107 protein-coding genes and 3 tRNA genes (2 of these 110 cut by a window edge) are annotated in these 112,638 nt (G+C 70.3%); 57 read left to right on the top strand and 53 right to left on the bottom strand.

The annotated features are described in order from the left end of the window. Positions 1 to 90 carry the beginning of an orotate phosphoribosyltransferase gene (gene pyrE / locus ACQPZQ_RS01385; protein WP_433291178.1) on the bottom strand. Its footprint begins 441 nt before the window's first position, so only the first 90 of its 531 coding nucleotides appear in the window; its start codon is at positions 88 to 90; the stop codon falls past the left edge of the window. 107 nt (positions 91 to 197) lie between these two features. Between pyrE and ACQPZQ_RS01380 the strand changes: the two genes are divergently transcribed. Then, on the top strand, positions 198 to 1,046 hold the full coding sequence (locus tag ACQPZQ_RS01380; RefSeq protein WP_433291176.1) for an aminoglycoside phosphotransferase family protein: 849 nt from the start codon (positions 198 to 200) through the stop codon (positions 1,044 to 1,046). Positions 1,047 to 1,363: 317 nt separating this feature from the next. Then, a complete protein-coding gene (locus ACQPZQ_RS01375) occupies positions 1,364 to 2,533 on the top strand; it encodes a Cmx/CmrA family chloramphenicol efflux MFS transporter (RefSeq protein ID WP_433291173.1) in 1,170 nt (389 codons plus the stop codon). A gap of 20 nt (positions 2,534 to 2,553) precedes the next feature. Here ACQPZQ_RS01375 and ACQPZQ_RS01370 read toward each other — a convergent pair whose 3' ends face one another. Both ACQPZQ_RS01370 and ACQPZQ_RS01365 read right to left on the bottom strand, forming a co-directional pair. Beyond that, positions 2,554 to 3,312 carry an SDR family oxidoreductase gene (locus ACQPZQ_RS01370; protein WP_433291170.1) on the bottom strand — a complete coding sequence of 253 codons (759 nt, stop codon included), beginning with the start codon at positions 3,310 to 3,312 and terminating at the stop codon, positions 2,554 to 2,556. Between the two features lie 50 nt (positions 3,313 to 3,362). Further along, positions 3,363 to 4,028: a VOC family protein gene (locus ACQPZQ_RS01365; protein WP_433291168.1), complete on the bottom strand. Its 666-nt coding sequence runs from the start codon at positions 4,026 to 4,028 to the stop codon at positions 3,363 to 3,365. Between the two features lie 428 nt (positions 4,029 to 4,456). Here ACQPZQ_RS01365 and ACQPZQ_RS01360 point away from each other — a divergent pair, with 428 nt between their 5' ends. From ACQPZQ_RS01360 to ACQPZQ_RS01330, 7 genes are all read left to right on the top strand, one after another. Continuing rightward, positions 4,457 to 5,287: a transglutaminase-like domain-containing protein gene (locus tag ACQPZQ_RS01360; RefSeq protein WP_433291165.1), complete on the top strand. Its 831-nt coding sequence runs from the start codon at positions 4,457 to 4,459 to the stop codon at positions 5,285 to 5,287. Positions 5,288 to 5,374: 87 nt separating this feature from the next. Further along, positions 5,375 to 5,782 (top strand): RidA family protein, encoded by a 408-nt coding sequence (locus tag ACQPZQ_RS01355; protein ID WP_433291163.1) that lies wholly within the window; start codon positions 5,375 to 5,377, stop codon positions 5,780 to 5,782. Between the two features lie 162 nt (positions 5,783 to 5,944). Then, positions 5,945 to 6,298 (top strand): VOC family protein, encoded by a 354-nt coding sequence (locus ACQPZQ_RS01350; protein WP_241040413.1) that lies wholly within the window; start codon positions 5,945 to 5,947, stop codon positions 6,296 to 6,298. Between the two features lie 147 nt (positions 6,299 to 6,445). Then, positions 6,446 to 7,060, top strand: a complete 615-nt coding sequence (locus ACQPZQ_RS01345; protein ID WP_433291160.1) for an RBBP9/YdeN family alpha/beta hydrolase — start codon at positions 6,446 to 6,448, stop codon at positions 7,058 to 7,060. Positions 7,061 to 7,164: 104 nt separating this feature from the next. Beyond that, positions 7,165 to 7,887: a dihydrofolate reductase family protein gene (locus tag ACQPZQ_RS01340; protein ID WP_433291158.1), complete on the top strand. Its 723-nt coding sequence runs from the start codon at positions 7,165 to 7,167 to the stop codon at positions 7,885 to 7,887. Between the two features lie 14 nt (positions 7,888 to 7,901). Beyond that, positions 7,902 to 8,264, top strand: a complete 363-nt coding sequence (locus ACQPZQ_RS01335) for a YciI family protein (protein WP_433291156.1) — start codon at positions 7,902 to 7,904, stop codon at positions 8,262 to 8,264. Then, positions 8,261 to 9,481 (top strand): RNA polymerase sigma factor, encoded by a 1,221-nt coding sequence (locus ACQPZQ_RS01330; protein ID WP_433291154.1) that lies wholly within the window; start codon positions 8,261 to 8,263, stop codon positions 9,479 to 9,481. The genes ACQPZQ_RS01335 and ACQPZQ_RS01330 overlap by 4 nt, the downstream gene beginning before the upstream one ends. A gap of 134 nt (positions 9,482 to 9,615) precedes the next feature. On the opposite strand, the gene kdpA is transcribed toward ACQPZQ_RS01330, so the two are convergent. The 4 genes from kdpA to ACQPZQ_RS01310 all read right to left on the bottom strand — a co-directional run bounded on the left by kdpA (position 9,616) and on the right by ACQPZQ_RS01310 (position 13,859). After that, complete coding sequence (gene kdpA, locus ACQPZQ_RS01325; protein ID WP_433291152.1) at positions 9,616 to 11,277, bottom strand: potassium-transporting ATPase subunit KdpA; 1,662 nt, start codon at positions 11,275 to 11,277, stop codon at positions 9,616 to 9,618. Positions 11,278 to 11,828: 551 nt separating this feature from the next. After that, positions 11,829 to 13,064, bottom strand: a complete 1,236-nt coding sequence (gene nhaA, locus ACQPZQ_RS01320; RefSeq protein WP_433291150.1) for a Na+/H+ antiporter NhaA — start codon at positions 13,062 to 13,064, stop codon at positions 11,829 to 11,831. Positions 13,065 to 13,146: 82 nt separating this feature from the next. Further along, positions 13,147 to 13,296, bottom strand: a complete 150-nt coding sequence (locus ACQPZQ_RS01315; RefSeq protein WP_433291148.1) for a hypothetical protein — start codon at positions 13,294 to 13,296, stop codon at positions 13,147 to 13,149. A 475-nt stretch (positions 13,297 to 13,771) separates the two neighbouring features. Beyond that, positions 13,772 to 13,859 (bottom strand) — tRNA-Ser (locus ACQPZQ_RS01310). Between the two features lie 165 nt (positions 13,860 to 14,024). Here ACQPZQ_RS01310 and ACQPZQ_RS01305 point away from each other — a divergent pair. The 7 genes from ACQPZQ_RS01305 to ACQPZQ_RS01275 all read left to right on the top strand — a co-directional run bounded on the left by ACQPZQ_RS01305 (position 14,025) and on the right by ACQPZQ_RS01275 (position 19,104). Next, the gene (locus tag ACQPZQ_RS01305) at positions 14,025 to 14,774 is read left to right on the top strand and encodes an IclR family transcriptional regulator (RefSeq protein ID WP_433291146.1); all 750 of its coding nucleotides are present in this window, start codon (positions 14,025 to 14,027) and stop codon (positions 14,772 to 14,774) included. Between the two features lie 77 nt (positions 14,775 to 14,851). Then, on the top strand, positions 14,852 to 15,253 hold the full coding sequence (locus ACQPZQ_RS01300) for a metal-sulfur cluster assembly factor (RefSeq protein WP_433291144.1): 402 nt from the start codon (positions 14,852 to 14,854) through the stop codon (positions 15,251 to 15,253). Then, a complete protein-coding gene (locus ACQPZQ_RS01295) occupies positions 15,253 to 16,263 on the top strand; it encodes an amidohydrolase family protein (RefSeq protein WP_433291142.1) in 1,011 nt (336 codons plus the stop codon). Before ACQPZQ_RS01300 ends, ACQPZQ_RS01295 begins: the two co-directional genes overlap by 1 nt. A 112-nt stretch (positions 16,264 to 16,375) precedes the next feature. After that, on the top strand, positions 16,376 to 17,236 hold the full coding sequence (locus ACQPZQ_RS01290) for an ABC transporter substrate-binding protein (protein WP_433291140.1): 861 nt from the start codon (positions 16,376 to 16,378) through the stop codon (positions 17,234 to 17,236). After that, on the top strand, positions 17,233 to 18,087 hold the full coding sequence (locus ACQPZQ_RS01285) for an amino acid ABC transporter permease (RefSeq protein ID WP_433291138.1): 855 nt from the start codon (positions 17,233 to 17,235) through the stop codon (positions 18,085 to 18,087). The genes ACQPZQ_RS01290 and ACQPZQ_RS01285 overlap by 4 nt, the downstream gene beginning before the upstream one ends. After that, positions 18,084 to 18,833: an amino acid ABC transporter ATP-binding protein gene (locus ACQPZQ_RS01280; RefSeq protein ID WP_433291136.1), complete on the top strand. Its 750-nt coding sequence runs from the start codon at positions 18,084 to 18,086 to the stop codon at positions 18,831 to 18,833. Before ACQPZQ_RS01285 ends, ACQPZQ_RS01280 begins: the two co-directional genes overlap by 4 nt. Before the next feature lie 16 nt (positions 18,834 to 18,849). After that, positions 18,850 to 19,104, top strand: coding sequence for a type II toxin-antitoxin system Phd/YefM family antitoxin (locus tag ACQPZQ_RS01275; RefSeq protein WP_433291134.1), 255 nt, complete (start codon positions 18,850 to 18,852; stop codon positions 19,102 to 19,104). A gap of 175 nt (positions 19,105 to 19,279) precedes the next feature. Here ACQPZQ_RS01275 and ACQPZQ_RS01270 read toward each other — a convergent pair whose 3' ends face one another. Genes ACQPZQ_RS01270 through ACQPZQ_RS01260 form a run of 3 tightly spaced genes read right to left on the bottom strand, consistent with a single transcriptional unit; the run spans position 19,280 to position 20,744 of the window. Then, positions 19,280 to 19,705 carry an NUDIX hydrolase gene (locus tag ACQPZQ_RS01270; RefSeq protein ID WP_433291132.1) on the bottom strand — a complete coding sequence of 142 codons (426 nt, stop codon included), beginning with the start codon at positions 19,703 to 19,705 and terminating at the stop codon, positions 19,280 to 19,282. A 20-nt stretch (positions 19,706 to 19,725) separates the two neighbouring features. Continuing rightward, a complete protein-coding gene (locus tag ACQPZQ_RS01265) occupies positions 19,726 to 20,226 on the bottom strand; it encodes a nucleoside deaminase (protein ID WP_433291130.1) in 501 nt (166 codons plus the stop codon). Continuing rightward, positions 20,223 to 20,744: a tRNA adenosine deaminase-associated protein gene (locus tag ACQPZQ_RS01260; protein ID WP_241040391.1), complete on the bottom strand. Its 522-nt coding sequence runs from the start codon at positions 20,742 to 20,744 to the stop codon at positions 20,223 to 20,225. The genes ACQPZQ_RS01265 and ACQPZQ_RS01260 overlap by 4 nt, the downstream gene beginning before the upstream one ends. Before the next feature lie 92 nt (positions 20,745 to 20,836). Between ACQPZQ_RS01260 and ACQPZQ_RS01255 the strand changes: the two genes are divergently transcribed. Genes ACQPZQ_RS01255 through ACQPZQ_RS01245 form a run of 3 tightly spaced genes read left to right on the top strand, consistent with a single transcriptional unit; the run spans position 20,837 to position 24,405 of the window. After that, positions 20,837 to 22,054, top strand: coding sequence for a M20 metallopeptidase family protein (locus tag ACQPZQ_RS01255; RefSeq protein WP_433291128.1), 1,218 nt, complete (start codon positions 20,837 to 20,839; stop codon positions 22,052 to 22,054). 53 nt (positions 22,055 to 22,107) lie between these two features. Further along, positions 22,108 to 23,436, top strand: a complete 1,329-nt coding sequence (locus ACQPZQ_RS01250; protein ID WP_433291126.1) for an amidase — start codon at positions 22,108 to 22,110, stop codon at positions 23,434 to 23,436. Between the two features lie 30 nt (positions 23,437 to 23,466). Further along, the gene (locus tag ACQPZQ_RS01245; protein WP_433291124.1) at positions 23,467 to 24,405 is read left to right on the top strand and encodes a prephenate dehydrogenase; all 939 of its coding nucleotides are present in this window, start codon (positions 23,467 to 23,469) and stop codon (positions 24,403 to 24,405) included. A 20-nt stretch (positions 24,406 to 24,425) separates the two neighbouring features. On the opposite strand, the gene ACQPZQ_RS01240 is transcribed toward ACQPZQ_RS01245, so the two are convergent. Together ACQPZQ_RS01240 and ligD are read right to left on the bottom strand one after the other, a co-directional pair. Beyond that, positions 24,426 to 25,034: a putative glycolipid-binding domain-containing protein gene (locus tag ACQPZQ_RS01240; protein WP_433291122.1), complete on the bottom strand. Its 609-nt coding sequence runs from the start codon at positions 25,032 to 25,034 to the stop codon at positions 24,426 to 24,428. Positions 25,035 to 25,208: 174 nt separating this feature from the next. Continuing rightward, the gene (gene ligD, locus ACQPZQ_RS01235) at positions 25,209 to 26,120 is read right to left on the bottom strand and encodes a non-homologous end-joining DNA ligase (RefSeq protein ID WP_433299712.1); all 912 of its coding nucleotides are present in this window, start codon (positions 26,118 to 26,120) and stop codon (positions 25,209 to 25,211) included. A gap of 82 nt (positions 26,121 to 26,202) precedes the next feature. Here ligD and ACQPZQ_RS01230 point away from each other — a divergent pair, with 82 nt between their 5' ends. Further along, the gene (locus ACQPZQ_RS01230; RefSeq protein WP_433291120.1) at positions 26,203 to 27,129 is read left to right on the top strand and encodes a Ku protein; all 927 of its coding nucleotides are present in this window, start codon (positions 26,203 to 26,205) and stop codon (positions 27,127 to 27,129) included. 21 nt (positions 27,130 to 27,150) lie between these two features. Here the strand turns inward: ACQPZQ_RS01230 and ACQPZQ_RS01225 are convergent, their stop codons facing one another. From ACQPZQ_RS01225 to ACQPZQ_RS01215, 3 genes are all read right to left on the bottom strand, one after another. Then, positions 27,151 to 28,314, bottom strand: coding sequence for a serine hydrolase domain-containing protein (locus ACQPZQ_RS01225; RefSeq protein WP_433291118.1), 1,164 nt, complete (start codon positions 28,312 to 28,314; stop codon positions 27,151 to 27,153). A 64-nt stretch (positions 28,315 to 28,378) separates the two neighbouring features. Then, positions 28,379 to 29,449, bottom strand: coding sequence for an LCP family protein (locus ACQPZQ_RS01220; RefSeq protein ID WP_433291116.1), 1,071 nt, complete (start codon positions 29,447 to 29,449; stop codon positions 28,379 to 28,381). Between the two features lie 282 nt (positions 29,450 to 29,731). Continuing rightward, positions 29,732 to 30,253: a VOC family protein gene (locus tag ACQPZQ_RS01215; RefSeq protein ID WP_433291114.1), complete on the bottom strand. Its 522-nt coding sequence runs from the start codon at positions 30,251 to 30,253 to the stop codon at positions 29,732 to 29,734. Positions 30,254 to 30,422: 169 nt separating this feature from the next. Between ACQPZQ_RS01215 and ACQPZQ_RS01210 the strand changes: the two genes are divergently transcribed. Beyond that, complete coding sequence (locus ACQPZQ_RS01210) at positions 30,423 to 31,022, top strand: hypothetical protein (protein ID WP_433291112.1); 600 nt, start codon at positions 30,423 to 30,425, stop codon at positions 31,020 to 31,022. Positions 31,023 to 31,032: 10 nt separating this feature from the next. Then, positions 31,033 to 31,482 carry an MSMEG_6728 family protein gene (locus ACQPZQ_RS01205; protein ID WP_433291110.1) on the top strand — a complete coding sequence of 150 codons (450 nt, stop codon included), beginning with the start codon at positions 31,033 to 31,035 and terminating at the stop codon, positions 31,480 to 31,482. A 29-nt stretch (positions 31,483 to 31,511) separates the two neighbouring features. Here ACQPZQ_RS01205 and ACQPZQ_RS01200 read toward each other — a convergent pair whose 3' ends face one another. From ACQPZQ_RS01200 to ACQPZQ_RS01170, 7 genes are all read right to left on the bottom strand, one after another. Beyond that, positions 31,512 to 32,246: a maleylpyruvate isomerase family mycothiol-dependent enzyme gene (locus ACQPZQ_RS01200; protein WP_433291108.1), complete on the bottom strand. Its 735-nt coding sequence runs from the start codon at positions 32,244 to 32,246 to the stop codon at positions 31,512 to 31,514. A 126-nt stretch (positions 32,247 to 32,372) separates the two neighbouring features. Next, a complete protein-coding gene (locus ACQPZQ_RS01195; RefSeq protein ID WP_433291106.1) occupies positions 32,373 to 33,518 on the bottom strand; it encodes an alpha/beta hydrolase in 1,146 nt (381 codons plus the stop codon). Positions 33,519 to 33,582: 64 nt separating this feature from the next. Beyond that, the gene (locus tag ACQPZQ_RS01190) at positions 33,583 to 34,503 is read right to left on the bottom strand and encodes a carbohydrate ABC transporter permease (RefSeq protein ID WP_433291104.1); all 921 of its coding nucleotides are present in this window, start codon (positions 34,501 to 34,503) and stop codon (positions 33,583 to 33,585) included. Positions 34,504 to 34,514: 11 nt separating this feature from the next. Next, entirely contained in the window at positions 34,515 to 35,426 is a 912-nt protein-coding gene (locus ACQPZQ_RS01185) for a carbohydrate ABC transporter permease (RefSeq protein ID WP_433291102.1), read from the bottom strand. 6 nt (positions 35,427 to 35,432) lie between these two features. Beyond that, positions 35,433 to 36,860, bottom strand: coding sequence for an N-acetylglucosamine/diacetylchitobiose ABC transporter substrate-binding protein (gene ngcE / locus ACQPZQ_RS01180; protein WP_433291100.1), 1,428 nt, complete (start codon positions 36,858 to 36,860; stop codon positions 35,433 to 35,435). A 104-nt stretch (positions 36,861 to 36,964) separates the two neighbouring features. Then, a complete protein-coding gene (locus ACQPZQ_RS01175; protein WP_433291098.1) occupies positions 36,965 to 37,741 on the bottom strand; it encodes a sugar isomerase domain-containing protein in 777 nt (258 codons plus the stop codon). Then, positions 37,741 to 38,697, bottom strand: coding sequence for a MurR/RpiR family transcriptional regulator (locus tag ACQPZQ_RS01170; RefSeq protein WP_433291096.1), 957 nt, complete (start codon positions 38,695 to 38,697; stop codon positions 37,741 to 37,743). The genes ACQPZQ_RS01175 and ACQPZQ_RS01170 overlap by 1 nt, the downstream gene beginning before the upstream one ends. Before the next feature lie 109 nt (positions 38,698 to 38,806). On the opposite strand from ACQPZQ_RS01170, the gene ACQPZQ_RS01165 reads away from it, so the two are divergent. Further along, positions 38,807 to 39,805: an N-acetylglucosamine kinase gene (locus ACQPZQ_RS01165; protein WP_433291094.1), complete on the top strand. Its 999-nt coding sequence runs from the start codon at positions 38,807 to 38,809 to the stop codon at positions 39,803 to 39,805. 30 nt (positions 39,806 to 39,835) lie between these two features. Here ACQPZQ_RS01165 and ACQPZQ_RS01160 read toward each other — a convergent pair whose 3' ends face one another. Further along, a complete protein-coding gene (locus ACQPZQ_RS01160; RefSeq protein ID WP_433291092.1) occupies positions 39,836 to 41,335 on the bottom strand; it encodes a fibronectin type III domain-containing protein in 1,500 nt (499 codons plus the stop codon). Between the two features lie 316 nt (positions 41,336 to 41,651). Here ACQPZQ_RS01160 and ACQPZQ_RS01155 point away from each other — a divergent pair, with 316 nt between their 5' ends. Both ACQPZQ_RS01155 and ACQPZQ_RS01150 read left to right on the top strand, forming a co-directional pair. Next, positions 41,652 to 42,422: an SDR family NAD(P)-dependent oxidoreductase gene (locus ACQPZQ_RS01155; RefSeq protein ID WP_433291090.1), complete on the top strand. Its 771-nt coding sequence runs from the start codon at positions 41,652 to 41,654 to the stop codon at positions 42,420 to 42,422. A 99-nt stretch (positions 42,423 to 42,521) separates the two neighbouring features. Then, on the top strand, positions 42,522 to 43,505 hold the full coding sequence (locus ACQPZQ_RS01150) for an aldo/keto reductase (protein WP_433291088.1): 984 nt from the start codon (positions 42,522 to 42,524) through the stop codon (positions 43,503 to 43,505). A gap of 102 nt (positions 43,506 to 43,607) precedes the next feature. On the opposite strand, the gene ACQPZQ_RS01145 is transcribed toward ACQPZQ_RS01150, so the two are convergent. The 3 genes from ACQPZQ_RS01145 to ACQPZQ_RS01135 are packed head-to-tail and all read right to left on the bottom strand — an operon-like array spanning position 43,608 to position 45,773. Beyond that, the gene (locus tag ACQPZQ_RS01145; protein ID WP_433291086.1) at positions 43,608 to 44,294 is read right to left on the bottom strand and encodes a FadR/GntR family transcriptional regulator; all 687 of its coding nucleotides are present in this window, start codon (positions 44,292 to 44,294) and stop codon (positions 43,608 to 43,610) included. Between the two features lie 8 nt (positions 44,295 to 44,302). Next, positions 44,303 to 44,860, bottom strand: a complete 558-nt coding sequence (locus ACQPZQ_RS01140) for a DinB family protein (protein ID WP_433291084.1) — start codon at positions 44,858 to 44,860, stop codon at positions 44,303 to 44,305. Then, positions 44,853 to 45,773: a LysR substrate-binding domain-containing protein gene (locus ACQPZQ_RS01135; RefSeq protein ID WP_433291082.1), complete on the bottom strand. Its 921-nt coding sequence runs from the start codon at positions 45,771 to 45,773 to the stop codon at positions 44,853 to 44,855. The genes ACQPZQ_RS01140 and ACQPZQ_RS01135 overlap by 8 nt, the downstream gene beginning before the upstream one ends. 139 nt (positions 45,774 to 45,912) lie before the next feature. Here ACQPZQ_RS01135 and ACQPZQ_RS01130 point away from each other — a divergent pair, with 139 nt between their 5' ends. From ACQPZQ_RS01130 to ACQPZQ_RS01090, 9 genes are read left to right on the top strand one after another with little or no spacing between them, the layout of a single operon-like run. After that, positions 45,913 to 46,413, top strand: coding sequence for a tripartite tricarboxylate transporter TctB family protein (locus tag ACQPZQ_RS01130; RefSeq protein ID WP_433291080.1), 501 nt, complete (start codon positions 45,913 to 45,915; stop codon positions 46,411 to 46,413). 1 nt (position 46,414) lies between these two features. Beyond that, positions 46,415 to 47,968: a tripartite tricarboxylate transporter permease gene (locus ACQPZQ_RS01125; RefSeq protein WP_433291078.1), complete on the top strand. Its 1,554-nt coding sequence runs from the start codon at positions 46,415 to 46,417 to the stop codon at positions 47,966 to 47,968. Next, a complete protein-coding gene (locus ACQPZQ_RS01120) occupies positions 47,968 to 48,936 on the top strand; it encodes a Bug family tripartite tricarboxylate transporter substrate binding protein (protein ID WP_433291076.1) in 969 nt (322 codons plus the stop codon). Before ACQPZQ_RS01125 ends, ACQPZQ_RS01120 begins: the two co-directional genes overlap by 1 nt. After that, positions 48,929 to 50,584, top strand: a complete 1,656-nt coding sequence (locus ACQPZQ_RS01115; protein ID WP_433291074.1) for a thiamine pyrophosphate-binding protein — start codon at positions 48,929 to 48,931, stop codon at positions 50,582 to 50,584. The genes ACQPZQ_RS01120 and ACQPZQ_RS01115 overlap by 8 nt, the downstream gene beginning before the upstream one ends. Then, on the top strand, positions 50,581 to 51,246 hold the full coding sequence (locus ACQPZQ_RS01110) for a 3-oxoacid CoA-transferase subunit A (protein ID WP_433291072.1): 666 nt from the start codon (positions 50,581 to 50,583) through the stop codon (positions 51,244 to 51,246). The genes ACQPZQ_RS01115 and ACQPZQ_RS01110 overlap by 4 nt, the downstream gene beginning before the upstream one ends. Then, positions 51,243 to 51,914, top strand: coding sequence for a 3-oxoacid CoA-transferase subunit B (locus ACQPZQ_RS01105; RefSeq protein WP_433291070.1), 672 nt, complete (start codon positions 51,243 to 51,245; stop codon positions 51,912 to 51,914). Before ACQPZQ_RS01110 ends, ACQPZQ_RS01105 begins: the two co-directional genes overlap by 4 nt. 36 nt (positions 51,915 to 51,950) lie before the next feature. Then, entirely contained in the window at positions 51,951 to 52,922 is a 972-nt protein-coding gene (locus ACQPZQ_RS01100; RefSeq protein WP_433291068.1) for a tripartite tricarboxylate transporter substrate binding protein, read from the top strand. A 14-nt stretch (positions 52,923 to 52,936) separates the two neighbouring features. Continuing rightward, positions 52,937 to 53,926: a Bug family tripartite tricarboxylate transporter substrate binding protein gene (locus tag ACQPZQ_RS01095; RefSeq protein ID WP_433291066.1), complete on the top strand. Its 990-nt coding sequence runs from the start codon at positions 52,937 to 52,939 to the stop codon at positions 53,924 to 53,926. Positions 53,927 to 53,986: 60 nt separating this feature from the next. Beyond that, positions 53,987 to 54,760, top strand: a complete 774-nt coding sequence (locus ACQPZQ_RS01090; protein ID WP_433291064.1) for an SDR family oxidoreductase — start codon at positions 53,987 to 53,989, stop codon at positions 54,758 to 54,760. Between the two features lie 10 nt (positions 54,761 to 54,770). Here ACQPZQ_RS01090 and ACQPZQ_RS01085 read toward each other — a convergent pair whose 3' ends face one another. Continuing rightward, positions 54,771 to 55,514: an SDR family oxidoreductase gene (locus ACQPZQ_RS01085; RefSeq protein WP_433291062.1), complete on the bottom strand. Its 744-nt coding sequence runs from the start codon at positions 55,512 to 55,514 to the stop codon at positions 54,771 to 54,773. Positions 55,515 to 55,901: 387 nt separating this feature from the next. On the opposite strand from ACQPZQ_RS01085, the gene ectB reads away from it, so the two are divergent. Then, positions 55,902 to 57,188 (top strand): diaminobutyrate--2-oxoglutarate transaminase, encoded by a 1,287-nt coding sequence (gene ectB, locus ACQPZQ_RS01080; RefSeq protein WP_433291060.1) that lies wholly within the window; start codon positions 55,902 to 55,904, stop codon positions 57,186 to 57,188. After that, entirely contained in the window at positions 57,185 to 61,555 is a 4,371-nt protein-coding gene (locus tag ACQPZQ_RS01075) for a Pls/PosA family non-ribosomal peptide synthetase (protein ID WP_433291058.1), read from the top strand. Before ectB ends, ACQPZQ_RS01075 begins: the two co-directional genes overlap by 4 nt. A 161-nt stretch (positions 61,556 to 61,716) precedes the next feature. Here ACQPZQ_RS01075 and ACQPZQ_RS01070 read toward each other — a convergent pair whose 3' ends face one another. Continuing rightward, a complete protein-coding gene (locus ACQPZQ_RS01070; RefSeq protein WP_241040357.1) occupies positions 61,717 to 61,917 on the bottom strand; it encodes a hypothetical protein in 201 nt (66 codons plus the stop codon). Positions 61,918 to 62,089: 172 nt separating this feature from the next. On the opposite strand from ACQPZQ_RS01070, the gene ACQPZQ_RS01065 reads away from it, so the two are divergent. The 3 genes from ACQPZQ_RS01065 (at position 62,090) to ACQPZQ_RS01055 (ending at position 66,109) form a co-directional block, all read left to right on the top strand. Further along, positions 62,090 to 64,144, top strand: a complete 2,055-nt coding sequence (locus ACQPZQ_RS01065) for an NAD(+) synthase (protein ID WP_433291056.1) — start codon at positions 62,090 to 62,092, stop codon at positions 64,142 to 64,144. Positions 64,145 to 64,197: 53 nt separating this feature from the next. After that, complete coding sequence (locus tag ACQPZQ_RS01060) at positions 64,198 to 64,746, top strand: hypothetical protein (protein WP_433291054.1); 549 nt, start codon at positions 64,198 to 64,200, stop codon at positions 64,744 to 64,746. Between the two features lie 220 nt (positions 64,747 to 64,966). Then, on the top strand, positions 64,967 to 66,109 hold the full coding sequence (locus ACQPZQ_RS01055) for a Vms1/Ankzf1 family peptidyl-tRNA hydrolase (RefSeq protein ID WP_433291052.1): 1,143 nt from the start codon (positions 64,967 to 64,969) through the stop codon (positions 66,107 to 66,109). 8 nt (positions 66,110 to 66,117) lie between these two features. On the opposite strand, the gene ACQPZQ_RS01050 is transcribed toward ACQPZQ_RS01055, so the two are convergent. From ACQPZQ_RS01050 to ACQPZQ_RS01030, 5 genes are all read right to left on the bottom strand, one after another. Beyond that, positions 66,118 to 66,381, bottom strand: a complete 264-nt coding sequence (locus ACQPZQ_RS01050) for a hypothetical protein (RefSeq protein ID WP_433291050.1) — start codon at positions 66,379 to 66,381, stop codon at positions 66,118 to 66,120. 180 nt (positions 66,382 to 66,561) lie between these two features. Next, complete coding sequence (locus ACQPZQ_RS01045) at positions 66,562 to 67,548, bottom strand: polysaccharide lyase (protein WP_433291048.1); 987 nt, start codon at positions 67,546 to 67,548, stop codon at positions 66,562 to 66,564. Beyond that, positions 67,545 to 69,434 carry a right-handed parallel beta-helix repeat-containing protein gene (locus ACQPZQ_RS01040; RefSeq protein ID WP_433291046.1) on the bottom strand — a complete coding sequence of 630 codons (1,890 nt, stop codon included), beginning with the start codon at positions 69,432 to 69,434 and terminating at the stop codon, positions 67,545 to 67,547. Before ACQPZQ_RS01040 ends, ACQPZQ_RS01045 begins: the two co-directional genes overlap by 4 nt. Next, positions 69,431 to 70,636: a glycosyltransferase gene (locus ACQPZQ_RS01035; protein WP_433291044.1), complete on the bottom strand. Its 1,206-nt coding sequence runs from the start codon at positions 70,634 to 70,636 to the stop codon at positions 69,431 to 69,433. Before ACQPZQ_RS01035 ends, ACQPZQ_RS01040 begins: the two co-directional genes overlap by 4 nt. Beyond that, positions 70,633 to 71,442, bottom strand: a complete 810-nt coding sequence (locus tag ACQPZQ_RS01030; protein ID WP_433299710.1) for a hypothetical protein — start codon at positions 71,440 to 71,442, stop codon at positions 70,633 to 70,635. Before ACQPZQ_RS01030 ends, ACQPZQ_RS01035 begins: the two co-directional genes overlap by 4 nt. A 1,232-nt stretch (positions 71,443 to 72,674) precedes the next feature. Here ACQPZQ_RS01030 and ACQPZQ_RS01025 point away from each other — a divergent pair. From ACQPZQ_RS01025 to ACQPZQ_RS01015, 3 genes are all read left to right on the top strand, one after another. Continuing rightward, positions 72,675 to 73,643 (top strand): alpha/beta hydrolase, encoded by a 969-nt coding sequence (locus tag ACQPZQ_RS01025; protein ID WP_433291042.1) that lies wholly within the window; start codon positions 72,675 to 72,677, stop codon positions 73,641 to 73,643. A 229-nt stretch (positions 73,644 to 73,872) separates the two neighbouring features. Further along, positions 73,873 to 76,074, top strand: a complete 2,202-nt coding sequence (locus tag ACQPZQ_RS01020) for an FUSC family protein (protein WP_433291040.1) — start codon at positions 73,873 to 73,875, stop codon at positions 76,072 to 76,074. Positions 76,075 to 76,154: 80 nt separating this feature from the next. Then, positions 76,155 to 77,198, top strand: a complete 1,044-nt coding sequence (locus ACQPZQ_RS01015) for a MerR family transcriptional regulator (protein WP_433291038.1) — start codon at positions 76,155 to 76,157, stop codon at positions 77,196 to 77,198. Positions 77,199 to 77,217: 19 nt separating this feature from the next. Here ACQPZQ_RS01015 and ACQPZQ_RS01010 read toward each other — a convergent pair whose 3' ends face one another. Continuing rightward, complete coding sequence (locus tag ACQPZQ_RS01010) at positions 77,218 to 77,955, bottom strand: TetR/AcrR family transcriptional regulator (RefSeq protein ID WP_433291036.1); 738 nt, start codon at positions 77,953 to 77,955, stop codon at positions 77,218 to 77,220. Positions 77,956 to 78,040: 85 nt separating this feature from the next. On the opposite strand from ACQPZQ_RS01010, the gene ACQPZQ_RS01005 reads away from it, so the two are divergent. Continuing rightward, positions 78,041 to 79,237, top strand: coding sequence for an FAD-dependent monooxygenase (locus tag ACQPZQ_RS01005; protein ID WP_433291034.1), 1,197 nt, complete (start codon positions 78,041 to 78,043; stop codon positions 79,235 to 79,237). 9 nt (positions 79,238 to 79,246) lie between these two features. On the opposite strand, the gene nuoH is transcribed toward ACQPZQ_RS01005, so the two are convergent. Genes nuoH through ACQPZQ_RS00990 form a run of 3 tightly spaced genes read right to left on the bottom strand, consistent with a single transcriptional unit; the run spans position 79,247 to position 84,027 of the window. Further along, positions 79,247 to 80,515, bottom strand: coding sequence for an NADH-quinone oxidoreductase subunit NuoH (nuoH, locus tag ACQPZQ_RS01000; protein WP_433299708.1), 1,269 nt, complete (start codon positions 80,513 to 80,515; stop codon positions 79,247 to 79,249). Positions 80,516 to 80,571: 56 nt separating this feature from the next. Next, the gene (locus tag ACQPZQ_RS00995) at positions 80,572 to 81,201 is read right to left on the bottom strand and encodes a TetR/AcrR family transcriptional regulator (RefSeq protein ID WP_433291032.1); all 630 of its coding nucleotides are present in this window, start codon (positions 81,199 to 81,201) and stop codon (positions 80,572 to 80,574) included. Between the two features lie 45 nt (positions 81,202 to 81,246). Further along, positions 81,247 to 84,027 carry an ATP-binding protein gene (locus tag ACQPZQ_RS00990; protein WP_433291030.1) on the bottom strand — a complete coding sequence of 927 codons (2,781 nt, stop codon included), beginning with the start codon at positions 84,025 to 84,027 and terminating at the stop codon, positions 81,247 to 81,249. A gap of 326 nt (positions 84,028 to 84,353) precedes the next feature. Here ACQPZQ_RS00990 and ACQPZQ_RS00985 point away from each other — a divergent pair, with 326 nt between their 5' ends. Continuing rightward, complete coding sequence (locus tag ACQPZQ_RS00985; protein WP_433291028.1) at positions 84,354 to 84,608, top strand: S1 RNA-binding domain-containing protein; 255 nt, start codon at positions 84,354 to 84,356, stop codon at positions 84,606 to 84,608. Positions 84,609 to 84,861: 253 nt separating this feature from the next. Next, entirely contained in the window at positions 84,862 to 86,256 is a 1,395-nt protein-coding gene (locus ACQPZQ_RS00980) for a selenium-binding protein SBP56-related protein (RefSeq protein WP_433291026.1), read from the top strand. A gap of 63 nt (positions 86,257 to 86,319) precedes the next feature. Here the strand turns inward: ACQPZQ_RS00980 and ACQPZQ_RS00975 are convergent, their stop codons facing one another. Then, positions 86,320 to 86,628 (bottom strand): antibiotic biosynthesis monooxygenase family protein, encoded by a 309-nt coding sequence (locus tag ACQPZQ_RS00975; protein ID WP_433291024.1) that lies wholly within the window; start codon positions 86,626 to 86,628, stop codon positions 86,320 to 86,322. Positions 86,629 to 86,753: 125 nt separating this feature from the next. On the opposite strand from ACQPZQ_RS00975, the gene ACQPZQ_RS00970 reads away from it, so the two are divergent. Together ACQPZQ_RS00970 and ACQPZQ_RS00965 are read left to right on the top strand one after the other, a co-directional pair. Continuing rightward, entirely contained in the window at positions 86,754 to 87,641 is an 888-nt protein-coding gene (locus ACQPZQ_RS00970) for an aminoglycoside phosphotransferase family protein (protein WP_433291022.1), read from the top strand. Positions 87,642 to 87,789: 148 nt separating this feature from the next. Beyond that, positions 87,790 to 88,515, top strand: coding sequence for a response regulator transcription factor (locus ACQPZQ_RS00965; RefSeq protein ID WP_433291020.1), 726 nt, complete (start codon positions 87,790 to 87,792; stop codon positions 88,513 to 88,515). On the opposite strand, the gene ACQPZQ_RS00960 is transcribed toward ACQPZQ_RS00965, so the two are convergent. Further along, the gene (locus ACQPZQ_RS00960; RefSeq protein WP_433291018.1) at positions 88,448 to 89,848 is read right to left on the bottom strand and encodes a sensor histidine kinase; all 1,401 of its coding nucleotides are present in this window, start codon (positions 89,846 to 89,848) and stop codon (positions 88,448 to 88,450) included. The genes ACQPZQ_RS00965 and ACQPZQ_RS00960 overlap by 68 nt on opposite strands. A 153-nt stretch (positions 89,849 to 90,001) precedes the next feature. Then, positions 90,002 to 90,676: a hypothetical protein gene (locus ACQPZQ_RS00955; RefSeq protein WP_433291016.1), complete on the bottom strand. Its 675-nt coding sequence runs from the start codon at positions 90,674 to 90,676 to the stop codon at positions 90,002 to 90,004. A gap of 936 nt (positions 90,677 to 91,612) precedes the next feature. Between ACQPZQ_RS00955 and ACQPZQ_RS00950 the strand changes: the two genes are divergently transcribed. Together ACQPZQ_RS00950 and ACQPZQ_RS00945 are read left to right on the top strand one after the other, a co-directional pair. Beyond that, entirely contained in the window at positions 91,613 to 92,320 is a 708-nt protein-coding gene (locus tag ACQPZQ_RS00950) for an acetate uptake transporter family protein (protein WP_433291014.1), read from the top strand. A 92-nt stretch (positions 92,321 to 92,412) separates the two neighbouring features. Further along, positions 92,413 to 93,138, top strand: a complete 726-nt coding sequence (locus tag ACQPZQ_RS00945) for an SDR family NAD(P)-dependent oxidoreductase (RefSeq protein ID WP_433291012.1) — start codon at positions 92,413 to 92,415, stop codon at positions 93,136 to 93,138. A gap of 23 nt (positions 93,139 to 93,161) precedes the next feature. On the opposite strand, the gene ACQPZQ_RS00940 is transcribed toward ACQPZQ_RS00945, so the two are convergent. From ACQPZQ_RS00940 to ACQPZQ_RS00915, 6 genes are all read right to left on the bottom strand, one after another. Beyond that, entirely contained in the window at positions 93,162 to 94,211 is a 1,050-nt protein-coding gene (locus ACQPZQ_RS00940) for a MauE/DoxX family redox-associated membrane protein (protein WP_433291010.1), read from the bottom strand. Positions 94,212 to 94,247: 36 nt separating this feature from the next. Beyond that, a complete protein-coding gene (locus ACQPZQ_RS00935; RefSeq protein WP_433291008.1) occupies positions 94,248 to 94,973 on the bottom strand; it encodes a DsbA family protein in 726 nt (241 codons plus the stop codon). 696 nt (positions 94,974 to 95,669) lie between these two features. Next, positions 95,670 to 95,745: transfer RNA gene (locus ACQPZQ_RS00930), tRNA-Arg, on the bottom strand. 56 nt (positions 95,746 to 95,801) lie between these two features. Further along, positions 95,802 to 95,891 (bottom strand) — tRNA-Ser (locus ACQPZQ_RS00925). 57 nt (positions 95,892 to 95,948) lie between these two features. After that, a complete protein-coding gene (locus ACQPZQ_RS00920; protein ID WP_433291006.1) occupies positions 95,949 to 97,916 on the bottom strand; it encodes an acetoacetate--CoA ligase in 1,968 nt (655 codons plus the stop codon). A 168-nt stretch (positions 97,917 to 98,084) separates the two neighbouring features. Then, positions 98,085 to 98,786: a dienelactone hydrolase family protein gene (locus ACQPZQ_RS00915; RefSeq protein WP_433291004.1), complete on the bottom strand. Its 702-nt coding sequence runs from the start codon at positions 98,784 to 98,786 to the stop codon at positions 98,085 to 98,087. A gap of 79 nt (positions 98,787 to 98,865) precedes the next feature. On the opposite strand from ACQPZQ_RS00915, the gene ACQPZQ_RS00910 reads away from it, so the two are divergent. Continuing rightward, positions 98,866 to 99,918, top strand: a complete 1,053-nt coding sequence (locus ACQPZQ_RS00910) for a histidinol-phosphate transaminase (protein ID WP_433291002.1) — start codon at positions 98,866 to 98,868, stop codon at positions 99,916 to 99,918. Positions 99,919 to 100,005: 87 nt separating this feature from the next. Here the strand turns inward: ACQPZQ_RS00910 and ACQPZQ_RS00905 are convergent, their stop codons facing one another. Together ACQPZQ_RS00905 and ACQPZQ_RS00900 are read right to left on the bottom strand one after the other, a co-directional pair. Next, the gene (locus ACQPZQ_RS00905) at positions 100,006 to 100,281 is read right to left on the bottom strand and encodes a GlsB/YeaQ/YmgE family stress response membrane protein (RefSeq protein WP_241042384.1); all 276 of its coding nucleotides are present in this window, start codon (positions 100,279 to 100,281) and stop codon (positions 100,006 to 100,008) included. A gap of 143 nt (positions 100,282 to 100,424) precedes the next feature. Beyond that, a complete protein-coding gene (locus ACQPZQ_RS00900; protein WP_433290999.1) occupies positions 100,425 to 101,063 on the bottom strand; it encodes a response regulator transcription factor in 639 nt (212 codons plus the stop codon). A gap of 336 nt (positions 101,064 to 101,399) precedes the next feature. Here ACQPZQ_RS00900 and ACQPZQ_RS00895 point away from each other — a divergent pair, with 336 nt between their 5' ends. Further along, positions 101,400 to 102,515, top strand: a complete 1,116-nt coding sequence (locus tag ACQPZQ_RS00895; protein ID WP_433290997.1) for a family 16 glycosylhydrolase — start codon at positions 101,400 to 101,402, stop codon at positions 102,513 to 102,515. Positions 102,516 to 102,585: 70 nt separating this feature from the next. Here ACQPZQ_RS00895 and ACQPZQ_RS00890 read toward each other — a convergent pair whose 3' ends face one another. The 3 genes from ACQPZQ_RS00890 to ACQPZQ_RS00880 all read right to left on the bottom strand — a co-directional run bounded on the left by ACQPZQ_RS00890 (position 102,586) and on the right by ACQPZQ_RS00880 (position 106,056). Beyond that, entirely contained in the window at positions 102,586 to 103,602 is a 1,017-nt protein-coding gene (locus tag ACQPZQ_RS00890) for an MsnO8 family LLM class oxidoreductase (protein ID WP_433290995.1), read from the bottom strand. Between the two features lie 37 nt (positions 103,603 to 103,639). After that, positions 103,640 to 103,870 carry a hypothetical protein gene (locus tag ACQPZQ_RS00885; protein ID WP_433290993.1) on the bottom strand — a complete coding sequence of 77 codons (231 nt, stop codon included), beginning with the start codon at positions 103,868 to 103,870 and terminating at the stop codon, positions 103,640 to 103,642. 152 nt (positions 103,871 to 104,022) lie between these two features. Continuing rightward, positions 104,023 to 106,056 (bottom strand): M3 family metallopeptidase, encoded by a 2,034-nt coding sequence (locus tag ACQPZQ_RS00880; RefSeq protein WP_433290991.1) that lies wholly within the window; start codon positions 106,054 to 106,056, stop codon positions 104,023 to 104,025. A 6-nt stretch (positions 106,057 to 106,062) separates the two neighbouring features. Here ACQPZQ_RS00880 and ACQPZQ_RS00875 point away from each other — a divergent pair, with 6 nt between their 5' ends. Both ACQPZQ_RS00875 and ACQPZQ_RS00870 read left to right on the top strand, forming a co-directional pair. Continuing rightward, on the top strand, positions 106,063 to 106,482 hold the full coding sequence (locus tag ACQPZQ_RS00875; RefSeq protein WP_433290989.1) for a nucleotide triphosphate diphosphatase NUDT15: 420 nt from the start codon (positions 106,063 to 106,065) through the stop codon (positions 106,480 to 106,482). Positions 106,483 to 106,500: 18 nt separating this feature from the next. Further along, a complete protein-coding gene (locus ACQPZQ_RS00870) occupies positions 106,501 to 107,283 on the top strand; it encodes an arylamine N-acetyltransferase family protein (RefSeq protein ID WP_433290987.1) in 783 nt (260 codons plus the stop codon). 10 nt (positions 107,284 to 107,293) lie between these two features. On the opposite strand, the gene mftG is transcribed toward ACQPZQ_RS00870, so the two are convergent. Further along, positions 107,294 to 108,742: a mycofactocin dehydrogenase MftG gene (mftG, locus tag ACQPZQ_RS00865; RefSeq protein WP_433290985.1), complete on the bottom strand. Its 1,449-nt coding sequence runs from the start codon at positions 108,740 to 108,742 to the stop codon at positions 107,294 to 107,296. Between the two features lie 19 nt (positions 108,743 to 108,761). Between mftG and ACQPZQ_RS00860 the strand changes: the two genes are divergently transcribed. Then, positions 108,762 to 110,036, top strand: coding sequence for a M18 family aminopeptidase (locus ACQPZQ_RS00860; RefSeq protein ID WP_433290983.1), 1,275 nt, complete (start codon positions 108,762 to 108,764; stop codon positions 110,034 to 110,036). Here the strand turns inward: ACQPZQ_RS00860 and ACQPZQ_RS00855 are convergent. Beyond that, positions 110,020 to 110,874 carry an alpha/beta fold hydrolase gene (locus tag ACQPZQ_RS00855; protein ID WP_433290981.1) on the bottom strand — a complete coding sequence of 285 codons (855 nt, stop codon included), beginning with the start codon at positions 110,872 to 110,874 and terminating at the stop codon, positions 110,020 to 110,022. The genes ACQPZQ_RS00860 and ACQPZQ_RS00855 overlap by 17 nt on opposite strands. A gap of 86 nt (positions 110,875 to 110,960) precedes the next feature. Between ACQPZQ_RS00855 and ACQPZQ_RS00850 the strand changes: the two genes are divergently transcribed. The 3 genes from ACQPZQ_RS00850 to ACQPZQ_RS00840 form a co-directional block, all read left to right on the top strand. Further along, on the top strand, positions 110,961 to 111,383 hold the full coding sequence (locus ACQPZQ_RS00850) for an ankyrin repeat domain-containing protein (RefSeq protein WP_433290979.1): 423 nt from the start codon (positions 110,961 to 110,963) through the stop codon (positions 111,381 to 111,383). After that, positions 111,380 to 111,691, top strand: a complete 312-nt coding sequence (locus ACQPZQ_RS00845; protein ID WP_433290977.1) for a hypothetical protein — start codon at positions 111,380 to 111,382, stop codon at positions 111,689 to 111,691. The genes ACQPZQ_RS00850 and ACQPZQ_RS00845 overlap by 4 nt, the downstream gene beginning before the upstream one ends. 101 nt (positions 111,692 to 111,792) lie before the next feature. Next, positions 111,793 to 112,638 carry the 5' portion of an oxygenase MpaB family protein gene (locus tag ACQPZQ_RS00840; protein WP_241042395.1) on the top strand. The gene runs 15 nt beyond the window's last position, so only the first 846 of its 861 coding nucleotides appear in the window; its start codon is at positions 111,793 to 111,795; its stop codon lies off the right edge, out of view.

Genomic DNA, 112,638 nt, shown 5'->3' with positions numbered 1-112,638 from the left:
CTCCGATGTCGTCCTGCCGGAGCGCAGCACGAATCTTCCTGTGAGATGCGAGACGTCATACAGCGCGGCCGCCAATTCGTACTTCTCCACCCGGCCATCGTCCCTTTGCATACTTCGGGGCCGGGCACGGACCCAGGAGTGCTTCCGCGTGCGCCGGCAACCACTGCGTGGGCAGATCACTGATCTACTCTCGGCTGGTGATCCCGCGTCCGCCGACAGATCGCGAGGTCGGCATAGTCGGGACGCTGTTGCCGAGCACCAGCCTCGCCCACGCCACCGTCATTCCCAGCGGCTCGCACGACGTCGTTCTCATCCCGGACGTCGCAGCCGTGCGGATCGCCCGCTCGGCACCTGCTGTCGAGTCACTCCCGCGCCGAACGGCCCTGCTCGATGCACTGGCCAAGGCCGAGCTCCCGTTCGCCACGCCGATCCCGCTGAGCCCGGTCGTGTCCACGTCCGAGTGGACCGCCGTCGCCGTGTCGTGGATCCCCGGCCGCTACGCACCACGCGGAAACGGTGAACCGACGACCCTCCGCAACGTTCTCGACGCGCTCGCCGCGGTCGACCTGGTACCGCTGATCGATCTCCTCGACGTCCCCCATGCCTACGCCGGCAGGGAACGATGGGAGGAGCTGATCCTCGCCGAGGCCGTTCCACGCCTTCCACCCCGCCTACAAGACTCCGCCGCCCGGCGCACGGCTGCGGTGCTGGCACTCGACCCCGTCCCGCCCCGGCTCGTCCACGGCGACCTCACCGGCGAGAACATGCACTGGTCCCCCGAGGGCCACGTCATCGGTGTACTCGACTGGGACCTCGCCCACCCCTTCGATCCCGCCATCGACGTCGCTTGCCTGGCCCATTGGCACGGCTGGCCGACGATCGCGAAGACGGTCGACGCAGCGACCTACGCCCGAGCCCGGACGTGGTACGGCACGTTCGCCCTGGAGCAGATCGTCAAGTACCTACTCGACGACGCCGACGCCGCAGCAATCGACGACTGCGTCGGACGCGTCGTCCGTTGGATGGACTCCGACGGACTCGGCTGACGATTCCTGTTCGCGGCGGGACCGAGACGCAGCCGTGGACATGCGCTGGTACCACGGTGATAGCGTCGAGATCGTGAACAGCCCCGAGGCGAACAGACCGTAGCCACCGGCCTTCCGGTGGCTACGCCGCAAACCTGCGCTCGCAGTCCGGATCCCAGGGCCGCGAGTTCCAGCCCTCGATGAGCGTGTTCGGCACAGGTGGCGTCTCTCCGGAGGCCGTGTTCTCGCACGGTTCCTGACCGCCTGCGTGGCGCCGCGTCGTGATGACTCCGGCGCGCCCCAGCGACGGTCTCCCCTCGTGGTTGCGGAGTTCTGTCATGCCTGTTGCGTTGTACATGCTCGCTGTAGCGGTGTTCGCGCAAGCGACATCGGAGTTCATGCTCGCCGGCCTGGTTCCCGAGATCGCCGCTGAACTGGCGATCTCTACGGCGGCTGCCGGATCCCTGACATCGGCTTTCGCCGTCGGAATGATCGTCGGAGCCCCTGGGATGGCGGTGCTGTGCCGCCGGTTCCCGCCTCGCGCCGCGCTCCTGGCCTTTCTCACCGTGTTCGTCGCGGTGCATGTCGTGGGAGCACTGACACCCTCGTTCACCGTGCTGTTCGCGACCCGGGTGATCTCAGCACTCGCCAACGCCGGCTTCCTGGCCGTGGCGCTCGCCGTGGCTGTTCGCATGGTGCCTGGCGAGCGGACCGGACGTGCGACAGCGCTCCTGTTGGCCGGCACCACGCTGGCATGCGTGGTCGGCGTGCCCGCTGGGGCATTGCTGGGCCAGGCATGGGGCTGGCGTTCGGCGTTCTGGGCCGTGGCAGTGATCTCGCTGCCCGCGATCATCGGGGTCGTGCTCGGCGTTCCCGCGACCGCAGGTCGACACCGGGTCGGCGGAGTGGCCGGCGAACTCGGCGCCCTGCGGCGGCCGAGTCTGGCGCTCACCCTGCTGGTCGGATCGCTGGTCAACGGAGCCACGTTCTGCACGTTCACGTATCTGGCTCCGGTGTTGACCGACCGGTCCGGTCTCGACCCGAGTTGGGTGCCGATCGGGCTGGCGCTCTTCGGAATCGGGTCGTTCGTCGGCGTGACGGCAGCCGGTCGCCTCGCCGATCAACACGCAGGAATCGTCATCCTGCTCGGCGGAATCATGCTGGTTCTCGGCTGGACCGCCTTCGCTCTCACCGCCGGCCACCCCACCGCCGCATTGATCGCAATCGGGGTGCAGGGCGCGCTGTCCTTCGCCGTCGGTTCCACCGTGATCGCCCGAGCGCTCGTGTTGGCCACCGATGCTCCGACGCTCGGCGGGAGCTACGCGACGGCGTCGTTCAACGTGGGGGCTGCATTCGGCCCGGCGCTCGGCGGACTTGCATTGGACGCCACGCAGTCGGCGCATGCGCCGATCTGGATCAGCGCAGCCCTCGGCGCGGCCGGGCTCCTGACCGCTGCCTGCACCGCCTCGTCGAACAGACGCAGCGCAGTCGCTACACGCTCATTGTGATCGCGGGCCAGGCCTGCGTGTCATGAGACGAACTGCTGGCCACCGTCGATGTCGTACGTCGCGCCGGTGAGCGCCGTGTTGCTCATGATGTGGACAGCGAGCGCTGCGACGTCGGCGGGGCCGACGACGCGGCCGATCGGGAGCTTCTCCCGGAGCTCATTGCGGCGCTCCTCGAGTCGGTCTGCGAGCAGCGATGCCGACAACGGGGTGTCGACGAAGCCTGCGGCGATGAGGTTGACGCGAACCGGCGCGAGCTCCAGCGCGAGGGCTGCCGTGAACGGAGGTAGCGCGGCGGTGGCGGCGGAGACGATCCCGAGGCCATGCCCGATGCGCCGGCCGCCGGTGCCGCCCATGAGTAGCAGCGTGCCCCCGGGCCTCATCTTCCCGGCGGCGCTGCGCGCGACCGCGAGCGCCAGCACCGCGTGGTCACTGATCGCGTCACGCACCTGGGCCGAGTCCATCTCGAGCATGGGTCCGTATCGAGGGCCGCCTGCCGTGACCATCACGTGATCGATCGGCGCCAGCAGGTCCTGGAAGAACCTCTCCAGCGAAGCGTCGTCGTTGGCGTCGAAGGCTGCGGTGCTCTGCGCGCCGACTTCCAGCGCCGCTTGTTCGAGCCGGTCGGGATTGCGGCCCGTGATGATGACTTCGGCACCCTCGGCTCGGGCGCGTCGTGCCGTTTCCAGCCCGATTCCTGCGCTGCCGCCGATCACGATGACGGTCTGTCCGAGTAGTTCCGGTGCGCGCTGAGCGGAGAAAGGATTGGTTGTGCTCGTCATGATTCCTCCTCACTCCGACAGACCGCCGAGCACGATGACGGGGTAGCCGCTCACGTCGGCAGTTCCGTCCCGGCTCGCTCCGCCACCATGTACTCGGCGTACCAGTCGGGCCAGTTCTCATCGGCCTGACCTGTCCGCTTCTCGTGCTCGCCGTGGGCGGCCTCAGCACGCCGAAGCGCGCTCGCGAGATCCGCTGCCGATGCGAATGCCGTGTCGGCGGCGTCGACCCGGCCGGGCAGCCGCGTCGTGATCTCCTGGACCAGCCAGCCGTTGCCGTCCGGGTCGCTGAAGGTGGCGAACGAACCGTAGCTGGCACGATCGGGCGCAGGCTTGCTGACGCGACCGCTGCCGTCGGACTGGAACTGAGCGCCCGGCGTCCCGGCATGGAACACCTCGCTGACGTCGACACCGCGAGCCGCGAGCCCGTCACGCGCAGCCTCGATGTCGGAGACGACCAGGTAGAGGCCATTGGCCGAGCCGGGCGCGGACGGGGTGATGTCCGTCCCGAACTGAATCGAGCAGCCCGAGCCGGGTGGCGTGAACTGGACGACCCGGAAGCCGTTGTCGAAGGCGAAGTCGGCGTCGAGGCGCCACCCGAGGCCCCCGTAGAAATCCTTCGCGCGGTCGACATCCGAGACCGAGATGACCACCACCTCGAGCTTCAGGTCGACGTCCTTGCCGCTCGGGCCGTTGCTCCGGACATCCGTTGTGCTCATCGCGGTCTCCTTGGGTCGTGTGCACGGGATGACCGCCGCGCTTTACCGTTCGGGCGCACCATGAAGGCACCCTGGCGGCCCCCTGGTCTGCGCTTCAGCAGGTCCGATCGCAGATGTGCGTTTTCTGCCGGTACCGGCCGTCAAGGGTCGTTGGCGACGTCACCGGTGTAATCGTTCTTGATCGTCCCGGATTGTGTGCGAATCGGTGCTGGATCGACTCGCCCTTGCCGTCTTCGTTCTCAGCCTGGACCGGCCAGGTGGCCGTGGCAAGCATCCACGTCTGCCCTGCACCCATACGCACGCAACTTTGCGAGCCGCACCCCCTGGTGGAGTGACACCTCTGTGCGCGGCACCGGGACCTGCCCGGCCGAGCCCAGATTTGCTGATCCATAGGCACTACAGACGCGCATGTCGTTAGCATCCGGATCGTGGCTGTCGACCTGCGGAGCTACAGCGAGCCCGGTCCGCTTACCAGCTTCGAGCCGGAGCAGTTGCGGCTCGCCGACGATCTCCCCGGCGACGCGGTACGGATCTGCACAATGGCACAGGGCCTGGTCATCCAACCTGACGAGGCAGCCGCTCAGGGCCTGCCGGAACGACGACGAACCGAGCGAGCCATCCGACCGGTTCACCACTTGATCACGGCCCTCTCAGCTCTCGATCCCGCTCCCCTTCATCACCCGCGGGCGCCCGAGCACCGAGTGGTCGGCACCTGTCGCCACTTCGCCACCCTGAGTACCGCGCTCCTACGGCTGCGCGGCATACCGGCCAGAGCGCGGTGCGGTTTCGCGACCTACTTCATCTCCGCACGGAGCGTCGACCACTGGATCACGGAGTACTGGCTCCCGCAGGATCGGCGGTGGGTCCGCATCGACTCCGAGATGCTCGGTCAGGACATCGTGGATCAGCCGGAGGACCTCGCGCCCGGGCAGTTTCTCACCGGAGGAGAGGCGTGGGCTCTGCATCGCAGCGGTTCGATCGATCCGGACACCTTCGGCGTCGCCGACGTCGACCATGCGTGGGGCGTGGGCGAAATCCGCGGGAACGCGATCCGTGACCTTGCGTCGCTCTCCAAGCTGGAGATGTTGCCGTGGGACGAATGGGGCCGCATGGAGGCCTCGTACAAGGGGCTGACCGGCCCGGAGTACGACACACTCCTGGACCGCGTGGCCGAGGCCTGCGCGAGTGATGATCCGGCGACGATCAGCCGCGTTTACCGGTCAGAAGATCTCGCCGTGCCTCACGAGATGATCGCCTGATCGAGAGTGTCGATCTACTCACCGTTCAGCTCGGCGCCGCAGGGCACCGTTAGTCCACGTCGAGAAGATCGGTTAGCTTGAGGACCGATGACCAAGGCAGTGACCCTGATCCGCTCGAAATCCCTCTCCGATGTCGCCGAGTATGCCTACGCCGCGACTGCTCCGGCCGACGCTCGGCTGATCTTCCTCGCTGGAGCCTGCCCGCTGAACGCCGACGGCACTACCGCGGCCGTCGGTGACTATGCCGGGCAAGCCGCCAAAGCCGTCGAGAACATGCGCACAGCACTCGCCGAGGCCGGAGCCACGATCGAGGATGTGATCAGCACCCGCGTTCTCGTCGCCTCCTCCCGCCGAGCAGACCTCGTCGCCACGTGGGAGGTCGTACGGGACGCCTTCGGCGACCACGATGTCCCGAGCACGCTCATGGGCGTCACGGTCCTCGGCTACGACGACCAGTTGGTCGAGGTGGAGGCGATCGCAGCTGTCCGCGACTAGCGGACGCCGCGAACAGCTCCCGCATTCGGGCCTCATCGGGTGTATCGGGCAAGGCTGGTTGAAAGCCATTTGCGTAACGACGCCGGAAGCGCCCTTGCGGGCGGCGGCGCGGGGTGGATCGTTAGCGACCGAGAGCGATGGACAGCGAACAGCGAGGATCCCATGCGCGTTAACCGCATCGTGGCCAACCTCCGGGTGGCCGACGTCGACGCAGCGAAGAGCTTCTACACCGACTACCTCGGGCTGAGCACCGAGGGATTCAACATGGGGTGGGTAGCTCGCTACATCTCCCCCGAAACCGGCGCGTACATCCAGCTCGTCACCCGCGACGCCACGTCCCCCGAGGACTCGGTCGTCTCCGTACTCACAGACGATGTCGACTCCGCCTACGCGGAAGCGCAGGAATTGGGCTTCGAGATCGTGCGGCCGTTGACGAAGGAGGACTGGGGAGTACGGCGATTCCTCGTCCGGGCCCCCGACGGCAACGTTGTCAATATCGTCGACCATCGGGACTGACCCGAGGGATCGATGGCCTCCTGGCCTCAGTGACCATGCCGCGATGACCGATGACCAGCATCGCGGAGCGACGGCGCGGCCGCCCGTGAGGCGGCCGGCAGGGCGTGGAGAACGATGGAGGACCGAGGGAACGGAATTAGGAGACAGATGACCGAGATGCCCAGCTCGCCTCCGCCGGCGCGGCGCTTTCTCATGGTGCACGGCGTGCAGCACCGCCGCCCGCGGCAGCACTGGCTGTGGTGGTTGACCGAGGCCCTGCGCCAGCGGGGCGAGCAGGTGCTCTATCCGCAGTTTCCCGCGCCCGAGAAGCCGTCGATGAGCGAATGGATCGATCTCCTGCACGCCGAGCTGGCCCAGCTCGGCGACCACGAACGTGTCGTGGTGTGTCACTCCCTCGGCTGTGCCCTGTGGCTGCAGGCCGCTCAGACCCTGCCTGCCGACCTGCGCGTCACTCGGGTGCTGCTGGTGTCCCCGCTCGGTGAGCAAGCGTTCACCGCGGCCAACGGCAACGAAGAGTTCAAGCTCGAGCGCGTCGACCGTGAGCTCCTCGCCGCCGCGTCGGCCAAGCCGCCGCATGTGGTCGTCTCGGAGACCGATCCATACGCGCCGGCCGACCCGCGTGCGTGGAGCGCCGCGCTCGACCTGGACTGTGACGTCCTCCCCGCCGCCGGCCACATCACCCCCGCCGACGGATACGGCCCATGGCCGGCCGCACTCGACTGGTGCCTGCACGAGAAGACCCCCGTGTCAGGCACCACCTGACCGTCTCGGATTTTCTTGCCGACGTGTGTCGAGAACGGTGGGTCGGCTCCGACCTCTCGGTGCCGGCGGCCAACGGGGCCGCCACCATGCGAGGAGCACGAACGATGACCAAGGTCACCGCCCAGATGTCGGTGTCCCTCGACGGCTTCTACACCGGACCGCGGGACACTCGGGCCCAGGACATGAGCGGCTGGATGCGGGGCCCCGAAGCGCCCGGTTTCTTCCGGGTCACCCGCTGGGCCGTCGACGCCGTGGCCTGGCGCGAGCGGCAGGGCTTCGCCGGCGGCGAGCAGTCGATCAGCTCGGAGATCATCGAGGAGACGTTCGCGGCCGCCGGTGCCTACGTCATGGGCCGGCGCATGTTCGACGGCGGCGAGGTCCCCTGGGGCGAGGAGCCGCCGTTCCACGCCCCCGTGTTCGTCGTCACCCACCGGCCACGGGAAGTGCTCGAACGCCAGGGTGGCACCTCCTTCACCTTTGTCACCGAAGGACTCGCGCGAGCCATCGAGCTGGCCCGGGACGCCGCCGGTGGCAAGGACGTGGCGGTGGCCGGCGGCGGGGAGCTCCTGCGCCAGGTGCTGACCGCCGGGCTGCTCGACCAGCTCGAGCTGCACATCGCCCCGGTGCTGCTGGGCGACGGCCAGCGCCTGTTCGACCCCAGCCTCGGCCTCGGCGCTGACGACGGCATCGAGCTGGTCCCGACCCGGGTCGTCGAGGCGCCCGAGGTCACCCACATTCGCTACACCGTCACCGGGCGGTCGAAGCTGGTGCTGGACGATCGCGGCGCCAGTGGCGACCTGGTCGGACCGGCCCAGCCGGAGCAGTGAGAGAGGAGCGAGCTGTGAAGTACATGCTGCTGATCTACGGCAACGAGGAAGCCTTCAGCTCGGTGGGTGCGGAGACCCTCGCCGAGATCATCCGCGAGACCGACGCCCTCAACCAGGAGCTGTTCGAGTCGGGCGAACTGGTCGGCGCCTACGGCGTGGCCGACCAGGTGAACGCCAAGATGGTCCGGGCCACGGCCGGGACGCCGGTTGTGACCGACGGCCCTTACGCCGAGGCCAAGGAGCACCTGGGCAGCTTCACGATCGTCGACTGCGACAGCCTGGAACGAGCCCTGGAGATCGCCGCCCGCAACCCGGCGGCCCGCTACTGGGGCGTCGAGGTCCGGCCGCTCATGCACGAGGCCAACGTGGAGCCGTGACCGACTGGCGGCCCGTCCGGCGGCTGGTCCCCGAGGTGCTCGGTGCGCTGGTGCGCCGCTACGGTCACTTCGACGCCTGCGAGGACGCCGTGCAGGAGGCGCTGGTGGCGGCCGCGGCCCAGTGGCCGGTGCAGGGGTGGCCGGAGAATCCGCGAGGGTGGCTGGTGGCGGTGGCGTCGCGTCGCCTCGCCGACCAGCTGCGCAGCGACACCGCCCGCCGCAGGCGGGAGGAGGCCGATGCCCTCCGCACTCCGCCCCTGGCCGGCGGCGACCTCGATGCCCGCGGCCCCACCGGCGACGACACCCTCACGCTGCTGTTCCTGTGCTGCCACCCGGCCCTGACGCCCCCGTCGCAGGTCGCATTGACCCTGCGGGCCGTCGGTGGCCTGTCGACCGCCGAGATCGCCCGGGCCTTCATCGTGCCCGAGGCGACCATGGCGCAGCGCATCAGCCGGGCCAAGCAGCGCATCAAGGCAGCCGGGGCCCGCTTCGAGCTACCGCCGCCGGCTGAGCAGGCGCAGCGGCTCGGCGTCGTGCTCCATGTGGTCTACCTCGTCTTCAACGAGGGCTACACGGCCACGTCGGGGACCCGGCTGGTGCGGGCCGAGCTGACGGATGAGGCGATCCGGCTGGCCCGCGAGCTCCACCGGCTGGTCCCCGGCGCCGGCGAGGTGGCCGGGCTCCTGGCTCTCATGCTGCTGACCGACGCCCGTCGCCCGGCCCGCACGGCCCCGGACGGGTCGTTGGTGCCGCTGAGCGACCAGGACCGGACGCTGTGGGACACCGACGCCATCGCCGAAGGTGTGGCCCTCGTGACCGATACCTTGTCGACGGGCCCGCTCGGCTCGTACCAGCTCCAGGCCGCCATCGCCGCCGTCCACGACGAGGCACCCACCGCCGAGGCGACCGACTGGCCGCAGATCCTGGCCCTCTACACCCTGCTGCAGCGGGTGGCGCCCAACCCGACGGTGACGCTCAACCGGGCGGTGGCGGTGGCGATGGTGCAAGGGCCAGCGGCCGGGCTGGCCGTGCTCGACGCCTTGTCGAGCGACGAGCGCATCTCCGCGTCCCACCACCTCGTGTCCGTGCGGGCCCACCTGCTGGAGATGGCCGGCGACCACGACGCGGCGCGCGCCGACTACCAGGAGGCGGCCCGCCGGACCACCAGCGAACCCGAGAGGCGCCACCTCCTGACCCGCGCCGCACGGCTGGGGTGACCGACCATCGCGACCCGGGCCGGTCAGAGGAGACCGTAGGCGACGTCGAGGCAGTCGCCCGTGGCGAACAGGATGGCCTTGATCGGTCTGGGGCGGAAATAGAGACCAATGGCTCCCATGCCAGGGTGCGGGTCTCATCTGAGTGTCTCCGCGAGCGGGCCCAGCGCGAGCGCCGGGAAGAAGGTGAGAGCGGAGACCAGGACGACTGTGCCGCCAACAAGCACACCGAACAGCGGCTTGTCCGTCGAGAGCGTTCCGGCTCCTGCATCGACCCGACGCTGCTTGGCGAGCGAGCCCGCCAGGGCCAGCACCGCCAGAATTGGCACGTAACGACCGAACAAGATCGCAACCGCGAGTGTCGATTGGAAAAAGTTGCTGGTAACGGTGATCCCGGCGAACGCAGACCCGTTGTTGTTCGCCGCGCTGGCATACGCATACAGCACTTCTGAGAAGCCGTGGGCTCCGTCGTTGTTCAGCGCGTCAAGCGTTCCTGGCAGCGCGATCGCCAGACCAGCTCCGATTAGCACCAGAGTCGGCATGGTCAGGAGCGACACTGCGGTTGCGGTGACCTCCCGCCGGCCGATCTTCTTGCCGAGGTACTCCGGGGTGCGCCCGACCATCAGACCGGCCAAGAACACCGCGATAACTGCGATCACCAATATCCCGTAGAGGCCGGAGCCGACCCCGCCGGGCGCCACCTCACCCAGCAGCATGGTCAGCAGTGTCACCCCACCGGCGCCACCGGTGTAGCTGTCGTGCAGCGAGTTGACTGCTCCGGTCGAGGTCCCGGTCGTCGAGACACCGAACAACACGGAGGCAGGAACGCCAAATCGGACCTCCTTCCCTTCCATCGCGCTACCGGCGGCAATGGTGGCAGACCCGTTCGGATGGGTCTCGGCGAACCACGCCAGGGCTAACATTGCACCCCAGAGGACGCCCATCACCGACAGCAGTACTGTTCCCTGCCGACGGTTGCCCACCATCGCGCCGAAGGTCCTGGTCAAACAAACCGGTATCACTAACAGCAGGAAGATCTCGAACAAGTTGCTCAGCGGGTTCGGGCTCTCGAACGGGTGCGCCGAGTTGGCGTTGAAGATCCCGCCGCCATTCGTGCCGAGCTCCTTGATCGCCTCCTGTGACCCCGTCGGCGCCATCGGCAACATATACGACGATCCGTCGACTCCGGTAATGACCGTCCCGGACCGGAGAGACATCGTGACACCCATAGCCATCAGCAGGATCGCCGCGACGAGTGAGAAGGGCAGCAGGATCCGCACGGACCCGCGAGTCAGGTCAACCCAGAAGTTGCCGATCCGGTCCGTTCTGGAGCGCACAAAGCCGCGAATCAATGCCACCGCAACAGCCATTCCGACTGCGCTAGACACTACGTTCTGAACGGTTAGGCCAGCCATTTGGACCGTGTTTCCAAGGACCTGTTCAGGTATATAGGATTGCCAGTTGGTATTCGCCACGAATGAGATCGACGTGTTGAACGCCATCGACGGAACCACCGCACCACGCCCGAAAGACATGGGCAGCAGCGGCTGAAGTCGCTGCAGTAGATAAAGCAGCACGATCGAGACGAACGAGAAGCCCAGCAGCCCGGCCGCATACGTCGGCCAACGCTGGTCGGCCGCGGCGTCCACCCGGATCAGCCGGTACAGCGCGGTTTCGATGCGCCAATCCCTATCTGAGCTGTAGACCTTCGCCATGTAGTCGCCGAACGGGACGTAGCACACTCCGATCAGCACCAGCAGCAGAGCGACCTGAAGCAGGCCCGCAACGGTGTCACTCATCAGAACCACTCCGATCACAGAAGATCCAACACCACGTACTGAGCGCTACGACCTCACCACTCATATTGCTCATGACATTATTAGCCACACTCCCAGGCGCCCTAGATCGCGCAGGCCGCCGACGGACCCGGCGACACCACCCCAATTGTCGGAGTCGCTCGCAATTCTCGCGAAGACTTAGGCGGGATAGTGATGAGGCTCTCGCGAAACTCGACTAGCTTTTGATCTCTAAAGGCTGACATCACCGAAGCGACTCCGAAATCTGCGCCCTTAAGGACGCGGACGAGGACGAGGACATGCCAAACCGGTTCAGACCGCCACCAGCACCGCCTAACCGCGAAAGTCAAACGCCCGAGGCCTACAGCGGGACACCTGAACGAGCCACTGGTCGCGAACGAATGCGGCGCTGGAAGCTAGCTTTCTGAAATCCCGAGGGCCGCGCTCCATTGCCTAGGGAAAGGGCATGGATGAATGCCGCTAAAGTGCAGACAGGTCGACGTTGAGCCAGCACTTGCCGCCCGAGAACGCAGTGACGATGACCACAAGAGCTGTCACTCCAGCGTCCGCACCGCCTCCTTCCCGCAGTACTGACCGAGGCGGTGATAATGGCGACTGCGGAATCCCAGGATTAGGGCAGCCAGCAGCGAGGCGACAACGGAGGCCAGCAGGATGGCGCCCTTCGCGTCAGTCAGATGAGCGTCATTGGTGTAGGAGAGCTCGGAGATCAGCAGGGAGACCGTGAAGCCGATCGCACCCAGGGCTCCAATCCCGGCGACGTCCGCCCAGGCGAGCTGGGGGTTGAGGCGGGCGTTGGTGAAGCAGTTGGTCAGCCAAGAGACGCCAAAGATGCCCAGAAACTTGCCCGCCAGGAGTCCGGTGAGCACGCCCCAGGTGACAGCGCTGGTCCAGAAGCCTCCTGCACCCGACAACGAGATCCCGGCCGACATCAGGGCGAACAACGGAAGCACGATCCCGGCGGAGAACGACCGCAGCACCGCTTCCATACGGTGCGATGGCGAGACCATCTCGCCGTCGCGGGGGCGAGTGCGCATTAGCAGACCCATCGCGACGCCGGCGATCGTGGCGTGCACCCCGGAGGCATATATCAGCGCCCAGATCACCGACGCGAGCGGCCCGAACAACAGCCATCCCGGCACCACCGCCCGGACGCGGACCACAGCCCGAGCCCGGGTGTTCTGCAGGTAGCCGAACAGGCAGAGGGCGGTCGCGGCGCCAGAGAGGGCGGCCAGGTTCAGGTCGGTGGTGTACGCGGCGGCGATGACCAGAACCGCGCACATGTCGTCGACGATGGCCACGGTGAGCAGGAAAGTGCGCAGCGAGGGGGGCAGGTGCCGGCCGATCACCGCGAGAACGGCGAGCGCGAAGGCGATGTCGGTAGCCATCGGAATGCCCCACCCACCGATCGCCTGCCCGGACGTGGTGGCGTTGACGGCGAGGAACACCAGCGCGGGCACCGCGACGCCACCGAGCGCGGCGGCGATGGGCAACACCGCACGGCCCGGGTCGCGCAGCTCACCGTGGACGAGCTCCTGCTTCAGCTCGTTGCCGACGATGAAGAAGAACACCGCCAGCAGCCCGTCGGCCGCCCACGCCTGAACCGACAGGTCCAGGTGGAGGGCGGCGGGCCCGAAGGTGAACGAGCGCATGGATTCGTAAGAGTCGGACAGCGGCGAGTTCGCCCATACGAGCGCCACGACGGCCGCGCCGATCAGAAGTGATCCACTGACCAGGTCCGAACGCAGGGCATCGAAGATTCGTGAAGCCATGAAGAGACATCTCCGGGCAGTACGAAGGAACGTGCTAGCACACCGGCCATTGCCAGTGGTGCGCCTCCGCGCAGCGGCAGGCTCAGCAGTTCTTCGGGGGGCAGACGCTCGCGATCGCGCCCCACGTGCTGACGTAGCCGTTCGTACCGATCGGACGGTGCTCCAGCGAGAACATCACGCATACCTGGACACCCGACCCCAGCAGAGCCGACGAGGCGAGACAGCCCAGCACCGGATGTCTCCTCTCGTTCGCAGCCTGCGGACCCGACGCCACTCTAACAATCGCTCGCTCCGGCTTCCCAGTACCGCGGTACCTGCCGGTTGGGACGCCGGCCGATGAGCTCGGCGGCGACACGACCCTGCCCGGTCGAGTGATGGGGTAGACCTCCCCGAGGACCCCGCCCCCTGACCGGGCCAGCGTCCCAGAACGCCGGCTCCACGCTGCCCAGCACACCGCGGCAACGGTGCTGCTCCTGCCCGGAGTCACGCAGCGGACGGTCATATCGGTCATGGGCTGGTCGAGCACCGCGATGGCGGCCCGGTACCAACACGTCGTGGCCGCCGTGCGGCGCGATGTGGCCACGCAGGTCGGCGGACTCCTGTGGACGCCCCCGGGCGTAGCGTGGCGAATGCAACCAGAAGTGCACCGAAACGACGATCGCCGGGCGCTCCCTCAAGGGGAGGCCCGGCGTTTCGCCTGGTGAGGCTGGCGGTAGCGGTGGGATTTGAACCCACGGAGGCTTGCACCTCACACGCTTTCGAGGCGTGCTCCTTCGGCCGCTCGGACACGCTACCGCCGATGAGCTTACAAGGTGCCGTCCGCGCGCTTCGCACGGTCCTCGCAGAGCCCGGACAGCCTGCGACGATCAGGTCCGGCGGGCAAAGCGCGGGCCGGCCGTTCCCATCACGGCGACGTTCTGCCAGGCTCCGGAGCGGGACACCCCGCGAAGGAGCGGTGACGTGGGCGAGCAGAGCGGTCCGACCCTCATCCAGTCGGTGCAGCGTGCCCTGCGGTTGCTGGAGGTCGTCGCCGAGCGGGACGGTCGCGCGCCCGCCAAGGAGCTCGCACGGGCCACCGGGCTGCCGCTCCCTACCACCTACCACCTGCTGCGCACCCTGACCCACGAGGGCTACCTGCAGCGTCTCGACGACGGGTCGTACGTGCTGGGGCACCGGATCGACGTCGTACGCAGCCACGGGACGGCCGCCCGTGGGGTCGCGCGAGCCCGTCCGGCTCTGGAGTGGTTGCGCGACGAACTGTGCAGCGCCGTCTACCTCGCCCGCCACGTCGACGGCGAGATCGTCGTCGTCGAGATCATCGACAGCCCGCGGGCGCCGCGCATCGACCTCTGGGTCGGGATCCACCATGCCGCACACGCCACGGCGCTGGGCAAGTCGATCCTCGGCCAGCTCAACGCTGCGGACCGGGAGGACTACCTGGCCCGGCACCCGTTGCACGATCTCACCCCGCGCACCGTCGTCGACCGCCGACGGCTCCGCGACCGGCTTCCGGCTCCGGACGCCCTCGCCGTCGACGACGAGGAGTATGCCGTGGGTGTCTGCTGCCTCGCCGCGCCGGTGACCACAGTGGACGGTGTCGGCGCGCTCGGCGTGGTCACGTCGCCCGGAGCGCTTCGGCGCCCGGACGTGCCCCGCCAGACCCTCCGCGCGTGCGCCGCGCGGGTCTCGCGGGCGCTCACCGTCGAGTGAGGCTGCCCTGACCGGTCGGCGCACCATCTGAAATCACCGCTCTTCCGGTCATGAGATCGGCGTCACACGATCACTGCATGGATCCGCACGCCGCACATCCGGCCGTTCCCGACTGGGCCACCGCCGCTCTGTCGGACGTCTACGACCCGTGCTGCCGGGAGAAGGGCATATCGGTCGTCGACATGGGCCTGCTCCGGTCGGTGGCCGTGCGCGACGGCCACGCCAGGGTCGAACTGCTGCTGACATCGGGGTGGTGCCCGTTCGCGTCTCGCGTGCTCACCGAGGTGGAGGAGGCGATCACGGCGCAGCCCGGCGTGGAGAGCGCCGAGGTCGAGATCGTCTGGGACGAGGCCTGGACCAGTGACCGGCTGTCCGAGTCGGCCGTGCGCAAGCTCCGCTTCCTGCCCACCCCCACCGCCGTGCCCGACCGTGACGCCTACGTCGCGGCGCACCGTCCCCAGGTCGAGGAGGCCATCTGATGATCGGCGACGCATTCGTGTTCGACGGGGTCGCACACCCGTTCAACTTCTCGCCCAAGAACGCCTTCGGCAAACCGGGCGAGATGTTCTCCAACCACCTCTACGCCTTCCACGCAACGCTCACCCCTGATACGGAACCGAAGCTCTCGGCGGACGAGTTCCTGAAGGACTGGACGCCGTCGGACATCCGGCAGATGATCTACGACCAGTCCGACACGGACATGCTCGTGGCCATGCCGTTGCCCCTTACCGACCTCTACCGCGACGGTCTCTCGCCGTGGGAGGAATGCGCCGAGCTGGCCGCCCGTGACCCCGACCGCACGATCTTGTGGGGCTCGGTGAATCCGCTCGAGGGCCGTAAGGCGCTCGACCTCATGGAACGCCAGGTCAAGGAGTTCGGTGCCAAGGCGTTCAAGTTCTACAACGTCCGCTACGACTACGGCTCGCCGTTCCCCTGGCGGATGGACGACCCGAAGGTCGCATTCCCGATCTTCGAGAAGGCGCAGGAGCTCGGCGTCAACCTGATCGGTGTGCACAAGGGTGTGCCGCTGGGCCCACAGCCGATCGAACACACCCAGACCTGGGACATGGACGGCGCCGCCGCAAACTTCCCGGACATCAACTTCGTGATCTACCACGTCGGGCTGCCGTTCATCGACGAGACGTGCTGGCAGCTGATCCGATACCCGAACCTGCACGCCTCGCTCGCGGCGACCATCAACTTCCTCGTCCGCGCGCCGCGAATGTTCGCCGAGATCCTCGGAAAGCTGCTGTTCTGGTGCGGCGAGGACAAGATCGTCTACGGGTCGGAGGCGCCGATCTTCCACCCGCAGTGGGCGATCAAGGCGTTCATGGACTTCCAGATCCCACAGGATCTCTGCGACGGCTACGGCTACCCACAGCTCACCGACCAGGCCAAACGCAAGATCCTCGGGGAGAACCTGCTGCGGCTGCACGGTCTCGATGTCGAGGCGACGAAGCAGCGGCTGGGGCGGCCTCAGACTCACTGACCGCCCCCGGCGGTCCCGGGCCGGGGTGCGCGGCACGTGCGCGCCCTGTCCCGGTACCGCCGCGTGGCGGCGATCATCGACGCCGCTTGCTCTCACGGGCGAGAATCGCCCCGTGCCCTCTCCACTCCCCGCCCGGCGTCTGCTCGTGGCGGTCGCGCTCGTCCTCGCCGCGGGCTGCGCCCCGGCAGACACCAACGACAACGCACCGGCCGCGGGCGCCTCGTGCGCACCGGGGGCGCTACCGACCCGCACCGCCGGCACCCTGACCGTGGGAACGGACGAGCCCGTCTACCCGCCGTGGTACATCGACGACGACCCGACGTCGGGCCGTGGTTTCGAGAGCGCCGTCGCCTACGCGATCGCCGACCAGCTCGGGTATCCCCACGACAAGGTGACCTGGACCCGCGTGCCGTTCAACGCCGCCATCCAGCCCGGGCCCAAGACCTTCGACCTCAACCTCACCGAGTTCTCGATCACCGACGAGCGGCGGCAGGCCGTCGACTTCTCGGCCCCCTACTACGACGTCAAACAGGCCGTGGTCACCGTGGCGTCCAGCCGGTTCGCCGGCGCGACCTCGATCGACGGGCTGAAGACCGCCCGGCTGGGTGCTCAGGTGGGCAGCACCAGCTACGAGGCGATCGTCTCCCAGATCGCACCCGCAACCCAGCCTGCGGTGTTCAACACCAACGACGACGCCAAGCTCGCGCTCACGAACGGCCAGGTCGACGCGATCGTCGTGGACCTGCCCACAGCGTTCTACATGACCTCGGCCGAGCTGACCGACGGCAAGATCATCGGGCAGCTCCCGCCTGCCCCGGGCACACCCGAGCAGTTCGGCGCCATCCTGGACAAGGGCAGCCCGCTCACCAAGTGCGTCTCCGACGCCGTCGACCGGCTACGGGCAGCCGGCACCCTCGACCAGCTCGAGCAGCAGTGGCTCGCCTCGGCGGGGTCGGCGCCGGAACTGCGGTGAGTGCGGCGCCGGGCGCGACGGAGCTGAGCCCCCTCGCGCGGGAGCGGCTCGCCTACCGGCGCTCGCGCGCCCGGCGCTCCACCCTGGTCGCGTTCACGTCCACGCTCGTGTTCGCCGTGGTGGTCGGCGTCGGGATAACGAGCTCGCCGGGCTGGCCGCGGGTGCGCGAGACGTTCTTCGACGCGCACGCGGCCTGGGCGTCACTGCCCGCAGTGCTCGACGGCCTCTGGCTCAACATCCGTGTGCTCGTGGTGGCCGAGATCGGGATCCTGGTGCTCGGGCTGGTGATCGCGGTGCTGCGCACGCTGCGCGGACCGGTGTTCCTCCCGGTGCGGGCGCTGGCCACCGGCTATGTCGACCTGTTCCGTGGGCTGCCGCTGCTCATCGCGCTGTACCTGATCGGGTTCGGGCTGCCGGCGCTGCGGCTGACCGGCGTGCCGACCGATACCGCGGTGCTCGGGACGATCACGCTGATCCTTGTGTACTCCGCGTACGTGGCCGAGGTGTTCCGCGCCGGCATCGAGTCGATCCATCCTTCGCAACGGGCGGCCGCGCGCTCGCTGGGGCTCACCCACCGCCAGTCGATGCGGCTGGTGGTGCTGCCGCAAGCGGTGCGCCGCGTGCTGCCACCGCTGCTCAACGACTTCGTGGCGCTGCAGAAGGACGTCGGACTGATCTCCGTGCTCGGTGCCGTGGACGCGATCCGCGCCGCCCAGATCGAGTCGGCCCGCACGTTCAACTTCACGCCGTACGTGGTGGCGGCGTTGCTGTTCGTGCTGCTCGCGATCCCGACCGGCCGGGTCGCCGACGCCGTGGCCGCGCGGGCCGCCCGCAGGCAGGGATGGTCATGACCCCCGTGCTCGAGGTACGCGGAATGGTCAAACGCTACGGCGCGGCCACCGTGCTCGACGGCGTCGACCTCGGCGTCGACGAGCATCAGGTGGTCACGCTGATCGGTACGTCGGGCTCGGGAAAGTCCACCCTGCTGCGCTGCGTGGACCTGCTGGAGGAGATCGACGACGGGCTGATCCTCCTCGACGGCGTGGACGTCTCCGACCCGCGCGCCGACGTCGCCGCCGCCCAGCGGCGCATGGCGATCGTGTTCCAGGCGTTCAACCTGTTCCCGCACATGACCGCCGTCCAGAACGTGGCGCTGGCGCCGCGGGTGGTGCACCGCGTGCCGGGAGCCGAGGCGGACGAGCGGGCCCACGAGCTGCTCCACCGGGTCGGGCTCGGCGCGTTCGCCGACGCCTATCCGGACCGGCTCTCGGGTGGTCAGCAGCAACGGGTGGCGATCGCCCGCGCGCTCGCGGTGCGGCCGCGGCTGCTGCTCCTCGACGAGATCACCTCGGCCCTGGACCCCGAGCTGGTCGGCGAGGTGCTCACGATCGTCCGGGAGCTGGCCGAGACGGGCATCACGATCCTCATGGCCACGCACGAGATGGGGTTCGCCCGGCAGGTGTCCGACCGGGTGTGCTTCCTCGACGGCGGCCGCGTGCTCGAGTCGGGCCCTCCGGGTCAGGTGCTGGGCGATCCGGTCCACGAACGCACCCGGCAGTTCCTCTCCCGGGTGATCGCAGCGGGCCGGCTGGTGTGATTACCAGGGTGGGCACATGGCCAGGACGATCTCGCACCACGAACTGCGCGACAACAGCAGCGCGGTGCTGCGCGACGTGCAGGCAGGCGAGACGATCGAGGTGACGAACAACGGCGAGGTCGTCGCCGTGCTGGTCCCGCCGCCGCGCCGGCCCGGAGCCGTGCTGCCGATCCGGCGAGCAGCCGTCAAGGGTGGTTTCGCCGACCTCCCGCGTGTACGGCTGGACCATCCGCTGCAGGATGACCTCGACGACCTCCGCGGCGACCGTTGATCGTCTACGTGGAGACGTCCGCAGCCGCGAAGCTGCTCGTGGAGGAGGCCATAGCCTCCACGCCCTGCACGACGCCGCAGCCCTGCGGCTCGACGCCGGGGTCATGCTGTCCCACGACCGTCGGCAGATCGCGGCAGCGGAGGCCGTAGGCCTGCGGACGGTGGCGGTGTAGCGGTCAGGCGTGGCCTGCGGCGGCGAGCCCGATGTCGACCAACCCGATGTGAGGCCGGTCGGCCAGTTCGGCGAGCGGCACCCACTCTGCGCGGTCCGTGCTGCCGCCGATCTCGTCGCGCAGCGAGCCGCCGATCACCTCGGCGGTGTAGAGGATCCGCAGGGCGTGCATGTCGATCGGGTTGCCGTCGTGCGACCGGTCCCAGCGCGTCGAGTCGACCCCGATCACCGGGCCGAGCACGATCTGCAGGCCGGTCTCCTCCTCGACCTCACGCACGGCGCCGTCCTCAGGCCGCTCACCGTGGTCCAGCCCGCCACCGGGCAACGTCCAGCGATTGCTGCGGCTGAACCGGACGAGCAGCAGCGAACCATCACGCACACAGACGACGTACGCCCCGACGCGGGTCTGTTGCACCACCACCTGCTCCACTGGCGCAGGCTAGCGCGTGCTCAGCGGAAGCCCGCGAAGAATGACTCCAGCAGGGCAGCGCAATCCCGCTCCAGTACCCCGCCGACCACCTCGGGACGGTGGTTTTGTCTGCGATCGCGCAGTACGTCCCACAGCGAGCCCGCCGCACCGGTCTTCGGTTCCCACGCCCCGAACACCACGCGCGCCACCCTGGCGAGCCCGATCGCTCCCGCACACATCGTGCAGGGCTCGACCGTGACAGCGAGGGTGCAGCCCTCGAGGCGCCACTCCCCTCGCGCAGCGGCAGCCGCCCGCAACGCAAGCATCTCGGCGTGTGCCGTGGGGTCGCCCAGGGCCTCCCGGGCGTTGCACGCCACGGCAAGCTCGCGCCCTTCGGCGTCGACGACCACGGCCCCGATCGGCACGTCACCGGTGCGGGGCGCGGCCCCTGCCACCTCGATGGCGCGCCGTACCAGCGCCTCGTCCGCTGCGGCGGAGAGCGGACCGGTGGACGCCGAGCCGGCGCCCCACGCTGGGGTCACCGCGCGTCGACGACCTCGGCGAGCGCATCGGCGAACCCGCAACGGCGCCCGATCGCGGCCAGCTGCTCGTCGGGGTAGAGCTCGACCTCGCCCGCGAGCACCTCCAGCTCGTCGGCGGGAAGCCCGAGATCGGCGAGGATCGCGAGGTCGCCCTCCGGCCACGGAGGGGCGTCGAGGGCTTCGTCCTCCGGCGGCAGCTCCAGCCGCAGGAGGTCGAGGACATCTGCCGCCACGTCGTAGTCCAGCGCCGCGACGGCGTCGGACACCATCAGCGAGATGCCGCCCGGGGTGGGCCGCAACAGCACGAAGAACTCGTCGTCGACATCGAGCAGACCCAGCACCGCTCCGGTGGAGCGAAGCTCCCTCAGCTCGGTGATCGCCGTGTCCAGGTCGACGAGCGCCTCGGCCGACATCCGCGAGCAACGCCACTGCCCGTCCTCCCGGATAGCCGCTACGGCATATCCGGGCAGGGCCTGTTCACGCACCTCTGCGCGCGACTCGATGCTCTGCACCGCCATGCCACTACGGTAAGCCTCCGACCGACTGTGGTCCAAACCACAACTAGAAGTGAACCTGCTCGTCACCTGCCAGAGCTGCCAAGATCGCCCTCATGCCACCGGATGTCGCATTGCTCACCACCCTCCGTTCCCAGGCTCGCGGCGTCCAGCCACGGACGGTGGCGCTGCGCCGCGCCCTCCATCGCCGTCCCGAGCTCGGACTCGACCTTCCCCACACCCGAGATGCGGTCGTCGCCGCCCTCGCGGACCTTCCGCTACAGGTCCATCTGGGTCGTTCCGTCAGCTCGGTGGTGGCCGTGCTGGAGGGTGCCCGCCCCGGGCCGACGGTGCTCCTGCGCGGCGACATGGACGCGCTCCCGCTGGCCGAGGACACGGGGCTCGCGTTCGCCTCCGAGACCGACGGCGCCATGCACGCCTGCGGTCACGACACGCACGTGGCGATGCTCGCCTCGGCGGCCCGGGTGCTGGCCGCGCGGCGGAACGACTTCGCCGGACGGGTGCTCTTCATGTTCCAGCCCGGCGAGGAGGGCTTCCACGGCGCCCGGTACATGATCGACGAGGGCCTGCTCGACCGCACCGGGCCTGCCGGGCGCCCCGACGCCGCCTACGCGCTGCACATCAGCGCCACACTCCCGTCGGGCGAGGTGCACGTCCGTCCGGGGCCGTTGATGGCGGCCGCCGACGCGGTCACGGTGACGGTCCGTGGCCGGGGCGGCCATGCCTCCGCCCCGCACGACGCACTCGACCCGCTGCCCGCTGCCGCGGCGATGGTGGGGGCACTCCAGACGGCGGTGACGCGGCGGGTCAGCGCGCACCACCCCGTTGTGCTGACGATCGCGCGGATCGTCGCGGGAACGACGAACAACATCATCCCGGAGACGGCCTTCATGGAAGGCACGGTGCGCACCCTCTCGGAGACCTCCCGCGCCACCGTGCACGACGAGATCGAACGCGTCTGCCGATACATCGCGATGGCTCACGGCTGCACCGCGGAGGTGCACATCGAGCCGGGCTACCCGGTCACCGTGAACGACGCCGACGCCGCCGACCGGGTCGGCAAGCTCGCTCACACGGTGCTCGGGCGCGATCGTGTCGTCACGATGGACACCCCGATCATGGGCGCCGAGGACTTCTCCTACGTGCTCGCCGAGGTGCCCGGTGCTCTGGCGTTCCTCGGGGGCTGCCCGCCGAACGTCCATCCGGGAACCGCTCCGCCCAACCACTCGAATCGCGTGGTGTTCGACGAGGACGCGATGGCGTCCGGAGTGGCCGTCTACGCCGGACTGGCCTTGGACGCCCTCGCGAAGTAGGTCGCAAGCGTGCTCGACGTACGGTTGCTGAGGTCTTGGGTGAGGATGAACCCGTGATCGCCTCACTTCGCGAGCTCGGGATGGCCCTCCGTTCGGGCGCACTCTCTCCCGTCGAGCACGTCACCGAGACTCTCGACCGCCTCGCCGCCGACCAGCACAACGCCGTGATCACGCTCGACGCCGAGCGAGCCGTCACGCAGGCCAAAGAGCTCGCCGAGGAGTTGGCCCGCGGCGAGTGGCGCGGGCCGCTGCACGGCGTGGCCGTGGGGGTCAAGGACCTGTTCGACGTGGCCGGGCTGCCGACAAGAGCGGGCTCGAACGTGCTGGCCGACGCACCACCGGCCACCGCCGACGCCCCGGTCGTCGCGCGGCTGCGCGCCGCGGGTGCGGTGGTGGTGGCGAAGCTGCACACCCACGAGTTCGCCTACGGCCCCACGGGGGACGCCGCGGCCACCGGCCCGGCACTCAACCCCCATGACCGCACCCGGATCACCGGCGGGTCGTCCTCGGGTTCTGCGGCCGCGATCGCCGCCGGGCATCTGCCCCTCGCCCTCGGCACCGACACCGGTGCGAGCGTCCGAACGCCGGCAGCGCTGTGTGGCGTCGTCGGGTTGAAGCCGGCCTTCGGCACGCTCTCCACCGACGGCGTGTTCCCGCTCTCCGAGACCTGCGACCACGTCGGCGTGCTCGCCGCGGACGTGCACGCCGCCGGAGTGGCCTGGGACGTGCTGAGCAGGCCGGACGGCACCGGCGGGGGGATCCAGGCCCCCGGCGTCAGCGGTGTCCGCGTCGGCGTGCTCGTCGACGACTACTGGCGGGCCTTCGACCCGGCGCTCACGTCAGCTGTGGACGCCGCGGTCGAGACGCTGCGGGCCCGCGGCGCGTCCGTGGTCGAGGTGAGCACACCCATGATCGACGAGCTCGCCGCCACCTACCCGGTGATCGTCGGCGCCGAGGCCTACGCCACCCACGCGACGTGGCTCGCCGAGCGCCCGGAGGGCTACCAGGACGTCACCAGGGAACGGCTCCTGCACTATGCCGAGCAGCCGGCCCGCGAGTACGTCGACGCGCTGCGGACCAGGCGCAGGCTCGCGGCCGCGATGCGGGAGGCCGTCGGGGACGTCGACGTCCTCGTCCTGCCCACCACACGGCTGCGCGCCACCCCGCTGGGAGTGGCCGACGTCGACGTCGACGGCCGCAACGTGCTCGTTCGGGCGCAGTTGCTCGCTCTCACGCTGCCGTTCAACCTCACGAGGTGGCCCGCCGTGTCGGTGCCCGGTGACGTTCCCGATGGCGGCCTGCCGGCCGGGGTGCAGATCGTCGGCGTCAAGCTGGAGGAGCGTGGGGTGCTGCGCGTCGCGGCGGCCCTGGCCCGGGACTGACCGGGGTTGCGCAGCGAATACTCTCGTGGGGTGACGCAACGTGCGGTGTGCGTGATCGGCGCCGGGCTGATCGGGGGCTCGCTCCTGCGGGCCGCGGAGCAGGCCGGTCGGACGGTGTGGGGCGCGAGCACCGCGGCGGATGCGGCGGACGCGCATGCAGACAAGTTCGACGTCACCACCGACACCGACGCGGCTCTGCGCCGGGCAGCCGAGACCGACGCACTCGTCGTGCTGGCCGTGCCGCTCCCGGCGCTGCCCGACGTGCTGCGCCGGGTCGACGCGGTGGCGCCGGCCTGCCGCCTCACCGACACGGTGAGCGTCAAGGTCGCCGTGGCCGATGCCGTCGAGCGGTACGCCCCGCGGGCCCGTTTCGTGGGCGGCCACCCGATGGCCGGCACGGCGGAGTCCGGCTGGGCAGCGGGCAAGGCGGACCTCTTCGCAGGCGCGGCGTGGGTGGTGGCCGCCGACGACGGTCTCGACCTGGACGTATGGGCCGACGTCGCCGAACTGGCATGGGCGTGCGGGGCGCGCGTGGTGCCCGCGGCCACCGACGAGCACGACATCGCCGTGGCCCGGGTGTCGCACCTACCGCACCTGCTCGCGGCTGTGCTCGCCGCTGTGGGCGCGGCGGGCGACGACGAGCTGCCGCTGGCGCTCGCCGCGTCCTCGTTCGCCGACGGCACCCGTGTGGCCGGCACCCGTCCGGAACTGGTGCTCGCGATGTGCGAGGGCAACCGCGACGCCCTGCTCGGGGCGGTGGACGACGCACTGGGCCGGCTCGGCGCGATGCGCGGGGCGCTGGCCTCGACGGGAGGTCTGGCAGCCACGGTGCGCGCCGGGCACGCCGGACGGCAACGGTGGGCGGCCGCCCGCGACCCGCAGGGTGTGCAGGTGAAGCGTCGTTCGTCGCTGTCGGCGCTGCGGGACATCGGCCGCCGCGGTGACGCCGTGGTCGGCTGGAAGGACTGAGGCCCTGCCCGGACGCCGGGTCAGCCGGCCGCGGGCGTGGACCCTTGCAGGAGCCTCGTGGCGATACCCGGGTAGCTGAGAACCACGCCGTCGGCGTCGACCACCAGCTCCGCCACGAAATCGCCGGTGCGGAACTCCACCACCGCCTCGCCCGTGTGCTCGTCCAGCACGGACACGGTGCGGTAGATCTGCTCGACCACCTCGACGTCGAGGGCGGGCAACGAGACGAACACCATCCGGATCAGGTGCTCACCGGGCTGCCGGTGCAGGCTGAGACGGCGGATCGGCAAGGTGTTGAACATCGCGCTGTACTCGAGATCGACGTCCACGATGCCGGCGAAGTCGGCGCGGGTGGTGCCGCCGCCCGTGCCGGTGTCGAGAAGCCAGATGCCGTCGTCGGTGCGGTTGATCGTCAGGTGACGTTCGCGCTCCGCGGTGGCCGCGGTGACCGAGAGCCGCACCAGCTCGCCGCCCTCACCGACGATCAGCCGGTAGGAGGCGGTGAAGTCGCCTTCGGGCTCTGCCTTGACCATCCGGCCAAGGGCGCGATAGCCGTGGGGTTGGAGCAGCAGGCGCGCACCTTCGAGCCCATGGCCTCCATCGGCCTGCCAGGTGAGCATCGTCGTCATCGCCACCACCGTAGACGAGGGCGGAGTCGGATCACCGAGGGTGACACTCAGCACCTCACCGGAGTGGTGGGTGACATATGCGCATGCGCATGCACCAGTTGGCCGCCCCCTTCTCGAGCGTGTGACGGGCCACATCCTGCCCGCCACGGGACGGATCGGCCAGTCGGGTGAGGATCACTTTTCGGCACGCACCTGTTCGGGGTCAAGGTCGTCGCGCACTCCCCGGAAAACCGGTTGTCGCAGGCGGCCGGCCTCGGTCCAGCCGGTGTGGGCGACCTCGACCACGATCTCCGGCTCGCACCAGTGCGCGTCCGCGGAATCCGGTCGGGGCAGGCGCTCGACGAACGGCGACGCCGGAGCCTCGACGAGCCGGTCCCGCAACACGCGTTGGGCGGTGTCCCCGGCGAGGCCGGAGCCGACCCGGCCCGCGAAGCGCAGCCCGGATCCGTCGGGGACCCCGAGCAGGAGCGCGCCGATCCGGCTCGCGCTGCCGCGTTCCGGCCGCCATCCCCCGACGACGCACGCCTGCGTCTGCCGATGGGTGACCTTCGTCCATCCCGGACCCCGGCGCCCCGGCCGGTAGAGGCCGTCGCGCCGCTTCGCCACCACCCCCTCCATGCCCCGCTGCCGCGTGGCCTCCAGCAGCGCGAGGCCGTCGGTGTAGGCGGGTGAGAGCGACAGCACCGGTATCGCGGCGAGATCGAGGCGCTCGAGGGTGGCTCGGCGTTCCTCGAAGGGGCGCTCCAGCAGCGAGACGCCGTAGAGGCGCAGCACGTCGAACACCATGTACGTCACCGGCCGCTCCTGCACCGTGCGCGGCAGGACGGGGGCGTGGATCCGTTCGAGCAGCGCGGTGAAGCTCGGTACTCCGCCCTCGAGGAGCACGACCTCGCCGTCGAGCAGGACGTCAGGCGCAAGCCGGGTGAGTTCGGCGAGCTCGGGGAAGTTCGGCGTGACGTCACGCTCGCTGCGGCTGGTGAGCCGCACCCGCCCGTCGGCAACGTCGGCGAGCAGCCGCATGCCGTCCCACTTGACCTCGAACACCCATTCCGGACCATTCGGAAGGGCTCCAGGGGTGGCGAGCATGGGCTGCACGCCGTCATGCTGGCATCAGAGAGAGATTCACACATGTTGCTGGCGGGATAGCCGCGAGGGAACAGGGGCCTGCATGCGCGCGATGTGGAGCGGCGCCGTGTCGTTCGGTCTGGTCAGTGTGCCGGTCAAGGCGTACTCGGCCACGACCAACCACGACATCCGGTTCCACCAGGTGCATGGCGCCGACGGTGGGCGGATCAAGTACAAGCGCACCTGTTCGGTCGACGGCGAGGAGGTCGAGTACGCCGACATCGTGAAGGGCTACGAGACCGACGACGGCGAGCTGATCACCCTGACCGAGGAGGACCTCGACTCGCTGCCCACCGCCACCGGGCACGAGATCGACGTCATCGAGTTCGTCCCGGCCGACCAGATCGACCCGCTGCTCTTCGAGAAGAGCTACTACCTCGAGCCCGACGCCAAGGCGGCCAAGCCCTATGCGCTGCTGCGCGAGGCGCTGGTGCAGACCGATCGGATGGCGGTCGTCAAGGTCGCTCTGCGGCAGCGGGAGAGCATGGCGCTGCTGCGCGTGCGGGACAAGGCGATCGTCCTGCAGACGATGCTGTGGCCCGACGAGGTGCGCGAACCCGAGTTCGACATCCTGGATGCCGACGTCGAGCTGCGGCCCCAGGAGCTGACGATGGCGGCGTCGCTGGTGGAGAGCCTCGGCTCCGACTTCGACCCCGAGCAGTTCCACGACGAGTACCGCGATGCCGTGGTGGAGCTCATCGAGCGCAAGCGCACCACCGGCGACACCCGCCCGGCGCCCGTGGCCGCGAAGCGCGACGAGGGCCCGGACAGCATGACCGACCTGCTGAGCGCCCTGCAGGCCAGCGTGGAGGCCGCTCGAGCCGGATCCGGGGCGGCGGCATCGTCGAGCACCACGTCCGACGGCGCCGGCACCAAGAAGAAGGCGCCGGCCCGCAAGCCCCCCGCCAAGAAGAAGACCGAGGAGGACGAGGCCGCGGCGCCCCGCAAGCGCACTCGCAAGCCGGCCTGACGCGCGGCGCGAACCGCCGGATCAGACGGCGGCCACCGCCGCCCAGAAGTCGTCGAAGCCGTCCAGCGGTCCGGTCATCAACCGCTGGGTCAGGAGAACCCCGACCGTGTCGCGGCTCGGGTCGACATGTGCGGTGGTGCCCGTGCCGCCGTCCCAGCCCCAACGGCCCGGCGCCATCCACGGCTCCAGCGCCTCGATGTCCACACTCGTGGCCAGGCCCCAGGACACGCCGGGACCGAGCACGGGGAGAGCCTCGCTGCGCTGCGCCGCGGTGAGCGCGTCGGACGTCATGAGGGCGACCGAGGCAGGCGACAGCACCGGTGCGCCGCCGTCGGCCATCGCGCAGTAGAAGCGCAGGACGTCGGACGCCGTGGACAGCAGGCCTCCGCTCAGCTTCTCGAACCCGGGCGGCGAGGCGAAGGCGCCGCTCGGTGGGTCGAACACCTCCAGTCCGTCGCCCTCCGGCCGATAGGCCGTGGCGAGCCGATGGACCTCCGGCGTCCAGAAGCTCGTGGACGTCATGCCCAGCGGTCCGGTGATGCGCTCGGCGAGCAGGTCGGAGAGCGGCTTGCCGGCGGCCCGGGCCAGCAGGACGCCGAGGAGATCGGTGCCGGTGTCGTAGCGCCAGCCCTCCCCCGGCTGGAACGCGAGCGGCAGGTCGGCGACTCGCGCCACGAACTCGTCGCCGGTCATGGGAGGCGGCAGCGGGCCGGGGTAGACGCCCCGTTCCATCATGGCCTCCTGGAAGGGGGTCTCCTCGAAGACCGCGCCCCAGCCGGACGTCATCGTCAACAGGTGCCGCACGGTGATCGGCCGCCGCGCCTCTGTGGTGTGGTGAAGCGGCGCGTCGGGGGCGACGAGTACGCGCGGGTTCGCCGCCTCCGGCAGCCAGCGCGCGATCGGGTCGTCGAGGGCGAGTACGCCCTCCTGCACCAGGCCGAGCGCGAGGGCACCGCCCATCGGCTTGGTGACCGACGCGATGCGGAACAGGGTGTGCTCATCCATCGGCGCGCTCTGCGGGCCGATGGCCATGGTGCCGCCTGCCCGGACCTCCACCCGGCCACGGACGCGGACCGCGCCCACGTAACCGGGGATCCGGCCGGACGCCACCTGCGCGTCCGGCACCCGCCAGATCCCGTCGTAGCTCGTGCCGGCTGCTGGTCCGCTGTCCGCGTGCTGAGTCATGCGCTCTCCTCGAGGTCGTCGAGAGACATGACCGACATCCTGGCCGGAACTCATCGTGCGACGGTCAGGGGCCGAGGGCGCTCTCCGGCGGCCGCTCGTCGTCGGCGATCGCCTGGAACAGCGCGCTCGCACGCTGGCGATCCCAGTTCACCACCCCGTCGCGCACCGGCACGGTGGTGGAGACGCCGTCGGACAGCCCGCGCATCGCGAGCCCCAGGCTCGCGAGGTTCCACACGTGGGTGCTGTCGTCGACCGTGATGGCGCCGGACAGGCCGGTGGCCAGCGGCACGATCCGGAACGGGTTGAGCAGCGTGGCCGGGCTGGTGACCTTGTCCAGCAGCGCGGAGATGAACGCCCGCTGACGCTCCACGCGCCCGAAGTCGGAGCTGGCCGTGGCACGCGTGCGGACGTAGCCCAGCGCCGTGGCCTGGTCGAGGGTCTGGCAGCCGGCCTTGATGTCCAGCGCGGCCTTGGGGTCCTTGATCGACTCCGGCACGCACATGTCGACGCCACCCACGGCGTCCACCATCGAGACGAGGCCGAGGAACCCGATCTCCGCGTAGTGGTCGATGCGCAGGCCGGTGGCCTGCTCGACGGTCTGCAGCAGCAGCTCGGGGCCGCCGCCGTCAGCGCCACCACCACGCCCGTAGGCAGAGTTGATCTTGTGCCGCCCGTGACCGGGGATGTCCACCATCGAGTCGCGCGGGAGGCTGACCAGGGTGGTGGGGCCGCTACCGGTGTGCAGCAGCATGATCGTGTCGGTGAGCTCGGACTCCGGGTCGCCGGTGGCGAACTCCTTGCGCTGCTCGGGAGTGAGGTTGGCCCGGCTGTCCGAGCCGACGATCAGCCAGTTGGTGCCCTTGGATGCCGCAGTGCTGTCGGCCGGGAGAGCGGCCACGCGGTTCAGCGTGGTGTCGATGTAGACCCCGAACCCGACCACGAGCAGCAACAGGACGAGCAGGGTGACACCGATCCGCCGCCCCCACCGCGGACGGCGGACGGGGCGAACGCCCACGGGCCTGCGCGGCGGCGGCACAGGCGGACCGGGCGGCGGTGCGTACCCGGGCCCGGGAGGGCCGGACGGGAGCAGCGCGGTGTCGCGCATGGGCCGTCGGGCACCGGCGGGCTCACCCATCGGCGGACCGGGCGGCGGCGCCATCGGCCGGCCGGGCGGTTGGGGGCGGGGCCGCTGCGGCTGCCCCCAGCCCGGTCCACCACCACGTCGCGGCTGTCGTGCCGTCGGTGGCGGGCCGCCTGGCCCTCGGTACTCACCGTTCATGCTGCTCACCATCCCGGCCTACGGCGCGTCACCGACGAAACGGGTTCGACGGTCACACGACGCAGTTGTCCTACAGGAGAGGACGCCCCGGGTGCCTGAACGGTTGCGTGATCGTCACCACTTCGCGCCGGACGGGCGTTACGAGGAGAGCAGCGGCTCCCCTTCGAACAGTCCGAGTTCCTCGCAGTAGAACTCGATGCCCACTCCGTTGGGATCACGGATGTAGAGGCTGTTGTCGACGCCCCGATCCGGGCCGAGATAGGTGATGCCGGCCTCGTCGAGGCGCTTGCGGGTGGCGACGAACTCCTCCGCGGACGTGGACAGCGCGAGGTGCTGGACCGCTCCGATCGTCTCCGAGTAGTCGGGATGGTCGTGCCCGGGGAAGTCGAAGAATCCGAGCAGGTTGCGGTTGCCGATGTCGAAGAAGAAGTGGCTCGACCCCTGGTAGTCCCGGTTCTCCACGAGCTCTACCAGCGGGAACCCCAGGAGATCCTGGTAGAACTTGATCGTCTCCTCGACGTCGCGTGCGACCAGCGCGAGGTGGTGCACACCGCGCACGGTGGTGGCCGGGCGGTCTCCCACCGGCCGCAGGTACTTCTCCTTGAGTGCAGCGCGGCGGGCGCGCACGGCTTCCAGTTCGGCACCCTCTGGCTGTGGCATCGGATCCTCCGTCTCCCTGGCGTTGCTTTGTCTCCGACAACGTTAGTTGCTACGTCAACATTCCGCTCGGGCTCGAGTACAAGCCTGTCAGCCGGGAGGCCCTGCGTCTGCACGCCGAATGTCGGCCGCGTCGTTCCGGGTAGTCCCCGAGAGACCGGAAAGGAGCACGATGACCGACCACTTCGACGGCTGGATCGCAGGCCTGGGCACGTCCGCGGGCCTGCGCGTCGTTGTGGGGCACTGGCCGCGGTCGCCGTTCGGCACGTTCACCGACGTCATGGTGGAACAGGCGGACGGGCATCGGGTGCTGCTCGCCCCGTCGTCGGAGGTGGCCGGATTCGTGGCCGCCACCTACCTGTTCGACGACGTGCGGGTGACGCCGGTGCGCGCCCAGGTCGACGGGACACGGTGGCAGGTGGACGCCGCGCCCCTGGTGCTCGGCTTCACCGTCGGGGCACGGCCCGCGCTCGGGCTCCTGCTCCGCGCGGTGCCGCGGCCCCTGGCCACGAGCCCGCTCTGGATCAGCGCGGTCGACCTCGTTGCGCGGCGCGTGCTTCCCGGCGTGCGCACGAGGGGAAGCGCCGGCAGCGGCCGCCGGGAGTACTACGCAGCCCTCGACCTGCACGGCCTGACGGCCGCGAGCACGTCCTGGGACGGCATCGACCAGGGCGACCTCGCCCCGGTGACACCGCCCGTCCGGTTCGGTTTCGGGTCGACGCCGAGCACGCCGTCACTCACCCGCGTCGTGACCCTCGTCGAGCGGGAGTAGGGGGACGAGGATGCAGACCTTCCTGCCCCATCCCGACTTCGCGGCGAGCGCCGCGGTGCTCGACGACCGCCGGTTGGGCAAGCAACGCGTGGAGGCGCTACAGGTACTGCGCGCGGTGACCCGCACGACCTACGGATGGAAACGCCACCCCGCCGTACGCATGTGGGCCGGGTTCCCGGAGGCCGTCGCGGCCTACGGGCTGGCGGTGTGCGCCGAGTGGGTAGGGCGGGGCCGGGCCGACACGTGCGCAGTGACCATCGGCACCGACCTCGCCGAACACGGGCTCCCGTCGCCGCGCACGCAGGCCGAGCTCGCCGCCCGGGCGCTGCTGCCGGAGTGGATCGGGGACGAGCGTGTGCACCGCAGCCACCGCTCCGCGCTGGTGCGCAAGGACCCGGAGTTCTACGGCCCGCTGTTTCCGGACGCGGACCCGGAGTCGGGCTACTTCTGGCCGGTCTGACGAACCGGCCCGTGCTCAGCCTTGACCCGCTACAACCAGCGGGGCGCCTCCGGCACCGCGACCGGCGAGCCGCCCGCGTCGATCGCCACGACCTCGGCCCCTGCGCGCCTGCCGACCAACCAGCCCAGCACGAAGGCGGCGTCACCACGCAGCTCGACGGGGTCCGGGCCCGCCCCGAGGGCCCACCTCCGGTCCCGGTCCGACGGCGCGAGCCGAGCACACGGGCAGCCATCGCGCTCGGACAGGGTGACCGTGACCTCGTCCAGCAGAGCGTCGACCACTGCCGGCGGCAGGTCGGCGACCGTGATCCCGGCGTCGAGGTCGACCGCGTGGAGCCACACCTCCCGTACCCGCATCCAAGGCACCTCGGCGCCGGGGATGGCGCGGCCGAGAGCGCTGCGCACCTGGGCCTGCCACGTGTCGGCGTCGAGCGCGGCGAGGGCGGCGTCGAGCTCGTCAGCCGTGGTCACCAACTCGCTGCGCAGCTTGTCGGCAGGCGCTTGCGCCGACGACTCGATCTCTGCGGCGCGCTGGTCGCTGCTCGCGTACATCGGCGTCTCGACGCCGGTGCGCGCCCAGGTCGCGAGCCTGGTCAGGGCTTCGGCGTTGCGTGCGAGGTGGGCGATGACGTGGGCCCTGCTCCACCCGGGAAGTGCACTCGGCGCCCGGAGCGCGTCGTCGGGCAGCGCGTCGACCGCGCGAACGAGAAGCTCGGTGCCGGCGCCCATCCAGGGCAGAGTCACACTGACGTCCTGGCGATCCATGCGCCCTCCAGCCTTACCCGACCGCCCCGTTGCGGCGGTTCGTCCCACTCGTCGATCGAGTCGCCTCGACCGTAGCCCCGGCAGGGCAGCGCCGGATGTCCAGGTCGGGCAACGGTCGCCGGGATCTCAGGGACTGCCCGTGGCGGTGCGAGTGCGCTCCAACGAGCCGAGGACGGCCCGGCCGTTGAGCGCGGCCGACTGCCTGCTCTCCACCAGCGCGAGCGCCGCACGCAGCGCGCTCGCCGCGTCGAGGGTGGCGTCGCGGGCGGCGGCGCAGACGGCGGTGAAGCTGGCGTAGCCGTGCACGAGCCCCGGAAAGCGCCGGGCCACCACGGGCACCCCGGCCTCGTTCAGCCGCTCGGCCAGCTCCTCGCCCTCGTCACGCAGGGGGTCGAACCCTGCGGTGGACAGGTACACGGGCGGCATGCCGGACAGGTCGTCGGCACGCAGGATGGCGCCCCGGGTGTCGTCGGACGGCACGCCGTCGGGCAGGTAGAGCCGCTCCAGTTCGCGGATGTACTCCGCGGTCAGGCCGAAGCCGTTGCCGAACAGCTCGCGCGAGCCGCCGCTGCGGTCGATATCGGTGACCGGGTAGAGCGCGAGGACGAACGCAGGCAGCGGGCCCCCGGTCGTGGCCTGCTGCTGGGCGACGACGAGGGCGAGGTTGGCGCCGGCACTGTCGCCGCCCACGGCGATCAGCTCGGGGTCGGCACCGAGGACGGCCGCCTCGGCCCTCGCTCCGTGGTACGCGGCGATGGCGTCCTCGAGAGCTGCGGGGTAGGGGTACTCCGGGGCCAGCCGGTAGTCCACGGAGAGCACCCGCACGCCGGACTGGGCCGCCAGGAGGCGGCACAGCGGATCCGTGGACGCGAGGCTGCCGAGCGCGAACCCGCCGCCGTGGAAGTAGACGATCAGCCCCGCGGTCTCGGGTACCGCCGGCGGGATGTAGAGCCGGGCGGCGAGCGGCCCGGCTCCCCCGGGCACCTGCAGGTCCTCGGTGACGATGTCGTCGAGACGGGCGTCGGCCACGATCTCGGCCGCGACGTCGGCCTGGCGCCGCTGCTCGGCCAGCGCGGCCTGGTCGACGGTGCCACCGGCCGGGCTCGCCAGCAGCCGGTCGATCCGGCCCAGAAGCTGAAGGTCCAGGTCCAGCACCTGGCCGTCGAACTCCACCCGTCGACCGGCCAGCGCCCTCTTCACAGGCTGCGGCAAGCCGAACACCGCGCGTAGGCCCCATCGCAGTGCCCGGAGCCGTGCTCTCGACCCGATCACCCTCACACGGTACGTCGCGTAAATCCGCCGTTCACCGTGTCGACGGCCACGACCCTGATGGTCACTATTTGATGGCCCCCACGCTCAGTCCGTCCTGGATCCGGCGCTGGAAGACGACGTACACGGCGAGCACCGGCAACAGCGCGATCACCAGTCCGGCGAACAGGGCACTCCAGTCGCTGCGGTAGCCCTGGTTCGCCGCCAGCACGGCGAGCCCCTGCGACAGCACGTAGTGATCGCTGTCGGGCATCAGCACCAGCGGCAGCATGTACTGGTTCCACAGCCCGAGGAAGTTGAAGATCCCCACGCTGATCAGCCCCGGCCGGGCGAGCGGCAGCATGATCCGGAAGAACACCCCCGCGTGCGAGCAGCCGTCCAGCATCGCGGCCTCGGCGAGTGCACTCGGCAGCGTCCGGAAGAACCCGGTCATGAAGAAGACGGTGAACGGCAGCGCGTACGCCGTGTAGACGAGGATCAGGCCCTGGTAGGTGCCGAGCATCCCGAGGTTCTGCACCACGAAGAACAGCGGCACCAGCGCCAGGAAGATCGGGAACGTCATTCCCGCGATGAACGCGTAGTAGATGACGCCCCGACCGGGGAACTCGTAGCGGGCCAGTACGTAGGCCACCATCGACCCCAGCAACATCACCAGCACCACCGACGCGCAGACGACGATGAGGCTGTTGACGAAGTAGATGCCGATGTTGGCCGTGGTCCAGGCCCGCGCGAAGTTCCCGAACTGCCACTGCGCAGGGAGGCTCCACGGGCTGGTGAAGATCTCGCTGTCGGTCTTGAACGATGTGAGCACGGCCCAGAGCAGCGGGGCCGCCACCAGGATCGCCCACACCGCGAGGAAGCCGTGGGTGAACACGTTGAGCGTCCGCTCACCCGTCGAGGCTCCGGGTGCCCCGGCATCGCTGCGTCGCCGCTGCGGCCGGTCGGGAGGCGCCGTGGCCGGTGCCGAGGCCGACGTGCCGAGTGTCATCGCCGTACTCCTCAGTACTCGGTCTGCTGACGGCGGGTGAGCCGCAGGACGGCGACCGCCAGCAGCAGCGTGACCAGGCACAGCGCCACCCCGATGGCCGACGCGTAGCCGAACCGGCCTTCGGTGAAGGCGCTGCGGTACAGGTACTGCGACACCACCTGGGTGGACCCGTCCGGGCCGCCGTCGGGCAGCATCACCTGGAGCAGCGTGAACCCGTCCAGCACCATGATCCCCAGGTAGATGTAGGAGACCTGGACGCTGTCCCAGATCATCGGCAGCGTGATGCTCCAGAAGGTGCGAATGCGGCCGGCACCGTCGAGCACCGCCGCCTCGAACACGTCAGGTGGCACCGACTTCATCGCCGAGCTGAACAGCACGTAGTAGAAGCCGACCGCGCCCCAGATGAGCACGGCCATCACCGACGGCAGCGCGAACGTCGTGTCGCCGAGCCACGAGCGGGTGAGCCCGTCGAGGCCCACCACCCGCAGCGCCCCGTTGAGCAGGCCTGCGTCGGGGTTGAAGAAGAACCCGAAGAGCACCCCGGCGATCACCACCGGCACGACCTGGGGAAAGAAGAACACAACCTGGTAGAGGCGTGATCCCCGCACCCCGCCACGACCCACCGCACCCTGCCGTCCCGCCACGGTCGTCACGGCCGCCAGGAACAGGGCGAACGCGATCGTCACCAGCGGCACCACAACGAGCAGCAGCCCGTTGTGGCTCATCGCCCGCCAGAACCTGCCGTCCGTGGCCAGCTCGACGTAGTTGTCGAAGCCGATGAAGTTCTGCTGGCCGGAGAAGCCCCGCCAGTCGGTCATCGATATGTAGAACGCCTGGGCATAGGGCGACACGACGAACACGACGTACAGCACGATCGGGACCACCAGGAAGCTGGCGATGAACCGGTATTTTCCGTGGCGCATGACTGGTCAGCGGCTGTACTTGGTGATGCTCTGGTCGGCGGCGACGCGGTCGGTCTCCGCCTGCATCTTCGCGAGGTAGCCCGCCGCGTCGGTCCGGCCGGCGAGCAGGTTGGACGTCTCCGTCTTGAGCAGCTCTGAATAGGTCGAGTACCAGGTGCGGAAGTTCCAGCTGAAGACATTGTCACCGGCCGCCGCGAGACCGGCCGAGAGCGACTCCAGCGCGGGGGTCTTCTTCGCATCGGCGGTGGCGCCCTCCACCGCAGGCACCGACGCGGTGAGCTCGGCGAACTTCGAGCCACCCTGCTTCGAGAGCATCAGCCGCAGATACTCCATGCCGCCGTTAACGTTCTTCGCCTTCGCCGGAACGACGAATGCCTCGGCGGGCTGCGTGCGCAGGGCCGTGACGGGCATTGCCGAACTGCTGTCGAGCACGGGAACGGGCAGCATGGCCATTGCGAAGTCCGGCGGAGCGATGCCCTTCATCTCGTTCTCGAGCCACGACCCGGAGACGTAGAACGCGGCCTTGCCCTGCACCCAGGCCGTCTGCGCCTCGGTGTGCTTGAGACCCTCCGAGCCCGGCATGAAGTAGCCCTTGCGGACCATCTCCTCGAGCCGCTGCGTCGCCGCCACCACCGTGTCCTGCGTCCAGGCGCCCGGCTGCAGGTTGTCGATGTTCTTGACGACGTCGAGGCCGCCCTGCTTGATGGCCGCGCCCAGGTTGAGGTCGATGACGTAGTCACCCGCGTTGACGCCGCCGTAGGTGAACGGGGCGATCCCGGCGGCCTTGATCGTCTCGGACAGCGCCATCATCTCGTCCCACGTGGTGGGCACCTGCCAGCCGTTCTTCTCGAACAGCGGCTTCGAGTACCAGATCGCGTAGGTCTCGTAGACGTAGTTGAGGATGACGAACTTGTCGCCGAAGGTGCCCTGCTCGATCACGCCGGGCAGCAGCGTGTCGCGCACCTTGACGTTCGGGTCGTCCACCGAGGGAGCGTCGAGCAGGGGGCCGAGGTCGGTCAGCTGGTTGTCGTTCACGAGCACCGCGTACTCGATCTTCTGAGCGCCCGAGTCGTCCAGGACGTCCGGGGGGTTGCCCGCGACGAACCGTGGCTGCATCTCCTGCGCGATCTGTGTGCTCGCCGAGTGCTTGACCTCCGACTGCGGGTATTGCTCCTTGTACATCGCCTGGTGGGCGAGGGCGTAGTCGTCGCCGTAGCCACCCTTGAAGATCACGACGTCCAGCGGGGCGTCGGTGGCCACGCCGAGCGGGTTGGTGGCGCTGACCTGGCCCTGCGCTGCGCTGGTGGTCCCTCCGCCGCCGGTGGCGCAGGCGGAGAGCAGCCCCGCCCCGGGCACGGCGAGCAGGCCCGCGGCCGCCAGTCGGCGCAGGAACTGCCGGCGGTCGAGTCCGGGCATGGGGCGAGACGGGTTCATAGGTGTCTCCTTGAGCTGGTGGTGCGGTTGATCGATGGCGACGGAGGGAGGGAGTGCGGGGTGTCGGCGGGGAGCGGACGAGTAGGTGGGGCCGGGAGCGGTGCTCAGGCGGATCGGCGGATGCGACCCGCGTAGCGGGCTTCCAGCGCCGAGTTGTGGGCGTCGCCCTCGGGGATGTTGGCGGAGAGATAGACGGGCGGGGTCTCGCCTGCGGCGAGCATCGTGCGCACGACCTCGGCAACGACCATCTGGGCGAGCAGGGCCGCGGTGATCGACGAGATGCCGCCCACGGCGATCTCGCCGGTGGTCAGCACCGCGTCGCCGTAGGGGGCCCCGTTGTCGAGGACCACGTCGGCGATCTCGAACAGCCGCAGCCCGGACGGATGCCGCGAGGTGACCTGCGAGCTGTGGGCCATCGAGGTGATCGCGACCAGGCCGTGCCCGCGCTCCTTGACCAGCCGGGCGAGCTCCACGACCGAACCGTTGCCGCCCGAGTTCGACGCCATCACGAACACGTCGGCCGGATGCACCCCGGCCAGCTCGTAGATCCGGTGGGCCACTGCCGGGTCGCGCTCGAGGTGCTCGGTGAACAGCACGTCCGGGGCGTCGCCGCCCAGGATGACCAGGTCGCGCAGGGCGATCATGTTGGTGGGCACGAGCCCTCCGGCCCGGCCGGCGATCTCCATGGCCAGCGCCTGCGAGTGGCCGGTGCCGAAGGCCTGCACCACCCCGCCCGCGCGCAGCGCGTCCACCAGCAGGGCGGCCGCCTTCGCGACGCCGTCCGCCTGCTCGGTGGACACCCGATGTACGGCGGCTGCCGCGGCCTCGGCGTAGGCCGCCGCCGACACGGGCGCGGAGTTCGTGTTCGTCCCGGGTGTCATCAGGCTCCTCGCTGTGGGTCGGCGGAGCGCGCGGATCCACCCCTCGCGCGCGGCTCGTACGGAGTGCGGTGGGCGGCCACGGCATCGGCGGTGCGGGCGAACGCCTCCGTCGATCGTTCGTGGGTGCGCTGCGCGACCGCGAGGTACAGCAGGTCCAGCACCAGGAACTGGGAGTGGCGGGCCGACATCGCGCCCGCGCGGAACGCCGTCTCCCGCACGGACGTACCGAGCAGATGGTCGGCGACGTCCGCGATCGGGGACGTCGAGAAGTTGGTGATCGCCACGGTGGTGGCGCCGTGGCGGCGCGCCTCGGCGAGCATCTCGACGGTCTCGGTGGTGCGGCCGCTGTGCGAGAGCGCGATCGCCACGTCGCCCGGTCCGAGCAGCGCGGCGCTCGTGAGTCCGTTGTGGACGTCGGCCCACGTCCAGGTGGCGATGCCGATCCGGTACATCCGCAGCTGCTGATCCTCGAGCACGGCCGCGCTGCCACCCGCCGCGTAGAAGTCCACCCGCCGGGCGGCCACCACTGCGTCGGCCACGGAGTCGACGGCGGAGAGGTCGAGGGCCGCGGCGGTCTCGTGCATCGCCTGCACGTCGACCGCCAGCAGGGTGCGCAGAACGCGGTCGATCGGGTCGGTGGGCAGCACGTCCGCGCCGATGCCGACCTCCCAGCCGGCCTGGTCGGCCCGGCCGATCTCGGTGGCGATGCCGACGCGCAGCTCCGTGTAGCCGGCCACGCCCAGGGTGCGGCAGAAGCGGGTGACGGTGGCGGGCGAGGTGCCGCTGCGTTCCGCCAACTCCACGATCGTCGCCCGCGACGCCCAGGCGGGATCCTCCAGGATCACGTTCCCGACCTGCCGCAATGCGCCGGCGAGCCCCGGAAGCAGGCTGCGGAGATGCACGAGCAGCTGACCCGTGCCCGCTTCGGCGGAGGACGCGGATCCGGCGACGAGCATCTTCAGTACAACCTTTCGGGGCCGAGCAGGGTGGTGAAAATTTCCACCGAGTCGGGTGAACTGTCAAGGCTTCGGTAAGACGTTTACATTTCTGTTAGAGGGGGCGCCGGTGGAGCTGTTCCTCGGGATGGACGTGGGCGGCACCCGCTCGCGCGCCGCGGTCGTCGACGGCTCGGGACGGTTGCGCTCCGCGGCGGAGGGGCCCGGCGGCAACCCGGTCTCGCACCCGCCCGACCAGGCCTTCAGTGCCCTCGCCGGAGCGCTACGCGCCGTGCTGCACGGCCTCCCTGCGGCCGACGTGCGATCGGCCGTGCTCGGGATGGCGGGCGTCGGCCCGATGCAGATGCCCGCCATGTCGGCGGAGCTCGCCGACCTGGCGCACGCCGTCGGACTGTCCTGCCGTCCTGCCGTCGTCGGCGACGTGATCGTCGCCTTCGCGGCCGGCACAGCCGAACCGGACGGCACCGTGCTCATCGCGGGCACCGGGGCGACGGCGGCGCGGATCACCGGCCGGGAGCGCGCCGCCGGGACGGACGGTCACGGCTGGCTCGTGGGCGACACGGGATCGGCGTTCTGGCTGGGTCAGCGTGCGGTTCGGGCCGCGCTCGCCGCGCTCGACGGCCGGGGCGCCGCGACATCGCTGGTGGGCGGCGTCTCCGAGGCTCTCCTCGGCACCGGAGCGGGCGACCCGGTGCCGGAGGCGGTGCTGGACGCCGATGCCCGGGCCGACACCGCCGAGAGGATCGTGCACGCGGTGCATGCCGGCCCACCCATCGCGCTCGCGCAGCTGGCACCGCTGGTGAGCATCGCCGCCCGGGCCGGGGACGCCGTCGCGGGCGGGATCGTCGCGGAGGCCGCATCGGCGCTCGTCGCCGACGTCGAGCCGATCCGTGACCCCGGCGAGCGCACCCCGATCGTCCTGGCCGGCGGCGTCGTCGCCGGTGACACGCCGGTCGCCGAGCTCACGCGCGCCCGGCTTGCGGCCCGCTGGCCAGGATGCGCGGTCACCGCAGGAGACGCCGCCCGCGCAGCCGCGTGGCTCGCAGCCGCGCGCTCGGTGCCTCCCGGGCGGGCAGCGGAACTGCACGCGGCGATTCTCGGGAGCTGACGCCGGGGACGGCGATCACGAGCAGCGTGATCAGGTGCTGCCGTGGCGCGTCGGCCGGTGGAGCCCGGACAGATCCGCCTTCGCGACGGTATTGCGATCGGTGACGTTGTTGCCGAATGCGAACTGCGGCCAGGTGCCCATCATCTCCTGGCGGCTGCGCTCACTCCATTCCCGCGCGTGGTCGCTGCGCGACTTGTGGAAGTTCAGGGCGAAACCCTCCGTGTGCAGCCGCAGGATCGAGAATCCGCCCGGGTATTCCTTGGCCGCCGCGACCTCCTGCAACGTCACGCGCGGCGCGGTGGGACTGATCGTGTGGTGGTTGCGATGGGTGTGGCCGGCGTGGTGCAGGAAAACACCCGGTGTCCGGGCGTACGCCTCCAGAACGGAGGCTGCCTGGGCGGCGTCGAGGGAGTTGCTGGGCTTCACGGGGAACGCCGACTTCTGCACGACCAACGGGTGATGCCCGAACACGATCGTCGGCTGGTCCTCGTGGTCGGCGAGATCCGACATGAACCAGGCGAGCTGCTCCGTCGACATGCCGCCGGCGTCGCCACCACCGCCCGGCTTGTCGTAGGTGTCGAGGCCGATCACGTGCAGCCCGGAGAGGTCGGTCGAGAAATACGTGAGCTCGTCGTCCGGGAAATAGCGGTCGTGGAAACAGTCGTTTCCCTGCCACCGCCCCACGCGGCAGGAGGCGTAGGGGTCACCGGCATGCGCCCGGTCGTGGTTGCCGCGGGTGAGGAAGTAGTCCTCCCGGTACGTCCCGAACCCGTCGAGCAGTTGGCCGGCGCGGCTCAGATCCGCGGGCACGGCTTCGGCAGAGATGTCGCCGGCGGCCAGCAGGTAGCTCGGGTCGAAGCGTTTCACGTCGTGCACCAGCGATTCGAGCATGACCTCGGGATACGGCGGCAGGCCCGGTGTCTGGGTGATCCCGATGTACTGCGGCTGCCCTCCGACGAGCCCTGCTTGTGTCTCACCCATGTGCAGGTCGTTGCAGAGCACCACGGAGAAGAGGTAGCGACCCGGCGGCGGCTGCGGTGTGGTGAAGGAGAACGGCCCGCCCGGTGCGCCGAAACCGTGTCGCGACGTGCCGACGGCATTGCCGGAGATCAGGGTGAACTGCATCGGCACTGCGCTCTTGCCCGCGGAACGCGCCTGATAGTAGTAGGTCCGACCAGGCTCCAGATCCGTCAGTTCGACATGGTGGTAAGGCGTTTTTCCGGAGATGTCGCCTGCCACGTTCTTCAGGCGCGCAGGATCGGTGCCGTACCAGACCTCTCCGTCGGCAGGCGCCGGAACCATCCGGCCCAGGCCGTCGTTGGTCCCGGCCTCGCCGGTGTACCAGGTGACCACGGCCCGGTCCTCGGTCAGCGTCACCAGCTCCAGGTTGACCGGCTCGATCTCCCCCGTGCCGCTCGCACCGGTCGCCGCCTGAGCACGAGCAGGATCAGCGAGGCCGAAGGCCGGTGCGGCGGCGGCGAACGCCGTCCAGCGCAGCACGTCCCGACGGGTGAAATCACAACCAGGCATCCCGCGACGCTAGGGAGATCGCGTGAACGAGTCCGCGCGCCCGGAACAGCGCGGAGATGTCGGGCGGGGAAAGAGTCACGGGCCGATTCCGGCAATGCCGTCGAATCCGGAAGAAAATGAAGACGTCGGATGTCCGATCCGCCGGTTCACGCGATGGTCTTGCGGTCCCTCCGCCGATGGCCGTATAAAGACGCGCGATACATCGGATGTCTGGCTGCACCCCGCACCGGCAGCCTAGATCAAGACAACGGACCCTGGACGAGCACCGCGTCCCCCGCGGGGCGGTCCGGGCCGACGAGACGAAGCGGAGCACGGCATGAGCGCAGCGGGTAGTGGCGAGTTCGCCGGACTGGCCGCGGTGGTCACCGGCGGGGGCTCCGGGATCGGGCTGGCCACAGCGCTGCTTCTGGCCGAGCGCGGCGCACGGGTCGCCTGCCTGGACCTGGACCCGTCGGGCGCCCCGGCGCCGCTCCTCGGGCTGACCGCCGACGTCACCGACCAGGACTCGGTGGACGCCGCCGTCGCCACCGCCGTCGAGCGCTTCGGTGGCCTCGACGTGCTGGTCAACAACGCGGGCATCGGCGCCCAGGGCACGGTGGAGACCAACCCGTTGCCGGAGTGGCAGCGCGTGCTCGACGTCAACGTGCTCGGCATCGTGCGCCTGAGCCGGGCCGCGCTCCCCCACCTACGCCGCTCGCGCGCCGCGGCGATCGTCAACACCTGCTCGATCGCGGCCACCGCGGGGCTGCCGCAACGGGCGCTCTACAGCGCGAGCAAGGGCGCGGTGCAGTCGCTCACGCTCGCGATGGCGGCCGACCACATCGCCGACGGCATCCGCGTCAACTGCGTGAACCCTGGCACCGCCGACACCCCGTGGGTCGGCAGGCTCCTCGACGCGGCCGACGACCCTGCTGCGGAACGGGCTGCGCTGGAGGCCCGCCAGCCCATGGGGCGTCTCGTGTCGGCGCAGGAGGTGGCCGCGGCAATCGCCTACCTGGCCAGCCCGGTCGCCGCCGCCACCACCGGCACGGCGCTCGCCGTGGATGGTGGCATGCAGGGCCTGCGGCTTAGGCCCCGCCAGGACTGAGTCCGGACCGACTCGAAGGATGCGGAGGAGACCAATGATGACTTCGATCCCCGCGCGACGTGCCGTGGGCGCGTCGGCTACACCGACCCTCTTGCTGCCATGAGCACGTTGCTGGGTCGTTCGGCCGTGCCGGTGAGCCGGATCGGGCTCGGCACGGCGCCGCTGGGCAACCTCTACCGGGAGGTGCCCGACGCCGACGCGCTCGCCACGATCGACCAGGCCTGGGCCCGCGGCATCCGGTTCTTCGACACGGCGCCGCACTACGGTCTGGGCCTGTCCGAGCGGCGGCTCGGGGTGGCGCTGTCCGGGCGGCCGCGGGCGCAGTACACCATCTCGACCAAGATCGGACGGCTGCTGGTGCCCGACCCGGCCGGAGCCCACCGGCGCGACGACGAGGCCGGCTTCGACGTGCCCGCCGACCACCGCCGTGTGTGGGACTTCAGCGCCGACGGCGTCCGGCGCAGCCTGGAGGACAGCCTGGAGCGCCTCGGGCTCGACCGCATCGACCTCGTCCTGATCCACGACCCCGACGACCACTGGGCCGAGGCCGCAGGGCAGGCCTACCCGGCGCTGCACGACCTGCGCGCCCAGGGCGTGATCGGGGCGATCGGGGCGGGGATGAACCAGGCGGCGATGCTCGCCCGGTTCGTCACCGAGACCGATGTGGACGCCGTGCTCGTCGCGGGGCGGTGGACGTTGCTCGACCAGTCCGCGGCCGACGAACTGCTCCCGGCCTGCGCGCGCCGTGGTGTATCCGTCCTGGCGGCGGGTGTGTTCAACAGCGGCCTGCTCGCCACCGACGACCCGCCCGCCGACGCCACCTACGACTACCAGCCGGCTCGCGCGGAGGTGCGCGAACGCGCCGTCGCCATCGGTGCCGTCTGCCGCCGCCACGGTGTCGCGCTGCCCGCCGCCGCCATCGCGTTCGCCGGTGCGCGCCCCGAGGTCGCCTCGGTGGTGCTGGGGGCCCGCACCGCGGCCGAGGTGGCGACGAACACCGCCGCCGCGGCCGTCCCGGTGCCGGGGGACCTGTGGACCGAACTGGCAGAAGAGGGCCTGATCCGCCCCGACGTCCTTCCCTGACCACGACCGCACCCCGCGGGTCGGCGTGATTCGAACGGACGGGACACTGAGACCCTGCGTCTCTCCACCCGCCCGTGCTCGGATGTTTCGGACCGGATCGGGTCAGGGGGTGGGTTCGCCCAGGGCGCTGCGTAGCCACTGCTCCACGCCGGCCACATGGATCGTGGCCCACGCGCGGGCCAGCTCGGGCTGACGTGCGGCGATCGCGTCGCAGATCGCGGTGTGCTGCTCGATCGTGCGCGCGACGGCACCTTCCTGCGTCAGCCCGCGCCAGATCCGGGCGCGGGTGGTCGGGCCGGAGAGGCCCTCTATCAGCGAGCACAGCACGGTGTTGCCGCTGCCGACCGCCACCCGGCGGTGGAACTCCAGGTCGTTGGCCACGAGGTCCTCGACGCCGGGGTTCGGGTCGAGTTCGGCGAGCACGGCGCGTAGGCCGTCGATCTGCTCGTCGGTCATCGCGAGGGCAGCCATCGCGGTGGCGGCGGGTTCCAGGATGCGCCGCACCTCGAGGAACTCCAGCACCGTGTCGTCGCGGTGGAAATCGACGACGAACGTCATCGCGTCGAGCAACAGGTTCGGGTCGAGACTGGTGACGTAGGTGCCGTCGCCCTGCCGGACGTCGAGCACCCGGATCAGGGAGAGCGCCTTGACGGCCTCCCGCAGCGAGTTGCGGGACAGCCCCAGCCGCTCGGCGAGGTCCGCCTCGCGCGGCAGGCGCGCACCCGGCCCCAGCTCACCCGAGACGATCATCGCCTTGATCTTCTCGATGGCTTCGTCAGTGACGGGCACTCGGCCTCCTAGACATCGGATGTCTGGGAGCGTACTGCTGCTCGGCCGACGGCGGTGATATCCCGGATGTGGTGGCGCCCCTCGTGCAGTGCCTGGCGCACCAGCCACCGCGCTGAACGCACCTCGTGCGGCAACCGGGTGGCCACCCGGTCCCACTCGGTATCCGCGGTACGTGAGATCTCGTCGCGGAAGCCCTGGACGTTGTCGGCCAGCTCGTCGAGCACGGCGGCCAGGTCCCGCCGGGCGTAACGGAAGCGGCGGGCACGCAGGTCGTTGAGCATCGGCTCGAGCGACGGCCGCAGCTCGGTGCGTGTGCGGTGCAGCCGGATCGTGTACGTGGCGTAGACGTCGCGGACGTGGCACACGTACTCGACCACGCACCAGGTGTGCGGCTCGGGTCGCCTCCGGCGTACGGCCTCCGGCACGGCCGACGCGGCTGCACGGACCTGGCCGGGAATCTGTTCCAGCGCGGCCAGCGCCGCCGGAATGCCGATCGTGGCGTAGGACATGTCGCACCCGGGACAGACATGGTGCTCGCCCGCGAGCGGCGGTAGCGGCTCAGCCATCGTTGCTCCCGGCGGTGTCCGGCGTGGGGAGGGTCGCCGCCGCCACGGCGAGGAAGTTGGCCAGCAGCGGGGACGGATCGCCGTCCCGCCAGGCGAGAGCGATCGGCACCCGCACGTCGGCGCCGGTGACCGGCCGGAAGACGACGCCCTCGAACTGAAGCTCCTCCGCGGACTCCGGCAGCAGCGCGACGCCGACCGCGGCCGCGACGAGCGCCACCACCGTGTAGGTGTCCTTGGCCTCCTGCGCGACCCGAGGCCAGAAGCCCACGGAGCCGCACGCGCGCATCGCGGTGTCGCGCAGGAACGAGCCCTGCTGCGCCGGGTAGCTGACGAAGTTCTCCTCGGCCAGGTCGGTGAGCGCCACCGCGGGCCGCGCCGCGAGCGGGTGTTCCTCGGGCAGCACGGCCATCAGCTCCTCGTCGACGATGGTCCGGCTGGCCAGTGGCGGCGGGACCGGCGCCCGCAGGATGCCGACGTCGATGCCGCCGTCGAGCAGCGAGCTCGTCTGCGGGCCGCTGAAGACGGAGGGGTGCAGTTCGAGGCGGACCAGCGGATAGCGCTCCCGGTACGCCCGGGTCATCCTCGGCAGCAGCCGCCACGTGGTCACGCCGGTGAGCCCGAGCCGGATCTCCCCGCGCTCACCCCGCTCCGCGAGCAGCACGGACTCCCGGGCCCGATCCGCCTCGGCGAGCACGCGGCGGGCATGGTCGAGGAAGACGACGCCTGCGTTGGTGAGGCGGACCTGCCGGGTGGTGCGCTCGAACAGCAGCACACCGAGGTCTCGTTCCAGGTGCTTGATCTGCTGGCTGAGCGGCGGCTGGGCCATGTGCAGCCGGGCGGCGGCCCTGCCGAAGTGCAGCTCCTCGGCGACTGCGGCGAATGCACGGAGGTGCCGCAGCTCCATCGTCGTCATCCCTTCGCTGGTCGCGGCACAGATGCAGCGGATTGATAGGCCCGTGCTCTCAGTGGTGCCGTGATCTTGTATTGGACCGGATCAGTGTGCCTGCCTAATGTCCGTTTCACAGCGTTCGTCCCTCATGGGTGAGGTGCCGATGGATCGTTCGACAGCGCCGTCGACGGGTGGTGCGGCGCACCACGGGCTGCGCGGACAGCTTCATCGGCTCGGCCCACTCGTGGTTCTCGGCATCGGTGTCGCCGCCCTCGTCGGTGCCGCCGGACTGTCCCTCGGTGAGCTGACGGAACCGGGCCCGGGGCTGTGGCCGTTCATCGTCGCGCTGCTGATGACCGGCACCGCGCTGGTGCTGGTGGTGGTCGACGACCCCGCCGACTACGAGCCCTGGACGCGCAGTTCCGCACGGATCGCCGGCGGCGTGGCCGGGCTCGCCGTGTTCATATTGGCGTTCGAGGCGATCGGGTTCCTGCTCCCGGCCTTCCTGATGCTCCTGTTGTGGCTGCGCGTCTTCGGCGGGGAGAGCCGGCGCTGGTCACTCGGCCTCGCCCTCGCGGGGTCCGTCGGGATCTACCTGCTGTTCGACCAGCTGCTCGGGGTGCCGTTCCCCGACGACGTCGTGGCCGGGCTGGTCGGCGCCTGACATGGACCTGCTGCAGGGGATCGCCCAGGGCTTCGCGGTCGCGCTCGACCCCGTCAACATCCTCTACGTCTTCGTCGGCGTGCTCATCGGCACGGTCATCGGTGTGCTCCCGGGTCTCGGCCCGACCGCGACGATCGCCCTGCTCCTGCCACTGACCTACGAGATCGAGCCCAGCACGGCCGTCATCCTCCTGGCCGGCATCTACTACGGGTCGATGTACGGCGGCACGATCACCTCCGTGCTGCTGCGCCTGCCGGGCGAGGCCGCGTCCGTCGTCACCACCTTCGACGGCTACGAGATGGCCAAGCAGGGCCGTGCTGGGCCTGCGCTGGGGATCGCCGCGATCGGCTCGTTCATCGGCGGGATCCTGGCGGTCGTCGGGCTCACGCTGCTCGCCCCGCCGCTGGCATCGCTCGCCGTGTCCTTCGGGCCGCCCGAGTACGTCGCGCTGACAGTGCTCGGCATCCTGCTCGTGACGTACCTGGGCACCGGTTCGGCGCTGAAGAGCCTGAGCATGGCCGCGCTGGGGCTCCTGCTCGCCACGATCGGCCAGGACCCGATCACCGGCACCACCCGCTTCACGTTCGGCGAGGTCTCGCTCTTCGACGGGCTGGACTTCGTCGCCGTGGCGATGGGGCTGTTCGGCGTCGGCGAGATCCTGCACAGCCTGGAGCGCACCGAGAAGGTCCAGGCCGTCACGAAGAAGATCAGGAACATCTGGCCGAGCCGCAGCGACCTGCGCCGGTCCGCGGGCGCGATCGGCCGGGGCAGCGTGCTCGGGTTCGTGATCGGTGTGCTGCCCGGTGGTGGCGGGGTCGTCTCGTCGCTGGCCTCGTACGCGCTGGAGAAGCGGCGCGCGAAGGACCCGAGCCGGTTCGGCAAGGGCGCCATCGAAGGCGTCGCAGGCCCCGAGACGGCCAACAACGCCTCGTCGACGTCGGCGTTCATCCCGCTGCTCACGCTCGGCGTCCCGGCCAACGTCGTGCTCGCACTGATCTTCGGGGCGCTGCTCGTGCAGGGCATCACCCCCGGCCCGCAGCTCATCGACCAGCACCCGGAGATCTTCTGGGGCGTGATCGCGTCGATGTTCGTCGGCAACCTCATGCTGCTCGCGCTGAACATCCCGCTCGTCGGGGTGTTCGTGCAGATCCTGCGGGTTCGGGCCGGGATCCTCGCCGCGTTCGCCCTGCTCGTGACCATGGCGGGCGTCTTCTCGATCAACAACGACGTCACCGACATGTGGGTGGTGCTCGCGTTCGGTGTGCTGGGCTGGCTGATGAAGAAGACCGGGTTCGAGCCCGGTCCGCTCGTGCTGGCCTTCGTGCTCGGCCCGATCCTCGAACGCGCGTTCCGTCAGTCGATGCTGATCTCCGGCGGCAACCTGGGCATCTTCGTCACGCGGCCGATCTCCGGCGGGATCTTCCTGGTGATGGCGCTCGTCGTCGTGGCCGGCATCGTGACCGCCCGTCGACGTCGTCTCGTGCACCTCCCGGCCGAGGACGAGCCCGCCACGTCCACGCCCGAGCCCGACCGCCGCACGACCCCGGGAGAGTGATGAACCGACTGCGCCTGTTCGCCGCCGTGCTCACGGCGGGACTCGTGCTCGCGGCCTGCGGCCAGGGTGTCGGCTCGGATGAGCCTGCCGCCTACCCGTCCGAGCCGATCCGCATGCTCGTCCCCTACACGGCAGGCGGTCCCACCGACATCGCTGCGCGCTCGCTCGCGAAGTACATGGAGAGCACGCTCCGGCAGACCGTCGTGGTGGAGAACGAGCCCGGCGCCTCGGGTTCGACGGCCTACCAACGGCTCCTCTCCTCCGATCCGGACGGGCACACGCTCTCGATGACCGCCCTGCCGACGGCCGTGCTCAACTACCTGGTCAACGACGTCGGCTACAAGCGCGAGGACTTCGCGCCGATCGGCGTGATCACGCAGGTGCCGTCGGCCCTCGTCGTCCCGGCCACCTCGCCCTACGCCGATCTCGGGGCGCTCTTCGCCGACGCGCGAACCGACCCCACCAAGGTCACCGTCGGCACACCGGGGGCGACCAACACCCACGCCGCGGAGACGCGCCGCATCGCCCAGCTCTACGACGTACCGCTGACGGTGCTGCCGTTCAACGGCAATCAGGAGGTACTGACGGCGCTCCTGGGCGGCAACACGACCGCCGGGTTCGTCAACGTCTCGCAGGACATGCTGCCCTCGATCGAGTCGGGCGTCCTGCGGGTGCTCGCCGTGGGCACCGAGGAGCGTCTGCCCTACCTGGACGCGCCGACCTTCGTCGAGCAGGGGTTTCCGGAGATCACCAAGAGCACCACGACGTTCGGCGTGATCGCACCGGGAGGGACACCCCAGCAGGTGATCGCCCGGTTGGAGGAGACGATGCGCGCCGCCTCGGCGGATGCTGGAGTCCGCCAGGGCCTCGACGAGCGCTACGTGCCCGGGCAGTTCATGGGCAGCGCCGAGCTCGCGGCGCTGTTCGCCGAGACCGAGCAGACGTTTCGAGGGGTGGCCGGTGGCTGAGGTAGGAGCGGACAGCGGAGCAACCGCGCTGGTGGAGGCGCTGCGCGAGCTCGACGTCGACATCGCGTTCGGCCTGCCCGGCGTGCACAATCTGCCCGTGTGGGAGGCGTGCGCGGCCGCCGGGATCCGATTGGTGGGCGTGCGGCACGAGCAGGCCGCCGCCTACGCGGCCGACGGGTACGCCCGGGCGACGGGACGGCTGGGGGTCGCGGTGGTGACCACCGGGCCGGGCGCAGCCAACACCCTCGGTGCCACCGGTGAGGCGATGACGTCCGGCGCACCCGTGCTCGTGCTCGCCACGGACATCCCGTCGACGCTGCGCCGTCCCGGTGTGTACCGCGGTGTGCTGCACGAGACCCGCGACCAGGCGGCGATGTTCGCCCCGGTGACCAAGGCGGCCACCACCGCCGGTGCGGCAGCCGAGCTGCACGCCGCCGTCCTGCGGGCCGGCCGCACGGCGCTGGCCGCCCCGACGGGCCCGGTCTACCTGGGCGTCCCCACCGACCTTCTCAGCCAGGCCACCGGCGGCCGGGATGCCGATCCCGGCCTCCCACCGGAACGCCCGTCGTCCGGCGGTGAGCTGCGGGATGCGCTCGCGATGGTCGAGCGCGCGGAGCGGCCCGTGCTGTGGGTCGGGGGCGGGGCGCTGCGGGCGGGCGCGGGCGACGCCGTGGGTCTGCTCGCCGAGCGGCTGGGCGCCCCGGTGATCACCACGTACAACGGCCGCGGGGTCCTCCCGCCCGACCACCCGTGCCTGGTGCCCGGCCCAGCGCACGTCCCGGCCATCGGGGCGCTGTGGGACCAGGCCGACCTCGTGATCGCCATCGGCAGCGACTTCGACGGCATGACCACCCAGAACTGGCGGATGCCCGCGCCGCCCGCGCTGCTCGCGATCAACGTCGACGCCGAGGACGCCGCGAAGAACTACCGGCCCGACCTCGTCCTCGTCGGCGACGCGCTGGCCGTCACCGAGCGGCTGGCGGCCGCCGTTCCGGCCCGTGACGGCCTTGGCGACCTCACCGCGCGGCTCGAGGGGCTGCGCGGTGAGGTCGCGGCGCTGGTGCGGGAGGAGGAGCCGCAGGCCGCTCTGCTGCTGGACGCGCTCGACCGGCTGGTCCCCGCCGACGCGACGGTGCTCGCCGACATGTGCATCGCGGGCTACTGGGTGGCCGGTTTCCACCGCGTGCCCGGTCCGCGACGGCTCGCCTACCCGATGGGCTGGGGCACGCTGGGCTTCGCCTTCCCGGCCGCGCTCGGTGCGGCCGCCGCCGGTGTGGGCCGCGCGATCGCGGTGGTGGGCGACGGTGGCTTCCTCTTCGCCTGCGGTGAGCTGGCCACCGCGGCACAGGAGCAACTGCCGCTCACCGTCGTGCTCGTCGACGACGGCGGCTACGGGATGCTGCGCTTCGACCAGGTGCAGGCGGGGGTGCCCACTCGTGGCGTCGACCTGGCCACCCCCGACTTCGTCGCGCTCGCCGCGGCGTTCGGGGTGCCGGGGGAACAGGTCGACGGGTTCGGCGACGCGTTCGAGGCCGCGCTGGCGAAGAGCCTCGACGCCGACGGCCCGAACCTCATCGCCGTCCGTGCCGCGCTCACTCCGCCACCCTCGACCTCACCGCGGTGGTACCGCGCGAAGGCGCCGCGGTGATCGACAAACGGGTGGCGTCGCTCGCCGACGCCGTGGCGGGGATCGGTGACGGCGCGACGGTGCTGGTGGGCGGGTTCGGCAACTCCGGAGTGCCGGTGGCCCTCGTGCACGCCGTGCTGGAACTGGGAGTCCGCGACCTGACCGTCGTCACCAACAACGCGGGCAGCGGCGAGACCGACATCGCGGCGCTCATCCGCGAACGCCGGGTCCGGAAGATCATCTGCTCGTACCCGCGGTCGGCGGGCTCCGTCTGGTTCGAGAAGTTCTGGCGTGCAGGCGAGATCGAGCTGGAGCTGGTGCCCCAGGGCACGCTCAGCGAGCGGATGCGCGCGGCAGGGGCGGGGCTCGGCGGCTTCTTCACCCCGGCAGGCGCCGACTCCCCACTCGCGCGGGGCAAGGAGGTGCGGGTGATCGACGGGCGCAGGCACGTGTTCGAGAAGCCACTGCCTGCCGACGTCGCCCTCATCAAGGCCGACCGGGCCGACCGCTGGGGCAACCTCGTCTACCACAGCGCCGCCCGCAACTTCGGTCCCGTGATGGCCACCGCCGCCGCGCTGACGGTGGCGCAGGTGCGCACGTTCGTCGAGCTCGGGACGCTCGACCCGGAGGCCGTGGTGACACCCGGGATCTTCGTTCAGCGCGTGGTGGAGGTGCCGGCGTGAGCGATCGCAGGCTGACTGCGCAGGAGATGGCTCGCCGGGTGGCACACGACATCCCGGACGGCTCGTACGTCAACCTCGGGATCGGCATGCCCACGCTGGTGGCCGACGTGGTCCCGCCGGACCGGGAGATCATCTACCACAGCGAGAACGGGATTCTCGGGATGGGACCCGCGCCCGCGCCCGGCACCGGTGACCCCGAGCTGATCAACGCAGGCAAGGAGCAGGTGACTCTGCTCCCCGGCGGCGCCTACGTCCACCACACCGACGCGTTCGTGATGATGAGGGGCGGCCACATCGACATCACGGTGCTCGGCGCGTTCCAGGTCTCCGAGACCGGCGACCTCGCCAACTGGGCCACCGACGATGCGTCGATGCCGCCGGCCGTCGGCGGGGCGATGGACCTCGCCGTCGGTGCCCGCCGGGTGCTCGTCATGACCACCCACACCACCCGTGACGGACGGCCGAAGCTGCTCGCCGAGTGCAGCTACCCGCTCACCGCCGCTGCCGTGGTGGACCGCGTCTACACCGACATGGCCGTCATCGACGTGACGCCCGACGGCTTCGTGGTCCGCGAGCTCGTGGCCGGCACGACCCCGGACGACCTGCGGGCCGTCACCGCCGCTCCGCTGCACTTCCCCGCCGACCTCGCCGTGCTCGTCCCCACCTGACCGCTGCCCTGACCCGACCACCGACCGTGAGGAACCATGCAACGTCGCATCCTCGGCCGGACGGCGATCACCCTCGCCGTGCTCGCGCTGCTGGCCGCCTGCGGGGGCCGGGAGCGCGCTGACGCCGGTTTCCCGAGCGAGTCGATCCGCCTGCTCGTGCCCTACGCCGCGGGCGGACCCACCGACCTCACGGCGCGCGCCTACGGGGAGTTCCTCGAACGGGATCTGGGACAGCCGGTGATCGTCGAGAACAAACCCGGTGGGTCCGGGGCGATCGCCACGCAGGAGCTCGTCTCCGCCGACCCGGACGGGCACACGTTGGCGCTGATCACTGCAGGCACGGTGGTGCTGACACCGCTCGCGAACGACGTCGGCTACGCCGCCTCCGACGTCACCCCCGTCGGCGTGATGTCGGAGGTGCCGTCGCTGCTCGCGGTCGGCTCCGGATCGCCCCACCGTGACATCGCGGAGCTCGTCGCGGCCGCGCGCGCACGACCGGGCGCGGTGTCCGTGGCGGTGCCGGGGGCGTCCACCCCGCAGGGGGTCGAGCTGCAACGCCTGCGTGACGAGCACGGCGTCGAGTTCGCCGTCGTCCCGTTCAACGGCAACGCCGAGATGACAACCGCGCTGCTGGGCGGCAACGTCGACGCCGTCCTGATCAACGCATCGCAGGACGTCGTCGAGAACATCGACGCCGGTCGCTTCCGGCCACTCGCGGTGTCCACCGAGCAGCGCCTGAACTGGCTCGCCGATACCCCCACGCTCGTCGAGTCCGGGTTCGCCGGTCTCACCCTGTCGGGCTCGACCTTCGGGCTGGCCGGGCCGGCGGGGCTGCCCGCCGCCGTGGCCACCCGGCTGGAGGACGCACTGCGCCGCGCACACGCCGATCCGGACGTCGTGGCGAAGGTGGGCGAGCGCTACACCGGCACCAGCTTCGTCGGTGCCTCCGACCTGCGCGCGGTCCTCGACCGCACCCGGGCCGTGTACGAGCCGATCCTGACCGGTTGAGCGGGAGGACCCAGATGATGATGCGGGACGGAAGATGGGCGGCGCTCGCCGCCATGACGGCGCTGACGGTCTCCTGTTCGGAAGGAGGGAGCGCGCCCGAGGCTGCCGGGGAGTACCCGACGAAAGAGATCAGGGTGATCGTCCCGTACACAGCGGGCGGCCCGACCGACCTCGCTGCCCGCACGATGGGCACGCACCTCGAGCGTGCTCTGGGTGAGCCGGTCGTCGTCGAGAACCTGCCCGGCGCCGCCGGGGCACTCGCGATGAACGAACTGGTGGGCAGCGAGCCCGACGGCCACACGCTCACGCTGGTCGCGGCCCCGTCGACGGTGGTCACCCCGCTCATCCAGGACGTGTCCTACGGACCGGACGACTTCGAGACCATCGGCGTGATCACCGAGGTGCCGTCGGTGCTTACCGTGGGCGCGAGCTCGGAGTTCCCCGATGCCGCCGCGTTCTTCGACGCCGCTCGTGCGCGTCCCGGCGAGCTCACGGTCGGCACGCCCGGCGCCACCACGTCACAGGGCATCGAGCTGCGCAGGCTGGCGAGCGAGTACGGCGTCCGGGTCACCGTCGTTCCGTTCAACGGCAACGCCGAGCTCATCCAGGCCCTGCTCGGTGGCACGGTCGACGCGCTGCTGGTCAACGTCTCGCAGGACATCCGGGCGCAGTTCGACGCGGGCGAGTTCCGGCCGCTGGCGATCAGTCCCGCCGAGCGGGTCGACTACCTCCCGGACACCCCCACGCTGGCCGAGCTGGGCTTCCCCGGCCTCACCTACAGCACCTCGCTGTTCGGGCTGGGGGCGCCGGTGGGAACGCCGCCCGAGGTCATCGCAGAGCTGGAGGAGACGATGCGCGCCGGGCTGGCCGACCCGGCCCTGCGCACCCAGCTCGACGAGGCGTACGTGCCGGACGAGTTCATCGGCGCGACCGAGTTCCGGACCATGCTCGACGAGATCGTCCGCGTGTACGGCCCGGTGGCGCAGGAGCTACGAGGTGGTTGACTCCCTACACATGGAACACAGTGATCGAGGTCTGCAGGGCATGACGGCGGTGAGCGCCTGATGGACACGGGACTGCAGGGACGCACCGCGATCGTGCCGGGGTCGAGCTCCGGGCTGGGGCTGGCCGTGGCCCGCTCGCTCGCTGCGGAGGGCGCCAACGTCGTGCTGGTGGGCCGGCGCGGTGAGCTGGTGCAGAAGGAGGCCGCCGCGCTGCCGTCGGCCGTCGGGGTCGAGGCGGATCTCGCCGATCCCGACGTGCCCGCGAGGCTCGTGGCGGAGGCCGAGCAGCGCTTCGGGCCGGTGGACGTGCTGGTGCTGAACGGTGGCGGGCCGCCGCCGGGGTTGGCCACCGACTTCTCCCCCGAGCAGTTCGCGACCGCCGTCGACCTGCTCGTGCAGCCGCACCTGCGGCTCGTGGCCGGGGTGCTGCCGGGCATGCGCGAGCGCGGGTTCGGCCGGATCGTCGCTGTGGGGTCGAGCGGCGTGCAGCAGCCGATCGATGGGCTCGTGGCGTCCAACGCGGCACGCGCCGCACTGGCCGGTTACCTCAAGACCCTCGCCGGTGAGGTCGCCGCCGACGGCGTGACGGTCAACATGGTGCTGCCCGGCCGCATCGACACCGACCGCGTCGCCGTGCTGGACCGCGCCGTCGCCGAGCGCTCGGGCACCACGCCGGACCAGCAGCGGGCCCGCGCCGAGGCGACGATCCCCGCCGGGCGCTACGGCACGCCCGAGGAGTTCGCGGCCGTCGTCACCTTCCTCGCGAGCGCCGCGGCGTCCTACGTGACGGGCGAGCAGGTCCGGTGCGACGGCGGGATGATCCGCGCGCACTGAAGGGCTGTGCTCACCCGCGCCCGATGAACGGCATCGTCGTGGCGGTGATGGTGAGGAACTGCACGTTGGCGTCGAGTGGCAGGCGGGCCATGAACAGCACCGCCTCGGCGACATGGGCGGGGTCGAAGGTCGGCTCCGGCCGGACGCTGCCGTCGGCCTGACGCGCACCGGTGGAGATCCCCGCGGTCATCTCGGTGGCCGCGTTGCCGATGTCGATCTGTCCGCACGCGATGCCGTAGGGGCGGCCGTCCAGCGAGATCGACTTCGTCAGGCCGGTGATCGCGTGCTTCGTCGCGGTGTACGCGGCGCTTCCGGGGCGGGGGACGTGGGCGGAGATCGACCCGTTGTTGATGATCCGCCCGCCCTGCGGCTGCTGGGCGCGCATCGTCGCGAAGGCCTCGCGCGTGCAGAGGAACGTGCCCGTCAGGTTGGTGGCCACGGCAGCCGTCCAGTCCTCGACAGCGATCTCGTCGGGGCTGCCGCTGGGGCCGAAACTGCCTGCATTGTTGATCAGCAGGTCGACCCGGCCCCACGTGTCTCGCACCGTGTCGAACAGCCGGGCGACGGAGCCGGAGTCGGCCACGTCCGTGGGCACCACCAGAGCCGCCGGATCGCCGGAAGCCGTGCCGTCCAGGGCCTCGCGGCGCCTGCCCGCGAGCGCCACGCGAAACCCGTTCTCCAGCAGGGCCCGCGCCATGAGCCGTCCGACCCCGGAACCCGCTCCCGTCACCACCGCGACTGGTTCGTCCGCCACCGCTTCCCCCTTCGATCGTGAGGCCGGGCAGGCCGGCCCCGCGCCGGCCGCACTGTTGCCGGGCAGCACAGACCGTATCCACGCGGACGCACCTCTGCCGCAGGCTCTGCAGCCGGGACGCATGGCGGACGTTGGGCGGAGAGCAACAGTCGGAGAGTTATTCCGGGCTTTGCGGACAATCTGCCATGGCCGGGATCACACTGACCCCGGCGCGTTCCGACGTCTCCCCGACGGTGTCCGGTTAGCACCCGTAACCATAGTTTCATCTCGGTTCGGCTTTTACTGAAACCTTACGGATCATTGAGAGAAGGCATTGCCGTAAACGGGGTGAGTACGGTCACGGCCGACAGTGCGAACAAAATCCCGGCCCGCCGCGTAGCCCCAGACATGGTGACTGAAAACCGGGGCTCAACCGGGAAGGAAGTTTTCGCGCGTCGCGAGTCGCGAGTGCGCAGCTACAGCCGCAAGTACGAGATCGTGTTCGAGGAGGCCCGCGGCACCCTGGTCTGGGACGCCGACGGTCGTGAGTACATGGATTTCCTCGCGGGGGCAGGCTCCCTGAACTACGGCCACAACGACCCCGACATGGCCGAGGCGCTCGTCGCCCACATCCGCCGCGGGGGCATCGCGCAGGGTCTCGACCTCTTCACGCGACCGAAGATGGAGTTCCTCGAGACCTTCGAGGGTCTCGTCCTCGAGCCGCGCTCCATGGACTACCGGATCCACTTCACCGGCCCGACCGGGACCAACGCCGTGGAGGCCGCGCTCAAGCTGGCCAGGAAGGCCACCGGGCGCCGCAACGTCATCGCGTTCACGAACGGGTTCCACGGCGTCAGCCAGGGCGCTCTCGCCGCCACCGGGAACCGGGACCACCGCATGGGCGGCGCCACCGTGTCGCTTCCCGACGTCACCCGTCTTCCCTACGACGGCTACCTCGGCGGTTCCGTCGACACCTCGGAACTGCTGGAGCGCGTGCTGTCCGACCCGTCCAGCGGTGTCGACGCCCCCGCCGCGATCCTGCTCGAGACGGTTCAGGGCGAGGGCGGCCTCAATGTCGCCTCACGGCCGTGGCTGCGCCGCGTCGCCGCCATCACCAAGGCCCACGGCGCACTCCTGATCGTCGACGACATCCAGGCCGGTGTCGGACGCACGGGTTCGTTCTTCAGCTTCGAGGGCATGGGCGTCACCCCGGATCTCGTGACGCTGTCCAAGTCCATTTCCGGTTTCGGTCTGCCGATGTCGCTGCTCCTGATAAAACCGGAGTTCGACGTCTGGAAGCCGGGCGAGCACAACGGCACTTTCCGCGGCAACGCACACGCCTTCGTCACCGCACGAGTGGCGCTGGAGAAGTTCTGGGGCGACCGGAGCTTCCAGCACGAGATCGAGCGCAGCAGCGCCCTCGTCGGCGAGCGGCTGGCCCGCATCGCCCGGCTCGTTCCGGGCGCCACGGTCAAGGGCCGCGGGATGATGCAGGGCATCGACGTCCGCGACGGGGACGTCGCCGCCGAGATCTGCCGCCGCAGCGCGCAGCGGCGCCTGATCATCGAGTCCGCCGGGCCCAAGGACGAGGTCATCAAGATCCTTGCCCCGCTCACCACGTCCGAGCAGATCCTGAACCGCGGCCTCGACATCCTCGAGGAATCAGCCGCGGCCGGCCTGCACGCCGTCGCATGAGCACGGGATTCGACCAGGGAACTCGACCGGTCGGGGCGTTCGGTCGACTAGCCAATCTGGTACTCAGCAGCGACGATGCCGACCAGTCGGTCCGATGGACCCCTGGTGAACGGCTGCACCACCTGTTCGAGGAGCGATGCGACTCGTTCCGAGCCGAGGGGGACCCCGGCCACCTGGCCGTGGCCGGCCGGGATCTCGCAGTGACCTATCCGGAGCTGGACGCCCGCGCGAACCGGATGGCTCGGTTCCTGCGCAGCCAGGGCGTGGGGCCGGGTTCGCGGGTGGGACTCGTGTTCGACGAACCGCTGCAGTCCTACACCGCCATCCTCGCCGTGCTCAAGATCAACGCGGCGTACGTGCCGCTCGACCCGGTGTTCCCTGCCGACCGCATCGCCTACATCGTGGGCGACGCCGGTGTCACCGTCGTGCTCACCCTTTCCCACCTGCGCGAACGTGTGGCAGAACCGGGTGCCGCGGTGGTGTGCGTCGACGAGGTGCAGGAGCAGGTCGACGCCCAGGACCCGTCCCGGCTGAGTGCCGTCGAGCAGGGCACCCCGGTGGAGGACCTCTGCTACATCATCTACACCTCCGGCACGACGGGACGGCCCAAGGGCGTCGCGATCGAGCACGCGAGCATCTGCAACTTCGTGCGCGTCGCGGCCGAGGTCTACGGCGTGGTGCCCGGGGACCGCATGTACCAGGGCATGACGATCGCGTTCGACTTCTCCGTCGAGGAGATCTGGATCTCGCTCGTGGTCGGCGCGACGCTCGTGCCGAAGCGGGGCGGCAGCCTGCTGGGCGAGGATCTCGCCGACTTCCTGCGCGAAGAGCGCGTCACCGCGATGTGCTGCGTTCCCACGCTGCTCGCGACGATGGACGACGACCTTCCCGACCTGCGGTTCCTTCTGGTGTCCGGCGAGGCGTGCCCGCAGGACCTCGTGACCCGCTGGCATCGCCCCGGACGGCGCTTCCTCAACGTCTACGGCCCGACCGAGGCCACCGTCACCGCCACGTGGACCACGCTGGAACCCGACCGGCCCGTGACGATCGGCGTGCCCCTCCCCACGTACTCGGTCGTGATCCTCGACGAGAACGACCAGCGTCCGCTTCCCCCCGGGCAGCTGGGCGAGATCGGCATCGCCGGCATCGGCCTGTCCGCCGGCTACGTCGGCCGCGGCGACCTCACCGCGAAGGCCTTCATCCCCGACGTCATCGGCATCCCCAACAACACCTCCGGGCTGATCTACCGCAGTGGTGACCTCGGCCGGATCACCGAGGACGGTCTCGTCGAATGCCTCGGCCGGATCGACACGCAGGTGAAGGTCCGCGGCTACCGCATCGAGCTGACCGAGATCGAGTCGCTGCTCCTGCAGCTGCCGGAGATCGCGCAGGCCGTGGTGGACACCTACGAGCCCGCCCCGGGCGTGGTGGAGCTGGTGGCCTACTACACACTGCGTCGCCCCGGGCAGCCCGCGGACATCGACCGCGTGCACGACGAGCTGCGCAGGCGGCTGCCGTCGTACATGGTGCCCGCCTACTTCGAGCAGCTCGAGCGCATCCCGATGCTGCCCAGCGACAAGGCCGACCGGAAGAACCTCCCGGCGCCGCAGGGCCCCCGGTACACGGCCGCGCAGGGCGAGATCGTCGAGGCCGAGGGCGAGGTCGAGACGCTGCTGGCCGGCACCGTCGCGGAGATGCTGTCGCTCGACCGCGTGTCCGTCGAGAGCAACCTCTTCGAAGACCTCGGGATGAACTCCCTGCTGATCGCGCAGATGTCGGCCAAGCTGCGGGTGCACGAGCAGCTGCCCCCGATCGCCATGAAGGACGTGTACCTGAACCCGACGGTGCGCGCGCTCTCGGCGACCCTGCAGGACGCCGCACCTCGGCAGGCCTCCGCCGAGCCGCGCACGATCCGCCGGGCAGGCACCGTGCCGTACCTGCTCACCGGCCTGGCGCAGGCAGCGGTGTACTTGGGCTTCGCCTACCTCGTCGCCTTCGCAGGCGTCACCGCGTACGGGTGGCTGTCCGACGCGACCGGCGTCCTCGACATCTACCTGCGTTCGGTCGCACTCGGCGGGGCCGTGTTCCTCGTCCTGACCCTGCTCCCGGTCGTGGCGAAATGGGTGTTGATCGGCCGGTGGAAGGCGGGCGTGATCCCGATCTGGGGCCTGCGCTACCTGCGGTTCTGGATCGTGCGCCAACTGCTGCGCATCAGCCCCGCGCTGGCGTTCGTCGGCTCGCCGCTGTACCTGGTCTACCTCAGGATGCTGGGGACGAAGGTCGGCAAGGGAGCCGTGGTCCTCTCCACGGCGTTGCCGGTCTGCAGCGACCTGATCACCATCGGCGCAGGTGCCGTCGTGCGTAAGGACTCGTACTTCAGCGGCTACCACGCCGAGTCCGGGTGGATCCGGACGGGCCGCGTCGACATCGGGGCGAACGCCCTGATCGGCGAGGCCACGGTGCTCGAGATCGACACCGCAGTCGGGGACGGCGCCCAGCTCGGCCACACGTCGGCACTGCGGATCGGCCAGAAGGTGCCGGCCGGGAAGCGCTACCACGGCTCTCCCGCCCAGGAGACCACCGCCGACTACCGGCGGGTGGAGTCGCAGGGTGGCAACGGCCTGCGCCGCTTCGTCTACGGGGCCTCCCAGCTCCTCGCGATGCTCCTGATCTGGACCCCCGTGGCGACCGGACTGATCTTCGTCCTCCTGCCGAGCATCTTCCCGACCGTGAACACCGCATCAGCGGTGCAGGCCGTGGTGGACGGCACCGACCGCAGCGTGTTCGCCCAGCCCCGGTTCTACGTGGACTACTTCCTCGTCTCCGGCGCGCTGCTGTTCGGCGTGATGCTCCTCGGGCTGCTGGCGGCGGCCATCGTGCCGCGCGTGCTGAAGAGGATCGTCCCGCCGGACACCGCGCACCCGCTCTACGGGTTCCGCTACACGGCCCACCGCGCGCTGCGCCGGCTGACCAACATCCCGTTCTTCACCAACCTGCTGGGCGACAGCTCATTCATCATCCGCTACCTCCAGCTGATCGGTTACGACCTCTCCACCGTGCAGCAGACGGGGTCGAACTTCGGGCTGATGGAGAAGCACGAGTCGCCGTTCCTGTCCCACGTGGGCACCGGCACGCTCGTCTCGGACGGCTTGTCGCTCGCGAACGCCGACTACTCGAACACGTCGTTCATGGTGTCGCGGGTGTCGCTCGGCGCCAACAGCTTCATCGGCAACGCCGTCACCTATCCGGCCGGAGGACGGACCGGGGACAACATCCTCCTCGCGACCAAGGCGATGATCCCGGTCGACGGGCCGGTGCGGGAAGGCGTGGGCCTGCTGGGGTCTCCCCCCTTCGAGATCCCGCGCTCGGTGCAGCGCGACGTGGACCTCGAGTGGTACCGCAGCCCCGAGGAGCTTCCGGCGCGCCTGGCCCGGAAGAACCGCTCCAACGCGATCACGATCGCGATGTTCCTGCTGCAACGGTGGCTGCAATGGTTCGGCGTCGTCCTCATCGGGCTGCTGTCGACCTACTTCTACAGCGACATCGGAGTCAGCTCGTACGCGCTCGGAATCATCGCGGCGCTGGTGTTCACGACGCTGTTCTCGGTGCTGGCCGAGCGCGCGAGCATCGGGTTCCGTCGGCTCACGCCCCAGTTCTGCTCGATCTACCAGCCGTACTTCTGGCGCCACGAACGCCTGTGGAAGCTGAGCGGAACCGGCTACCTGCAGATCTTCAACGGCACGCCGTTCAAGTCGATCGTGTGGCGGATGCTCGGCGTGCGCGTCGGGAAGAAGCTGTTCGACGACGGCGCCGGCATCCCGGAGAAGACGCTTGTGACGATCGGGGACTACTGCACCCTGGGAGCGCAGGCCACGATCCAGTGCCACTCGCTGGAGGACGGCAGCTTCAAGTCCGGCTACACCGTCATCGGGAACGGCAGCACCGTGGGCGCCAACGCCTGGGTGCACTACGGCGTGACAATGGGCGAGCGTGTCGTGGTCGACGCCGACTCCTTCCTGATGAAGGGCGAGGAGCCGGTCGCGGACTCCCGGTGGCGGGGCAACCCGGCCCGTGAGGTTTCGGAAGGCGATGCTCCGGTGGTCCGCCCGACGGCCCGCCGGCTCGCCCGCAAGCTCGACCGCGAGGCCCGGGAGGCCGCTCGGTTGGCCGCCTGGCAGGCCCGGCACGGACGGCACGCCAAGGCCAGGAAAACCGGTCCCGCCCGGTGCACGGTGACCCGTACCCCCTCAGGGTCGGCCGCCGCACACGCCGAGCTGCCCCGCACCCGACGCTCAGAGGCGACAGCGCCCGAGTCGGGCACCCCGGAGACCCGCACCATCACTCACCGGCGCCGGCCGAGGAGCTGAGCGCCGGCCACCTGCAGTGGCGCCGCACCCGGGGATGCGGCGCCACTGCGATCCCGGCTGCAACCGCCTCTACGGCGACGGCAGCGACGGTCTCACGGCGACGGCTCTGACGGTCTCACGGCGACGGCTCTGACGGTCTCACGGCGACGGCTCTGACGGTCTCACGGCGACGGCCGGGGCACCTCACACTCAATCCGTGGGTTCACTCCCAGGTAGTTCAACGGCCCGACGACGATCGTGACCAGCACCGTTCCGAGCTCGGCGCAGTTCACCTCCGACCGTTCGAAGTAGCCGCGCTGGTAGGCCGCGAGCAACCCGATCACCAGCCACAGGACGACGATCACTCCACCCACCCGGCCCATGCGCCCAGCTCCCCCCGAGATCGTGTACTCCCGGTACCCGGCACGCGACCGGCTCCAAACCGGACGAAGACCGCACCCGCAGCGCGGCTGACGTTCCCCCGCCCCGCAGGAAGGGCACACTTGCAAGCAGGATCCCGGTGTTGCCCTCACGAGGAAGGTCGTCTCCGCTCGCATGGACTTCCACTCCGCATACCGCCACGGGTTCGTCCGGGTGGCGGCATGCACGACCGAGACCTCGATCGCCGTTCCGGCCGCCAACGCCGAGGCGGTGCTGCGCGTCGCGCGTGAGTGCCACGACGACGGCGTCGGGGTGGCGGTGTTCCCCGAGCTGACGCTGTCGGGGTACTCGATCGAGGACATCCTGATGCAGGAGACGCTGCTGGACTCCGTCGAGGAGGCGTTGCTCGACGTGGTCACCGGGTCGGCCGACCTGCTCCCGGTGCTGGTGGTGGGTGCGCCGCTGCGGTTCCGCCATCGCGTCTACAACACCGCCGTGGTGATCCACCGCGGGCGGGTGCTGGGCGTGGCGCCGAAGTCGTACCTGCCGACCTACCGGGAGTTCTACGAGCGCCGCCAACTGGCGCCCGGCGATGACATCGTCACGACGATCCGGATCGGTGGCCCGGACGCGGGCGTGGACGTCCCGTTCGGCCCTGACCTGCTGTTCACCGCCACAGACGTGCCCGGGCTCGTGTTGCACGTGGAGATCTGCGAGGACATGTGGATACCGGTGCCGCCGAGCGCGGAGGCAGCGCTCGCCGGTGCCACGGTGCTGGCGAACCTGTCGGGCAGCCCGATCACCATCGGACGCGCGGAGGACCGCAAGCTGCTCTGCCGTTCGGCTTCGTTACGGTGCCTCGCCGCCTACATGTACTCCGCCGCGGGTGAGGGCGAGTCGAGCACCGACCTGGCCTGGGACGGCCAGACCATGATCTACGAGAACGGCGTGCTGCTGGCCGAGACCGAGCGCTTCCCCGAGGGTGAGCGACGCTCGGTCGCCGACGTGGATCTCGACCTCATCCGGGCCGAACGGCTGCGGATGGGCACCTTCGACGACAACCGCCGCCACCACTCCGCGCGCACGGACGAGTTCCGGCGTGTGGAGTTCCGCCTCGACCCGCCCCGCGGGGACATCGGGCTGCGCCGGGAGATCGAGCGGTTCCCGTTCGTGCCTGCGGACGAGTCGCGGCTCGAGCAGGACTGCTACGAGGCCTACAGCATCCAGGTCTCCGGGCTCGAGCAGCGGCTGCGGGCGATCGGGCAACCGAAGGTGGTGATCGGCGTCTCCGGCGGGCTGGACTCCACCCACGCCCTGATCGTCGCCGCGAAGGCGATGGACCGCCTGGGCCGCCCGCGCAGCGACATCCTCGGTTTCACCCTGCCCGGCTTCGCCACCGGCGAGCACACCAAGGGCAACGCGATGCGGCTGGCGCAGGCGCTCGGGATCACCTTCGAAGAGATCGACATCACCGACACCGCCCGGCTGATGCTGACGAACCTCGGCCACCCGTTCTCCCGCGGCGAGCCGCAGTACGACGTCACCTTCGAGAACGTGCAGGCCGGTCTGCGCACCGACTACCTGTTCCGGGCTGCCAACCAGCGCAGCGGGATCGTGCTCGGCACCGGCGACCTCTCCGAGCTGGCGCTCGGGTGGAGCACCTACGGCGTGGGCGACCAGATGTCGCACTACAACGTCAACGGCGGGGTGCCCAAGACCCTGATCCAGCACCTGATCCGCTGGGTCGTGAGCTCCAAGCAGTTCGAGCCGGAGGTCGGCGAGGTCCTGGAGTCCGTGCTCGGCACCGAGATCACCCCCGAGCTCGTCCCTACGGGCGAGGACGAGCAGGTCCAGAGCAGCGAGGCCATGGTCGGCCCGTACTCCCTGCAGGACTTCTCCCTGTTCCACGTGCTGCGCTACGGGTTCCGCCCCTCGAAGATCGCGTTCCTGGCGTGGCACGCCTGGCACGACCCCGACGCCGGCAACTGGCCCTCCGGATTCCCCGCCGACAAGCGCCCGTCCTACACGCTCGCCGAGATCCGCCACTGGCTGCAGGTCTTCGCGAAGCGCTTCTACAGCTTCAGCCAGTTCAAACGCTCCGCCCTTCCCAACGGTCCGAAGGTCTCCGCCGGTGGATCGCTCTCCCCCCGCGGCGACTGGCGCGCCCCCTCCGACATGTCCGCCCGAATCTGGCTGGACGAGATCGATCGCGAGGTACCCGAGGAATGACATCGACCCCCGGGGGTCGACGCCGAAAGGGCCTAGCGAGAGGATCGGGAGCCGTGTCCCGTTCCAGGCTCGCACTCATCGGTTCCGTCCTGGCCGCCGGCGCGCTCGCCGTCGCCGGCTGCACCGCCGCGCCACCCCCGGCTCCGGCCGCGCCGCCTGCCGCCGCACCGAGCGGTGCGCAGCAACCGGGTGGGCACGGCGAGCACGGTGAACACCAGGGCCACGAGTCCAGTGCTCCGGCTTTGTGGGCCGTGCAGACCGGTCCGCTCGGCGTCGTCACGACCGACGGCTCCGGGCACCTCATGTACCGGTCGGACGCCGACAGCGCCAACCCGCCCACATCGAACTGCACCGGAGAGTGCGCCCAGTCGTGGCTGCCGGTGCTGGTCACCGCGGGTGAGAAGCCCCAGCTCCTCGGCGTCGACCCCAGCGCGGTCGGCACGATCACGCGCCCCGAGGGCACCACCCAGCTCACGCTCGCCGGATGGCCCCTCTACCGCAACCGGGACGACCAAGGCGGCAACCCGAACGCCGGACGGAGCGGCCTGGACAACACCTGGTTCGTCATCACGCCCACCGGTGACAAGGCATCGGCAAGCTGACGGCGAGGCTGGTCCCTCAGCGGTCGCCCGGCGCGGTGTCCACGATCCTGCGGATGAGAGCCGCAAGCTCCCTGAGCATGGACAGGAACGGAGTGGGAGTTCGGCAGCCGGTGACCGCGCCTGCCGCACGTTCTCCCATCTCCGATCGGACAACCTGTCCGACACGATGGCGGTGCTTGCGACAGCGGTTCGTCCAGGGGCGTAGGGGTACCCGATCCACGTGGACCTGCACTTCCTCCGCCGGCTGACCGAACCCTCCGAGCCCTGCGCCACCGTGTACCTCGACGCCTCCCACGACAGCGAGGACGCCGAACACGCTCTGCGCCTGCGCTGGCAGGAGCGCCGCACCTCGCTGGAGGGGCAGGGCGCAGACGCCAGAGCGCTGGACGCGCTGGAGGACGCCGTTCTGAACGGCCGGCGGGCCGCGGGCCGCGCAGGCCGGGTGCTCGTCGCGCGCGGCGACGAGGTGCCACTCGACCGCTTCCTCCCCGAGCCACCCGACCAGCCCTCGGCCACCTGGGGGGCACCCGACCTCCTCCCGATGCTGCTGCAGCTGCCCGAACCGATGACCGCGGTGGTCGTGCGCGTCGACAAGGGTGGCGGCGAGATCCTGCTCGCCGACCCGAGCGACGCGGATGCCGAACCCGAACCCGTCGAGGAGTTCGAAGGTGAGGAGCACCCGCTGCACAAGGTGCGCGGCGGCGGGTGGAAACACCTCAAGATGCAGCACACCGTCGAGAACACCTGGCGCAGCAACGTCCGCGAGGTCGCCGAACGCGTCGACCGGCGCGTGGTCGAAACGGGCGCGCGCCTCGTCGTGCTGGCCGGTGAGGCGCAGTCACGCAGGCTGCTCCACGACAACCTCGGAGAAGAGTCGGCGAAGTACGCGGTGGAGATCGAGCACTCGGGCATGCCGTCCGGCGCGGACAACGCTGAGCTCGAGGCGGCGGTCGACACGGCGGCACACGACGCGAGCACCCGCGAACGGCTCGCGGTGCTGGATCACCTCGACCAGGTCGCTGCCCGCCCCGACGGGGCTTTCGCCCAGGGAATCCGACCGGTCCTGGCCGCGCTGCGGGCCGAACAGGTCGACACCCTGCTGCTCGACGGCGGCATCGAGCGTGCCGCGCAGGTGTGGATCGCCGAGCCCTCGACCCACGTCGCTCTCGAACGCGAGGAGCTCGAGGCCATGGGGGACGACCCGGTGGGCCAGGTTCCCGTGGACTCGGCGCTGCTGCGCGCCGCCGCAGGCTCGGGAGCGGCGTTCCAGCCCCTCGGTGGAGGGCGCACGGGGCTCGTCGGCCGTCCGGTCGAGGACGGGGTGGCGGCGCTGCTGCGCTGGGCGCCGGCAGCGAGCTCCTGACGGATCCGCTACAGCGGGTCGGCAGGAAGAGCCGGCGGGTGCGGCGGCGGGTAGCCGTAGGTGGGCTGGAACTCCACGGGAATGGAGCCGATGTCGCGGCTCAGGGTGCCTGCGTCGTGCTCGCACACCCATCCGCCGAGCTTGGCGACGTAATCCCAGCGCTTGCCGCGGACATCCCAGACCGGGGGGTGCTCCTGGGCCTCCGCGGCAGGTGTACCCGCCGCGATCGGTCCGTCGGGGATTGCCGCAGGGTCGATGTTCGGGCCGCTCATCGGTCGCCTCCGAAAGATGGACTGGCGAGCCGCGGTGGGCTCCACGGCGACGCTGACGGCGGGACGCTAACACCCCAGGGTGACGGAACGGCTACCGCCACGACCCGCGTTCGCGCGATGTCCACCGGTCCGTCACCTCTGCGAGCACTCTTTGCCACCGCTGCTCGCCGGCCCGCCGGGTCATGACGCGTCGCCCGTTCCGCAGTCCGCGTCGGCCATCGGGCGGGTGTCGGGCGCCGGCGTGTCGGGCGGAGGGGTGTCGGTGGTGAGGGTGAAGTCGGCGAAGTCGGTGTGTTGGTCGGTGGGTGTGGCCCAGGTGGTGTCGTCGCCGCCGAAGAAGGTGGAGAAGAACAGGCCTTGGATGCGGAGTTGGTCGGTGGTGCGGAATCGCAGGCCGGTGTGGTCGAGGACGAGGTTGTCGTCCTGCCAGACGGTGATGCGGCCGTTGCTGAGTCCGGGGGTGTTGAGCTGGACGCGTTGGCGCAGGGTGGTCCAGGTGCCGGGGGTGAACTGCCAGCAGCCGCGGCCGAGGGAGGTGCCGTGGTTGCGGGAGGTGGGCAGGTAGGCGTAGATCTCGCCGTTGCCGTCGGCGCGCCACATGTAGCGGGTGGAGAAGCCGTTGGTGCCGTCGGGGATCTGTTGTCCGCTGGTGGTGGTACCGCCGTAGAGGCCGGGGAGTTTGCCGCCTTTGACGAAGTCGAAGCCTGCGGGGAAGCGGAGTTGGTAGCGCAGGTCGAGGGCGTCGGTGGGGTGGGGGAGTTCGAGGTAGGCCTGGGCGCCGCCGTCGGTGCCGCCGGCGGATCGGCTGGCGGAGCCTGCGGGGTAGGTGATGCGCAGGAGTTTCCGGTCGGGTGGGGTGGTGGTGAGGAGTTGGGCGTGGTCGAGGCCGAAGTCGCCGTGGTCGGTGTAGCTCAGTTGGTTGCCCAGGAACTGTTGGAGCTTCGCCGGGATCACCTCGGGGTCCACCGACGTCACGCGCTCCGCGGGCGGCGCGGCCTGGCACGCGGCCAGTGCCGCCACCGCCACGACACCCGCGGCGATCCGGCCCCGGATACGTCCGCGCCCGTACCGTGCCGGGCGGTGCATCCGCAGCACCCGGCCACGGAAGCCCCCCGCCCGGGGCGAGGTCGGCCCGGCGGGTTGTTCGACGACGTGTCTGCGGATCATCGCTTCGGCGTGGGAGGGGGGTAGGCGGGTGGTGGTCGACGCCTCGTATCGGCTCCCGCGCGTCGCAGTCGGCGAACGTGCACCTGCTCCAGCACGAACGCCAGGAGGATGAGCGGGACGCCGATCGCCCCGAGCAGGTTCAGCGGGGGCAGGCTCAGCTCGTTGATACCGTGCTGACCCACCTGGCCGCGCACCGCCTCGAGTGCGTGCACCCGGGACGCGGTGAGGGTGAAGGGGCTGCCCGGGGCGGCGTTGATTCCCAGCGAACTGGTGGTGACGTCGATGTTGTGGGCGTGCACCGGCTGGGTCGATCGGGTGCGGATGCCTTCCCTGGACTGGCTGATGGTGGTGCCGGAGATCGTGGCCGCGGCGGCGACGTCGATCGCGGTGGCGCCGCCGGTGATGCGACCACCGATGATGCGGGTGTCCGGGCTGAACGTGCGCACGGCGTCGGCGGCGACGTGTTCGGCGACCAGGTCCTGCACCACCACGCCGGTGGTGTTCGGGGTGGCGACGACGCCGTGGTGCCCGCCGATCAGGGTGAGCCCGGTCAACGTGATCTTGCGGGCACCGCGCTCGATACGCACGCCGGTGCCCGAGTCGCTCACGCGCACGTCGGTGAGCTGCACGTCCTGGCCACCCACCGAGATCCCGGCCACCCGGGCGCCGTGGAACCTCGAGCCGGTGATGGTCAGCCCCTGCGTGCTCTTCTCCGCCACCACGCCACGGCGCCCACCCGTCGTTCGCACCCCTTCGAGCACTGTGTTGGTGGTGTTGATGTGCGTGAACAAGCCGACCGGCTGATCGGTGGCGGTGAAGCCGGCGATCAGCGTGTCGGTGGACCGGCTCACTCGCAGCCCGCCGGCCTTGTCCGCAGTGGTGGCGACTCCGATGACATGCGCGCCTTGCTGGCCGACCAGCACCATGCCGTACTCACCGTTGCCCTTTGTGGACACACCCGTGATGCGGCGGCCCGTCACGGATGCCACCGGACGGCTCGTGCTTCCCGCGGGGCGGCGGTCGGCACTGAGCATGGTGAACAGTAGGCCGTTACGGCCGTTGCGCTCGGCATGAACCTCGGTCATCGTCGTGCCGCTGTCACCGCGGAAGACGATGCCGTCGCCGGTGGACTCGGTGACGGTCAGCCCCTCGAGGCGCACGCCGTCGGACCGGGACAGCTCCACGCCGGTGCTGTTGCGCTGCAGCGTGGTGCGCACCAGCGAGCCGCTGCTGGCGGGGTTGAACGCGACCGCGGGCCGGCCGTTGTCGACCTCGTTGGCCGGAGTGCCCAGGTCGCTGATCGTGGAGTCGGTGACCTCCAGCCTGCCGCCGGCCGCGGCCACGATCGACGGCCGTCCGGGTGCGAGGGGCACCGGCTTCCCGGTGGCCGGATCGAACGAGGTGACCGTGACCCCGCTCAGGCTCAAGCGGCCACCACCGGTGTAGATCGACGCGGTCTGCGTCGTGCTGTCGCCGCCGGTGAGCCTCAGGGTGCGCACGCCGCTGACATCCAATGCGGTTCCCCTGGTCAGCACGATGGTGGCCCCCAGCTCCGCGGTGCCGTCGGTGATGGTCAGCCAACCCGGGGCGAGCATGCGGTCCAATGCCGCGAGGCTCAGCGCGGCCGAGCCCGAGGGCACCCGCTGCGACACCTGCCCATCGGTCACCACATCGATCCGGGTGTCCCGCACGATCACCATCTTGTTCGGACGGCCCCGGTCCTCCCACTGCTTCCGGATCCGCTGGTCCTCGGGGGCGAGTTGCACCGGAGCCGACCAGGCGATGGGCACGAGCGGGGGTGCACCGGCGGCGGTGCCCGTGCCGATTCCGAGGAACGCCGCGACCACAAAAGTGACGAGCAGAATGCTCATGTATACGCGCGTCATGCCGGAATCTCCTCCGGCTCGTTGTTGGTGCGGACGACGGTGCCGTTTTCGACGGCGACTTGGCGGGTGAGCCAGCGTTGTTGGCGGATGGTGGCCAGGGCGTGGATCTTGATGACGGCCATGAGCCAGGAGATGGCGATGTAGCCGGGGATGTAGAAGAACGAGGACGGACGCCGCCGCAGGTGGGGCAACAGCTTCGCCGACCGGCTGATCTGCCACCACAGGGCCAGCACGATCACGAACACCCACTGCCGCTCGACAATCGACGCGATCATGAACGCCAACCCCAGCAACAGCGTGAAACTCGACACCGCCTTGTCGATCATCGTGTAGGCCAGGAACGGGTGTCGCCAGACCCAGCGGCGTGAGAGTGCCCGTAGGTCGGAGCGCCAGGTGTTGCGGGCCCAGCGCAGGCGTTGGCGGATGAAGATCCGCCAGTGGTCGGGGAAGGTTGACCACACCTCGGCGGAGCGTTGCATGAAGGTTTTGTGTCCGCGTTCGAGGATCAGGGTGGTCAGGCGTTTGTCGTCTCCGGACAGGCACGGCACGCCGAGGAAGGTTTCGTGCATGAACTCGTGTTCGACCTGCAGCAGCAGCTCCCGCCGGTACACCGCGGTGCGCCCGGACAGGCAGGAGACGGCTTGGCCGAGCAGGCTTTGGGAGGCGTTCTCGTCGAAGTAGCGGTGGTCGAGGAACATGTCGGTGATCCGGGCCAGAAACCCCGACGAGCCGTAGACGCTCTGGCGGGTCCCGACCCCACCCATGCGGGGGTCGGCGAAGGGTTTGCACACCTGCTCGGCCACGTCCGGCGCCCAGATGGTGTCGGAGTCCACCAGCGCGACCAGGTCCCCGGTGGCGGCGTTCCAGCCCCGCCGCAGCGCGTCGCGTTTCCCGGGTACCTCGGTGACCAGCACCGTGACCGGGTAGCGGGTGGCGATCTGGCGGCAGGTGGTGTCGGAGGCGTCGATGACCAGGATGACCTCGTGCACGTCGTTGTCCAGCCACGATTCGATCGCCGCGGTGAACACCGCGGGGTCTTCCTGATACACCGGCACCACCACACTCACACTGGCCCGGTGCTGGTTCTCGATCGGGCGGTACAACACCGCCGGCACCCGCCGCACCAGCCAGCACGACCAGCGCACCAATCCCAGCACCCCCAGCGGGGTGCCCAGCAGGTAGTAGTACAGCGGCAGACTCATGACCGCCCAACACCCGACACCCCACCCGACACCGTGCCGGCGGGGGCGCTGGTCGGGGTGCGGGGCACCCCGTCCGGGACCGTAGGGGTGGGGGTGGTGTCGGTGTGCTGGTTGACCAGGGCTTCGAGGCGGTCGTTGGTGGCCACCACCGCTTCCAGCAGCGGCATCGCCACCCCCAGCTGCGCGGCGAACCCGAGGAACCCGCAGGTGTCCTTGGGCAGACACGCCCCGCCGTAGGGGGCGCCGCCCCGGATGCCGTACTCGGGGTTGAACGAGCCCTCCGCCGAGCGGGCCACCGTCGCCGCGATCGGATCCAACGCCACCCCCAACTCGCGGGCGACCAGCCACATCTCATTCCAGAAACTGATCTTCGCCGCGTTGAAGATGTTGTGCGCACACTTGACGAACTCCGCCTCCGCCGGATCGGCGAACACCCGCAGCTCACCCCCGAACGGCTTGAGCACCCCCTCCAACAACGCACACGTCTCCGGATCCCGCGACCCGATCACCGTCATCCACGGCCGCCGAAAGTCCTCGGCCGCCGACACCGCCCGCAGAAACTCCGGGTTGGCCGCCAACCCGAACCCCACCCCCGCCACCAACCCCGACGCCCGCTCCAACACCTCCCGCACCACCCCCTCGGTCGTGCCCGGCACCACCGTGGAACGCACCACCACCGTGTGCCGACCCGACGAACCGGCCAACGCCCGCCCCACCGCCTCGGTCCCCGCCCGAAACGCCCCCAAGTCATACGCCCACCCCACATGCGGAGTCGGCAACGTCAAAAAAATGATCGAATCCGACACCCCACCCAACTCCACACCCAACGACGCATCCAACCCCCACCCCCGCAACTCCTCCACCCGCCCCCGCGAAACATCAACAAAACTCACCTCATGACCCGCCTCCACAAACCCCCGCCCCGTCGCCAGACCAACCACACCCGAACCAACAATGAAGATCCTCGACGCACACGCCTCTCCATTCTTGACATTCAATCTGGACGAGTTCGGCGAAGACGCCCTCGAAGTCGACGCGAGCGGTGTTACCCAAGTTTTCGGGCAAGTAGTCCGCACCGATCGGACCCCGAATTGGATGGCCCGAGCGTGGAGACGTACGTAAGTCAGAGCACTCCGGCAGGCACGATCGGGGCAGCCGGCGAACGCGGCGATCAATCCAGAAATCCACCCTTTTCGCCACAAATCACCACGGCCGCCGCGCGATTGGTAACCGCTTCACTCCACGGTCCGGCCGCCTCGGCCCACGATAGGGGCACGCCGCTACCGAACGTGACGCCACGCTTATCAGCATTGCTAAAATTCGGAACCCGAAGGCAACCGAATCCAGGTCTCCCGGCTGCTACATTCAGGCGTCCGTCGAGTGGACCTGATGTCGATCTCGATCTACTCCATTGTCGGCAGCGACGCGCACGAGAGCGAGCCGAACCGTCCCGGTGTGGGTGACCTGCGGCGAATAGATCACCACGCCGCCCCACCACGTCCAGAAGCGGCCTCGACTCCTCGACGTCATGGCCATGCCGGGCCGAGCAGCCACGGCGGCACCCGATCGCTGCGATCACCGGCCCGCGACGACCTGCTGGTCACCGCCGGGCCCACGCCGACGAGCACGACGACGCGACAGCCCGGGACCCGGTGGGAGCATGGAGCCGACCGACCTCCGGCCGGCCTCGGTCACCCGGACCGGCCGCCTCGCCGGTTCCGACCACCTCGGACAGCGGCCCGCCCGCTCGTCTCCGCCATCCCCACACCGGCCGAGCCCCTTGCCGACAACTACGGCGAATCGCCTATCAGCAGCGAGCCACCCGGAAGGGCCGGTTGATCATAAAACAGATCTTCATTACTAATACCGATAATCATTCAATTCGCCTGTATCTACCGGTGAGCGGATCCACCTGACATAGCCCGGCCGGTCGGATACGATGCGCGCAGAAGTAACTTCGGCGGGTGATTACAAGTCGATGGTGACTACGTTGTCCACCGTCGCCCCACACCAGTCGAACTGGACTGATGGGTGCCCGATGCTGCTTCCTCGCCCCCCGTTCGACCCGGAGCTGGAGATGGCGCGTACCACGCTGCTCGCCGATGTCCCGGCATCGCTCACCCCCGAGATGGTGCCGGAAGGCCGCATTCGCACAGCGAAGTCAGCGGTTCCGATCGAGCACCTCATACACGACCGCCCGATCATCGTCGAGCACCTTCAGGCGCCCGGCCTCGCCACAGAACCAGCCGTCATCCTTTCCGTTCTGCGCCGCCCCGATTCCGCACCGAACGCGCCCATCGTGTATTTCACACATGGTGGCGGCTACCTCTTCGGCGACCGGTTCAGCCAGATCGATCTCGTTCTCGACTGGATCGAACGGCTGGGGGTCGTGGTGGTCACCGTCGAGTACCGGCTCGCCCCGGAGAATCCGCATCCAGCGCCGATCGAGGATTGTTATGCGGGTCTGCTCTGGATCTCACAGAACGCTCACCGCATCGGCGGCGACAAGGATTCGCTGCTCGTGGCCGGAGTCAGTGCCGGCGGCGGTCTGGCGGCGGGGCTCGCCCTGCTGGCCCGCGACCGTGGTGGGCCGCATCTGACCGGCCAGCTGCTCATGTGCCCGATGCTGGACGACCGCAACGACAGTCTGTCCGCGCAGCAGTTCGTCGGAGTCGGCGTCTGGGACGCGATCAGCAACGCCACGGCATGGGCGGCGCTGCTCGGCGCCGAGTGCGGCACCGACAGCGTCAGCCCCTACGCGGCACCGGCACGAGCCACCGACCTGTCCGGTCTTCCGAGTGCCTTCATCGACTGCGGTTCCACCGAGACCTTCCGCGACGAGGACGTCGACTACGCCGCGCGCCTGTGGGCCGCAGGCGTGCAGGCAGAGCTGCACGTCTGGCCCGGTGCCTTCCACGGCTTCGACACGTTCGTCCCCAACTCGGCCCTCGCCGTCGTGGCCCGACGAGCCCGTGAGCAGTGGCTGCGCCGTCTGATCATGTGCTGAGCGACGCGGTCCCGCGACCCACCCGGGCCTGGGCAGCGTGATCCTCGGCGCACGGCGCCCGACCGGCTTGCCGCGAACCTCGCGGCGGTCGATCTCACGCTCACCCCCGTGAACTGCGGCTCTGCACGCTCATCCGCCCCCTTCCCGCCGGTTCGCGACGACTACTGCCGTCACCGGCAGGAAACCTCAGCAGCCCGTTCGCAGGCCACCGCCGTGCAAGACTGGGTTGGTGTCGTGGGTCGGGGAGCTCCGCACCAAGCTGACCGCGATCGATCCGGGCCTGGTCCGACTGCGGCTCGCCGCGATCGGTACGGGGTCGATGGCGCTCGCCGCCGGGATCACGGCGCTCATCGCGAACCTGCCCGTCACCGTGGTTCTGCTCTCCGCCGTGCTGGCGATGATCTGCGTCGTCTCGGTCAACGAGCCCGAGCTGGTCCGCCTGCGGGTCACCACTGCGCTCATGGCGGTGCCGGCCTGCGCCGCGGTCGCGGCAGGCACGTTGCTGGCGCCCCACCATCTGTTCGCCGACATCGTGTTCGTCGCGGTGATGGTCGGCGCGGTCTACATCCGCAGGTTCGGTCCACGTGGGTCCGCGCTCGGGATGGCCGCCTTCAACGCCTACTTCTTCACGCAGTTCCTGCACGCCGCGCCCGACCAGCTGCCCTGGCTGCTGCTCGCCACCGCCATCGGCGTCGGGTCGAGCGTGCTGCTGCGGGGCTTCCTGTTCTCCGAACGGCCGGGGCGCACCCTCGTCCGGCAGCTGCACGCATTCGACGCCCGTGTGCACGACCTCGTCGGCGCGGTCGTCGACCTGTTCGCGGACGAGCCGGACAAGCTCGACGGCGACCTGCGCGATCTGCATCGCAAGCACGCGCGGCTGAACGAGACCGCGCTCCTCGTGTCGGCCACGGCGACCCGGAACGACTCGGCGCAGTCCGAGGAATCGGGCCCGACCGCAGGCGATGTGCCTCTGCGCGTGCTCGACGCCGAGCTGTCCGCAGAACGTCTCGCCGTGTCGAGCGAGCGTGTGTTCACGGCCGGCATCTCGCTGTCGCACGACACCCGCCGGATGCTTCTCGACGGGCTGCACGGGCTGCAGGCCGCCACCGCCACCGGCACACCGAACGCGATGGTCGCGGCACTGCTCGACGGAGCCGAGCGCAGCGTCGACCCCATCGTCGGGGAGACACGCGGGTACGGCGACCGCGTGCAGCGGGTGGCGTTCGCGGTGACGCGGCTCGCCCGGGCGATCAGGACCCTGCGGTGCCCCGACCAGCCGGTTCCCGAGGTCTCGGAGAGCCATCCCGGGGCGCCTCCGATACCCGAGTACACACCGAGCGACAGCAGCACCGAGACCGCGGACGAGGCCACAGCACCCCGCGGGATCCTCCTGACCACCCGTCAGGCCATCCAGGTGGGGGTCGCCACCAGCCTCGCGATCGTCGCCGGTGAACTCCTGTCGCCCTCTCGCTGGTACTGGGCGGTCATCACCGCCTTCCTCGTCTTCGCAGGCACCACCAGCCGCGGCGAGGTGCTGAGCCGCGGATGGGGACGCATCCTCGGGACGATCGGCGGCGTGCTCGCCGGGATGGGCCTGGCCCTCCTGGTGTCCGGCAGCCAGCTGGCCGCCCTGATCCTGCTCTTCGCGTGCATCTTCGTCGCGATCTACGTCGTGCAGCTCTCGCCGTCGTTGCTGGCGTTCTGGATCACCGCCGTGCTCGCGATCCTCTACGGCCTGATCGGGCAGTTCAGCGTGGCCACGCTGGTGCTGCGGATCGAGGAGACCGCCCTCGGCGCTGCGCTGGGGATCCTCGCGAGCTATCTGATCTTGCCCAAGCGCACCAGAGAGGCGTTCGGCGAAGCTCTCGACGAGTACGTCGACGCGGTCGACGCGGTGCTCACCACGTCGGTCGACCGCATCCTCGGGCGAGAGTCGGCCGAGCACTCGGTGGAGCTGGCGAAGAACGTGCACGACACGATGGCCACCCTGCGCACCCGGGCCGCGCCGCTCGACAGCCCGCTGCCGTGGCGGCGGGGACGATCGAGCTACCACCGCATGGTGCAGGTGCTGAGCGCCGTCGACCACTACACCCGTTTCATGGCGCGGCTCGCCGACCACGTGGATGCACCGGGATGGTCGGCGCTGTGCCCGGCGGTCGATCGTGTGCAGGCCAACCTCGACGGGCTGCGCCGGGCCGTGCTCCAACGCGATCCCCGCGAGATCCGCTCCGCCGAGGACGTGATCGACGCCGCGGAGTCCGACGCGTCGCGCCAGCCCGACCCGCACCGGCTGGAACGGCTCGCCGTCAGCCGCGTGTTGCGCCGGATCGACCAGGCTGTGTGCACGCTCGCGGAAGACCTCCGCCTGCGCGAACGGGCGCAGTTGCACGAGAGCGCACGCGCACCGTCGGGAGCAGGCTCGAAGATCTGACCCGAACGGGGTTGACCTTGCCCCCGGGGCAGCCCACAGCCTCGTCGCACCGGGCATTCGGCCCGGGACGAGGAGGGACCGTGCAGCTGCTGACGATCGGCGCGTTCGCCCGTGCGGCACGGCTGTCACCCAAGGCACTGCGGCTCTACGACGAGCTGGGGCTGCTGCGCCCGGTCGAGGTCGACCCCGCGTCGGGTTACCGGTACTACTCACCGGACCAGCTCGAACGGGCACGGCTCGTGGCGTGGCTGCGGCGGCTCGGGATGCCCCTGGCCAGGATCGCGCAGGTCATCGCCCTGCCACGGCAGGCGGCGGCCGACGCTGTCGGTTCGTACTGGCAGGAGGTCGAGATCGAGATCTCCGCTCGGCGGGAGCTCGCCACCACCCTCGTCGATCACCTGTCCGGGAAGGACACAGCCATGACCGACGCAACCACCACGATCACCCTGCGCTGGGCCTCGGCCTGCGAGCGCGGCCTGGTACGGCAGGCGAACCAGGATGCGGTCCACGCCGACGACGGCCTGCTCGCCGTCGCCGACGGCTTCGGCCCGGCGGAAGGGCCGTCGGCCAGTGGAGCGGCCATCGGGGCGCTGGCCCGGGCCGGCGTGTCTGCCGGCGAGGTGCTGAACGCCCTCGACGACGCGCTGTCGGAGGCAGCGGCTGCCGTCACCGCGATCGGCCCGCCGTCCGGGACGACCCTCACCGCGCTGGTCCGGTCCGGGTCGCGCCTCGCGTTGGTGCACGTCGGTGACTCCCGCGCCTACCTGCTCCGCGACGGCGTCACGTACCAGATCACCACCGACCACACCCTCGTCCGGTCGATGGTCGACGAGGGGCGGCTGACCATCGCCGAGGCGGCGTCCCACCCGCAGCGGGCGCTGCTCGTCCGCGCGCTGAACTCCGGGGAGCGCCCCGACGTCGAGCTGCGGGAGGCACGGGTGGGCGATCGGTACCTGCTCTGCACCGATGGGGTGCACGCCGTGCTCGACGACAGCGCGCTTCGCGAGTCGATGCGCGAGGACGACCCCGGCGCCGTCGTCACGCGGATCGTCGAGCACGCCCATGCCGTCGGCGCGCCCGACAACCTGGCCTGCGTGGTCGCGGACGGCGTCGCCACGACGTGACGCCGCGGGAAGCCTGGAGCTAGCCGGAACGCCCGGAGCGGCTGGTGACGAGGACCTCGACGCCGTCGAGGATGCGGTTCAGACCGAAGTCGAGGGCCTGGTCCTGTGCGCCGTTCCTGCGTGCGGAGTCGAGGGCCGCCACGAGTGCGGGGAACCGTTCCTCGTGGCCGTGCAGAAGAGCCCCGATCGCCGAGTCCATCGTGTGCTCGGGGCTCTCACTCGCGGTCGCCGCTCCCTGCTGGGCGATGGTGCGGACGTGACCGACGAGCGTGACGGCGACGTCGAGGATCTCGCCGCCGTCGAGCCCGGTGCCGGAGAGGGCGGCGACGGCCTGCTCCAACCAGCTGATCTCATTGGGCCCCATCGGTCGCGCACCGACGGTGGTCTCCAGTGCCCACGGATGACGCCAGAACCGGTCGAACATCTGGGTGGCCCATTCGTGCAGCTGCGGGCGCCATCCCCCGGCGACCGCGTCGAGCCGCACCGGTTCGCCGAGGGCCGTATCGGTCATGAGCGCCACGAGCTCGACCTTGCCGGGCACGTACCTGTAGAGCGACATCTTCGTGAAGCCGAGCGCCTCGGCCACCCGCTGCATGGTCACAGCGGGTATTCCGTCGGCGTCGGCGATCTCGATGCCGGCCCGCGCGATCACCTCCAGGCTCAGGGCGGGGCGAGGACCACGCCGCGGTTGTGGTCGCTGCCCCCAGAGCAGGGCGAGCACTTCTGCGTGGTCGCCTGTCTGGTCTCCGACCGCCATCACCGCTCCTCGTGCTTGCCGACGCCACGAAACCGTGTCTATGGTACACAGTGTCTATCGGACACAGTTTCTTGAGGAGACCGACATGAGCAACCTTCCGCTGCACGGCCTGCGCGTACTCGTCTCCGGAGCGGGGGTTGCCGGGCCCGCGGCCGCACTCTGGCTCTCGCGGTTCGGCGCCACGACCACGGTGGTTGAGGTGGCGCCCGCCCTGCGGACCAGCGGATTCGCCGTCGACTTCCGCGGGCCGACACATCTGGGCGTGCTGTCCAAGATGGGCGTGCTCGACGAACTGCGCGCCCTCCAGACGCACGCAGGCGCGATGAGGGCCGTCGACGAGGAGGGCCGGCAGATCTTCGAGCTACCGGCCGAGTTCGCAGGCGGCGACATCGAGGTGCTCCGGCGCGATCTGTCCCGCGTGTTCCACGATCACAGCGCCGACCGCGCCGAGTACCTGTTCGACGATGCCGTCACCGAGCTCGCCCACACCGCGGAGGGCGTGCACGTCGATTTCGCCCGGGGCGCGTCACGGACCTTCGACGTCGTCATCGGCGCCGACGGGCTCCATTCCGGGGTGCGCCGCCTCGCCTTCGGCGCGGAGGCGGAGTACGTCCGGCATCTCGGCTACTACCTCGCGGGTTGGGATCTCCCGAACGACCTCCGCGTGGGCACCACGCCGGAGCAGTACAACGTGCCCGGGCGGATGGCGAGCGTCGCCGCCGACCAGCGCGAACTCGGACGGGCGGGCGCCTTCGTCGTGTTCGCCTCTCCGCGCCTCGAGTACGACTGGCACGACATCGACCAGCACAAGAAGCTGATCGCCGACGCACTGGCCGGTATGCGCTGGCACGTTCCCCGGCTGCTCGACTCCCTGCGTGAGGCACCGGAGCTGTACTTCGACTCGATCAGCCGGGTCACCGTGCACCACTGGTCGAGCGGGCGGGTCGCCCTGCTCGGCGATGCCGGGTTCGGGCTCACGCTCGGCGGCATGGGCGTGGGCACGAGCGTTGTCGGCGCCTACGTGCTGGCCGGTGAGCTCGCCGCGGCCGGCGGCGACCACCGCACGGCGTTCGCCGCCTACGAACGTCGTCTGCGCAGCTACGCCGGGCGCTGGCAACGAGCCTCCAACCCGGGGCAGTTCCTCGCGCCGTCCACGGCCATGCGCCTGCGGCTGCGCAACGGCATGTTCCGCAGCAGCCTGGTGCGCCGCATGCTCGTCGCCAGCACCACATCGCTGGCGACGAAGTTCGACCTGCCGGACTACGCCGCCCTGGCCACCTGACACGGCCGCTCAACCGGACCGGACGGGCTCCTCGTGCTCGGACTCGGGCTCGATCGGGCGGGGCCGTAGCCTGTGGCGCGGCCGTGTGGGCACCGTCAGGTCCAGCGGTGGCACCGGGTAGTCCGAGGCCAACTCGATCACCGGTTCCTCGACCCGGCGGTCGGGCACCAAGAAGGCCACCACCAACACCACCGCCAACCCGATCCCCACCGCCACCAGCAACGTCGTGACACTGCCCGTGCCACTGGTGCGATAGGTACGGATCGCGAAGATGATCAAAATCCACAACAGGCTGCCCGGGACCAGCACCTTCCAACCCAGGCGCATGAACTGGTCATACCGCAACCGCGGCAACGTCCCCCGCAACCAGATGAACACGAACAAGAAGATGAACGTCTTGATCAAGAACGCCACGAACTGCAACCAGCCGTTGGCATTGAGGAACGACAACGGCCACGGCCACTGCCCACCCCCCAAGAACAACGTCGTCGCCATCGCCGACACCGTCACCATGTTCACGTACTCGGCCAGGAAGAACAGCGCGAACTTCAACGACGAATACTCGGTGTGGAACCCACCCACCAACTCCGACTCCGCCTCCGGCAAGTCGAACGGCGCCCGGTTGGTCTCCCCCACCATCGAGATCACGAACACCACGAAACTCGGCGCCAGCAACAGCAGATACCACCCGCTGCTCTGCGCCGACACGATGTCCGCCGTCGACAACGACCCCGCATACAGGATCACCCCGACGATCGACAACCCCAACGCGATCTCATACGAGATCACCTGCGCCGCGCTGCGCAACGCCGCCAGCAACGGATACGGCGACCCCGACGCCCACCCGCCCAGCACGATCCCGTAGACCCCGATCGACGAGCACGCCAGCACCACCAGCACACCCACCGGCAGATCCACCAACTGCAACACCGTCGGCTCGCCGAAGATCGACACCTCGCCACCGAACGGGATCACCGAGAACGCCACGAACGCCGGAATCGTCGAAATCACCGGCGCAATGAAATACACCCGCTTATCGGCCATCACCGGCATGATGTCTTCCTTGAACGCCAGCTTGAGCCCGTCGGCGAGGCTCTGCAGCCAACCGCCCGGGCCCACCCGGTTCGGGCCCGGACGCTGCTGCATCCGACCCACCACCTTCCGTTCCGTGACGATCATGAACATCGTGAACAGCAGGCCGAGCGCGAACAGCGCCACGACCTTCAGCAGAATCAGCCACAGCGGATCGTCGATGAGTAGTTGCTGGTATCGCGTCAGTTCCACGTTCGCCATTCCCCCCGGCGCCACGTCAGCACTGTGGCACAGTCGTCGATTTACTCGTCACACTCGGGATCGCGTCGCGTCGCCCGGTCGAACATCTGCACGAGCTCCCGCGTGTAGGAATCCACGTCGAGATCGGGATCGGCGGACACCTGGGTGGCCAGGCCGTCGAGTGCGTGCCGGAGCGTGATGGCCATCGTCCGCGCGTCGAATCGGCGGAACTCCCCGGACTCCTGACCAGCGGCGAAGATCTCGGCCACCACCTGGAACTCGGGCTCGTGCGTGTGCAGGCCGAACCGGAGCAGGTCGTCCCCGGTGCGGAACCGGACCCAGATGTCACGCACGGCGATGACGTGCTGGCGGTACTCGGAGTAGAAGCGGGCGCTGGCCTCGATGAACGCGCGCAACTTGCCCGCCTGGGTCGACTCGGCCAGCACGTAGGGCTCGATGAAGCGGCCGGCCACGGTGAACACCTCGGCGACGACCGCCTCCACGAGGTCGTCCTTGCCGGCGAAGTGGTACGAGATCAACCGCGTGCTCGACAGATCGGCCCGGCGTGCGATCTGCGCGAACGATGCCTTCGCGAAGCCGAGTTCGGCGATCGTCGCGATCGCGGCCGACACGATCTGCGCCCGCCGGGCGACGGTGGTGACGGACCGCTCCGGATCGGATCTTACTGACACGAGTAAAAGTTACTACGGTCAGGTAAAGGAGCTCAAGATCGACGTTCAGTACTGGGGCCGCAACGCGTCGCGGAGCGCCGCCCGGGAGCTGATCCCGAGCTTGGGGAAGACCCGGTACAGGTGCGCCCCGACCGTCCGATGCGACAAATAGAGCTGCCGCCCGATCTGCTTGTTCGTCAGGCCGGTGGCGGCGAGCATCGCGATCACCCGTTCCTGCGGGGTGAGGGAGTCGGCACCGCAGTCCTCGGCCGCCGCGACCCCGGCCCCGAGGGCGCGGAGCTCGAGGCCTGCCCGCTTCTTCCACGGTCGGGCGTCGAGGCGTTCGAACGCGTCGAGAGCCGCGGTGAGCTGCACCCGCGCCGACGAGTTGGCCCGGTGCTGGCGCAGTCGTTCGCCGTACGCGAGACGGACCCGCGCCAGGTCGAACGGCCAGCGCTCGACTCCCGGAACGGCGAGGGCCCGCTCGAACAGCCCGACGGTGGCGTCGTCGGGGGCGACCATGGCCGCCGACCCGAGCGCCACGAGGGCCAGCCGCGGGGAGAGCGCGGCGATACCCGCCTCGGCCATCGCGGCGGCATGCGCAACGGCGTCCGAGCGGCGACCCGTACGCAGCGCGGCGTCGACGAGGTCCATCGCCGCCCTGAGCGCCATCGGTTGGCGGGGGGCAAGAACGCCCGGCGGGCTGATGGCCGCGGCCTGCTGGTAGGCCTCCTCGGCGTCGCCCTGCCCGAGAGCGGCGGTGGCGCGAACGTATTGCGCATACGACCGCACGAGCTCCACACCGCGTGGGGTCGCCCAGTGCATCATCCGGTCCGTGAGCTCCAGCGCCCTGTCGACATGGCCTCGCCAAGCCGCCACGACAGCCTCGCCGTACCAGAACGGCCACTCCAGGAGGCGATAGCCGTGGAGAGCGCACAGAACGCGGCCTTCGTCGACCAGCTGCTGCGCCTCGTCCCATCGGCCGGTGAAAACGTCGTCGATGCAGAGGTTGATCAGCGCGCCGATGGCCGAGGCCACCGCCCCGCCACGACGCCCGTCATGGATGACCCGCCAGTGTGCCTCCCGGCACGCCGTCATGCGATCGACGAAGAACGCCGCCCTGCCGATCCAGACGATCAGGGCGGGATCATTCACGTCCGGAAGCCGGCTGATGATCGTCCCGAGCTCGGACATCTGCTCAGCTGTGGCACGTGCGGGGTCGCCCAGGGTCACCACGCAGAGCGAAAGGATCGCCGGGGGGCGCGGCGTCAACCGCGCGACGGCCGCGTCGAAGGGCTCCCACAGCTCCTGACGATTGGCGCCGACGAAACACACCAGGAACAGCGTGTACAGCGCTTCGATGAGAGCCCGGTCGTCGGCCCGGTACTCGCCGTCCTTGGCCTCGATCGCCCCGATGAGCAGGCGGCGGGCCGTGTCGACGTCCCCCTCCTCGTTGAGGAGCAGGTAGGCGGTCGCGACCGCGGCCCCGAGCGACCCGCCGTGGTCGGGGTCCGCCCGGCGGGCATCCATGAGCAGCTGCGGAACGGTGTGCAGCTGACCGGTCACGTCCACCCCGACGTACGCCGCCTCGGCCAGCCTGCGGCTGCGGTCGGCTCCGCGCGGACTGAGCTCGGCTGCCCGGAGCAGAGCACCGGTGGCACCGACCGCGTCACCCCGGGCGAGCATCCGCTGGGCAGCACGCTCGAGCTGGGAGGCCACGGGCTCCTCCGGCGAGGGCGTCGCGTCGGCCAGGTGCCAGGCGCGGCGCTCCGGCTGGTTCGTCAAGGCCTCGGCCAGCGCCCGATGGGCCCACTGTCGCTCGACCTCGCTCGAGAACTCCACCACGGTTGATCGCACCAGCGGGTGACGGAAGCGGAGCCTGCGCGTGCCCTGGTCGACGTTCACCAGCCGCGTTCGTTCAGCCGGCTGCAGATCCGGCAACCCGCTCCCACCGCGGGCGGCGGCTTGCAGCACGCCCAGGTCACCGGTTCCGTCCAGGGCGGCGAGCAGAAGCACACGTCGGGTGGCGGCGGGGAGGTCGGCGACCCGGGACGCGAAGAGCGCGAGAAGCCGCCGGTTCAGCGGCAGAACCGACGGCAACGCCACTCGCGCCGTGCGTTGCGAAGTGCTGATCACCGCCGGGAGCTCCAGGAGGGCCAGCGGGTTGCCCTGGGCCTCGGCCAGCACGCGCCGACGCACTTGTGGGGCGAGCATCGGGAAGTAGGCACCCAGCAGGCCTGCCGCTTCCGCCTCGTCGAGTGGCAGCACCTCGTTCTCCGGCAGCCCACCGTGGTCGAGGAAGCTCTCACCTGCCGTTCTCGACGCGGCGATCAGCCCGATCCGGCTACCGGTGAGGCGACGGGCGACGAAGCCGAGCACCGCAGCGCTCGACCTGTCGAGCCAATGCAGATCATCGACGACGACGAGCAGCGGACGATCGACCGCGGCTCGGTACAACAGCGCCAGCACCGCGGTGAAGACGGTCAGCCGGACGCCCCCTGCCTCGTCACCGATGCCCAGCACGGCCGACAGCGCGCGGCGGTGCGCGGCGCCGAGCTGCCCCACGTCCTCGCCCAAGGGGAGGAGCAGCTGGTTGAGTCCGGCGAACGTGACGTCGGCGCCGAACTCGGCCCCTGCGGCACGAAGCAGCCGCGCGCCGGCGGCCGACGCCTCCTCCGCCGCCGCGTCCAGCAACACCGTCTTCCCGACGCCGGGCTCGCCCGACAGCAGCAGCGCATCGCCGTCGGCGGCTGCACGGGCCACGAAGGACCGGATGCGCTCGAGCTCTCGCTCGCGTCCGACCAGGCCTCCGTATTTGACTGTTTGACGACTATCGGTATCACCCATCCGAGTTGCCCTCGTCTGGTCGTAAGCACGGAAATCGTGCAGTTTACGCGTTATCCGAGGGTGTTCGACCGACGTGAGGAGGGTGTGGACTGCGCCGGTCGGAGTGCCCCGTGGCGGCCGGACGGCCACATCCACGCTGGTCCGGCGCTCGTCCGTCGGCATTGAGCCGGTGATCTCCTGCTGCTACGGTCCTCGCGTGACTGCCGGGTCGGCCATGGGCCACGAGCGAGACGGGTTCCCGGCAGTTCTGTGATCGCCGGGCGGGCCAGGGGCCCGCCACCCACCGCGGAAACGCACGAATTCCGCGGCGGAAGGAGGTGAATCACATGAGCACACCACATCAGATCACGCCGGAGTCGGCGTGGCAGCAGTTCCTGACCCAGCAGTGCGCGCGCACGCCGGTGAACGGAATCGTCACGTCGATCGTGCCGTTCGGCGCCTTCGTCAAGTTGCACGACGGCGTCGACGGCCTGCTGCACCAGTCGGAGTGGTCGGCCGAGCCTGAGCTCGGCGCGACCGTCTCGGTCCGGATCCTGCAGTTGGACCTGGTCAACCGTCGGGTGAGCCTTGCCCTGGCCTGATGCCCGGTGGCCCGGGGGCGCTGAGACCGCCCCCGGGCCACTCGGAAGCCTAGAGCGAGGGCCGAGCGAGCAACGGCCAGAACGCACACCGAGTGCACGCGAGGCTGCTCACCCTTCCCCCATTCACCATGAACATGTCTAAAAGCCCCTGATTCGAAGGCGCCTATTCCGAAAACCGCGTGCGGCGCGCTTCACCTGGTCGATGCAGGCGCCTACCGTCACGCAGGGAGGCACCGAGACGAGGAGGCCCGCTATGGATCCGACGTTCTACCGGTCCGCCGCCGACGCCGCAGCTGCTCCTGGTGAGGAGTTGGCCTACGTGGTGGCATTCGACCGTGCCGGGCAGCGCAGCGACGCGATGACCGTGATCGATGTGAACGCGCAGTCCAACAGCTACGGGCGGGTCGTGGGCTGGACCGACGTGCCCGGACTGGGTGATGAGCTGCACCACTTCGGCTGGAACGCCTGCAGCAGCGCGCTGCGCCACGAGGGCCACGACATGGCCGGGCTGGCCCGGCGCTACCTGCTGGTGCCCGGGCTGCGCTCATCCAACATCTACGTCCTGGACACCGGCCCGGACCCGCGCCAGCCCAAACTGGTCAAGACCATCGACGCCACCGAACTCTCTGAGAAGGCCGGCTACTCCCGCCCGCACACCCTGCACTGCGGACCCGACGGGGTGTTCCTGACCTGCCTGGGCGGCGCCAAGGGCGACGACGACGGGCCCGGGGGCATCGCACTGCTCGACCACGACAGCTTCGATGTCCTGCGCGCCTGGGAGACCGACCGCGGCCCGCAGCACCTCCACTACGACGCCTGGTGGCACCTCAACCAGAACGTGCTGATCTCCAGCGAATGGGGCAGCCCCTCGATGATCGAGAACGGAGTGGTACCCGAACTGCTGCTGGGCCAGAAATACGGCCACCACCTGCACTTCTGGGACCTCGCCAAAGGCCAGCACCAGCAGAGCGTGGACCTCGGAGCCCAGCACCAGATGGTGCTGGAGGTCCGCCCCTCCCACGACCCCGACGCCACCTGGGGCTTCGTCGGCGTGGTGATCTCCACCGAGGACCTGTCCGCCTCGGTCTGGCGCTGGCACCGCGACAACGGGGAATGGCAGGTCGAGAAGGTCATCACCATCCCGGCCGAGCCCGCCGACCCGGACCTGCTGCCCCCGGCGTTGAAACCCTTCGCCGCGGTCCCCCCACTGGTCACCGACATCGACCTCTCAGTCGACGACCGCTTCCTCTACGTCTCCTGCTGGGGCACCGGAGAACTCAAACAGTTCGACGTCACCGACCCCGCCCACCCCCGCCAGACCGGCTCGGTGCGCCTGGGCGGCATCATCGAACGCGCCGCCCACCCCGCCCGACCCGACATGCCACTCTCGGGTGGCCCACAAATGGTCGAGGTCAGCCGCGACGGGCGCCGCGTCTACTTCACCAATTCCCTCTACGGCTCCTGGGACGACCAGTTCTACCCCGACGGCGTCGGCGCCTGGATGACCAAACTCGACGTCGACCCCACCGGCGGACTCACCATCGACCAGGACTTCTTCCCCCACGAGGACGACTTCCGCGGCCTGCGCGTCCACCAGATCCGACTCCAGGGCGGCGACGCCTCCTCCGACTCCTACTGCTACCACTGACCGGGCTGCCGCACCCGGGCGCTGACCGGCGGCGAGCCGGCCGAGCTCGTCGCCGGGGCGCGGTCAGATCCCTTCGCCGCGCGCGTCCACCACGACCTCGTTCCAGGACATCGCGCTCTCGCCCTCCTGGAGACCCTCCATCCTGGCCCGGGTCTCGGCGAACGCCTCGTCCTCGTGCCAGGCCTGCCAGTCGGCACGGCTCTGCCACGTCCCGATGACCACGCGTTTGTTCTGGCCGTCGAGCGGGATGAGCAGTTGCGCTGCGACCCATCCCGGCCGGCCACGGGCGGCCGCCAGTCGCTCCCGCATCGCTGCGTCCCACTCCGGCTCGGATCCGGTCTTGAGAGTCACCCCGGTGACGACGGTCATCATGTGGACCTTCTCCTTCCTGCGGGCTCCGTGCCAGGGGTTCCCGCAGCGGCCGATCGCCACTCCCGCGCGGGATCGACGAGGAAATGGGTCGCCTGCGTGCGAAGAGACCAGCAGGATGGCCGACCGTGCACCGCGACCAGATCGACTCCGCCCTCGCCGCGCGACTGGTCGCCACGCAGTTTCCGGAGTGGGCGGGCCTCCCCGTCGTTCCGGTCGAGGTGGACGGCTGGGACAACCGCACATTCCGGCTGGGCGACACCATGACGGTGCGGCTCCCGACCGCCGAGGGTTACGTGCGCAGCGTCGCGAAGGAGAACACCTGGCTGCCGCGGCTCGCACCGCACCTGCCGCTCCCGATCCCCGTTCCGCTCGCCGTCGGTGCACCGAGCAGCGAGTACCCGTGGCCGTGGTCGGTCCGCCGGTGGATCGACGGACGCATCACCACTCGCGACCGGATCGCCGACCTCGACGCCTTCGCGAAGGACCTCGCCGGCTTTCTCGTGGCATTGCAGCAGATCAGCGTGGCCGGCGGGCCGCTGGCCGGCGCGCACTGCTTCTACCGCGGCGCCCCACTCGAGGTCTACGACGCGGAAACGCGCGACGCCATCGCGGCGCTCGGTCCGCGCATCGACGCCGCCACTGCCACCGCCGCCTGGGAGGACGCGCTCGCGGCCACCTGGTCAGGTCCATCCGTGTGGTTCCACGGCGACGTGGCAGCCAACAACCTCCTCGTCGACGGCGCCGGGAGGCTTGCCGCGGTCATCGACTTCGGCACCTGCGGCGTGGGCGACCCCGCCTGCGACCTCGTCGTCGCATGGACGCTCCTCGACGGGGAGAGCCGCGAGGCGTTCCGGGCCGCGATGCCCGCCGACGACGCGATGTGGGCGCGCGGGCGCGGCTGGGCGTTGTGGAAGGCCCTCATCACGATCGACTCGCCCGACGCCACCCCGGCCGCCGCCTCGGAAGCAGGCCGGGTGGCCGCCGACGTGCTCGAGGAGTTCTCGCGATCCTGAGCCTCGACGAGGTGGGATCTGCCGGCCCCACGTGGGCCGTGCCCCCGACGACGGCTGCGGGATTGACCGACCAGTCGCACAGCGACAATTCGGCAGGACACCCTGCCGCTGACTGGCTGACCGCGCGTTCGGGGACAAGGATGGCCAAGTGGCCAGTCGCATCCTCTTGGTAGAGGACGACTCGACGATCGGCGAAGTTCTGGCGTCGAGCCTGCGCAGCCACGCCCATGAGGTGATATGGGAGCAGACGGGCGCGGGCGGCCTCGCACGGGCCGCCGCCACCGTCGTCGACCTCGTCCTGCTGGACCTCGGCCTCCCCGATCTCGACGGTGTCGAGGTCTGCAGACAGCTCCGGCGCGCTCAACCCGGCTGCGTTCTCGTCATCCTGACAGCACGGGCGGCCGAGATGGACGTCGTGGTGGGGCTGGAGGCGGGCGCGGACGACTACCTGGTCAAACCGATCCGGCTGGCCGAGCTCCATGCCCGTATCCGTGCTCACCTCCGCCGCAACGAGGCGACCGGGGCCGCACCGCCGGTCCGGTCGATCGGCGACCTGGTCGTCGACGTGTCCCGGCGTCGTGTCACCGTCTCCGGGCAGGAACTGCGCCTCCGCCCCAAGGAGTTCGACCTGCTGGCCTGCCTCGCCGCCCGACCGGACGTGGCGCTCACCCGCGAGACGCTCATGTCCGAGGTGTGGGACGAGAACTGGTTCGGCTCGACGAAGACTCTCGATGTCCACGTTGCGGCACTTCGCCGCAAGATGACGGAGATGGCAGCGCTGGCCGGAGCCCAGGTCCCGGAGATCGTCACGCTCCGGGGGCACGGCTATCGGTTGGCACTCGACCCACCGACCAGCGACGGCGTGGCTCGCTAGTCGCGGTCGCTCGTGGCGAGTCGCCCGGCGCCGGCTCCACCACCGGGTCCTCGGCGACGGCCGACGGCAGCAGAAGCGTGAACACCGGGGGTGTCCGCTGGGTCAGTTCGAGCCGTCCGTCGTCGGCCTCCGCGAGGCGACGTGCCAACGGCAGGCCGATACCGTGCCCGTTCCGCTCGTCGGCCCGTTGGGTGAAGAGCACGTTCTCCGGATCGGACACGCCTGCGCCCTCGTCGCAGACGTCGATCGCCACGGCGTCCGAGGACTCGCGGACCGCCACCGTGACGGTTCCCGAGCCGTGGACCGTCGCGTTGTCGATGAGCACCCCGAGGATCTGACGAACGGCGGCTGTGGACGCGGACGGGTTCTGGGCCCCCGAATCGATCTTCAGCTCGAGGTTGCGCCCCTGGAGCGCCAGGCGCGCACACCATTCCGGCGACATCTCGGCCAGCAATGCGCTGAGATCGATCGGGACAGTCTGTGCGGCACGCTTGTTGCGGGCCAGGGCGAGAAGCTCGTCGATGGTCGTTTCCAGCCGATCCGCGTCGACGAGGCTCGCCGCGATGGCCGCCCTGAGCTCGTCGTCCGGTCGTTCGAGGACCGCCTCGAGCCGAAGCCGGAGGCCCGCGAGCGGCGTCCGCAGCTGATGGGAGGCGTCTGCGGAGAACGCCTGCTCCCTGGCGAGGAGGTCGTCGAGGCGCCCGGCGGTGCCGTTGAGTGCGCTCCCCACCGAATCGATCTCCGGGATCCCGCCTCGCCGGGTGCGCACGCTGAAGTCGCCCTCGCCCAGCCGACGGGCGGCAACGGCCAGGTCCTCGAGCGGGAGGGCCAGCCGCCGGGCCTGCCGACGCCCGACGAGCCAGGCGGCGGCGACCGCCAATGCGGCGAGCGCGGCCATACCGGCCCAGACCAGCACCACCCTCTGCATGACCGCGCTTTCGGGCGCGGACGCCCGCACCGCCCCGATCACGTCGTCGTCGTGTGTGACCGGCACCGCGACGACCAGGTCGCCGGCGACCTTTCCGCTGCCGATACCGCCACCGAGAGCCTCGCCGACCTCGGATTCGCCTCTCGGCCCCATTCCTCCCAGCTGGTTACCGTGCTGGTCGTACACCGCCACCTTGATCAGTCCAGGCCCGCTGATCTCATCGATTCGCTCGCCGTCATAGACGTCCGAGGCCACCGTGAACGAGACGGCGTTGGCGACCCGCTCGAGCTCGCCGCGCTCGGCCTGCAACGCGTACTGGTGCACCGCCAGGGCCAATGGCACGCCGAAGAGGACGATGGCCAGAACCGAGGCCCACACCGCCAAACCGATGATTCGAGTGCGCACGAGCGTCGTCTCCGTTCCGCCGGCGCTGCTGTCACCGCGCTCGGTGGGCACTCCAGCATGCCTCGCCCGACGGCACGTGTCACTCCAGCGCCCTTCACGGAAACGGGTTCGGAACCGCTTCGGAGGGCGTGACGAGATCAGATTTCCCAGGGTTCAGTTGACGCTGGGGGCAGCTCCGTTCGGCGTGCCGGTGCCGGGCGTACCGAGGTCGCCACATGCTTTCCACGGCGGCAGGTCGAGTAACGCTGCACCGTCACGTACGGGTTGCCTCGGACAGGATCCCCGGGCGTTCTGGCGCCGAGGCTCCTCGCGCACCTTTCTGGCCCGGGACAGCACGTCGAAGGCGGCGAACAACTGCACGTGCTCGCCGTCCTTGTCCAGCCGCGTGAGCCCACGACCTCGTGGAGTGACTCGCAGAAGCGGCTCGGGGATGCTCATCGCCGAGCCCCTGAGGACGGTCTCGGCGCGATCCAGCAGTGCCGAGAACGTACGTTGCGACCGTCCGTCCGGCCGACCGTCCGCCGTGCTCTTGTGGGCCGACACCTGCAGGCTCTGCAGGACGACGATCTCCGGGCCCCTCTGCACGGCGACCGTGTCAGATCCCCACGGTTCGCCCGTCCAGTCCAACGTGAGGTAGTAGCCGTCGTCAGGAACCTTCATCTCAGGTCCGACGATCAGGATGCGTGATGCGTGAAGGCCGAGCATTCCCAAGACGGGGTCATTGGCTAGCAGCTCGCGGGTGGCGGCACGGGCCGCCATCACGTCCGCCTCGCTCGGACTCGCTGTTCGAAGGATGCCCGAGCCGGTCCCGGTCTCGTGCGTCACCATCGGCCATCACCTCGATCTGGCGTTGGGCCTGGAGATCAGCGGATTCCTAGACTCTAAGGAGTACCGCGTAAGCACCGGGCCACTGCTGGGTAAACGGATGGCAAGAGGTAGCTCCCACTGCGAGTCCATACGCTACCTGGCTTCATCAACTCTGTGACCCAGGTAGCCAAGAGATTTGAGTCGACCTGCAACGCGGCCGGCGGAACCGGCTCCGGTCTCAACACCGAGGCCGGAGAGCTTCGTGGTATGGAGCCGCACTTCTCATGCCTGTTCCATCCGATTCATCACGGACGCGATGCAGGAAGAGTTACCCGCACCGGGCAGCCCTTCACGAGGCCCGACCAGCTCCATGTGGCTTCTCGTGCCGCCGCGCACTGTGACGTCTCGCGCCCGGTCGCACACTGTCCGCGCACGGGGTCTCCACGTACCTCGGCGTGATCTCCACAGGTGCCCGTCACCCCACTCCGAACATGGCCGTCGGCCCGGTACAAGATCGGTGCGATCCCCGGCCATCTCGCCGGCGACCAGCGAGTAAGCATCGTCACACCAATGCTCCTCGCCGCGGCGGGTGCTTCGTTCGGACTCGCCCGGTATGCGCAGCCCCTCCACGCAGCACTTCTCCGGTCCTGGGGGGTTCGTCCGAAACGTCCCATGGGGCACCGCCAGCGCACATCCGGGGTTCCGGCCAGCCGGTAGTGAGGATGGCCGGAAGCCATGACGACATCCGCCCGCTCGAACGTCAGCCTTATCGCAACGGCTCGCGCCACGTAGGGACGAACCGTGGCGCGGGCCGACGCCACACGCATCCTCGATTTCTCGGCCGCCGTCATGTCCCGGTGTCAGATTCGCCCCGGCAACAACAGAGATACCGGCTTGGACACCCGACCCGGCCCAGGCAATGCACGGGCGGGAAACGGCCACGGATCCGGAGGCGAATTGAGCACCGACATCGAAGGGTGCGGGACGGCCGCTGAGTCGACCGGGTACGGGTACCCGCGCGACCACACCGCCATTGCGCTGTTGCCGGTTGCTGCGCCGTCCATTCTCGGACTGTTCGGCTTCGCCGCGGCGACCTTCATGGTCGCCGCCAACCTGGCCGGCTGGTACGGCACGACCGAGGCCCCGCAGATCCTCTTCCCCTTCGCCCTCGCCGCCGGTGGGATCGCGGAACTCCTCGCCGCCATGTGGGCCTACGTGTCCCGCGACGGGCTGGCCACCGCGATGCACGGCATCTGGGGCTCGTTCTGGATCGGCTACGGCCTCTACAACCTGCTCATCGCGCTGGCCGTGCTGCCCCCCGCCACCACCGACACCGCCGCCGCTGTCGCCTTCGGTTTCTGGTTGGTCGTGCTGTCCGCGATCACACTGGTCGGTGCGATCGCCGCCACGGCCGAGAACATCGCGCTCACCACTGTCCTGGCGACGCTGGCGGCGAGCTCCGTACTACTGGCGATCGCGCTGCTGGGCGGCGTGACCGCGATCCAGACCATCGGTGCCTACGTCTTGCTCGCCGCCGCCGTGCTGGCCTGGTATCTCGCCGCCGCGATGATGCTCGAGGCCACCGCCGAGCGAGCGGTCCTGCCGATCGGCAAGCGTCGCACCGTGCGGCTTCCCGCCACCTGCCCGCGGCCCAGCCCGGCGTGAAGACAGGCCGATGACAGCCCGAGCCGTCACTGCGAATGCACCCTGTCGCGCGGTGGCGGCTCCTTCAGGGTCGAGGAAAGGACGCTGATCCGATGGAGCTCGAGGGTCACGCCGCCCTGGTCGCCGGTGGCTCGGCCGGGATCGGCGCCCACGTGGCGCGCCTGTTGGTTCGTGAAGGCGCGCAAGTCATCATCTCCGGCCGTGATACGGAACGGGGAAAGGAAGCCGCCGCCGAGATCGCGGGCGAAAGCGGAGACGTCCGATTCATCGCGGCCGACCTCAGGGATCTCGACTCGATCCAGAACCTCGCGGATCAGTCCGGAGAAGTCGACATCCTGGTCAACAACGCGGCAGGCGCCCCGACCGGGCTGACGGCGGACCAGGACGTCGCCTCGTTCCAGGACATGTTCGACACCAATGTGCGCGCCACCTATTTCCTGACGGAACTACTCGCTCCCGCCATGCTGGCCAAGGGCCGGGGCAGCATCGTGAACGTCGCCGCGATGGGTGCCTCGATGGGGGTCGCCGGCGCCTCCGGCTACAGCGCCACCAGGGCTGCCCTCGCCTCGCTGACCAGGACCTGGGCGGCGGAGTTCGGCCCACAAGGGGTCCGGGTCAACAGCGTCGCGCCCGGACCGGTCCGCTCCGAGAGCGCCGGTGTCGAGTGGGGCGAGACTCTCGCGAGAAACCTGACTGGCCGAGAGCCCACGGCGCGAGCACGCGAGATCGCCGAGGCGATCCTGTTCCTCGCCTCGCCCCGGGCGCGCTACGTCACGGGTTCGACCCTGGCAGTCGACTGCGGTGCCGCCGCCACCTGACCGCGTCTCGTCCCGTGCCGGTGTCAGCGGGTCGGCCAGGCCGCGGAGAACTCCTCCGCTCGGCTGCCTGTCCTCATCTCGATCCCGGTGACCTTCCCGCTGTTGATGATCGCGACGCGGGTGGTCCTCGGCTTCTGCGCGACCGCCGCGGCATGGGCCAGCGCCGCGTCGCGGGCGGCCTCGGCGCGATCGGCGCGTGCAGTCTGGGCCGCGTGTGCCCGCTCGAGCGCCCGCAGTTGTCGCCGCGTCTGCGCGAGCACACCTTTGACCTGGGCGATCTGCTGCACGAGCCGCTCGTGAGAAGCCGAGTCGGCTGAGTTCGCCGGGGCCGACGGGGGCGCGGTTGCGGTCTGCGGTGCCGGCGCGGGTTTCGTGGGACCGGCGGCTGTCGACGGTCGTGCGGCCCGTGGCGGTTCGGTCTCGGCGTCGGAGGCCGGCGCCCGGCGAATGGTCCCCGCCAGGGAAGCCCAGGTGCGAGGCCGGAGGACGAGCCAACCGGCGAGGGCGAGGAAAGCGACGTCGCGGAGCAGATCCTGGCCGTAGCGCGTGTCGCCGGCGGCAACCTCTCCACCGCCACCGAAACACCCGCATTCGATGGTCAAGCCGCGCATCCACGCTTGGCCGACCGCGGCGATGAAGACGAGCAGAAGCGCGGCGCTCAGAGCGGCGGTGAACCGGACGCCGATCCCGGCGAGGAGCAGCATGCCCAAGCAGAGTTCGACGAGCGGCAGCGCGTCGGCGACCGGTCCGATCATCGCCGTGGGCAGGACGTCGTAGGCCTTGACGGCCAGATAGGTCTGCCCCGGATCGAGCAGCTTGATCACTCCGGAGACGACCCAGACCATGGCGAGTCCGAGCCGCGCGAGGGTGCCGATCACGTCCAGCAGCCGCGTCCGTCGATGCCGGGTGATGCCGGCCTCACGCGCGGGACGGCTCGGTTCGGTCGCCCGGGCGCTCTCCCGGTCGGACCGGCCGGCCTGCTCGGCCTGGCGCCGGATCGGCTGGGTCGGCCCCTCGAACTCGACGGTGGGCGTCTCGTCGGCGACGATCGGCTTGGGTAGCCGGAGTCTCATGGTGTGCTCCTAGACGCAGACGAGGGGCCGCTGTGTTCAGCGCGGCGGCGGCCGATGGTGAGCGGGGGTTGTTGCAGCCTCGGCCTCGTCGAGCAGCGGGCCCAGCCAGTCGATCAGCCGGCCCTGGTTCTCGTAGGTCACAAGCTGTCCGTCGTGGACGATCGTGGGCGTCCTGAAGTTGCCCTGGTAGTGCTCCTTGCCCACGGTTGCCAGCGCATGCTGGTAGTCACGTTGGATGGCGGGCACATAGCGCTGGCGCTCCACCGCGTCCACGAACTTCGGACCCAGCCCGAGCGCCTGACCCAGCGCCAGCAGTTGCGCATCGGTGTAGCCGGCCGAGCCCTCCGCCGGCTGCGCCTCGTACAGGCTGGAGTAGAAGGGCACGAACTTTCCGCCCTCGGCGGCGGCGATCGCGGCGTTGGCGGCCCGACCGGAGTAGCCCACCGGGTTGGAGAAGCGGTCCAGGAAGGGCAACAGGTGGAAGCGGACCCGCAGTTCGCCGCGTTCCACGGCGGCCCGAATCTGCTCGTCGTAAGCGTCGTACAACAGCGCACACGCCGGGCACAGAAAGTCCTCGTACAGATCAATTGTCGCGGTGGCGGTGGACAGGCCGACGGTCACCACACCCGTCAGTGGGTCCATCGCCTCCGGATACCGGGCGGTCACCGTGCTGACCGGGATCGGTGCCGCGGCCGCCTGCATCGCCTTGCGCTCCGACTGGACGATCAGGCCGACGGCCGTCACCGCGACGACGATCGCCAACCCGACGACGGCCCGCGTCCGGCGACCGCCGCGAGGCGGCCCACCACCTGCGATGGTCGCCCGATTCTCGCCGACCGGCGCGGCGCTCGAGTCATGCTGATGTCGAATTCGGGTCAGCACACGCCGCAGTCCTTCCTCGTCGGCCGCGCACAGAGCACCTGCGGTCGCGAACCAACGGATCAGCAGGTCGGTGTCGAGCTCCGGAGCGCTCAGGCCGGAATCCGTGAAGCGCCCACCACTGTGGAGCCGCACAGTGGCGATCGGCTTAACTGCCTCCGATCACGCGGGTTACGCCACTCAGGTGCATTCCCGGCGGAACCAACTCTTCAGAGTGACAATTTCGTGATCATCTCGTTGGTTGATCTTGATCAGCCGCGTGGTGTTGTCGGCCCGATGGACGGTGACCCCGGCGCACCGGCCGCAGCCCTGTCGGCGGCCGTGGAGACATCCCGGGGCCGGCCGGTGCTGACGCGATGGCTCCACTCCCCCGAATCAGACCGCTGAGAGCCGTTCTGCCGCTTGCTGGACGCCGGGGGCACCACGGATGTCCCCGATCGTCCATCTGGGGGGCGTCCGGGCAGCTCATCGGCTGTGCCGGCTCCCGCGGTCTCCCGGGCCGGCCGACCCGCCGGAGCACCCACAGGCTCCTGAAACGAGACCGGCGGCCCTCCGTCTCGGAGAACCGCCAGGTCAGCATGGTGCGCCCGAAGGGATTCGAACCCCTAACCTTCTGATCCGTAGTCAGATGCTCTATCCGTTGAGCTACGGGCGCGTGCTCTTCAGTTGTCGTACTCCGTCGCGGTCGATCTTACCCGACCGCTCCAGGCGCGGAGGCTCCGGGATTTGAACCCGGGATGGGGGGTGACCCCAAACCGCATTAGCAGTGCGGCGCCATAGACCAGACTAGGCGAAGCCTCCCGGGGCCTCTCGGCCTCCAGCGGGTCCCAGCGTACACAGGCCGATCCGCCCGGATCACTACCCCCCGTTCCCCAGCGCGAGGAACGGGGCGAGCGCGTCGGGGTTCTGGAGGGCACCCCGGCTGAGGGCCTTCTCCGGGGCCACGCCTGCCAGGATCTTCTTCACCGGTACCTCGCATTTCTTGCCGTTGAGGGTGCGCGGCACGGCGTCGACGACGATGAAGCGGTCGGGCACATGCCGAGGCGACAGCTCGGTCCGCAGGGCACGCCGCAACGCAGGCTCGACGTCCTCCAGCGAGGCCCCCGGCGCCAGCACGACGAAGCAGAGCAGGGCACCCTCGTCGCGGGCGCCGAGTTGAGTGGTGTCGATCACCAAGGAATCGACGATCTCGTCGAAACCCTCCACCACCGCATAGAAGTCGGCCGTGCCCATCCGGACGCCGCCGCGGTTGAGCGTGGAGTCGCTGCGGCCGTAGATCACGTACGAGCCGCGCGGCGTGACACGCAACCAGTCGCCGTGGCGCCAGACGCCGGGGAAGTCCTCGAAGTAGGCCTCGCGCAGCCGGGTGCCGTCCGGGTCGTTCCAGAACGACACCGGCATCGACGGCATCGGCCTGGTGATCACCAGCTCACCCACCTCGTCGATGAGCTCCTTGCCGGACTCGTCGTAGGCGGCGACGGCAGCACCGAGGGACGCGCAGGAGATCTCCCCGAGCCACACGGGGACGAGCGGTGCCGAACCGACGAACGCGGCGCACACGTCCGTGCCGCCCGACACCGAGCAGATCTGGATGTGCTCGCCGACGGCGTCGGCGATCCACCGGAAGCCCTCCACCGACAACGGCGCACCGGTCGACCCGATCGCCGTGAGCGAGCCGAGCTCGTACCGGTCCCGGGGCCGGAGCCCGGCCTTGAGACACGATTGGACGAACGGCGCCGACACTCCGAAGTACGTGACGTCGTGCCGCTCCGCCAGCGCCCACAACGCACCGAGGTCGGGGTGGCCCGGACTGCCGTCGAACAAGACGATCGTGGTGCCCACCAGGAGCCCGCCGATGAGCAGGTTCCACATCATCCAGCCGGTGGTGGTGAACCAGAAGAAGCGTTGGCCGGGGCCGAGCTCCATCTGCAGCCCGAGCGCCTTCACGTGCTCCAGGACGATCCCGCCGTGGCCGTGCACGATGCCCTTGGGCAGGCCGGTGGTGCCGGAGGAGTACAGCACCCACAGCGGGTGGTCGAACGGGACGGGCTCGAACTCCAGAGCAGCGTGCGTCGCGGTGAACTCGCTCCACGGCACGGTGCCGTCGAGCGTGGCCGCCTCGTCCAGGTAAGGGACGAGCACGGTCGCCTTCAGCGTGGGCAGCTGTGCGCGGAGGGCGTCGATCGTCGGACGGACGTCGAACCGCTTCCCGCCGTAGACGTAGCCGTCGACCGCCAGCAGGACCACCGGCTCGATCTGCGCGAACCGATCGTGGACGGCACGCGCTCCGAAGTCCGGCGAGCAGGACGACCAGACGGCGCCGAGGCTGGCGGCAGCGAGGAACGTCACCAGCGTCTCGACACTGTTGGGGGCGAGAGCCACGACCCGGTCGCCGCGGCCGACTCCGGAGCGCACCAGACCGGCGCGGGCCCGGCCGACGAGTTCCCGCAGCTCCGCGTGGGTGACGATGCGCTCCAGCCCGTCCTCCCGCGCGAAGACGACCGCGACGTCGGAGTCCTGGCGGCCCGGGCCGGGGGTGAGCGCGTGCTCGGCGTAGTTGAGCGTCGCCCCCGGGAACCACTCGGTGCCCGGCATCTCCCGTGAGCCCAGCACGGCAGTCGGCTGTGAGCGGAAGCGAACGCCCTCGAACGCGGCGACGGCGGACCAGAAACCCTCGAGATCATCGACGGACCAGGCGTGGAGCGCGGCGTAGTCGGACACGTCGAGCCCGCGGTGCTCACGCACCCACTCGCAGAACTCGACCATCGGGCCGGCGTGCTCCGGGTCGGGAGTCCAGAGCACGGTGGGGATCTCGGACGCAACCATGTCGGCCAGCATGCAAGCCCGCCGCCCGGTCGCGCCAGCGCCGACCGGGGTGATCAGGGACAGGCGCTGCGCGACCGGCTCGGGTATGGGCGCGCGCCCCACCGCAGGGCGCCCCGGGGAGCGGAAGGTGTGGGTGCGCAAACCATGCCGACGGAGGCCCTCAGCGGCTCAGCGAAGGTGGGAGTCGAACCAGTTCAGGGTGCGCTGCCAGGCGTCGCCCGCCACCTCAGGGTCGTCGTCGAACCGATAGCCCTTGCGCGGGTAGACGACGACGTCCGTGGCCACCTCCGACGAGCTCGCCGCATCGCGGAGCCTGCTGACATCGGGGTCGGGCTCCCCGTCGGCCGTCTCCCCGTAGATCCCGAGCCAGGGACAGGTGAGGTCGGGCGCGGCTTCGATGAGGGACGGGAGGCTCGCGGAGGGCGCGACCGCAATACCCTCGCCCGCCACCGTGACCGCGGCACCGAGCCGCCGCTGTGCCGCCACCACCAGAGCGACCGAGCCGCCGAGGTCGAAGCCGATGACGCCCATCAGGTCGGCGCTGATGTCGTGCTCGGCGAGCCAGCCGAACGCGGTGTCGGTGTCGGCCATGATCTGCTCACCCTCGAGCCGGTCGACCTGTTGCTGAACCTCGTCGTCGGCCGCGCCGTCGAGTTCGTCGGCGGCGTCGCGGTGGTAGAGGTGCGGTGCGACGCTGAGCCACCCGTCTCCCGCCAGTCCCTGCACGAGACCACGCACGGCCTCGGTCACGCCCCGCGCCTCGTGGAGGACCACGATCCCTCCTCGGACCGGGCCGTCCGGCTCTGCCACGGTTAGCCGCAGAGCGCTGCCGTCGACCAGCGGGACGGTCTCCGTCCTGATCTCGGTCATGACGACAAGGGTGTCACGGCTCGAGCTGTGGGAGGGTGGCGGCACCACGTTGAGGACGTCACAGACATAGGGTGTCGGCATGCCGTTGATTCGCCCCGACCTCGACACGCTCCCGGCCTACGTGCCCGGCCGCGCGATCGCCGGAGCGATCAAGCTCGCGAGCAACGAAGTGTCGCTGCCGCCGACGGCACCCGTGCTCGCCGCGATCGCCGAGGCCGCCGCGGCGGGCAACCGGTACCCGGATCTCGCCGTCACCGGACTCACCGCGCGCCTGGCGGAACACCTCGGTGTGGACACCGGGCGGATCTCCATCGGGTGCGGGTCGGTCAGCATCTGCCAGCAACTGGTGCAGGCCACCTGCCTCGAACCGTCGGACGAGGTGGTGTTCGCATGGCGCTCGTTCGAGTCCTACCCGATCGTCGCCCACATCGGTGGCGCCACGATGCGGCGGGTGCCGCTCGACGCCGACTTCCGCCACGACATCGACGGCATGATCGCGGCGGTCACCCCGAAGACGCGCCTGGTGCTCGTCTGCAGCCCGAACAACCCCACGGGCACGGTCGTCACCCGCGCCGAGATGGAGCGGTTGCTCACCGCTGTCGGCCCGGACGTCCTCGTGGCACTGGACGAGGCCTACTTCGAGTACGTCGACGACCCCGCCGCCGTCAACGGGATGGCCCTGCTCGACGCCTACCCCAACCTCGTCGTGCTGCGGACGTTCTCCAAGGCGTACCGGCTCGCCGCGCTGCGGGTCGGCTACTCGGTCAGCACGCCCGAGGTTGCGACGGCCCTGCGAAAGGTCTGCTCGCCGTTCAGCGTGAGCTCCGTGGCACAGGCCGGTGCGATCGCGGCGCTGGACAACGCCGACGAGCTCCTCGCCGCATGCACGGACGTGCAGAGCGAGCGGATCAGGGTGCGTGATGTGCTGCTGCAGGCCGGCTACACCGTGCCGCCGACGCAGTCAAACTTCGTGTGGCTCCCGCTCGGCGAGCGCACTGCACCGTTCGACGCGCACTGCCTGGACAACAAGGTCATCGTCCGTCCCTTCGCCTCGGACGGGGTGCGAGTGACGGTGTCCGCGCCGGAGGAGAACGACGCCTTCCTGGCCGCGGCGCAGTCGTTCGTCGACTGACGTAGCCCTGGCCTGCGGTTCCCGAGACACCACGGCCCGGCTCCGACGGGCTGTCGGGACCGGGCCGCGGTGGTGGTGCTGATGGAGTCAGCGCGTGACGCCACGCCTGCTGTAGGCCCCCGCCGCGATGGTGACGCCGATGGCGGCGACGATCACTTGCAGGATGAGTTCGATCCAGTCGATTCCACCGGTGCTGGCCACACCGAAGAGCTTGGCGATGGCCGTGCCGATGAAAGCGGCCACGATCCCGACGAGAATGGTCAGCCAGATCGGGATGTTCTGCTTTCCGGGGGCCACGAGCCGGCCGACGAACCCGATGATGGCGCCGATGACGATCGCTGTGATGATCCCGGTGATGGTCACTGCAAACTCCCGAGGTCTCGGCAGGACCGACCCCGCGCGGCCCTGTGCTGCATTGGGTAGCACGGGGTGAGCGAACCTGCACGTCAGGAGACCGGATGACACCCGAAGTGTTATCGGGTCGCCGCTCACGCTTCGCCTGACTCTCAGGGCTCCAGTACGTATCCCTCACCGCGGACCGTGCGGATCCGCTCCGCACCGATCTTGCGACGCAGGTAGGAGATGTACACCTGCACGAGATTTGCCGAAGCGGTCTCGGACCACACGGCACTGGCGAGGCGATCGGGTGACACGACCTCACCCCGAGTAGCGAGCAATGCCATCAGCATTGCGAATTCCGTGGGCGACAACGACACCGCCTGGCCGTCGACCGTGACCTCGCCGAGCTCCGTGTCGACGGTCAGCTCGCCGTGGCGGATCACCGTGTTCTCGACGGCCGTGCCGAGCCGCAGCCGGAGTCTGATCCGCGCGGCCAGCTCGTCGACGGCGAACGGCCGGAGCAGGTAGTCGTCGCGGTCACCACGCAGCTGACCGAGCAGAGCCGCGCGGCGTTCGCGCGGGGTGACCGCGATGACCGGCACGTTCGGCGCCTCGCTCTGGACCGCCGCCAGCACGGCCGCCTGGTCCGGCCCAGGCAGCTCGACGTCGAGCACCAGGAGCCCCGGTTCACGGGAACGGACGGCGTCGAGCACCGCGATGCCGTCGCTGACGGGGCTGATCGACACTCCGTCGGACCGCAGGCTGCGCAGCACGGCAGACGACGCGGCCGTCGGGGGTAGCGCCAAGAGGACGTGGTCATTCGGGGGTACGGACACACGTGTCGGCATCACTGCCGACACGTACGAGGACGCACCCCCCGGGGGAGCAGCGGGGAGCATCACCCCAAGCTTGTCGGAGTCGGACGCCGATAACAATCGTCTAACGGAGCGACTGTTGCTCAAGTTGAGTGGAACCTCTCAGACTGCTGAGAGGTCAGGTACTCCGAACGGAGTACGGAAGCGCTCCCGTACGTCCGTCTGAGGGCATTCTGGCGCGTCTGACCGACCTGTTGGCGCGCACGCGCAACCGTGGCTCTCAGGATTGCTGATCATCTGGCCCCTCCTTCTTTAAGGTTCCGCCTCATGCGACGGACTACCTTCGCTGCGGAAGATCGCCCGGAGTCCCCGACCGAGCTGATCGCACGGATCTCCGCAGAGCACGGCTCCCCCACCGTGACGAGCACCGGCCGGCACCGCCGGCCCGGCGGTAGCGTCGACGCCGTTGTCACGACCGACCCGCTCCCCCAGCGCTCACTGACTCGCAGGCTGGCTCCCCTCGCCATCGGCGCCACGGTGATGCTCATCGCGACCACTGTCGCAACCACCCTCCGGCCCGCCGACGACGCCGAACTCGCCGCCCCCGAGTTGAGCAACGCGATCGTGCAGAACGACCCCGCGACGGCGGTCGACCTCCCGACTGTTCCGAACCTCCCCCTCCCCGACCCGGTCACGGGAGCACCCCCTGCCCCGCAGGACGCTCGCGAGTCCTCGGAGGGCCCCACCTCCACCACCCAGCACACACAGAAGAAGCAGGCTCCGCCTCCGGCCCCGCTCGTGAAGCCGGCGGGCGACGGCAAGCAGGCCGGCCTCCTCAAGGGCTGGACCCAGGTCGGCGGCGACGAGTTCAACGGGAGCATCAGCTCCAAGTGGACTCTCTACGAGGGCGAGGGCCACAGCGGCAACGGCACCCGCAGCGAGAAGGCGGTCACCGTCGAGAACGGCTCGCTGGTCATTCGCGGCGACTCCGACGGCAACACCGGCGGTATGGCATGGGGCGACAGCCAGCGCTTCGGCAAGTGGGAGATGCGCGCGAAGTTCCCCGCCGGTGACTCGCAGTACCACCCCGTGCTGATCCTCTGGCCCAGCGACGTGGACTGGCCGGAGGGCGGCGAGATCGACTTCGCCGAGACCACCAGCGCGTCCAAGGACGTGTCGTTCTTCCTGCACTACAGCTCGAGCAACCAGCAGAAGTACGCCAAGAAGAACATCGACATCACCCAGTGGCACAACTACGCCGTCGAGTGGGTCGACGGCCGGGTCACCGGCTACATCGACGGCGAGAAGTGGTTCGAGAGCACCGACGGCAAGACACTGCCGCCCGGCAAGATGCACCCGACGATCCAGCTCGACTACTTCCCCGACGGTGGCTCCCCCAAGCCCTCCGAGATGTACGTCGACTACATGCGGATCTACAAGTAGTCGCTGACGCATCGACGTCCACTCGTCCCGCCCGGCGCTCCCCACCGGGCGGGACGAGTCGTTTCCGGGCTCATGTTCGGACGGCGGTGAACATCCGGGCGAGCCTCGCGTCCGAGTCGCGCAGGGCCGCGCGGTCGAACGTCGAGGTCGACACCAGCAGCTCGTCGGCGCCCGTACGCGCGAGCAGCCCGGCCAGGGCCTCCGCGACCGTCTCCTCGTCACCGTGCACGGTGCGGTCGACCGCCTCCTCGACGAGGCTGCGCTGCCGGGCCGAGAGCGGACGGCCGACGTCGGCCGGTTCCAGGGCAGGGAACTGCCCCGTGGTGCGAGCGGCCGCCAACGCCCACGCCTCGGGCAGGGCGAGCTCCCGGGCCGCCGCCACCGAGTCGGCCACGAGCACGTCCCGCGACACCACGACGTAGGGCTCTGCTCCGGCAGCACGGACGCGGGCCCGGTAGTCGGCCAGCTTCTCGCCGATCCGCTCGTCGTCGAGCACGGGCCCGCCCAGCACGACCGGGAGGCCGGCGTCTCCGGCGATCGCCAGGCCCCGGCTGGTGGCCAGCACGAACACCGGCACGGGCAGCGCGAGCCGCGGACGCACCGTGACGGGCGCCGAGCCGTCGAGGTAGGCCCGCAGCTCCGTGAGGTCGGCGGCGAACGTGTCTGGGGCGGCCGAATCGCGCCGCAGCGCTCTGCGCACCGGCGGGGTGAAGCCGAGGGAGCGCCCCACGCCCAGGTCGATTCGGCCGGGGTACAAGGCCTCGAGCATCGCGAACTGCTCGGCCACCACGAGTGGTTGGTGGTTGGGGAGCATCACCCCACCCGAGCCGACGCGGATCCGCTCGGTGCGGGCGGCGACAGCCGCGATGAGGACCGGAGGGCTCCCGCTCGCGATCCCGGGGACGGCATGGTGCTCTGCCACCCAGAACCGGTGGTACCCCAGGTCCTCGGCGCGCCGCGCGCGTTCGACGGTGTGGCGGAGCGCCGCGGCGTCGGGCTCCCCGGCCCGCGTGCGTGAGCGATCCAGGAGCGAGAGCCGGACCTGCGGAAACATCATCTGGCGCAACACGCGCCGTGCGACACGCATTCCGGACCGCCCCACCACGGGGCGGTCCGGTGCGAGGTCAGCTGATGCGGCGCTTGGTGTGACTCCGCCCGCCACGGCCCGCCGGGGCGAACCCGGACCGGGGCCCGACGTGGGACGGGTCGGCCTGCTTGGGCTTCGCCCTGCGGGCAGCGCGGTTGAGCGGCCCCGCCTCGGCGGCGGGCTCGGCCTCGACAGCCTCGGTGGTGGCCTCCGGCGCGGGCTCGTCGACGAGCTCCGGCTGCTCGGGACCGGACGACTGCTGGGACATTGGGGAACCTCCGAGATCGTGGGGAGTGGGATGAGGGACCGCAGCTCAGAGGATCATCAGGCGAGGGTATCCCGGGTACCCGTCCGACATCTCCCCGGTTTCGTGCCGACCGCCCGGCGCCCCGAGAGCAGGGCATGCGTCGACGTCGGGTGCTAGCCCGTCAGGCCGCGGCGGGCGAGCAGCGGCGCGATCTCGGGATCACGCCCGCGGAAGCCCCGGTAGGCCTCCATCGGGTCGACGGAGCCGCCGCGGGAGAGCAACTCCCTGCGGAAGGTATCGCCGTTCTCCCGGAGCAGCCCGCCGTTCTCCGCGAACCACTCGACGGTGTCGGCGTCGAGCACCTCGCTCCAGATGTAGGAGTAGTAGCCCGCGCTGTAGGCGCCGCCGAAGATGTGGTTGAAGTACGTGCTCCGGTAGCGAGGCGGAGCGGTCGGCACGGCCACCCCCGCCGCCGCGAGCGCGTCGGCCTCGAACCGCTCCACGTCGGTCACCTGCGCGTCCGGCCCGAGACGGTGCCATGCCTGGTCGAGCAGAGCGGCAGCCAGGTACTCCGTGGTCGCGAAGCCCTCGCCGAAGAGCTGCGCCTCGTCCAACCGCTCCACCATCTCGGCAGGGAGCGGCTCGCCCGTGTCGTGGTGGCGGGCGTAGTGGGCGAGCACCTCCGGATCGCGCAGCCACATCTCGTTGACCTGCGACGGGTACTCGACGAAGTCGCGGGGCACCGCGGTGCCGGCGAACATCGGGTACTGCACGTCGGAGAACAGCCCGTGCAGCGCGTGCCCGAACTCGTGGAACAGGGTGCGCACGTTGTCGATCGTGAGCAGGGTCGGTTCGCCGTCGGCGGGACGCGCCAGGTTGAGCGTGTTGAGCACCACCGGCAATGTGCCGAGCAGCCGAGACTGCGTGACGAACGAGTTCATCCACGCCCCGCCACGCTTCGACTCACGCGCGTAGAGGTCGGCGACGAAGAGCCCGAGCTGCCCGTTCTCGTCGAAGACGTCGAAGATCCGGACCTCGGGGTGGTAGCGGGGCAGGTCGTGGCGCTCGGTGAACCGCAGCCCGTACAGGCGGCTCGCGGCGTAGAAGACGCCGTCGTGCAGCACGCGCTCCAGCTCGAGGTAGGGCCGCATCGCGCCGGCATCGAGGTCGAAGCGCTCGCGGCGCACACGCTCGGCATAGAACGCCCGGTCCCACGCCTCGACGGGATACCCGGCTGTGGCCGACAGCTCATCCGCCTCGGTCTGCGCGTTGGCCGCCGCAACCGGAGCGAGCTTGCCGAGCATCGCGTCGATCGCGTCGACGGTGCCCGCCGTGCCGATCTCGACCACCCAGGACGCATGGTGGGGGTGCCCGAGCAACTCGGCGCGCTCGGCGCGTAGCTCGGCCATGCGGAGCACGATCCCGCGGGTGTCGTGCTCCCCGCCGAGCCCGCGCGTGACCGACGCGCGGTGCACCCGCTCGCGCAGTCCGCGGTCGCTGATCGAGGCGAGCACCGGCTGTCCGGTGGGCAGCACGAGTGTGATCAGGTGGGCACCGTCGTGGCCACGCGCGGTGGCCGCTCGCGCGGCGGCGGAACGGGCGTCCGCGGGGAGCCCGGCGAGCTCCGCCGGATCCTCGACGAGAACCGCCCCGTCGTTCGCCCCGGCCAGGAGCTTCGCGCCGAACTCGGTGGAGAGAGCCGACAGCTGCGCATTGAGCGCTCGCAGCCGCTCCTGCTCGGCGGCTCCCAGTCGCGCTCCGGCCCGGACGGCATCGCGATGGCGGCGCTCCAGCAACCGGAGCGACTCTGCGTCCAGGCCGAGATCGTCGCGCGTCGCGAAAAGGGCCTCGATGCGGGCGAACAGCGCCGGGTCGAGCATGATCGCGTCCGAGTGCGCGGCCAGCTGCGGGGCGACCTCGGCCTCGATGGCGCGGATCCCCGGGGTGCTGCACGAGCCGACGAGCGTGAAGAACACCGCCGAGACCCGCCGCAACACCGCGCCCGAAAGCTCCAGCGCGACGATCGTGTTGTCGAAGGTCGCCGGACCGGGATCGGCGGTGATCTCGTCCACCTCGGCGCGCTGCTGCTCCATTCCCGCCGTGAACGCCGGCAGGAAGTGCTCCTCACGAATGGCGTCGAAGTCGGGGAACTGGAAGGGCAGCGGGCTCGGGGCGAGGAACGGGTTGGTGCTCACGCGCGCGAGCATAGGTCCGTGACGGAGGTACGGGTCGGTGTCGGCGCAGTGGTGGTGGACGACGGGCGGGTGCTCGTGATGCGGCGGGCGGGGGCGCACGGCGCGGGCCAGTGGGGCCTGCCCGGCGGCCACCAGGAGTTCGGCGAGTCCCCGGAGCGGACGGCGGTGCGCGAGGTGGCCGAGGAGACCGGCCTCGTCGTCGCTGTCACCGCCCGGCTGGGCTTCACCGACGACCCGATGCCTGACATCGGCCGCCACTACGTCACCTTGTTCCTCGCGTGCTCCCGGATCACGGGCGAGCCTCGCCTCATGGAGCCGGAGAAGGCCACCGCGCTGGACTGGCTCACCGTCGACGAGCTGCGGGCACGCCGGAATGAGCTGTTCGTGCCGCTTCGGCACTGCCTCGACGACGGTTTGCTGGACCTCGAGCGGGTGTGAGGGCGCACACTCGGAGGCATGGATGTGGACGCCCTCCTCGACCGGATCGGGGCCAAGCCCCCGGCCGCGCCCACGGGCGCGACGCTCTCCGCTCTGCACCGCGCCTTCGCCCGGACGATGCCGTCCGAGGACTACGACATCCACCTCGGCGTGCCGATCTCGCTACACCTTGACGACATCGCCGACAAGATGATCCGCCGCCGGCGCGGGGGCTACTGCTACGAGCTCAACGGATTGTTCGCGGGATTCCTGCGTGAGCTGGGCTTCGACGTCACGCTGTTCTCGGCGTTCACCATCGACGAGGACGGCACCCACGGCCCCGACTTCGACCACCTGCGGCTGCTCGTCGACACGTTCGACGGCCTGTACCTCGCCGACTGCGGCAACGGCGGGAGCTGGATCGACCCCGTCCCGCTGCGTACCGGCGTCCACGGCCACGTCCGGCTGCAGCGCGACGGTGACCTGTGGTGGACGTCCGAGCGCCGCCACGACGGCCGCTGGGAGCCGGGCTGGGCCTGGTACCCGCGGCCGAGGGAGCTGCCGGAGTTCGCGGAGCGCTCCCGCTACCACGAGCACGACCCGAACTCGTACTTCGTGGCCCGTCGCTTCGCCGTGCTGCCCACTCCCGACGGCCGGATCTCGCTGCTCAACGGGGTGTTCTCGGAGATCGACCACGGCGTCCGGATCGACCGGAGGGTGGACGCCGACGAGGAGCGGTCACTGCTGGCCGAGCGGTTCGAGATCGTGATCGACCGGCCCTGGCGGCCCCTCGCGGCCGAGAAGAGCTCGACGGCCTCCTGACCCCGGTCCCTCAGCGGCGCCGGAGGAGCTCTGCCGCCTTCTCCCCGATGGCGACGGCAGTGGCGGCCGTCCCGCGGCGCGGCACCAGCGGCAGCACCGAGGTGTCCGCCACCCGCAGATCCGCGACGCCGTGCACGCGCAGCTCGGGGTCCACGACGGGGCCGATCGCGGCGCTTCCGCTGAGGTGCTGGGTGGTGCTGAGGTGAGCGGCGATCCAGCTGTCCAGCGCGCGGTCGGAGCCGAGGACGTCGCCCGTCGGGCCCGTGCGTGTGCCGAGCCCGGCCCGGAGCATGTCGGCCGCCACGCGAATCGCGTGCCGCAGGCGGCGCCGGTCGTGCTCCGTGCGCAGGTAGGCGTAGGAGACCTGGGGGCGGGCCCGCGGGTCGGGTGAGGTAAGGGTGATCGTCCCGCGGCTGTCGGGGCGCTGGAGCGCGCACATCAGGTGCAGGTCGCTCCCACTCTCGAACGGCCGTACGAACAGCATGACCTCCACGTCACCGGCGGGATCGGCCCCGGCGTCCAGGTCGAGCGAGGCCTGGACGCACGTCGCGTGCGGATGGGCGGGCGGGTCGCCGCTGCCGAACGGGAGGTACACGGCGGGGTGATCGGACCAGCCTCGGCCCACGCCGGGCAGGTCGCGCGCCACGGCGACACCGACCGCGCGCAGCTCGTCGGGTGGTCCGATCCCCGACAGCAACAGCAGCTGGGGCGTCGCGATCGCGCCCGCGGCGAGCACGACCTCCCCCGCTTCGACCACCGTGCCGTCGTGCAGTTCGATGCCGCGGGCCCGGTCGCCGTCGAGCAGCACGCGCGCCACGGCGGAGTCAGCGCGCAGCACCAGATTGGCGCGGGGCTCGCGAAGGTAGGCACGCGCGGTACTCACCCGCACTCCGTCGATGCCGCTGCTGGGCAGGAGCCCGGCGCCGGGTGGCCCACCCGCGTTCTTGTCGGGTTCGGCGGGGAAGCCGAGACGTCCCGCAGCGGCGAGGAAGCGGGTGGTGGCCGGGTGCAGGAGCTGCGCTGTCGGCCGCTGCACGCGTACCGGTCCACGGTCACCGTGCCAGGGTGAGCCGGGATGATCGAGGTCGTTCTCGCTGCGGATGTAGTGCGGGAGCAGGTCGGCCCACGTCCACCCGGGAACACCCCAGCCGTCGGCGTCCGCGGGGGTGGCCCGCAGCCAGCTCGCCCCGTTGATCGCACTGGACCCCCCGAGCCCGCGGCCGCGCGGCACCGTGGTGACGCAGCCGGGACGCAACTGCGCGGGGTAGGCCCAGTTGCTCGGATGCCCGGGCCGGGTAGCGGCCAACGACCCGACGTCGAGCAGGTCGGGTGCGGGCTCGGCCGGCCCTGCCTCCAGCAGCAACACCCGCCGTGCCGGGTCCTCCGTCAACCGGGCAGCCAGGGCGCAACCGGCTGATCCGGCCCCAACGACCACCACGTCGAACTCCTGCCGGGGCACGTGGGAGAGGATGCACCCGATGACGGATCTCGCGCAGGACCTCGCCGACTTCATCGCAGCCGCGCCCACCCCGTACCACGCCGTGGCCGAGGGTGTCAGACGCCTCTCCGCCGCCGGGTTCACCGAGCAGCCCGAGGCCGGCCCGTGGGACGGCCGCCCCGGCGGCCGCTACCTCGTGCGGGACGGCACGCTGCTCGCCTGGTTCGTGCCGGAGTCCGTGCGCCCCGGCACCCCGATGCGCATCTTCGCGGCGCACACCGACTCGCCGACGCTCAAGGTCAAGCCGCGCCCCGACCTGGGAGCGGGCGGCTGGCGGCAGGTTGCCGTGGAGGTGTACGGCGGGGCGCTGTGGAACTCGTGGCTCGACCGGGACCTCGGCCTGGCCGGCCGGCTCGCGCTCTACGACGGCACCAGCGTGCTCGTGGACATCCACCGGCCGCTGCTGCGGGTGCCGCAGCTGGCCATACACCTCGACCGCCAGGTCAACCAGGGCCTCACCCTCGACGCCCAGCAGCACCTGCAGCCCGTCTGGGGTCTCGGCTCGCCCGCCGACGGCGACCTGATCGAGTTCCTGGCAGGCGAGGTCGGCGTCGACCCTGACGGGGTGGCCGCACACGACCTCGTCGTGCACGACGTCAATCCGCCCGCGCTGCTCGGCGAGGAGGAGGAGCTGCTGGCCGCACCCCGGCTGGACAACCTCGCCTCCGTGCACGCCGGCCTCGGCGCGCTCCTCGCGGCGTCGGACGACGTCGCCGCCTCCGACCGCCCGGCCGTGATCCCGGTGTTCGTCGGCTTCGACCACGAGGAGATCGGCAGCGGCTCAGCCAGCGGTGCGTCCGGCCCTCTGCTGGAGACGATGCTGACGCGGCTCGCCGGTGGCTTCGACGCCCGCGGCGCCGCGTTCGCGGTGTCGCGCTGTCTCTCGGTGGACGTGACGCACGCGGCGCACCCGAACTACCTCGGCCATTACGACCCCACCCACCGGTCCCTGCCGAACCGCGGCCCGGCGCTCAAGGTCAACGCCAACCAGCGCTACGCCACCGACGCCCTGGGCGCGGCCGCCTGGCACCGCGCCTGCCGGGACGCGGACGTGCCCACCCAGTTCTTCGTCGGGAAGAACACGGTGCCGTGCGGCACCACCGTCGGGCCGCTCCTGGCCACCCGTCTCGGGATTCGGACCGTCGACGTCGGGATCCCGGTGCTGTCCATGCACTCGGCCCGGGAGCTGTGCGGGGTGCGCGACCCCGGCCACCTCGCCGCTGCGGCCACGGCGTTCCTCACCGACCCGGCGTGACGCTTCCTTCCTGCGTCAGCACCGTGGCGAGCCGGGACGCGAACTCTGCGGGGTGCGTCGCGTATCCCACGTGCCCACCGGGGAAGTCGACGACCCTGAGTCCCAATCGCTCGGCGAGCACGAGGTTCGGCCGGTAGGGCATGTGCTCTCGCGATTCGGCTCCCCCTGCGAGCACGATCCGGTCTGCGACCGCGGCGAGCGCATCCGGATCGGGGTCGTAGCGGGGGTAGGAGCGCAGCTCGTGCTCCAGCCAGAACGTCGCGTTCGGCTCGGCGCGCGCCATCATCTCGGCGACGGGCGGCGGAAGCTCCACGCCGGGCGGCGGCCCGCTGCCGCCCACCCCGACCGCTACGCCGAACCGCTGCATCGCAGGCCACACACCTTCGGCGCGGTAGGTCGCGTACACGTCGTCGAATAAGGCACGCCAGTCGGCTCCGTCCGGCAGCAGGGCGGTGATCGGCGGTTCGTGCGCAACTGCGGTGGCGACGAGATCGGGGTGCCGTGCCATGAGTTCCAGCACGACGATCGCCCCGGAACTACTTCCGAACACGTGAGCGGGAGCGCCTCCGAGGTGGTCGATCAGTCGGCGCGCGTCGTCGACGTCGGTGGCGATGCGGGTGTCGTCGTCAACCGGGCCGGACACGGGGCTGCGGACAAAGCCGCGCCGGTCGTAGGTGGCCACGGTGAATCGGTCGGCGAGTACAGCGGCGACACCACTGTAGATCGTCGAATCCCCGTTCCCGCCGACGACGAACAGCAGCAGCGGGCCGGTCCCACGGGTCTCGAGGTGCAGCCGGGCGCCCGGCACGTCGAATGCGTGGATCACGGGTTCGGTCACGTTGCGACCTTGGCACGACACGATGCGCCCGAGAAGACCGACGATCAGTTGGGCGCTTATGCCGTCGCGCCCGTACCGTGTAGCGGATGCAACCGGAGCAACCCAATATCGCGGGTGGCCTGGACGCCGAGACGCTGGCGTTGGCGCACCGGATGTTCGATCTTGCGCGTGAAGGTCACACCGCCGAGCTGATTGCCCATGTCGACGCCGGGCTGCCGGCCAATCTCACGAACGACAACGGTGACACCCTGTTGATACTCGCGGCCTACCACGGACACCCGGGCACGGTGGAAGCATTGCTGGAACGCGGTGCCGACCCCGCCCGCCTCAACGACCGCGGTCAGACGGCGCTCGCCGCCGCCACGTTCCACCGCAGCGCCGAGAGCGTCACCGCCCTTCTCCGCGCGGGAGCCGACCCCGAGCAGGGCAGCCAGTCGGCCCTCGCCACTGCCACCTTCTTCGATCTCCCCGACATGCTGGAGCTCCTGCAGCGGGGACAACAGTCGTGACGGCCGAGGAAGCGTCCCTGGCGGGCGAGCGCGACGTCTACTGGTTCGTCGGCGGCCCGCTGGACGGGCGCGTGCACACCCGCGAGCCATCCGAGCCGGCGCCCTGCACCGTCCGCTACACGCACCTGCACGACGGACCGAAGATCGTGCACCACTACGACCTGCACGAAGTGGCCGGGCACGGTGGCGAATACCGGCTGCGGCGCCCGCACGCAGGTGACAGCGGCGGCGACGACGTCAAGGATGACGTCGACGACGGTGAGGACTACGACGGCGATCCGCCCGACCCCGCGGACGGCACGGGCTGAGGTCCCCTCAGGTGATCGGGTCGCGGCAACGCGCCGATCATGTTGTGCTGGGGAGGTCGCGACACGGGGCGCCGCCCGTACGCGCCGGCGAAGGAGGCGAAGTGGCCGAGGAGCCGCAGGACTACGGGTTGTTCGGGCCCGACTCCGTGACGTGGCGCGTGCACCTCGAACCGGTGCTCTGGGTCGGCGGATTCCGGGCGCTGCTGCTGCAGTCGCTGCATCCCCGCGTGATGCGCGGGACCTATCAGAACTCGGCGCTGTTCGACCCGCGGAAGGCGTGGTCGAGGTTCCAGCGCACCGTGGAGTTCGTCGGCGTCCGGACGTTCGGCACGACCGCAGCCGTCGAGGCCGCGGCCGCCCGCGTGCGCAGGCTGCACGCCTCGCTGCGCGGCCACGACCCCGTGACCGGGGCGACGTTCCGGATCGACGAGCCGTCAGGGCTGCTCTGGGTGCATTCCACGGAGATCGACTCGTACGCCGACATCGCACGCCGGGCCGGGATCATCGACGACCAGCAGGTCGACCAGTACTTCGCCGAGAGCGTCCGTGCCGCCCGCGTCGTGGGCCTGCCGGCCGCCCCGGCGTCACGCATCGAGATGCGGACCTACATCGAGAGCATGCGTCCCGAGCTCGGACTCACCGACGAGGCCCGCCACGCCGTGGGCAACATGTTCGCCCCGAAGGGCGGCGCAGCCCCGACCGTCGTGACGAAGCTGGCCGTCCCGGCCATTGCCTCGCTCGCCCTCGCGTCCCTGCCCCGATGGGCGCGCCGCATGTACGGACTCCCGGGTGTGCCGACCACCGATCTCGGCGCCACCCTCACCCTGCGGACGCTGCGCACGGCCACCCATCTGCTGCCCGACATGCCGGCACCGCCGGAGATCCAGCGGGCGCGCCGGCTGGTCCACGGCCGGGACGATGTATCAGAACGGCCGCATTCCTCTCTT

Origin of the sequence: Pseudonocardia sp. CA-142604 (assembly GCF_050948475.1) — a bacterium.
GTDB classification, from domain to species: Bacteria; Actinomycetota; Actinomycetes; order Mycobacteriales; family Pseudonocardiaceae; genus Pseudonocardia; species Pseudonocardia alaniniphila.
This window is presented reverse-complemented; position numbering and strand designations above follow the sequence as displayed.

Bases quoted from the DNA above. Each gene is read 5' to 3' on its own strand.
- ACQPZQ_RS01135 (WP_433291082.1), bottom strand. From the start codon at position 45,773: ATGACGACGATGGAGCTGCGGCACCTCCGTGCATTCGCCGCAGTCGCC.
- ACQPZQ_RS01035 (WP_433291044.1), bottom strand. From the start codon at position 70,636: ATGAGTCTGCCGCTGTACTACTACCTGCTGGGCACCCCGCTGGGGGTG.
- ACQPZQ_RS00980 (WP_433291026.1), top strand. From the start codon at position 84,862: ATGGATCCGACGTTCTACCGGTCCGCCGCCGACGCCGCAGCTGCTCCT.
- ACQPZQ_RS00885 (WP_433290993.1), bottom strand. From the start codon at position 103,870: ATGTCCCAGCAGTCGTCCGGTCCCGAGCAGCCGGAGCTCGTCGACGAG.
- ACQPZQ_RS00975 (WP_433291024.1), bottom strand. From the start codon at position 86,628: ATGATGACCGTCGTCACCGGGGTGACTCTCAAGACCGGATCCGAGCCG.
- ACQPZQ_RS00990 (WP_433291030.1), bottom strand. From the start codon at position 84,027: ATGGGTGATACCGATAGTCGTCAAACAGTCAAATACGGAGGCCTGGTC.
- ACQPZQ_RS01175 (WP_433291098.1), bottom strand. From the start codon at position 37,741: ATGACACCCGGGACGAACACGAACTCCGCGCCCGTGTCGGCGGCGGCC.
- ACQPZQ_RS01300 (WP_433291144.1), top strand. From the start codon at position 14,852: ATGGATCCGCACGCCGCACATCCGGCCGTTCCCGACTGGGCCACCGCC.
- ACQPZQ_RS01045 (WP_433291048.1), bottom strand. From the start codon at position 67,548: ATGATCCGCAGACACGTCGTCGAACAACCCGCCGGGCCGACCTCGCCC.
- ACQPZQ_RS01140 (WP_433291084.1), bottom strand. From the start codon at position 44,860: ATGGCTGAGCCGCTACCGCCGCTCGCGGGCGAGCACCATGTCTGTCCC.
- ACQPZQ_RS01125 (WP_433291078.1), top strand. From the start codon at position 46,415: ATGGACCTGCTGCAGGGGATCGCCCAGGGCTTCGCGGTCGCGCTCGAC.
- ACQPZQ_RS00940 (WP_433291010.1), bottom strand. From the start codon at position 94,211: ATGAGACTCCGGCTACCCAAGCCGATCGTCGCCGACGAGACGCCCACC.
- ACQPZQ_RS01050 (WP_433291050.1), bottom strand. From the start codon at position 66,381: ATGAGCGGCCCGAACATCGACCCTGCGGCAATCCCCGACGGACCGATC.
- ACQPZQ_RS00880 (WP_433290991.1), bottom strand. From the start codon at position 106,056: ATGCTCGCGCGCGTGAGCACCAACCCGTTCCTCGCCCCGAGCCCGCTG.
- ACQPZQ_RS01075 (WP_433291058.1), top strand. From the start codon at position 57,185: ATGAGCACGGGATTCGACCAGGGAACTCGACCGGTCGGGGCGTTCGGT.
- ACQPZQ_RS00915 (WP_433291004.1), bottom strand. From the start codon at position 98,786: ATGACCGAGATCAGGACGGAGACCGTCCCGCTGGTCGACGGCAGCGCT.
- ligD (WP_433299712.1), bottom strand. From the start codon at position 26,120: ATGCTCGCCACCCCTGGAGCCCTTCCGAATGGTCCGGAATGGGTGTTC.
- ACQPZQ_RS00985 (WP_433291028.1), top strand. From the start codon at position 84,354: ATGAGCACACCACATCAGATCACGCCGGAGTCGGCGTGGCAGCAGTTC.
- ACQPZQ_RS01065 (WP_433291056.1), top strand. From the start codon at position 62,090: ATGGACTTCCACTCCGCATACCGCCACGGGTTCGTCCGGGTGGCGGCA.
- ACQPZQ_RS01355 (WP_433291163.1), top strand. From the start codon at position 5,375: ATGACCAAGGCAGTGACCCTGATCCGCTCGAAATCCCTCTCCGATGTC.
- ACQPZQ_RS01100 (WP_433291068.1), top strand. From the start codon at position 51,951: ATGCAACGTCGCATCCTCGGCCGGACGGCGATCACCCTCGCCGTGCTC.
- ACQPZQ_RS00860 (WP_433290983.1), top strand. From the start codon at position 108,762: ATGACGGATCTCGCGCAGGACCTCGCCGACTTCATCGCAGCCGCGCCC.
- ACQPZQ_RS01005 (WP_433291034.1), top strand. From the start codon at position 78,041: ATGAGCAACCTTCCGCTGCACGGCCTGCGCGTACTCGTCTCCGGAGCG.
- ngcE (WP_433291100.1), bottom strand. From the start codon at position 36,860: ATGAACCCGTCTCGCCCCATGCCCGGACTCGACCGCCGGCAGTTCCTG.
- ACQPZQ_RS01295 (WP_433291142.1), top strand. From the start codon at position 15,253: ATGATCGGCGACGCATTCGTGTTCGACGGGGTCGCACACCCGTTCAAC.
- ACQPZQ_RS01160 (WP_433291092.1), bottom strand. From the start codon at position 41,335: ATGCCTGGTTGTGATTTCACCCGTCGGGACGTGCTGCGCTGGACGGCG.
- nhaA (WP_433291150.1), bottom strand. From the start codon at position 13,064: ATGGCTTCACGAATCTTCGATGCCCTGCGTTCGGACCTGGTCAGTGGA.
- ACQPZQ_RS01375 (WP_433291173.1), top strand. From the start codon at position 1,364: ATGCCTGTTGCGTTGTACATGCTCGCTGTAGCGGTGTTCGCGCAAGCG.
- ACQPZQ_RS01260 (WP_241040391.1), bottom strand. From the start codon at position 20,744: ATGGCGGTGCAGAGCATCGAGTCGCGCGCAGAGGTGCGTGAACAGGCC.
- ACQPZQ_RS01280 (WP_433291136.1), top strand. From the start codon at position 18,084: ATGACCCCCGTGCTCGAGGTACGCGGAATGGTCAAACGCTACGGCGCG.
- ACQPZQ_RS01155 (WP_433291090.1), top strand. From the start codon at position 41,652: ATGAGCGCAGCGGGTAGTGGCGAGTTCGCCGGACTGGCCGCGGTGGTC.
- ACQPZQ_RS01150 (WP_433291088.1), top strand. From the start codon at position 42,522: ATGAGCACGTTGCTGGGTCGTTCGGCCGTGCCGGTGAGCCGGATCGGG.
- ACQPZQ_RS01010 (WP_433291036.1), bottom strand. From the start codon at position 77,955: ATGGCGGTCGGAGACCAGACAGGCGACCACGCAGAAGTGCTCGCCCTG.
- ACQPZQ_RS00910 (WP_433291002.1), top strand. From the start codon at position 98,866: ATGCCGTTGATTCGCCCCGACCTCGACACGCTCCCGGCCTACGTGCCC.
- ACQPZQ_RS01225 (WP_433291118.1), bottom strand. From the start codon at position 28,314: ATGACTCAGCACGCGGACAGCGGACCAGCAGCCGGCACGAGCTACGAC.
- ACQPZQ_RS01040 (WP_433291046.1), bottom strand. From the start codon at position 69,434: ATGACGCGCGTATACATGAGCATTCTGCTCGTCACTTTTGTGGTCGCG.
- ACQPZQ_RS01205 (WP_433291110.1), top strand. From the start codon at position 31,033: ATGCAGACCTTCCTGCCCCATCCCGACTTCGCGGCGAGCGCCGCGGTG.
- ACQPZQ_RS01220 (WP_433291116.1), bottom strand. From the start codon at position 29,449: ATGGGTGAGCCCGCCGGTGCCCGACGGCCCATGCGCGACACCGCGCTG.
- ACQPZQ_RS01070 (WP_241040357.1), bottom strand. From the start codon at position 61,917: ATGGGCCGGGTGGGTGGAGTGATCGTCGTCCTGTGGCTGGTGATCGGG.
- ACQPZQ_RS01025 (WP_433291042.1), top strand. From the start codon at position 72,675: ATGCTGCTTCCTCGCCCCCCGTTCGACCCGGAGCTGGAGATGGCGCGT.
- ACQPZQ_RS00850 (WP_433290979.1), top strand. From the start codon at position 110,961: ATGCAACCGGAGCAACCCAATATCGCGGGTGGCCTGGACGCCGAGACG.
- ACQPZQ_RS00920 (WP_433291006.1), bottom strand. From the start codon at position 97,916: ATGGTTGCGTCCGAGATCCCCACCGTGCTCTGGACTCCCGACCCGGAG.
- ACQPZQ_RS01215 (WP_433291114.1), bottom strand. From the start codon at position 30,253: ATGCCACAGCCAGAGGGTGCCGAACTGGAAGCCGTGCGCGCCCGCCGC.
- kdpA (WP_433291152.1), bottom strand. From the start codon at position 11,277: ATGAGTGACACCGTTGCGGGCCTGCTTCAGGTCGCTCTGCTGCTGGTG.
- ACQPZQ_RS01275 (WP_433291134.1), top strand. From the start codon at position 18,850: ATGGCCAGGACGATCTCGCACCACGAACTGCGCGACAACAGCAGCGCG.
- ACQPZQ_RS01240 (WP_433291122.1), bottom strand. From the start codon at position 25,034: ATGACGACGATGCTCACCTGGCAGGCCGATGGAGGCCATGGGCTCGAA.
- ACQPZQ_RS01170 (WP_433291096.1), bottom strand. From the start codon at position 38,697: ATGCTCGTCGCCGGATCCGCGTCCTCCGCCGAAGCGGGCACGGGTCAG.
- ACQPZQ_RS01200 (WP_433291108.1), bottom strand. From the start codon at position 32,246: ATGGATCGCCAGGACGTCAGTGTGACTCTGCCCTGGATGGGCGCCGGC.
- ACQPZQ_RS01185 (WP_433291102.1), bottom strand. From the start codon at position 35,426: ATGCGCCACGGAAAATACCGGTTCATCGCCAGCTTCCTGGTGGTCCCG.
- ACQPZQ_RS01370 (WP_433291170.1), bottom strand. From the start codon at position 3,312: ATGACGAGCACAACCAATCCTTTCTCCGCTCAGCGCGCACCGGAACTA.
- ACQPZQ_RS01210 (WP_433291112.1), top strand. From the start codon at position 30,423: ATGACCGACCACTTCGACGGCTGGATCGCAGGCCTGGGCACGTCCGCG.
- ACQPZQ_RS01230 (WP_433291120.1), top strand. From the start codon at position 26,203: ATGCGCGCGATGTGGAGCGGCGCCGTGTCGTTCGGTCTGGTCAGTGTG.
- ACQPZQ_RS01095 (WP_433291066.1), top strand. From the start codon at position 52,937: ATGATGATGCGGGACGGAAGATGGGCGGCGCTCGCCGCCATGACGGCG.
- ACQPZQ_RS01350 (WP_241040413.1), top strand. From the start codon at position 5,945: ATGCGCGTTAACCGCATCGTGGCCAACCTCCGGGTGGCCGACGTCGAC.
- ACQPZQ_RS00895 (WP_433290997.1), top strand. From the start codon at position 101,400: ATGCGACGGACTACCTTCGCTGCGGAAGATCGCCCGGAGTCCCCGACC.
- ACQPZQ_RS00890 (WP_433290995.1), bottom strand. From the start codon at position 103,602: ATGCGTGTCGCACGGCGCGTGTTGCGCCAGATGATGTTTCCGCAGGTC.
- ACQPZQ_RS01255 (WP_433291128.1), top strand. From the start codon at position 20,837: ATGCCACCGGATGTCGCATTGCTCACCACCCTCCGTTCCCAGGCTCGC.
- ectB (WP_433291060.1), top strand. From the start codon at position 55,902: ATGGTGACTGAAAACCGGGGCTCAACCGGGAAGGAAGTTTTCGCGCGT.
- ACQPZQ_RS00955 (WP_433291016.1), bottom strand. From the start codon at position 90,676: ATGGTGACGCACGAGACCGGGACCGGCTCGGGCATCCTTCGAACAGCG.
- ACQPZQ_RS01340 (WP_433291158.1), top strand. From the start codon at position 7,165: ATGACCAAGGTCACCGCCCAGATGTCGGTGTCCCTCGACGGCTTCTAC.
- ACQPZQ_RS00870 (WP_433290987.1), top strand. From the start codon at position 106,501: ATGGATGTGGACGCCCTCCTCGACCGGATCGGGGCCAAGCCCCCGGCC.
- ACQPZQ_RS01090 (WP_433291064.1), top strand. From the start codon at position 53,987: ATGGACACGGGACTGCAGGGACGCACCGCGATCGTGCCGGGGTCGAGC.
- ACQPZQ_RS01130 (WP_433291080.1), top strand. From the start codon at position 45,913: ATGGATCGTTCGACAGCGCCGTCGACGGGTGGTGCGGCGCACCACGGG.
- ACQPZQ_RS01365 (WP_433291168.1), bottom strand. From the start codon at position 4,028: ATGAGCACAACGGATGTCCGGAGCAACGGCCCGAGCGGCAAGGACGTC.
- ACQPZQ_RS01345 (WP_433291160.1), top strand. From the start codon at position 6,446: ATGACCGAGATGCCCAGCTCGCCTCCGCCGGCGCGGCGCTTTCTCATG.
- ACQPZQ_RS01120 (WP_433291076.1), top strand. From the start codon at position 47,968: ATGAACCGACTGCGCCTGTTCGCCGCCGTGCTCACGGCGGGACTCGTG.
- ACQPZQ_RS01190 (WP_433291104.1), bottom strand. From the start codon at position 34,503: ATGACACTCGGCACGTCGGCCTCGGCACCGGCCACGGCGCCTCCCGAC.
- ACQPZQ_RS00945 (WP_433291012.1), top strand. From the start codon at position 92,413: ATGGAGCTCGAGGGTCACGCCGCCCTGGTCGCCGGTGGCTCGGCCGGG.